This window comes from Curtobacterium sp. NPDC086286 (genome assembly GCF_044746255.1).
Lineage (GTDB): Bacteria > Actinomycetota > Actinomycetes > Actinomycetales > Microbacteriaceae > Curtobacterium.
In genome coordinates this window covers 504,405-617,224 of the sequence record NZ_JBIVBW010000001.1, presented here as the reverse complement: position 1 = coordinate 617,224, position 112,820 = coordinate 504,405, and the positions used below count along the sequence as shown (strand labels likewise).

110 protein-coding genes and 1 tRNA gene (2 of these 111 cut by a window edge) are annotated in these 112,820 nt (G+C 71.9%); 48 read left to right on the top strand and 63 right to left on the bottom strand.

What is annotated here, in order from left to right:
* The 18 genes from ACIPKM_RS02980 to ACIPKM_RS02895 form a co-directional block, all read right to left on the bottom strand.
* A protein-coding gene (locus ACIPKM_RS02980) for a MoxR family ATPase (protein WP_070416281.1) crosses the window boundary here: on the bottom strand, window positions 1-752 show its 5' portion. Its footprint begins 220 nt before the window's first position; only the first 752 of its 972 coding nucleotides appear in the window; it begins with the start codon at window positions 750-752; its stop codon lies off the left edge, out of view.
* Between the two features lie 98 nt (window positions 753-850).
* The gene (locus ACIPKM_RS02975) at window positions 851-6,703 is read right to left on the bottom strand and encodes an Ig-like domain-containing protein (protein ID WP_071296247.1); all 5,853 of its coding nucleotides are present in this window, start codon (window positions 6,701-6,703) and stop codon (window positions 851-853) included.
* Window positions 6,700-8,112 (bottom strand): serine/threonine-protein kinase, encoded by a 1,413-nt coding sequence (locus ACIPKM_RS02970; protein WP_071296246.1) that lies wholly within the window; start codon window positions 8,110-8,112, stop codon window positions 6,700-6,702. The genes ACIPKM_RS02975 and ACIPKM_RS02970 overlap by 4 nt, the downstream gene beginning before the upstream one ends.
* Window positions 8,113-8,241: 129 nt before the next feature.
* Window positions 8,242-9,063 carry a PP2C family serine/threonine-protein phosphatase gene (locus ACIPKM_RS02965; protein WP_070416284.1) on the bottom strand — a complete coding sequence of 274 codons (822 nt, stop codon included), beginning with the start codon at window positions 9,061-9,063 and terminating at the stop codon, window positions 8,242-8,244.
* A gap of 3 nt (window positions 9,064-9,066) precedes the next feature.
* The gene (locus ACIPKM_RS02960) at window positions 9,067-9,975 is read right to left on the bottom strand and encodes a hypothetical protein (protein ID WP_071296245.1); all 909 of its coding nucleotides are present in this window, start codon (window positions 9,973-9,975) and stop codon (window positions 9,067-9,069) included.
* Between the two features lie 54 nt (window positions 9,976-10,029).
* Window positions 10,030-10,587 (bottom strand): hypothetical protein, encoded by a 558-nt coding sequence (locus ACIPKM_RS02955; protein ID WP_139202004.1) that lies wholly within the window; start codon window positions 10,585-10,587, stop codon window positions 10,030-10,032.
* 109 nt (window positions 10,588-10,696) lie between these two features.
* Window positions 10,697-11,461 (bottom strand): YaaA family protein, encoded by a 765-nt coding sequence (locus tag ACIPKM_RS02950; RefSeq protein WP_071296244.1) that lies wholly within the window; start codon window positions 11,459-11,461, stop codon window positions 10,697-10,699.
* A gap of 5 nt (window positions 11,462-11,466) precedes the next feature.
* Window positions 11,467-11,730, bottom strand: a complete 264-nt coding sequence (locus ACIPKM_RS02945) for a F0F1 ATP synthase subunit epsilon (protein WP_022905458.1) — start codon at window positions 11,728-11,730, stop codon at window positions 11,467-11,469.
* 1 nt (window position 11,731) lies between these two features.
* Window positions 11,732-13,186, bottom strand: a complete 1,455-nt coding sequence (gene atpD, locus ACIPKM_RS02940) for a F0F1 ATP synthase subunit beta (protein ID WP_022905457.1) — start codon at window positions 13,184-13,186, stop codon at window positions 11,732-11,734.
* Between the two features lie 47 nt (window positions 13,187-13,233).
* The gene (locus tag ACIPKM_RS02935) at window positions 13,234-14,136 is read right to left on the bottom strand and encodes a F0F1 ATP synthase subunit gamma (RefSeq protein ID WP_071296243.1); all 903 of its coding nucleotides are present in this window, start codon (window positions 14,134-14,136) and stop codon (window positions 13,234-13,236) included.
* Window positions 14,137-15,765 carry a F0F1 ATP synthase subunit alpha gene (gene atpA, locus ACIPKM_RS02930; protein ID WP_070416289.1) on the bottom strand — a complete coding sequence of 543 codons (1,629 nt, stop codon included), beginning with the start codon at window positions 15,763-15,765 and terminating at the stop codon, window positions 14,137-14,139.
* 107 nt (window positions 15,766-15,872) lie between these two features.
* Window positions 15,873-16,667: a F0F1 ATP synthase subunit delta gene (locus ACIPKM_RS02925; protein ID WP_070416290.1), complete on the bottom strand. Its 795-nt coding sequence runs from the start codon at window positions 16,665-16,667 to the stop codon at window positions 15,873-15,875.
* 2 nt (window positions 16,668-16,669) lie between these two features.
* Window positions 16,670-17,233, bottom strand: a complete 564-nt coding sequence (locus ACIPKM_RS02920; RefSeq protein WP_070416291.1) for a F0F1 ATP synthase subunit B — start codon at window positions 17,231-17,233, stop codon at window positions 16,670-16,672.
* A gap of 9 nt (window positions 17,234-17,242) precedes the next feature.
* Window positions 17,243-17,479, bottom strand: a complete 237-nt coding sequence (atpE, locus tag ACIPKM_RS02915; RefSeq protein WP_070416292.1) for an ATP synthase F0 subunit C — start codon at window positions 17,477-17,479, stop codon at window positions 17,243-17,245.
* A gap of 67 nt (window positions 17,480-17,546) precedes the next feature.
* A complete protein-coding gene (gene atpB, locus ACIPKM_RS02910; RefSeq protein ID WP_374115161.1) occupies window positions 17,547-18,407 on the bottom strand; it encodes a F0F1 ATP synthase subunit A in 861 nt (286 codons plus the stop codon).
* A gap of 104 nt (window positions 18,408-18,511) precedes the next feature.
* The gene (locus ACIPKM_RS02905) at window positions 18,512-18,991 is read right to left on the bottom strand and encodes a hypothetical protein (protein WP_229085036.1); all 480 of its coding nucleotides are present in this window, start codon (window positions 18,989-18,991) and stop codon (window positions 18,512-18,514) included.
* Window positions 18,988-20,214, bottom strand: coding sequence for an MraY family glycosyltransferase (locus tag ACIPKM_RS02900; RefSeq protein WP_070416293.1), 1,227 nt, complete (start codon window positions 20,212-20,214; stop codon window positions 18,988-18,990). Before ACIPKM_RS02900 ends, ACIPKM_RS02905 begins: the two co-directional genes overlap by 4 nt.
* On the bottom strand, window positions 20,211-20,885 hold the full coding sequence (locus ACIPKM_RS02895) for an L-threonylcarbamoyladenylate synthase (RefSeq protein WP_070416294.1): 675 nt from the start codon (window positions 20,883-20,885) through the stop codon (window positions 20,211-20,213). The genes ACIPKM_RS02900 and ACIPKM_RS02895 overlap by 4 nt, the downstream gene beginning before the upstream one ends.
* Window positions 20,886-20,922: 37 nt before the next feature.
* Here ACIPKM_RS02895 and ACIPKM_RS02890 point away from each other — a divergent pair, with 37 nt between their 5' ends.
* Window positions 20,923-21,570 (top strand): HAD family hydrolase, encoded by a 648-nt coding sequence (locus ACIPKM_RS02890; protein ID WP_402736129.1) that lies wholly within the window; start codon window positions 20,923-20,925, stop codon window positions 21,568-21,570.
* A gap of 33 nt (window positions 21,571-21,603) precedes the next feature.
* Here the strand turns inward: ACIPKM_RS02890 and prmC are convergent, their stop codons facing one another.
* The 9 genes from prmC to argS form a co-directional block, all read right to left on the bottom strand.
* Window positions 21,604-22,491, bottom strand: coding sequence for a peptide chain release factor N(5)-glutamine methyltransferase (gene prmC / locus ACIPKM_RS02885; RefSeq protein WP_071296353.1), 888 nt, complete (start codon window positions 22,489-22,491; stop codon window positions 21,604-21,606).
* A 20-nt stretch (window positions 22,492-22,511) separates the two neighbouring features.
* Complete coding sequence (gene prfA, locus ACIPKM_RS02880) at window positions 22,512-23,594, bottom strand: peptide chain release factor 1 (protein ID WP_070416296.1); 1,083 nt, start codon at window positions 23,592-23,594, stop codon at window positions 22,512-22,514.
* Between the two features lie 3 nt (window positions 23,595-23,597).
* On the bottom strand, window positions 23,598-25,775 hold the full coding sequence (gene rho, locus ACIPKM_RS02875; RefSeq protein WP_402736128.1) for a transcription termination factor Rho: 2,178 nt from the start codon (window positions 25,773-25,775) through the stop codon (window positions 23,598-23,600).
* Window positions 25,776-25,936: 161 nt separating this feature from the next.
* Entirely contained in the window at window positions 25,937-26,896 is a 960-nt protein-coding gene (gene thrB, locus ACIPKM_RS02870; RefSeq protein ID WP_402736127.1) for a homoserine kinase, read from the bottom strand.
* A gap of 32 nt (window positions 26,897-26,928) precedes the next feature.
* Window positions 26,929-28,008, bottom strand: a complete 1,080-nt coding sequence (gene thrC / locus ACIPKM_RS02865; protein ID WP_070416299.1) for a threonine synthase — start codon at window positions 28,006-28,008, stop codon at window positions 26,929-26,931.
* 44 nt (window positions 28,009-28,052) lie between these two features.
* On the bottom strand, window positions 28,053-29,360 hold the full coding sequence (locus ACIPKM_RS02860; RefSeq protein ID WP_402736126.1) for a homoserine dehydrogenase: 1,308 nt from the start codon (window positions 29,358-29,360) through the stop codon (window positions 28,053-28,055).
* Between the two features lie 44 nt (window positions 29,361-29,404).
* Window positions 29,405-30,808, bottom strand: a complete 1,404-nt coding sequence (lysA, locus tag ACIPKM_RS02855) for a diaminopimelate decarboxylase (protein ID WP_402736125.1) — start codon at window positions 30,806-30,808, stop codon at window positions 29,405-29,407.
* A 58-nt stretch (window positions 30,809-30,866) separates the two neighbouring features.
* Window positions 30,867-31,622: an LmeA family phospholipid-binding protein gene (locus tag ACIPKM_RS02850; RefSeq protein ID WP_071296237.1), complete on the bottom strand. Its 756-nt coding sequence runs from the start codon at window positions 31,620-31,622 to the stop codon at window positions 30,867-30,869.
* Between the two features lie 210 nt (window positions 31,623-31,832).
* Entirely contained in the window at window positions 31,833-33,503 is a 1,671-nt protein-coding gene (gene argS, locus ACIPKM_RS02845) for an arginine--tRNA ligase (protein ID WP_070416303.1), read from the bottom strand.
* Between the two features lie 59 nt (window positions 33,504-33,562).
* Here argS and ACIPKM_RS02840 point away from each other — a divergent pair, with 59 nt between their 5' ends.
* The 5 genes from ACIPKM_RS02840 to ACIPKM_RS02820 all read left to right on the top strand — a co-directional run bounded on the left by ACIPKM_RS02840 (window position 33,563) and on the right by ACIPKM_RS02820 (window position 40,995).
* On the top strand, window positions 33,563-34,138 hold the full coding sequence (locus ACIPKM_RS02840) for a hypothetical protein (protein WP_071296236.1): 576 nt from the start codon (window positions 33,563-33,565) through the stop codon (window positions 34,136-34,138).
* A gap of 299 nt (window positions 34,139-34,437) precedes the next feature.
* Window positions 34,438-34,509: transfer RNA gene (locus tag ACIPKM_RS02835), tRNA-Arg, on the top strand.
* A 136-nt stretch (window positions 34,510-34,645) separates the two neighbouring features.
* Complete coding sequence (locus ACIPKM_RS02830) at window positions 34,646-35,707, top strand: Gfo/Idh/MocA family protein (RefSeq protein ID WP_402736124.1); 1,062 nt, start codon at window positions 34,646-34,648, stop codon at window positions 35,705-35,707.
* Between the two features lie 45 nt (window positions 35,708-35,752).
* Window positions 35,753-39,679 carry a Pls/PosA family non-ribosomal peptide synthetase gene (locus ACIPKM_RS02825; RefSeq protein WP_402736123.1) on the top strand — a complete coding sequence of 1,309 codons (3,927 nt, stop codon included), beginning with the start codon at window positions 35,753-35,755 and terminating at the stop codon, window positions 39,677-39,679.
* Window positions 39,604-40,995 carry a M1 family metallopeptidase gene (locus tag ACIPKM_RS02820; protein WP_261647284.1) on the top strand — a complete coding sequence of 464 codons (1,392 nt, stop codon included), beginning with the start codon at window positions 39,604-39,606 and terminating at the stop codon, window positions 40,993-40,995. The genes ACIPKM_RS02825 and ACIPKM_RS02820 overlap by 76 nt, the downstream gene beginning before the upstream one ends.
* Before the next feature lie 25 nt (window positions 40,996-41,020).
* Here the strand turns inward: ACIPKM_RS02820 and ACIPKM_RS02815 are convergent, their stop codons facing one another.
* Window positions 41,021-41,317: a helix-turn-helix domain-containing protein gene (locus ACIPKM_RS02815; protein ID WP_402736122.1), complete on the bottom strand. Its 297-nt coding sequence runs from the start codon at window positions 41,315-41,317 to the stop codon at window positions 41,021-41,023.
* A 45-nt stretch (window positions 41,318-41,362) separates the two neighbouring features.
* Here ACIPKM_RS02815 and map point away from each other — a divergent pair, with 45 nt between their 5' ends.
* On the top strand, window positions 41,363-42,130 hold the full coding sequence (gene map / locus ACIPKM_RS02810) for a type I methionyl aminopeptidase (RefSeq protein WP_261647285.1): 768 nt from the start codon (window positions 41,363-41,365) through the stop codon (window positions 42,128-42,130).
* Here the strand turns inward: map and ACIPKM_RS02805 are convergent.
* Both ACIPKM_RS02805 and ACIPKM_RS02800 read right to left on the bottom strand, forming a co-directional pair.
* Window positions 42,114-42,677 carry a 4'-phosphopantetheinyl transferase superfamily protein gene (locus ACIPKM_RS02805; RefSeq protein ID WP_261647286.1) on the bottom strand — a complete coding sequence of 188 codons (564 nt, stop codon included), beginning with the start codon at window positions 42,675-42,677 and terminating at the stop codon, window positions 42,114-42,116. The genes map and ACIPKM_RS02805 overlap by 17 nt on opposite strands.
* Window positions 42,678-42,701: 24 nt before the next feature.
* Window positions 42,702-42,905, bottom strand: a complete 204-nt coding sequence (locus ACIPKM_RS02800; RefSeq protein WP_022905704.1) for a hypothetical protein — start codon at window positions 42,903-42,905, stop codon at window positions 42,702-42,704.
* A 274-nt stretch (window positions 42,906-43,179) separates the two neighbouring features.
* Here ACIPKM_RS02800 and ACIPKM_RS02795 point away from each other — a divergent pair, with 274 nt between their 5' ends.
* The 5 genes from ACIPKM_RS02795 (at window position 43,180) to ACIPKM_RS02775 (ending at window position 48,623) form a co-directional block, all read left to right on the top strand.
* Window positions 43,180-45,123, top strand: coding sequence for a TPM domain-containing protein (locus ACIPKM_RS02795; protein WP_402736121.1), 1,944 nt, complete (start codon window positions 43,180-43,182; stop codon window positions 45,121-45,123).
* Between the two features lie 56 nt (window positions 45,124-45,179).
* A complete protein-coding gene (locus ACIPKM_RS02790) occupies window positions 45,180-45,905 on the top strand; it encodes a PspA/IM30 family protein (RefSeq protein WP_070416310.1) in 726 nt (241 codons plus the stop codon).
* Between the two features lie 45 nt (window positions 45,906-45,950).
* Window positions 45,951-46,772, top strand: coding sequence for an arginase family protein (locus ACIPKM_RS02785; protein WP_229085673.1), 822 nt, complete (start codon window positions 45,951-45,953; stop codon window positions 46,770-46,772).
* Window positions 46,773-46,860: 88 nt separating this feature from the next.
* On the top strand, window positions 46,861-48,264 hold the full coding sequence (locus ACIPKM_RS02780) for an NAD(P)/FAD-dependent oxidoreductase (RefSeq protein WP_071296229.1): 1,404 nt from the start codon (window positions 46,861-46,863) through the stop codon (window positions 48,262-48,264).
* 2 nt (window positions 48,265-48,266) lie between these two features.
* Entirely contained in the window at window positions 48,267-48,623 is a 357-nt protein-coding gene (locus tag ACIPKM_RS02775; RefSeq protein ID WP_402736120.1) for a Fe-S oxidoreductase, read from the top strand.
* A 441-nt stretch (window positions 48,624-49,064) separates the two neighbouring features.
* Here the strand turns inward: ACIPKM_RS02775 and ACIPKM_RS02770 are convergent, their stop codons facing one another.
* Both ACIPKM_RS02770 and ACIPKM_RS02765 read right to left on the bottom strand, forming a co-directional pair.
* On the bottom strand, window positions 49,065-49,892 hold the full coding sequence (locus tag ACIPKM_RS02770; RefSeq protein WP_217637400.1) for an ABC transporter ATP-binding protein: 828 nt from the start codon (window positions 49,890-49,892) through the stop codon (window positions 49,065-49,067).
* The gene (locus tag ACIPKM_RS02765; RefSeq protein ID WP_071296227.1) at window positions 49,889-50,785 is read right to left on the bottom strand and encodes a siderophore-interacting protein; all 897 of its coding nucleotides are present in this window, start codon (window positions 50,783-50,785) and stop codon (window positions 49,889-49,891) included. The genes ACIPKM_RS02770 and ACIPKM_RS02765 overlap by 4 nt, the downstream gene beginning before the upstream one ends.
* A 64-nt stretch (window positions 50,786-50,849) precedes the next feature.
* Here ACIPKM_RS02765 and ACIPKM_RS02760 point away from each other — a divergent pair, with 64 nt between their 5' ends.
* The 7 genes from ACIPKM_RS02760 to ACIPKM_RS02730 all read left to right on the top strand — a co-directional run bounded on the left by ACIPKM_RS02760 (window position 50,850) and on the right by ACIPKM_RS02730 (window position 58,514).
* On the top strand, window positions 50,850-51,797 hold the full coding sequence (locus ACIPKM_RS02760; protein ID WP_071296226.1) for an alpha/beta fold hydrolase: 948 nt from the start codon (window positions 50,850-50,852) through the stop codon (window positions 51,795-51,797).
* Between the two features lie 57 nt (window positions 51,798-51,854).
* The gene (locus ACIPKM_RS02755) at window positions 51,855-53,390 is read left to right on the top strand and encodes an ABC transporter substrate-binding protein (RefSeq protein ID WP_071296225.1); all 1,536 of its coding nucleotides are present in this window, start codon (window positions 51,855-51,857) and stop codon (window positions 53,388-53,390) included.
* 37 nt (window positions 53,391-53,427) lie between these two features.
* Window positions 53,428-54,381: an ABC transporter permease gene (locus tag ACIPKM_RS02750; RefSeq protein WP_071296224.1), complete on the top strand. Its 954-nt coding sequence runs from the start codon at window positions 53,428-53,430 to the stop codon at window positions 54,379-54,381.
* Window positions 54,378-55,277: an ABC transporter permease gene (locus ACIPKM_RS02745; protein WP_071296223.1), complete on the top strand. Its 900-nt coding sequence runs from the start codon at window positions 54,378-54,380 to the stop codon at window positions 55,275-55,277. Before ACIPKM_RS02750 ends, ACIPKM_RS02745 begins: the two co-directional genes overlap by 4 nt.
* Entirely contained in the window at window positions 55,274-56,092 is an 819-nt protein-coding gene (locus ACIPKM_RS02740; RefSeq protein WP_071296222.1) for an ABC transporter ATP-binding protein, read from the top strand. Before ACIPKM_RS02745 ends, ACIPKM_RS02740 begins: the two co-directional genes overlap by 4 nt.
* Window positions 56,089-56,871, top strand: coding sequence for an ABC transporter ATP-binding protein (locus ACIPKM_RS02735; protein ID WP_071296221.1), 783 nt, complete (start codon window positions 56,089-56,091; stop codon window positions 56,869-56,871). The genes ACIPKM_RS02740 and ACIPKM_RS02735 overlap by 4 nt, the downstream gene beginning before the upstream one ends.
* Window positions 56,872-56,978: 107 nt before the next feature.
* Window positions 56,979-58,514, top strand: coding sequence for a hypothetical protein (locus ACIPKM_RS02730; protein ID WP_083294954.1), 1,536 nt, complete (start codon window positions 56,979-56,981; stop codon window positions 58,512-58,514).
* Window positions 58,515-58,566: 52 nt separating this feature from the next.
* Here the strand turns inward: ACIPKM_RS02730 and ACIPKM_RS02725 are convergent, their stop codons facing one another.
* The 4 genes from ACIPKM_RS02725 to ACIPKM_RS02710 all read right to left on the bottom strand — a co-directional run bounded on the left by ACIPKM_RS02725 (window position 58,567) and on the right by ACIPKM_RS02710 (window position 63,384).
* Window positions 58,567-59,235: a ThuA domain-containing protein gene (locus tag ACIPKM_RS02725; RefSeq protein WP_071296220.1), complete on the bottom strand. Its 669-nt coding sequence runs from the start codon at window positions 59,233-59,235 to the stop codon at window positions 58,567-58,569.
* The gene (locus tag ACIPKM_RS02720) at window positions 59,232-61,100 is read right to left on the bottom strand and encodes a heparinase II/III family protein (RefSeq protein WP_071296219.1); all 1,869 of its coding nucleotides are present in this window, start codon (window positions 61,098-61,100) and stop codon (window positions 59,232-59,234) included. The genes ACIPKM_RS02725 and ACIPKM_RS02720 overlap by 4 nt, the downstream gene beginning before the upstream one ends.
* A 14-nt stretch (window positions 61,101-61,114) precedes the next feature.
* The gene (locus tag ACIPKM_RS02715) at window positions 61,115-62,098 is read right to left on the bottom strand and encodes a hydroxyacid dehydrogenase (RefSeq protein ID WP_070419077.1); all 984 of its coding nucleotides are present in this window, start codon (window positions 62,096-62,098) and stop codon (window positions 61,115-61,117) included.
* A 176-nt stretch (window positions 62,099-62,274) separates the two neighbouring features.
* On the bottom strand, window positions 62,275-63,384 hold the full coding sequence (locus tag ACIPKM_RS02710) for a substrate-binding domain-containing protein (protein WP_071296349.1): 1,110 nt from the start codon (window positions 63,382-63,384) through the stop codon (window positions 62,275-62,277).
* A gap of 132 nt (window positions 63,385-63,516) precedes the next feature.
* Here ACIPKM_RS02710 and ACIPKM_RS02705 point away from each other — a divergent pair, with 132 nt between their 5' ends.
* The 3 genes from ACIPKM_RS02705 to ACIPKM_RS02695 are packed head-to-tail and all read left to right on the top strand — an operon-like array spanning window position 63,517 to window position 67,095.
* Window positions 63,517-64,500: a sugar ABC transporter permease gene (locus ACIPKM_RS02705; RefSeq protein ID WP_229085653.1), complete on the top strand. Its 984-nt coding sequence runs from the start codon at window positions 63,517-63,519 to the stop codon at window positions 64,498-64,500.
* On the top strand, window positions 64,497-65,390 hold the full coding sequence (locus tag ACIPKM_RS02700) for a carbohydrate ABC transporter permease (protein WP_071296218.1): 894 nt from the start codon (window positions 64,497-64,499) through the stop codon (window positions 65,388-65,390). The genes ACIPKM_RS02705 and ACIPKM_RS02700 overlap by 4 nt, the downstream gene beginning before the upstream one ends.
* A 49-nt stretch (window positions 65,391-65,439) precedes the next feature.
* Window positions 65,440-67,095, top strand: coding sequence for an extracellular solute-binding protein (locus ACIPKM_RS02695; protein WP_071296217.1), 1,656 nt, complete (start codon window positions 65,440-65,442; stop codon window positions 67,093-67,095).
* Between the two features lie 28 nt (window positions 67,096-67,123).
* On the opposite strand, the gene ACIPKM_RS02690 is transcribed toward ACIPKM_RS02695, so the two are convergent.
* Window positions 67,124-68,569 (bottom strand): amidase, encoded by a 1,446-nt coding sequence (locus tag ACIPKM_RS02690; protein ID WP_071296216.1) that lies wholly within the window; start codon window positions 68,567-68,569, stop codon window positions 67,124-67,126.
* A 280-nt stretch (window positions 68,570-68,849) separates the two neighbouring features.
* Here ACIPKM_RS02690 and ACIPKM_RS02685 point away from each other — a divergent pair, with 280 nt between their 5' ends.
* From ACIPKM_RS02685 to ACIPKM_RS02670, 4 genes are all read left to right on the top strand, one after another.
* Window positions 68,850-69,635 carry a glycoside hydrolase family 16 protein gene (locus tag ACIPKM_RS02685; RefSeq protein ID WP_092386902.1) on the top strand — a complete coding sequence of 262 codons (786 nt, stop codon included), beginning with the start codon at window positions 68,850-68,852 and terminating at the stop codon, window positions 69,633-69,635.
* Between the two features lie 191 nt (window positions 69,636-69,826).
* Window positions 69,827-70,795, top strand: coding sequence for a type II CAAX prenyl endopeptidase Rce1 family protein (locus ACIPKM_RS02680; protein WP_402736119.1), 969 nt, complete (start codon window positions 69,827-69,829; stop codon window positions 70,793-70,795).
* On the top strand, window positions 70,782-72,188 hold the full coding sequence (locus ACIPKM_RS02675) for a sensor histidine kinase (protein ID WP_402736118.1): 1,407 nt from the start codon (window positions 70,782-70,784) through the stop codon (window positions 72,186-72,188). Before ACIPKM_RS02680 ends, ACIPKM_RS02675 begins: the two co-directional genes overlap by 14 nt.
* Window positions 72,185-72,856, top strand: a complete 672-nt coding sequence (locus tag ACIPKM_RS02670) for a response regulator transcription factor (protein WP_092386896.1) — start codon at window positions 72,185-72,187, stop codon at window positions 72,854-72,856. Before ACIPKM_RS02675 ends, ACIPKM_RS02670 begins: the two co-directional genes overlap by 4 nt.
* Window positions 72,857-72,915: 59 nt before the next feature.
* On the opposite strand, the gene ACIPKM_RS02665 is transcribed toward ACIPKM_RS02670, so the two are convergent.
* Genes ACIPKM_RS02665 through ACIPKM_RS02655 form a run of 3 tightly spaced genes read right to left on the bottom strand, consistent with a single transcriptional unit; the run spans window position 72,916 to window position 74,785 of the window.
* Window positions 72,916-73,524, bottom strand: a complete 609-nt coding sequence (locus ACIPKM_RS02665; protein ID WP_229085642.1) for a dihydrofolate reductase family protein — start codon at window positions 73,522-73,524, stop codon at window positions 72,916-72,918.
* Window positions 73,525-73,583: 59 nt separating this feature from the next.
* Window positions 73,584-74,483: an NmrA family NAD(P)-binding protein gene (locus ACIPKM_RS02660; RefSeq protein WP_402736117.1), complete on the bottom strand. Its 900-nt coding sequence runs from the start codon at window positions 74,481-74,483 to the stop codon at window positions 73,584-73,586.
* Entirely contained in the window at window positions 74,480-74,785 is a 306-nt protein-coding gene (locus tag ACIPKM_RS02655; RefSeq protein ID WP_092386890.1) for a hypothetical protein, read from the bottom strand. Before ACIPKM_RS02655 ends, ACIPKM_RS02660 begins: the two co-directional genes overlap by 4 nt.
* 455 nt (window positions 74,786-75,240) lie before the next feature.
* Here ACIPKM_RS02655 and ACIPKM_RS02650 point away from each other — a divergent pair, with 455 nt between their 5' ends.
* The 3 genes from ACIPKM_RS02650 (at window position 75,241) to ACIPKM_RS02640 (ending at window position 77,509) form a co-directional block, all read left to right on the top strand.
* Window positions 75,241-75,411 carry a hypothetical protein gene (locus ACIPKM_RS02650; RefSeq protein WP_175473671.1) on the top strand — a complete coding sequence of 57 codons (171 nt, stop codon included), beginning with the start codon at window positions 75,241-75,243 and terminating at the stop codon, window positions 75,409-75,411.
* A gap of 1,002 nt (window positions 75,412-76,413) precedes the next feature.
* The gene (locus ACIPKM_RS02645) at window positions 76,414-76,896 is read left to right on the top strand and encodes a hypothetical protein (RefSeq protein WP_402736116.1); all 483 of its coding nucleotides are present in this window, start codon (window positions 76,414-76,416) and stop codon (window positions 76,894-76,896) included.
* A 67-nt stretch (window positions 76,897-76,963) separates the two neighbouring features.
* Complete coding sequence (locus tag ACIPKM_RS02640; protein ID WP_402736115.1) at window positions 76,964-77,509, top strand: cysteine hydrolase family protein; 546 nt, start codon at window positions 76,964-76,966, stop codon at window positions 77,507-77,509.
* An 8-nt stretch (window positions 77,510-77,517) separates the two neighbouring features.
* Here the strand turns inward: ACIPKM_RS02640 and ACIPKM_RS02635 are convergent, their stop codons facing one another.
* Complete coding sequence (locus ACIPKM_RS02635) at window positions 77,518-78,417, bottom strand: phosphotransferase (RefSeq protein ID WP_402736114.1); 900 nt, start codon at window positions 78,415-78,417, stop codon at window positions 77,518-77,520.
* Window positions 78,418-78,574: 157 nt separating this feature from the next.
* Here ACIPKM_RS02635 and ACIPKM_RS02630 point away from each other — a divergent pair, with 157 nt between their 5' ends.
* Entirely contained in the window at window positions 78,575-79,003 is a 429-nt protein-coding gene (locus ACIPKM_RS02630; RefSeq protein WP_402736113.1) for a hypothetical protein, read from the top strand.
* 59 nt (window positions 79,004-79,062) lie between these two features.
* Here ACIPKM_RS02630 and ACIPKM_RS02625 read toward each other — a convergent pair whose 3' ends face one another.
* Entirely contained in the window at window positions 79,063-80,145 is a 1,083-nt protein-coding gene (locus ACIPKM_RS02625) for a hypothetical protein (RefSeq protein ID WP_402736112.1), read from the bottom strand.
* A gap of 119 nt (window positions 80,146-80,264) precedes the next feature.
* Window positions 80,265-80,489, bottom strand: coding sequence for a cold-shock protein (locus ACIPKM_RS02620; protein WP_402736111.1), 225 nt, complete (start codon window positions 80,487-80,489; stop codon window positions 80,265-80,267).
* 424 nt (window positions 80,490-80,913) lie between these two features.
* Here ACIPKM_RS02620 and ACIPKM_RS02615 point away from each other — a divergent pair, with 424 nt between their 5' ends.
* Entirely contained in the window at window positions 80,914-81,135 is a 222-nt protein-coding gene (locus ACIPKM_RS02615) for a hypothetical protein (RefSeq protein ID WP_402736110.1), read from the top strand.
* Window positions 81,136-81,188: 53 nt separating this feature from the next.
* On the opposite strand, the gene ACIPKM_RS02610 is transcribed toward ACIPKM_RS02615, so the two are convergent.
* Together ACIPKM_RS02610 and ACIPKM_RS02605 are read right to left on the bottom strand one after the other, a co-directional pair.
* Window positions 81,189-81,374, bottom strand: a complete 186-nt coding sequence (locus ACIPKM_RS02610) for a hypothetical protein (RefSeq protein ID WP_402736109.1) — start codon at window positions 81,372-81,374, stop codon at window positions 81,189-81,191.
* 53 nt (window positions 81,375-81,427) lie between these two features.
* Entirely contained in the window at window positions 81,428-81,832 is a 405-nt protein-coding gene (locus ACIPKM_RS02605) for a GNAT family N-acetyltransferase (protein WP_402736108.1), read from the bottom strand.
* Between the two features lie 100 nt (window positions 81,833-81,932).
* Here ACIPKM_RS02605 and ACIPKM_RS02600 point away from each other — a divergent pair, with 100 nt between their 5' ends.
* A complete protein-coding gene (locus ACIPKM_RS02600) occupies window positions 81,933-82,520 on the top strand; it encodes an acetyltransferase (RefSeq protein ID WP_402736107.1) in 588 nt (195 codons plus the stop codon).
* A 106-nt stretch (window positions 82,521-82,626) separates the two neighbouring features.
* On the opposite strand, the gene ACIPKM_RS02595 is transcribed toward ACIPKM_RS02600, so the two are convergent.
* The 4 genes from ACIPKM_RS02595 to ACIPKM_RS02580 form a co-directional block, all read right to left on the bottom strand.
* Window positions 82,627-83,157, bottom strand: coding sequence for a glyoxalase superfamily protein (locus ACIPKM_RS02595; protein ID WP_070416337.1), 531 nt, complete (start codon window positions 83,155-83,157; stop codon window positions 82,627-82,629).
* A gap of 252 nt (window positions 83,158-83,409) precedes the next feature.
* Window positions 83,410-84,432 carry a S66 peptidase family protein gene (locus ACIPKM_RS02590; protein WP_402736106.1) on the bottom strand — a complete coding sequence of 341 codons (1,023 nt, stop codon included), beginning with the start codon at window positions 84,430-84,432 and terminating at the stop codon, window positions 83,410-83,412.
* A gap of 2 nt (window positions 84,433-84,434) precedes the next feature.
* Window positions 84,435-84,734 carry a hypothetical protein gene (locus tag ACIPKM_RS02585; protein ID WP_229085629.1) on the bottom strand — a complete coding sequence of 100 codons (300 nt, stop codon included), beginning with the start codon at window positions 84,732-84,734 and terminating at the stop codon, window positions 84,435-84,437.
* 57 nt (window positions 84,735-84,791) lie between these two features.
* Window positions 84,792-85,226 (bottom strand): HIT family protein, encoded by a 435-nt coding sequence (locus ACIPKM_RS02580; protein WP_402736105.1) that lies wholly within the window; start codon window positions 85,224-85,226, stop codon window positions 84,792-84,794.
* A 114-nt stretch (window positions 85,227-85,340) separates the two neighbouring features.
* On the opposite strand from ACIPKM_RS02580, the gene ACIPKM_RS02575 reads away from it, so the two are divergent.
* From ACIPKM_RS02575 to ACIPKM_RS02555, 5 genes are read left to right on the top strand one after another with little or no spacing between them, the layout of a single operon-like run.
* Window positions 85,341-85,925, top strand: a complete 585-nt coding sequence (locus ACIPKM_RS02575) for a DUF308 domain-containing protein (RefSeq protein ID WP_402736104.1) — start codon at window positions 85,341-85,343, stop codon at window positions 85,923-85,925.
* A complete protein-coding gene (locus tag ACIPKM_RS02570; RefSeq protein WP_402736103.1) occupies window positions 85,922-86,812 on the top strand; it encodes a universal stress protein in 891 nt (296 codons plus the stop codon). Before ACIPKM_RS02575 ends, ACIPKM_RS02570 begins: the two co-directional genes overlap by 4 nt.
* Before the next feature lie 25 nt (window positions 86,813-86,837).
* Complete coding sequence (locus tag ACIPKM_RS02565) at window positions 86,838-87,605, top strand: LamB/YcsF family protein (protein ID WP_402736102.1); 768 nt, start codon at window positions 86,838-86,840, stop codon at window positions 87,603-87,605.
* Window positions 87,602-88,255 (top strand): allophanate hydrolase subunit 1, encoded by a 654-nt coding sequence (locus ACIPKM_RS02560; RefSeq protein WP_402736101.1) that lies wholly within the window; start codon window positions 87,602-87,604, stop codon window positions 88,253-88,255. The genes ACIPKM_RS02565 and ACIPKM_RS02560 overlap by 4 nt, the downstream gene beginning before the upstream one ends.
* Entirely contained in the window at window positions 88,252-89,136 is an 885-nt protein-coding gene (locus ACIPKM_RS02555) for a biotin-dependent carboxyltransferase family protein (RefSeq protein WP_402736100.1), read from the top strand. Before ACIPKM_RS02560 ends, ACIPKM_RS02555 begins: the two co-directional genes overlap by 4 nt.
* A gap of 1 nt (window position 89,137) precedes the next feature.
* On the opposite strand, the gene ACIPKM_RS02550 is transcribed toward ACIPKM_RS02555, so the two are convergent.
* Both ACIPKM_RS02550 and ACIPKM_RS02545 read right to left on the bottom strand, forming a co-directional pair.
* On the bottom strand, window positions 89,138-89,998 hold the full coding sequence (locus ACIPKM_RS02550; RefSeq protein ID WP_402736099.1) for a hypothetical protein: 861 nt from the start codon (window positions 89,996-89,998) through the stop codon (window positions 89,138-89,140).
* A complete protein-coding gene (locus ACIPKM_RS02545) occupies window positions 89,995-90,555 on the bottom strand; it encodes an RNA polymerase sigma factor (RefSeq protein ID WP_071302559.1) in 561 nt (186 codons plus the stop codon). Before ACIPKM_RS02545 ends, ACIPKM_RS02550 begins: the two co-directional genes overlap by 4 nt.
* A 119-nt stretch (window positions 90,556-90,674) precedes the next feature.
* On the opposite strand from ACIPKM_RS02545, the gene ACIPKM_RS02540 reads away from it, so the two are divergent.
* The 3 genes from ACIPKM_RS02540 to ACIPKM_RS02530 all read left to right on the top strand — a co-directional run bounded on the left by ACIPKM_RS02540 (window position 90,675) and on the right by ACIPKM_RS02530 (window position 93,479).
* Window positions 90,675-90,980: a putative quinol monooxygenase gene (locus ACIPKM_RS02540; protein WP_402736098.1), complete on the top strand. Its 306-nt coding sequence runs from the start codon at window positions 90,675-90,677 to the stop codon at window positions 90,978-90,980.
* Between the two features lie 65 nt (window positions 90,981-91,045).
* Window positions 91,046-92,710 carry an ABC-F family ATP-binding cassette domain-containing protein gene (locus ACIPKM_RS02535; RefSeq protein WP_402736097.1) on the top strand — a complete coding sequence of 555 codons (1,665 nt, stop codon included), beginning with the start codon at window positions 91,046-91,048 and terminating at the stop codon, window positions 92,708-92,710.
* Between the two features lie 37 nt (window positions 92,711-92,747).
* Window positions 92,748-93,479 carry a 3-keto-5-aminohexanoate cleavage protein gene (locus ACIPKM_RS02530; protein WP_402736096.1) on the top strand — a complete coding sequence of 244 codons (732 nt, stop codon included), beginning with the start codon at window positions 92,748-92,750 and terminating at the stop codon, window positions 93,477-93,479.
* On the opposite strand, the gene ACIPKM_RS02525 is transcribed toward ACIPKM_RS02530, so the two are convergent.
* Together ACIPKM_RS02525 and ACIPKM_RS02520 are read right to left on the bottom strand one after the other, a co-directional pair.
* Entirely contained in the window at window positions 93,451-93,930 is a 480-nt protein-coding gene (locus ACIPKM_RS02525) for a gluconokinase (RefSeq protein ID WP_402736176.1), read from the bottom strand. The two genes, ACIPKM_RS02530 and ACIPKM_RS02525, sit on opposite strands and share 29 nt — an antisense overlap.
* A gap of 38 nt (window positions 93,931-93,968) precedes the next feature.
* Window positions 93,969-95,531, bottom strand: a complete 1,563-nt coding sequence (locus tag ACIPKM_RS02520; protein WP_258027675.1) for a GntP family permease — start codon at window positions 95,529-95,531, stop codon at window positions 93,969-93,971.
* A gap of 206 nt (window positions 95,532-95,737) precedes the next feature.
* On the opposite strand from ACIPKM_RS02520, the gene ACIPKM_RS02515 reads away from it, so the two are divergent.
* On the top strand, window positions 95,738-96,436 hold the full coding sequence (locus ACIPKM_RS02515; protein WP_071296188.1) for a FadR/GntR family transcriptional regulator: 699 nt from the start codon (window positions 95,738-95,740) through the stop codon (window positions 96,434-96,436).
* A 371-nt stretch (window positions 96,437-96,807) separates the two neighbouring features.
* On the opposite strand, the gene ACIPKM_RS02510 is transcribed toward ACIPKM_RS02515, so the two are convergent.
* The 5 genes from ACIPKM_RS02510 to ACIPKM_RS02490 form a co-directional block, all read right to left on the bottom strand.
* On the bottom strand, window positions 96,808-97,410 hold the full coding sequence (locus tag ACIPKM_RS02510) for a GNAT family N-acetyltransferase (protein WP_070416352.1): 603 nt from the start codon (window positions 97,408-97,410) through the stop codon (window positions 96,808-96,810).
* Between the two features lie 10 nt (window positions 97,411-97,420).
* Window positions 97,421-98,104, bottom strand: a complete 684-nt coding sequence (locus ACIPKM_RS02505) for a uracil-DNA glycosylase (RefSeq protein ID WP_402736095.1) — start codon at window positions 98,102-98,104, stop codon at window positions 97,421-97,423.
* Window positions 98,105-98,108: 4 nt separating this feature from the next.
* Window positions 98,109-98,828 carry a Type 1 glutamine amidotransferase-like domain-containing protein gene (locus ACIPKM_RS02500; protein ID WP_402717366.1) on the bottom strand — a complete coding sequence of 240 codons (720 nt, stop codon included), beginning with the start codon at window positions 98,826-98,828 and terminating at the stop codon, window positions 98,109-98,111.
* Complete coding sequence (locus tag ACIPKM_RS02495; RefSeq protein WP_175473674.1) at window positions 98,825-99,358, bottom strand: phosphoribosyltransferase; 534 nt, start codon at window positions 99,356-99,358, stop codon at window positions 98,825-98,827. The genes ACIPKM_RS02500 and ACIPKM_RS02495 overlap by 4 nt, the downstream gene beginning before the upstream one ends.
* A 122-nt stretch (window positions 99,359-99,480) precedes the next feature.
* Window positions 99,481-100,257 carry an SDR family oxidoreductase gene (locus ACIPKM_RS02490; protein ID WP_402736094.1) on the bottom strand — a complete coding sequence of 259 codons (777 nt, stop codon included), beginning with the start codon at window positions 100,255-100,257 and terminating at the stop codon, window positions 99,481-99,483.
* 99 nt (window positions 100,258-100,356) lie between these two features.
* On the opposite strand from ACIPKM_RS02490, the gene ACIPKM_RS02485 reads away from it, so the two are divergent.
* The 6 genes from ACIPKM_RS02485 (at window position 100,357) to ACIPKM_RS02460 (ending at window position 107,920) form a co-directional block, all read left to right on the top strand.
* Window positions 100,357-101,448, top strand: coding sequence for an acyltransferase family protein (locus ACIPKM_RS02485; RefSeq protein WP_402736093.1), 1,092 nt, complete (start codon window positions 100,357-100,359; stop codon window positions 101,446-101,448).
* Window positions 101,449-101,629: 181 nt separating this feature from the next.
* Window positions 101,630-102,961 (top strand): bifunctional o-acetylhomoserine/o-acetylserine sulfhydrylase, encoded by a 1,332-nt coding sequence (locus ACIPKM_RS02480; RefSeq protein WP_071302567.1) that lies wholly within the window; start codon window positions 101,630-101,632, stop codon window positions 102,959-102,961.
* Between the two features lie 345 nt (window positions 102,962-103,306).
* Entirely contained in the window at window positions 103,307-104,509 is a 1,203-nt protein-coding gene (locus ACIPKM_RS02475; RefSeq protein WP_402736092.1) for a homoserine O-acetyltransferase, read from the top strand.
* A 148-nt stretch (window positions 104,510-104,657) separates the two neighbouring features.
* Window positions 104,658-105,815, top strand: coding sequence for a sensor histidine kinase (locus tag ACIPKM_RS02470; RefSeq protein ID WP_071296181.1), 1,158 nt, complete (start codon window positions 104,658-104,660; stop codon window positions 105,813-105,815).
* Window positions 105,812-107,134 carry a hypothetical protein gene (locus ACIPKM_RS02465; protein ID WP_083294960.1) on the top strand — a complete coding sequence of 441 codons (1,323 nt, stop codon included), beginning with the start codon at window positions 105,812-105,814 and terminating at the stop codon, window positions 107,132-107,134. Before ACIPKM_RS02470 ends, ACIPKM_RS02465 begins: the two co-directional genes overlap by 4 nt.
* A 114-nt stretch (window positions 107,135-107,248) precedes the next feature.
* Window positions 107,249-107,920 carry a response regulator transcription factor gene (locus tag ACIPKM_RS02460; RefSeq protein ID WP_070416359.1) on the top strand — a complete coding sequence of 224 codons (672 nt, stop codon included), beginning with the start codon at window positions 107,249-107,251 and terminating at the stop codon, window positions 107,918-107,920.
* Window positions 107,921-108,101: 181 nt separating this feature from the next.
* Here ACIPKM_RS02460 and ACIPKM_RS02455 read toward each other — a convergent pair whose 3' ends face one another.
* The 4 genes from ACIPKM_RS02455 to ACIPKM_RS02440 form a co-directional block, all read right to left on the bottom strand.
* Window positions 108,102-109,367, bottom strand: a complete 1,266-nt coding sequence (locus ACIPKM_RS02455) for an MFS transporter (RefSeq protein WP_071296180.1) — start codon at window positions 109,365-109,367, stop codon at window positions 108,102-108,104.
* A 269-nt stretch (window positions 109,368-109,636) separates the two neighbouring features.
* Window positions 109,637-109,816: a hypothetical protein gene (locus ACIPKM_RS02450; RefSeq protein WP_139199272.1), complete on the bottom strand. Its 180-nt coding sequence runs from the start codon at window positions 109,814-109,816 to the stop codon at window positions 109,637-109,639.
* Between the two features lie 94 nt (window positions 109,817-109,910).
* A complete protein-coding gene (locus tag ACIPKM_RS02445; protein WP_070416362.1) occupies window positions 109,911-110,219 on the bottom strand; it encodes a thiamine-binding protein in 309 nt (102 codons plus the stop codon).
* The gene (locus ACIPKM_RS02440; protein WP_402736091.1) at window positions 110,216-111,493 is read right to left on the bottom strand and encodes a hypothetical protein; all 1,278 of its coding nucleotides are present in this window, start codon (window positions 111,491-111,493) and stop codon (window positions 110,216-110,218) included. The genes ACIPKM_RS02445 and ACIPKM_RS02440 overlap by 4 nt, the downstream gene beginning before the upstream one ends.
* Before the next feature lie 64 nt (window positions 111,494-111,557).
* Between ACIPKM_RS02440 and ACIPKM_RS02435 the strand changes: the two genes are divergently transcribed.
* Complete coding sequence (locus tag ACIPKM_RS02435; protein WP_083403459.1) at window positions 111,558-112,268, top strand: YceI family protein; 711 nt, start codon at window positions 111,558-111,560, stop codon at window positions 112,266-112,268.
* A 97-nt stretch (window positions 112,269-112,365) separates the two neighbouring features.
* Here the strand turns inward: ACIPKM_RS02435 and ACIPKM_RS02430 are convergent, their stop codons facing one another.
* Window positions 112,366-112,820 carry the 3' portion of an ADP/ATP-dependent (S)-NAD(P)H-hydrate dehydratase gene (locus ACIPKM_RS02430; RefSeq protein ID WP_139201994.1) on the bottom strand. Its footprint extends 433 nt past the window's final position, so 455 of the gene's 888 nt are visible here — the last part of the coding sequence; the start codon falls outside the window, past its right edge; it ends in the stop codon at window positions 112,366-112,368.

The following is a 112,820-nucleotide window of genomic DNA, read 5'->3' as shown; positions in this document are numbered from 1 at the left end:
ACGCTGACGCCGAGCCGGACCTCGCTCGCCGACCGGGTCGCGTCGACCAGTCGGGCCACGTAGTCGGCGATCACCGGGTCGACGTGGACCGAGCGCGCCAGCGTCGCCATCTCGGTGATCGTCGCCGCGGGCACGACACTCGCGAGCGGCACCGAACTCGACGGCGCCGACGACGTCTCGAGGATCTTCACCGTCGCGGCGTGGTCCGGGTACCCGATCGACGCCTTCATGAGGAAGCGGTCGAGCTGGGCCTCCGGCAGGCGGTACGTGCCGGCCTGCTCGACGGGGTTCTGGGTCGCGATCACCATGAACGGCGCCGCGAGTCGGTGGTTCACGCCGTCGACCGTGACGGCGGACTCCTCCATCGCCTCGAGCAGGGCCGACTGGGTCTTCGGGCTCGCACGGTTGATCTCGTCAGCCAGCACGATGTTCGAGAAGATCGGGCCCCGGTGGAAGTCGAACTCCTGGGTCTTCTGGTCGTAGACGCTGATGCCCGTGATGTCGCCCGGCAGCAGGTCCGGCGTGAACTGGATGCGGTTCGTCGAGCCCTGCACGCTCTGGGCCATCGCCCGCGCCAGGCTCGTCTTGCCCGTGCCGGGGACGTCCTCGAGCAGGAGGTGCCCCTCGCTGAGCATCGCCGTGACCGCGAGGCGGATCACGAACGTCTTCCCGAGGAGCACCTGCTCGACGTTGGTCACGATGCGGCCTGCGACGTCGGCGAACCAGGTGGCCTGCTCCGGGGTCATGCTCATGCGGTGTCGTTCCTCGTTCTCGGGGATGGTCGGTTGCCGTCGGGGGAAGTGATCGGGCGAGCGCTACTGGGCAGCGTAGGGCGTGTCCCGTGAGTTGCTCAGTTGCCCGCCGCGTTTCCGGAGTCAGCGGGCGCCGGAGCGACGGCCGCCAACGGTGAGTAGTCGCCGTTCGTCGTCAGCGCCCCGTTGTCGTTGAAGGTCACCTCTGCGCGTACTCGGACCGACTTCGCGGTGAAGAGCAGGTCGTCCGGCGGCTGTGGAGCGGCAGCACCCGCGTCCCACGAGTCCGTCCGCGGGAAGCCGCTACCGTCGTCGGTCGAGTACCAGTAGGCGGTGTACCGCACGGACACCGCCGAGGACGTCGGCCCGCTCACCGTGATCGACTTGGTCAGCTGCGCGCTCGTCACCGAGGACGTCGCGTCGAGCGCGGCGATGTTCGCGGTGTACGAGGAGCCGTCGTCCGTCGTGCAGAAGTTCGAGCCGGGGCTCCCGCACGCGCGCAGTGTCATCGCGACCGCGACGTTCCGGGCACCGTCACCGGGCACCCCGCTCCACCGTTGTCCGGGCTGCAGCGTGATCGGAGCGCCGCCCACCTCCAGCTGGTAATGGTCGACCGGGGTCGTCGGAGCGGCGACGACCACGTCCGGGGTCGAGGAGCTGTCCGACGTGAGGAACACCGCAGGGGTCGAGGTACCCGAAGGACGTTCGTACGTCTGGGTGGTCGTCGTCTGCGCGTTGCAGAAGTAGCCGTTCCAGACGGTCACCGAGTAGGTCGCCGTCCCGCCGCCGACGCCGGAGTCACTCGCGGGACTCGTCTGGCCGAGCGAGCCTCGGGCGGTGCAGTCGCTCTGCGCGCCACGGAACGCGTTGTAGGAGCCGCTCGTCCCGCCGGCGAGGTCGGCGGCGCTCCACGTGATGGTGACCGACGACCTGCCGTCCCGGTCCGGGTTCTTCCCCGCCACGGCGGAGAGGTTGGTCGGTTTGCCCGGCACGCCCACGGCCGAGCCGGTCGCCGAAGCCGAGTTCCACTGCACCACGGTCCCGTTGCGGTCGGCGCCGTTCCGGGCGGACACCGTCACCGTGTACTGCGCCCCGCTCTGCGCCCCCGTGAAGGAGGTGTTCGTGGCCGTACCCGTGCTGCGTGTCGTCGAGAGATCCGGCCCCTCGATCGAGACGACGTAGTTGTCCACGGCGCTGCCGTTGTTCGGCGCCGCGACCGCGTTCCAGGTCACGTCGAGCTGGTTCGGCGTGCTCTTGCTCGGGGTGACGCTGATGCCGGTGGGCGGCGCGGGGACGAAGTCGGCGCTGATCGGCGCGGAGTTCGCGGAGGCGGCCGAGTCGCCGACGGCGTTCGTGGCCACGACGGAGAACTGGTACGAGCCCTTCGGGTCGAGCCCCTTGATCGTGCAGACCGTCGCCGTACCGCAGTCCTTCGACACCCCGTTCGTGCCCTGCAGGCGGTACCCGGTGATGGGCGAGTTGTTCGCCTGCGGCGTCGACCACGTCAGGGTCGCCTGCCCGCCTTCGTACGAGCCGGTGCGGGTGGGGGCGCCGGGTGCGTCCGGGACGTCCTGCACCGAGATCGTCACGTCGCCCCACACGTACCGGTCCGGATCGTCGGTGGCGTCGGCGACCTGGTACTGCAGGTGCGTGTCGACGGGCTTCGCACTGTCGGAGACACTGACCTGCAGCCGCGACTTGTCTGCGCTCGGCGTGACGGTCACGCCGCCGGGAAGCCCGCCGCCGAGGCCGCGGATGTTCACGACGCGCAACCGCTGGCCAGGGAACGGGTTCGTCGGTTGGTCGTTGGCGAGGACGTCGATCGTGGTCGTCTGGCCACGCTTCGTGACGGACTTGTCCGCCCCGGGCTGCACGAGCGGCCGCGTCGAGGCGACGACGTCGACGCTCACGACCCCGGACCGGCCGGCGTTGGCGTCGTCGGCGACCCCGATGCCGATCGAGGCGGTCGTGTTCTTCTTCGCGGTGTCGGCGACCTTGATCGTCAGGTTCTGCCCGCTGATCGTGGCGGTGGTGCCGTCGCTCGGCTTGCTGACGACGGAGTACTTGAGCTCGGGGAGGTCCTGCGGGTACGGGTAGTCGGTCAGCTTGCTGAGGTCGATCACGCGCGACTCCCCCGGCTGCATGTCGACGGCGGAGCCGGTGAACGCTGGCGGCTGGTTGGACCGGGGCGTGACCTTGACCGGCAGCACGAGCGTCGCGACGCGTCCCTTGCCGCCGTTGGCGTTCGAGCCGTCGGTGACCTCGAACGAGATGGAGGCGTTCCCGTAGTAGAGCTTCGACGAGGTGAACTGCAGCGTCGAGGAGTCGACGACGAGGCTCTGCCCGTTCGCGTGCGTCGCCTTCACCGTGCCGCGGTCGGTGATCTTGGCGGTCTGCCCGTTCGCTGTGACGACGTACTTCGACAGCGGGATCCGGACCGTCGCCTCGCTCTTCACCGTGATCGCACCGGCGGTCCGGTTGACCTGCGGCAGGGCGTCGTCGAAGCCGGGCACGTGGATGAACCCGTAGGAGACGATGTCCGGGTGGTCGACGCGGGCGACCGAGAACGGGATCACCTGCGAGTCGTCGGAGAGCCGGACGACGATGCGCCCGTCGTCGGTGGTGCGGGCGTTGTCGCCGTACCCGTCGACGACACCGACCTTCAGGTCGGCCGTGGTCCCCTCGGCGAAGAAGACGTTCTCGAGGACGTCGACCGTGACGCTCTGCCGGTGCAGGATGTCCTGCAGGTCGAGCGTGGTGTCGTCGACCTCGGGCCGCAGCGGCTGGGCGTCGGGGTCGACCGTGACGGTGAGGAAGGCCGTGCTCGCTCCGCCGTTCTCGTTCGTCACCGTGTACAGCACCGCGTAGTCGCCGTTCTTCGCGGTCTTCGGCGGTGTGACCCGGATCTGCTGCTTCTGCAGGATCTTGGCGGAGACCGACTCGGCGGTGGGCTCGGCCTTCGTGACGGTGAGCTGCCCACCCTCGGGGTCGGAGTCGTTCTGCAGGACCCGGACGGTCACCGAGCCGCCGGGCCGGATGGTCACGTGGTCGGCTTCGGCGACGGGGTTCGACGCCTGTTCCGCGCGGGGCGCGATGCCGACACGCACGGTGCCGGTCGCACGGGCGCCGAGCGCGTCGACGACCGTGTACGTGAACTCGTCGGTGCCAGCGGAGTAGTCGCCGGCCTCGTACGTCAGCGAGTCGGACGACACGTCGGCGACGGACCCCTTGTCGGGGTTCGAGGCGACACCGACGAGCTGCACCGAGTCACCGTCGGGGTCGATCCCGTTCAACGGGATGGACACCCGGACGGACTGCCCGGCGACGACCCGCGCGGTCACCGTCTGCGGGACGGGCGGGTTGTTCGTCGCGGCGTCCTGCTCGCGCACCGAGATCGAGACGGTCGCGTCGGCGTACTGGCCGTCGGGCCCGGCGACTCGGTACACCGCGGTGTAGTTGCCCGGGGTCTTCGGGGCGAGGTACCGCAGGTGGTCGCCCGAGACGAACAGCAGGCCACCGTCGCCGGGGACGTTCTGCACGAGGTCGGGCTGCAGCGTGAGCGGCTCCCCCTCGGGCTGGGTGTCGTTGTCGAGCACGTCGATGTTCGCCACGTCGCCGACCCGCACGGTCGCGGCGTCCGGCTGCGCCACTGGCGGCTGGATCCGGTCCGGCTTCGGGATCTCGACGACCGTTATCGTGCCGGTCGCCGAGGCGAGTCCGTTCGTCTCGGTGTAGCCGAAGGAGACCGGACCGTCGAGCGGCGCGGTGAGTGTGACCCGGACGGTGTGCTGGTCGAGGATGCTCGCCTCGACGCCGGAACCACGGCCCGGACCGTCGAGCGCGGTCACGAGCAGTACGCCGCCGGCCGGGTCGATGTCGGTGGCGGTGACGTCGGTGTCCTTCGTCGACAGGGTGTTGACGAACACGGTCTTCGGCGTGGTGATCGGCGCGGTCGAGGCGTCCGGCGGCGCGAGGATCGTGACGCGCACGATGCCGCTCGTCGTCTTCGTGCCGTCGGTCACGGTGTACTCGAGCTGGTGGTCCCCCGCGCCGGCGCCCTGCACGCGGAACGTGCCGGAGTCGTAGCTCGGGGTGATGGTGAGGCCGGTCGACGACGACACGCTCGTGAGCGTGACGGTGCCGTTCCCGCCGCGGACGTGGTCGAGCGGGTCCACCGTGAACGCCTTGCCCGCGTACCCCTGCACGGGGAACGGGTCGGCGTAGAGCGGCACGCTGCCCTGCTTCGCCACGTGGACCGTGACCGAGCCCCGACCGTCCGCACGCCCGTCGCTCACGACGAGCTGCACGGCGCGGTCGCCGGTCCGCGCGCTCGCGTTCCGGTAGTCCAGCAGCCCGTCGGGCGTCGTCGACACACGGTCCCCGTCGGCCGCGGTCGCCGACTTGAGGTACACCGGGTCGCCGTCGGGGTCGACCCAGTCACCGAGCACGTTCGAGACGACGTGCCCGTTCTGCACGACGTCGGCCGAGGTGTCGCGGACCTGTCGGGGCGGGTCGTTCTCGGAGTCGGGGCGGACGGTCACCCGGACGGTGGCGGTGTCCGACCCGCCGTTGCCGTCCGTGATCGTGTACGGGAAGGAGACGGTCCCGGTGGCGCGGCCGGACAGCGTGATCTGCAGGCGCTGGCCGTCGCCGACGATCGCGACGTCGCCGACGGCGTCGTCGATCTTCCCGACCTCGCTCACGACGATCGGGTCGCCGTTCGGGTCGTAGTCGTTCAGCAGGACCGGGAGGCTCGTGGTGCGTCCCGGACGAGCGCCCAGGTCGTCGTCGACCGCCACCGGCGGCTTCTGGTCCTTCTCGACCTCGGGGTCGTCGTCGGACACCTGCTCCTGCTGCTGGTCCTCGTCCTTCTTGATGAGGTCGGCCCAGTTGTCGATGAGCTGTCCGCTCCGGTCGATCGCCCAGGAGCGCCCGCTCTGCGGGTCGTTCGCGACGACCGTCTCGCCGTTGTGCAGGATCTGCAGGTCCCCGGTGCCCGCGGTGCTCGCGAGTCGCTGCAGGCCGGACCCCTTGCAGGTGTCGATCGCCTGCCCGCCGGCCCACGCCGCGTACGTGCAGGAGCCGACGACCATCGGTCGTGCCGCACGACCGGAGACCTGCATCGCAGTGTTGCTGACGTCGCCGGATGCCGAGACACGGACGAGCCCGGCGGTGCCGGCGACGACGACCTCGGACGAGCTGTCCGTCGAGTGCTGCAGGGCGGGTGCACTGCCGACGCGGTCACCGAGGTCGACCGTGCGACCGTCCACCGACATCCGGCCCGAGCTGCGGTCGAGCACGGCCAGGTGGTCCCCGAAGGACGCGACCTGGAAGTCGTCGGCGCGGTCCATCTTCACCGTCCACCGCTTCGCGACCGTCGGCGTGGTGCCGACGTCGACGAGTGCAGCGGTGCCGGTCTTCGGCGAGTAGACGGCGACGTGGTCGTCCGAGGCGTCGAAGACGGCGTCGGCGCCGAGCGTCAGGTCGGCCTTCGTCGACGCGTCGAACTCGCCGAGGTCCTTCGCCGGGGTCGCCCAGAGCTCGCCGGTGTCCCCGTTGCCGATGACCGCCGTGGACCCCGCGAAGAAGACCTGCGGCGTCCCGGCCGGCAGCGTGACCGGGTCGGCCACCGTGGCGTCGGCCACGTCGACCTTCGCGACCGTGCCCTTCGTCTCGTCGACGCTGTAGACCGTGGAGCCGCGCTGCAGGACGGACAGGTCGTCGCTCGCGGTCTCGACGGCGGTGTTGAGCTGCAGGACCCCGGTGTTCGCCCGGCCGACCGCACCGTACTCGGCGGACGGCACCCACACGGTGCCGTCACCGAGGTCGACCCGCTGCGTGTGGTACCCGGTCGACGCGATGGCCGCGGTGGCGACGACCGCGCCGACGACGACCGAGGCGCCGACCGTCACCGCTGCGGACCGGTGCTTGGCGAGGAACGCCCGGATCACCCGGCGCTCCCGATCGTGGCGCACTTCTGGGCGCTCGCGACCCCGGTCTTGCCGTCACGGTTGACCGCGACGGCGATGCACTCCTCGTCGCCCTTCTGACCCGAGACGACGAAGCTGGTGCCGGTCTGCTGGCTCGCCGCACCGTTCGACGAGATGACGTAGGTGTCCCCCGTGCGCAGGCCCGGGTCGGCCCAGGTGAAGGTCACGGACGACGGTGACGGCTCGGCGCGCACGTCGGCGACCACCGGGATCGCGCCGGAGCCGAGGCGACCGATGACGAGCACGGTGGCGACGGCGAGTGCGGCGACCACCACGACCGCGATCGAGGTCGCCCAGACCAACGTCGACCGCGTGCGGCGGCGGGCGCGCGTGACGGAGCCGGTGCGGTGGACGGTGCCGACGCTCTGCGCCGCGGCCCCCGCCGATCCGCCCTGCAGCGCCTTGCGCGTGCGCCGACGTGCACCCACGCGGGTCGGGGGCTGCAGCTCGCGGATCATCGTCCGGTCACCGTGCGGTGTCGGCGTCGCGACGGCCCACGCCTCGACCGCGACGTCCGCCGAGGTCTGCGGGATGCCGAGCTCGGCCTCGACCTGCTGGAACCCACGGACGAGCTCCATGACGGTGGACGGCCGACCGGCGACCTTGCGCGACATCGCGGATGCGAGCAGCCGCTCGAGCGACGGCGGGACGTCGGTCCGCCCGGTGGGCTTCACACCGCCCTTGTCGATGCGCCCCATGAGGTCGGCCGCGCCGTTCTTGCCGCCGCGGACCTCGAAGGGGCTCCGGCCCGCGAGCAGGGAGAAGACCGTCGCCGCCAGCGAGTAGACCTCGGACTGGATCGTGCCGCGGGACTCGTCGATGAGCACCTCGGGCGCGGACCACGGGATCGACATGCCGATCGGCTCGTCGGGGTCGGCCTCGCCGATGGTCGCCGCGATGCCGAAGTCGGACAGTACCGGGTTGCCGTACGCCGTGAGCAGGATGTTCGACGGCTTGATGTCGCGGTGCAGCACGCCTTCACGGTGCGCGGTCTCGAGCGCGGATCCGATGCGGATGCCGATCGCGAGGACCTCGGACACGGGGATCGGCTCACGGCGGTACCGCTCGCTGAGGGATGACGAGCAGAGCTCCATCACCAGGTACGGCCGGCCGTCGGAGGCCACACTCGCCTGGAACACCGTGAGGATCGACGGGTGCGTGCTGAGTCGCGCCATCAGGTTCGCCTCGGCCTGGAACATCTGCCGGACGCGGTCGTCCACGACCTCGTCGAGCAGGACCTTCACGGCGACCTGCCGGCGCGGCATGTCCTGCTCGTAGAGGAAGACGTCCGCGAAGCCACCGGAACCGAGGACGTGCACGGGGCTGAAGCCCGCGATGACGGGCGGGGTGGACGGCAGGCGTCGCGCCATCGTCCCCTCCTCCCCGGCCGAGCGGCCAGCTCTCTCGTCACGGCCATGCCATTGTACGAACCGTGGGTGACCGACATTCCGCACACTGCGCGCAGCCCGAGGTCACCCGTCCCCCAGTTCGGGGGGCACTCAGTGCCGCGGCAGCGTGTCCTCCACGTCGCCGTCGTCCGGGGCGTCGTCCACCTGGAGGACGACGACCGTCACGTTGTCCCGACCGCCCGCGACGACCGCGTCGCCCACCAGACGCTCGGCGAGGTCCTGCGCCGCCGGCACGCGTGCGGCGATCCGGGCGATCCCGGCGTCGCCGAGTTCCTTGGTGAGCCCGTCCGAGCACACGATGTACCGGTCCCCCGCACGGAGCGGCAGGGTCCACCAGTCCGGCTCCGGCGGTTCGCCGAAGCCCACGGCCCGTGTGATCACGTTGCTGTCCGGGTGCCGCTCGGCATCCTCGGCGCGGAGGAGGCCGGCGTCGACCATCTCCTGCACGACCGAGTGGTCGACGGTGACGCGTCGGAGGACGCCGCCCTCGATCCGGTAGGTCCGGGAGTCGCCGACGTTGAAGACGAGCGCGGCCGGCTGTCCCTGCGCGGCGACGAGCGCGATGCCGGTGACGGTCGTCCCGGCGCCGATCGCGTTGCCGCCCGCTGCGCGCTCGATGTCGGCGGTGGCGAGCAGGAGCGCCCGCTGGATGGACTGCCGCGTCGTGAACGCGCTCTCCGTCGCCTGCTCGAGGCGGCGGACCACGGCGTCGCTCGCACGGTCACCCGCGAGGTGGCCGCCCATTCCGTCGGCGACGACGAAGAAGGGCGCCCCGACGATGTAGCTGTCCTCGTTGTGGTCACGGCGCCGACCGACGTCGGTCGCGGCTCCCCACGAGAGCGTCAGGGTGGCGCCGTCGGCACCGGGGACGTCGATGGCGTGCGCAGTCGCTGCTCGGCCGAGTTCGGTCACGTTTCAGGATCGCTCTCTGGGGGTTCGGGGCGTGCCGGCGGGTGGGTCGGTCGGCCACGTGGGAAGGGGTGGGAGGTCCCTCGACGACGGTGCGACCCGCAGGTGTGGCGAGAGGACCTCGATCACGTTGCCGTCACCGATCTCGACAACCGTACCCGTCAGCACGACGTTCGACGCACCCGCCGGCATCCGGAACGGCGCCGACCCGGCGGGCCGCACCACGGTCCCGTTGGTGGACCGGAGGTCGTCGACCACGGCGGCTTCGCCCTCGGCGTGCAGCATCACGTGCGACGACGACACCTGGCCGCTCGACGACGGGACGGACACCAGTTCAGGAGCCGGACCGCGCAGGATCCGCGGCAGCGCGGGCCGCCGGCCGACGATGACGGGGTGGTCGAGTCGGATGACGCGGTCGCCGATCCGCACGGACGGCACCCTGGTCGTCGGTGCGGGGACGTCGGACGGGAGGCGCGGCTCGCCCCCGACGGGCGTCCCGCCCTGGGTGGTGGGGTGCGTCCGGGCCCCGACCACGGTGTCGTCGATCGACCCGTCCCCCGGGCGCGGCGCACGACCGGGCCGCAGCACCGTGTCGTCGAGGGAACCGGTCGCCGGAGCGGCAGGCGCACCCGGCACGGGCGGCACCGGACGGATCACCGTGTCGTCGATGTCCTGCGCTTCCGAGACGCCGTCCACCACCGGCGCGGGCGGCAACGGCGGCACCGGACGGATCACGGTGTCGTCAACCAAGTTGGTGGCCGGAGCAGCCGGGACTCGGGACGCACCGGGGACGGGCGGGACCGGACGGATCACGGTGTCGCCCAACAGGTCGTCCACCGACGCGTGCACCGGTTCGTGGGACGCGGCGGCGCGGGGTCGACGGACGACCGTGTCGTCGATGTCGTCGTCGCGCACCCGAGCCCTCCAAGCGTGGTCGAGACAACCGTAGACGATCCTGTCCGCCGACCGTCATCCACGGTCCCACGCGGGACCGCTCCCCGCCCGGACCGAGCGCAGCACCAGGCCCGCCAACGGATCGTCCGCCCGGGTGTCGAGGGCGTGCTGCGCCCGCGTCTGTGCCCGCGCGGCGGACCCGAGCGCCCAGGAGCACCACGCCGCCACGGCCAACGCCCCCGCGGCGCCGGCAGCCGAGTCGGCCGACGGGTCCTCCGCACGCCAGTGCCGCCAGGCATCGGCGCACCGGTCACCCGCGGTCCGGAGTCGCGCCCGGTCCGGCTCGGGACCGAACCCGCACAGCGCCGGCGGTGTCGGGTCGGAGAAGGGGTCGAAGGCGGCCACCGCACGGGGCTCGATCGGCCCGGGCTCGGCGAGGAACCGGATCACCGCGAGCCGGGTCGCCAGTGCTCCGCACGCCGTGACGACGGCGATCGACGCACCACGCGACGACGGTGCGTCGCCGGGCGCGACGAGGGCCGCGCAGGCGGCGGGGAGGGTGACGGCGGCCGCGATCTCGCGCGGGTAGCGCACTGCGGCGTCGGGGTGGCTTCGTGTCGTGACGGGGATCATGCACGTCATCGAAACGCACGCCGCGCCTCCAGGACCCGCCGACGTGGGCACCTGTGGAACGCGACCCGCCCCACCCGTCCTGTGGAGGACGAGCGGGGCGGAACCGGGATCAGACCGTCGCGGGCTCGAGGCTCTCCGCGACGAGGTCCCACGAGCCGTCGTGCTCCTCGAGGACGACACCGTGCGCGCCGGCCCAGTCGAGCAGCTCGGCCGTCGTCGTGGCCGCTGCGCCCGTCCGGGCGAGGAGCGCGACCAGGCGACCCTTCGCGGTCTTGTTCCAGTGGTTCAACGCCTTCCGCCGACCGGATCCGTCGACGCTCACGACGCGCGGGACGACCGCGCCGGCGACGGGGCCGAGTTGCCGGTACCCCTCGGAACGCAGGTCGAGCACGAGCCCGTCCGCCGTGTGTGCCGCGAGCACCCGGGCGGACGGCTCCGGCCAGTGCGACGCGAGCCGGACAGACCCGAGCCGCGAGTCGTGGGAGAGCCGGTAGGCCGGGACGAGATCGCCACCGCGGACGGGACCGAACATCGCGGACTGCACGACCACGTGCTCGAACCACCACGCACGCGTCGCGGCGTCCGCGTCGAGCGAACCGAGCGGGTCGTAGAGCACACCCGTGTACCGGTCGATCGCCGGCATCGTGCCCGACGTGTCGAGCTCGAGGTTGCGGAACCGCTCCCCGATCGACTTCGGGCCGAGCTTCAGGGCCGTCCGGGCCGAGGACTCCTCGGAACTGACGGAACGGGCCGCGGTGATCACCGCGGCCCGTTCAGCAGCCAGTTCCGGGAACGACAGCGCACGCAGGTCGAGCGTGCGGTCCGTGTCCCCGCCCTCCCGCTTCGTCTCCGAAGGCGGGAGGAGGACGGTCAGTCCGGTCAGGACGCCAGCGCGGCCTGCCGCGCCACGATCGTGACCGTGTCGTGCTCGACCGACAGGAAGCCGTCCTCGGCGTCCGCCGCCACCGTCGAGCCGTCGGCTCGGGTGATGCGGACCTGTCCCTGCGCGAGGGTCGCGAGCAGCGGCTCGTGTCCCGCGAGGATACCGATCTGGCCCTCCGTCGTGCGAGCGACGACCATGGTGGCGTCGCCCGACCAGACCTCGCGGTCAGCCGAGACGACGCTCACGGTGAGTGCCGCCATGTCAGCGGTTCTCCTTCTGGATCTGCGCCCACTTCTCTTCGACGTCGTTGATGCCACCGACGTTGAAGAAGGCCTGCACGGCCACGTGGTCGAACTCGCCGTCGGCGATGGCGCGGAAGGACTCGATGGTGTCCTTCAGCGGGACGGTCGAACCCTCGACGCCCGTGAACTTCTTCGCCATGTACGTGTTCTGCGAGAGGAACTGCTGGATACGACGAGCGCGCTCGACCGTGATCTTGTCCTCTTCGGAGAGCTCGTCCACACCGAGGATGGCGATGATCTCCTGCAGTTCCTTGTTCTTCTGGAGGATCTGCTTGACGCGCGTGGCCGTCTCGTAGTGGTCAGCACCCAGGTAACGGGGGTCCATGATCCGCGAGGTCGACGTCAGCGGGTCGATCGCCGGGTAGAGACCCTGCGAAGCGATCTCACGCGACAGCTCGGTCGTGGCGTCGAGGTGCGCGAACGTGGTCGCCGGCGCCGGGTCGGTGTAGTCGTCAGCCGGCACGTAGATCGCCTGCAGCGAGGTGATCGAGTGACCACGCGTCGAGGTGATGCGCTCCTGGAGCACACCCATCTCGTCGGCGAGGTTGGGCTGGTAGCCCACCGCGGACGGCATGCGGCCGAGCAGCGTGGAGACCTCGGAGCCGGCCTGCGTGAAGCGGAAGATGTTGTCGATGAAGAGGAGCACGTCCTGCTTCTGGACATCGCGGAAGTACTCCGCCATCGTCAGCGCCGACAGGGCCACGCGCAGACGCGTTCCCGGCGGCTCGTCCATCTGGCCGAACACGAGGGCGGTCTTGTCGAAGACGCCCGCCTCTTCCATCTCGCCGATGAGGTCGTTGCCCTCACGGGTGCGCTCGCCGACACCGGCGAACACCGACACACCACCGTGGTCCTGCGCGACGCGCTGGATCATCTCCTGGATGAGGACCGTCTTGCCGACGCCCGCACCACCGAAGAGGCCGATCTTGCCACCCTGCACGTACGGGGTGAGGAGGTCGATCGACTTGATGCCGGTCTCGAACATGGAGGTCTTCGACTCGAGCTGGTCGAAGGCCGGGGCCTTGCGGTGGATCGGCCAGCGCTCGGTGATCTCGAGCTTCTCGTCGGTGTTGAGCACGTTGCCCAGCACGTCGAAGACCTTGCCCTTGGTGACGTCGCCGACGGGGACCGAGATCGGAGCGCCCGAGTCACGGACCTCCTGGCCACGGACCAGACCGTCGGTCGGCTTCAGGGAGATGGCGCGGACGAGGTCGTCGCCGAGGTGCTGCGCGACCTCGAGGCCGATCTCCTGCGACGAGTCACCGATGGTGATGGTCGTGAACAGGAGGTTGTACATCTCGGGGATGGCGTCGTGCGGGAACTCGATGTCGACGACGGGGCCCGTGACACGGGCGATCCGGCCGACACCGGGCGCCGACGACGTCTCGACCGCGGTGGTTGCGGTGTCGGTCATGGCTGGTGCCTTCCTGAGGGTGGGTAACTGTCCGCGAACGACGCGGACTACTTCTTCTTCGACGAGAGGGCGTCGGCGCCGCCGACGATCTCGGAGATCTGCTGGGTGATCTCGGCCTGTCGGGCGTTGTTCGCGAGACGCGTGAAGTCGCGGATGAGCGAGTCGGCGTTGTCGCTCGCCGCCTTCATCGCCTTCTGCCGGGCGGCGTGCTCGGAAGCAGCCGACTGCAGCATGGCGTTGAAGATGCGGCTCTCGATGTAGACCGGGAGCAGCGCGTCGAGCACCGCGTCGGCATCCGGCTCGAACTCGTAGAGCGGGAGCGGCTCGTCGTTCGACGGCGCCTCGACCCCCTCGACGACCTCGAGCGGCAGCAGCCGGACGACCTGCGGCTCCTGCGTGGCGAGGCTCAGGAAGCGGTTGAAGACGATGTGGATCTCGTCCACGCCACCCTCGGCCGTGTCCTGCAGGAACTTCGCCACGACGGCGTCACCGATCGACTTCGCGGTCGAGAACTCCGGCTGGTCGGTGTTGCCGACCCACTGCTGCTCCGACGCGCGCTCACGGAACGCGAAGTACCCGACGGACTTGCGCCCGACCAGGTAGAACACGACGTCCTTGCCCTCGCTGCGGAGCAGGGAGGCGAGCTCCTCGCCCTGCTTGAGGACGTTCGTGCTGAACGCACCGTTCAGGCCGCGGTCCGACGTGAACAGCACGACGGCTGCACGCGTCGACGACTCCGGCTCGGTGGTCAGCACGTGGTCGACGTTCGAGAACGTCGCCACGGCCGACACCGCGCGCGTCACGGCCCGCGAGTACGGACCCGACGCGGCCATGCGGGCCTGCGCCTTCTGGATCCGCGACGCCGAGATCAACTCCATCGCGCGAGTGACCTTCTTCGTGGTCTTCGCGGACTTGATTCGCTGTCGGTAGACCCGGACCTGCGCTGCCATCTAGCGACGACCCTTGACGATCTGCTCCTGGTCGACGTCGTCGGCCGAAGCGGCCTCGAACTGCTCGGACCCGAGCGTCTTGCCGTCGCTCGTCTGGAAGCTCTTGGAGAACTCGTCGATCTGCTTGGTCATCTCGGCGACGGTGTCGTCGCTGAGCTGGTTCGTCTCACGGAGCGTCGTCAGGACATCCGAGTTGCGACGCAGGTGGTCGAGCAGCTCCGACTCGAAGCGCAGGACGTCGGCCACGGGGACCTCGTCGAGCTTGCCGTTCGTGCCGGCCCAGATCGAGACGACCTGCTCCTCGACCGGGTACGGCGAGTACTGCGGCTGCTTGAGGAGCTCGGTCAGACGGGCACCGCGCTCCAGCTGACGACGCGACGCCTGGTCGAGGTCGGACGCGAACATCGCGAAGGCCTCGAGCGAGCGGTACTGCGCGAGCTCGAGCTTGAGCGTGCCGGAGACCTTCTTGATCGACTTGACCTGCGCGTCACCACCGACGCGGGACACCGAGATGCCCACGTCGACAGCCGGACGCTGGTTCGCGTTGAAGAGGTCCGACTGCAGGAAGATCTGGCCGTCGGTGATGGAGATGACGTTGGTCGGGATGTACGCCGAGACGTCGTTCGCCTTCGTCTCGATGATCGGGAGACCCGTCATCGAACCGGCGCCGAGCTCGTCGGACAGCTTCGCGCAACGCTCCAGCAGGCGGGAGTGCAGGTAGAAGACGTCACCCGGGTAGGCCTCGCGGCCCGGCGGACGACGCAGGAGGAGCGACACCGCACGGTAGGCCTCGGCCTGCTTCGACAGGTCGTCGAAGATGATCAGGACGTGCTTGCCCTGGTACATCCAGTGCTGGCCGATGGCCGAGCCGGTGTACGGGGCGAGGTACTTGAAGCCGGCCGGGTCGGAGGCCGGGGCGGCGACGATGGTGGTGTACTCCATCGCGCCGGCGTCCTCGAGCGCACCCTTGACGGAGGCGATCGTGGAGCCCTTCTGACCGATGGCGACGTAGATGCAGCGGACCTGCTTGTCCTCGTCGCCCGACTCCCAGTTGGCCTTCTGGTTGATGATCGTGTCGATCGCGATGGCCGTCTTGCCGGTCTGGCGGTCGCCGATGATCAGCTGACGCTGACCGCGGCCGACGGGGATCATCGCGTCGATGGCCTTGATGCCGGTCTGGAGCGGCTCGTGCACCGACTTGCGGGACATGACGCCGGGCGCCTGCAGCTCGAGGGCACGACGACCCTCGGCCGGGATCTCGCCGAGACCGTCGATCGGGGCGCCGAGCGGGTCGACGACGCGACCGAGGAAGCCGTCGCCGACGGGAGCCGAGAGGACCTCGCCCGTGCGGGTGACTTCCTGGCCCTCTTCGACACCGGCGAACTCGCCGAGCACGATGGCGCCGATCTCGTCCTCGTCGAGGTTCTGCGCGAGGCCGAGCGTGCCGTCCTCGAAGCGGATGAGCTCGTTCGCCATGACGCCGGGGAGGCCCTCGACGTGCGCGATGCCGTCGCCGGCGTCGATGACGTGCCCGACCTCGGCCGTGGAGGCCTTCGTCGGCTCGTAGTTCGAGACGAAGTCCTTCAGGGCATCACGGATCTCATCGGGGCTGATGGTGATGTCTGCCATGGGATTTTCCTTGTTGGTTTCCGGGGCCCTTCGGCTCCGAGAGGGTGACGCTGCCTGACTCGGCAGTTCCCGTTGTGGACTTGGGAGGAGCGGCTTCGACGGTACGCCTAGCCGGCGAGCTGGAGCCGGAGCTCCGAGAGCCGCGTGGACACGGTGCCGTCGATGACGTCGCCGCCGATCTGCACCCGGACCCCGCCGACGACCGAAGGGTCGACCACGTGGTTGATGCTGATGCCCTTGCCGTGCTGCTCCGCGAGGGCACGGGCGACGCGAGCCGCCTGGCCGTCCGTGAGCGGCGTCGCGGTGATGACCGTCGCGACGAGCTTGCCGGCCTGCTCGGCCACGATGCGCGAGGCGTCGCGGACGAGTTCACCGATGCGACGACCACGCGGCTGCTGCACCAGGTGCGACAGGATCACGATGGTCTGCTCCGATGCCTTGCCGCCGAGCAGCCGCTCGACGAGGGCGCTCTTCTCCGACGGGCTGCCGAGCTTGGTGCCCAGCGCCAGCTCGAGGTCGGCGTCCGAACGGACGGCGGTCTCGAAGGAGAACAGTTCGGCTTCGATCGGCGTGCCGGACGCTGCCGTGGCGGCGACGGCGCGGATGCCCGCGTCCTCGATGCCGACGAGCAGGTCCTGGTGCGAGGACCAGCGCGAGCCGGCCACCGCGGTCAGGACCGCACGCGTCGCGGCCGACTGGCCGGCGAAGACGCGGTCGAGGACCACCTTCTTGCCGGCCGGGTCGGCCGTCGGGTCGGACAGCAGACCGAGCAGCTGCGGCGCACCGGCGATCGCACGCCCTGCGGCGAGGATCTCGGCACCGGCGGCGAGGTCGGCCGCACCGCCGAGGTCGGCGAGCACCGCCCTCGTCGACGCCAGTGCTTCCCTGGTGGCGCTGCGCATGCTCAGCGCTCCCCGGCCGACGATGCCGACGAACCCTGCGAGGCTTCGAGGTCAGCGAGGAACCGGTCCACGACCGCGGTCGACTTGGCGTCGTCCTTGAGCGACTCCCCGATCACGCCGGAGGCGAGGTCGAGGGCGAGGGTGCCCACCTCGGTCCGGAGCGACTGGAGCGCGCTCTGACGCTCGGCCTCGATCTGTGCCTGCGCGTTGGCGGTGATGCGTGCTGCATCGGCCTGCGCCTGCTCGCGGAGCTCGTTGCCGATCGCGTTCGCGTCGGAACGGGCCTGCTCACGGATGCGAGATGCCTCGGCACGGGCCTCGGCGAGCTGCTTGTTGTACTCGTCGAGCGCGGCAGCGGCCTGCTCCTGAGCAGCCTCCGCCTTCTTGATGCCACCCTCGATGGCCTCGGTGCGCTCGTCGAGCATCTTCGTGATCCGCGGGATGATGACCCGCCAGAAGACCAGCAGGATGACGACGAACGCCACCGCGGACCACACGATGTCGTACAGCGGCGGTACGAGGGGATTGTGCGTCTCCTCGGCCGCGATGATGAGTGCGTTCTGCATCGAGAGGCCTTAGTTGGTGAAGATGAAGTACGTCGCGATACCGATGAAGGCGAGGGCCTCGGTGAAGGCGATACCGATGTACATGAGGGTCGTCAGGCGGCCCTGGAGCTCCGGCTGGCGAGCGACGGACTCGATCGTCTTGCCGACGACGATGCCCACGCCGATGGCCGGGCCGATCGCCGCGAGGCCGTAGCCCACCGTCGCGATGTTGCCGGAGATTTCCGCGAGAACGGTCGTTGCGTCCACGTGTTTTCCTTTCAGGATGCGGCCCGGCGGATGCCGTGCCGTATTGGGGGTCAGTTCAGGTCGTTGGTCAGTGCTCGTCAGCCAGCGCGAGCTGGATGTACACAGCGGTCAGCAGCATGAAGACGTACGCCTGCAGCAGCGCGACCAGGATCTCGAAGAAACTGAACGCGATGCCGAACGCGAGCGTCCCGACTCCGAACGCCTTGAAACCGAGCGAGGCGTCGAAGAAGAAGAACTGCGTGGCAGCGAAGAAGAGGACGAGCAGCAGGTGGCCGACGACCATGTTCATCAGGAGTCGCAGGGTCAGCGTCACCGGACGGAGCACGAAGGTCGAGACGAGCTCGATCGGCGTCACGATGATGTACAGGTACCACGGGACACCAGGCGGGAACAGCGAGTTCCGGAGGAAGGTGCCCGGGTGCTTGCGCAGACCCGCGTAGATGAACGCCACGTAGGCGACGATCGCGAGGATCATCGGGTACGCGATACGGCTGGTGCCCTGCAGGTTGAGCCCCGGGATCAGACCCGTGAGGTTCAGGAACAGCACGGAGAAGAAGATCGTGGCCAGCAGCGGGAGGAACCGCTTGCCGTCCTTCTCACCCAGGTTGTCGAAGGTGTTCCGGCGGACGACGTCGAACGCGTACTCGATGAGCGCCTGGCCGCGGCCGGGGACGAGCTTGAGCGAACGGGTCCCGATGATGCCGATCAGCAGCAGGACCGCGACGGCGATGAACCGGATGATGACGAGTCGGTCGATCTCGAAGGGCGTCCCGGCGAAGAAGATCGCATCCGGGAAGAACTCGTTGATCGACGGACCATGGAACTCGGCGGCCTTGCTGCTCCCCGCCGCAACGGTGTTACCCGCAGCGGTGAGGGACAGGGGAAGAGCGTGGGATAGCAGCGCTGTCTCCTGTGTCGGCGCGCGCACGCATGGCACGCGATGGTGGACGTTGTGGAGGCTCGTCCGCTCCGAGCAATGCTCCGGACGCGGACTCCGAGAAGCCTATCAGGTGCGAGAGGCTTCCCGGGCTCTCAGTTGCGGGGCGCGTCCTTCTCAGGAGACGCGGAGTCTCCGGGGAGGCTGACCCCGATCGGGATCCGGGCCTTCGCGACCGCGACCACGTCGATCACGAGCGAGCCGACGACACCGACGATGATCGCGATCGCGAGCACCGGGAAGTCCACCCAGGCGCGGTCGCGCAGCAGGACGAGCACGACGATGAACACGACGAACTTGAGCAGCCACGTGCCCATCACGATCCCGAAGAACGCGCCGGAGATCATCTGCCCCTTGGAGACGCGCAGCGCCACCAGCACGCTCACAGCGGTCAGCCCGAGGAACACCACGCTGAGGACGGCTCCGAGCAGGCCACCGGCGAGCCCGGGACCGCCGGCGACGAGCAGTCCGACGACTCCCCCGACGACGGCGAGTCCGACGGCCAGGAGCGCGCCCCAGGTGATGATGCGGCGGAACACCGGCCGGACGTGGTCGAGCGCGTTCGGTGCGGTCACGAGTTGTCTCCTGGGATCGAGCGGTCGTTGGCGGCCCGGTCGAGCGGGTCGAGGCTGGCGTCCACCACGGCGGTGGACCGGGTGGCGACCTGTGCGGCGAACTCGGCGCGTTTGCGGCCGAGCGGGGCGAAGGTGGCGACGGCGCAGACGATGAAGCCGACGGCGACGAAGACGACCACCCAGTACCAGTCCACGAAGAGGAACAGCAGGCAGCCGATCGCCACGGTGGCCGTCCACGCGTAGAAGATGAGCACGGCGTGGAAGTGCGAGTGCCCCATGTCGAGCAGGCGGTGGTGCAGGTGCTTCCGGTCGGCCGAGAACGGCGACTTGCCCGCACTGAGCCGACGCGTGACCGCGAGCCCGAAGTCGAGGATCGGCACGATGAGGATCGCGAACGGCAGCAGGATCGGGATGAACGCCGGCAGCAGCGCCTGGCGTGTCTGCACCGCAGCCGGGTCGATGTTGCCCGTGACCGAGACCGCGCTGGTGGCCATCAGGAAGCCCACGAGCAGGGCGCCGGCATCCCCCATGAAGAGCTTCGCGGGGTGCCAGTTGAGGATGAGGAAGCCGAAGCAGGCACCGACGAGCACAGCGGTGAGCAGTGACGGCAGGTTGAAGAAGAACTCCGTCTGCACGACCACGCGGTTGATGAAGAACGTGTAGAGGAAGAACACGCCGCCGGCGATGATCGCCACGCCGGCGACGAGCCCGTCGAGGCCGTCGATGAAGTTCACCGCGTTCATGACGAGCACCACCGCCAGCACGGTGAAGATCAGGCTCATGTAGGACGACCCGACCCCGAGCGTGTTGCCGATCGGCAGCGACACGATCGCCACGCCCTGCCAGGCGAGGATCCCCGCGGCGATGATCTGCCCGGCGAGCTTCGTCATCCAGTCGAGGTCCCAGATGTCGTCGGCGACGCCGAGGACCACGATGATGGTCGCTCCCCCGAGCACCGCCAGCACACGACCCGGCTCGGAGAACACCAAGCGGAAGTAGTCGGTACCGGCGATCGACGGGAAGAGGAACCACGCCGCGAGCAGCGACACGATGACGCCGATGTACATCGCGATGCCGCCGAGCCGGGGCGTCGGCGTGCGGTGCACGTCCCGCTCGCGGACCTTCGGGTACCACTTGTACTTCAGCCCCAGCTTCCAGACGATCCAGCTGACGCAGAAGCTCACCACGGCCGCGATGGCCCCGGCGAGCAGGTAGTACTTCATCCGACGAGGTCGGCTCCGACGACCCTGGTGATCTCCTCGTCCGGGATCACACCGTGGCGGACGATCCGGAGCTTCCCGCCGTCGGAGAGCCCCGTGGCGTCGACGATCGTCGAACCGGTCGACTCCGCGAACCCCTCGTGCGGCTCGAGCGAGCCCCCGTCGAGGTACACCGCGACGCTGTCGCCGAGCATCGCCTCGGCCTGGTCGGCGTCCATCGCGGCCGGGTCCCCCGTCGTGTTCGCCGAGGACACCGCGAGCGGACCGACCTCCTGCAGGAGTTCGAGCGCGATCCGCGAGTCCGGCATCCGGAGCGCCACGGTGCCGCGTGTCTCGCCGAGGTCCCAGTCGAGGGACGGCTGCGCACGGAGGATCACGGTGAGGCCGCCGGGCCAGAACTCGTCGACGAGGTCGCGCACCTGCTGCGGGATGTCGCTCGCGAGCGCGTCCAGGGTCGGCGGTCCGGGGATGAGCACCGGCGGCGGCGACTGCCGGGTGCGTCCCTTCGCGTCGAGCAGTCGCTGGACGGCGGCCGCGCTGAAGGCGTCCGCGGCCACGCCGTAGACGGTGTCGGTGGGGACCACGACGAGCTCTCCGCGCCCGAGTGCGGCACGTGCGAGCCGCATCCCGGTCAGGAGCCCGTCGGAGTCGGTGCAGTCGTATCGGGATGCCATGACTCGACGATGATAGTGCGACACAATGGGTGGCATCGTGAACGAGTCCCCTGCGCCCCGCCTCCTGTTCCTCTTCGACATGGACGAGGTCCTCGTCCGGTACGACTGGCAGGTGCGGATGGCCGCACTCGCCGAGTTCACCGGGCACGAGTTCGCGGAGCTCCGTCGCCGGTGGTGGGACTGCGGCAACGAGCAGCGCGCCGAGGCAGGCGGGTACGCCGACGGCGACGAGTACCTCGCCGCCTTCGCCGAGGCCATGGGCTGCGACGTCCCCGAGACCGAGTGGGCGCGGATCCGCGGCGCCGCGATGACCGAGCTGCCCGACCGGATCGAGGGAGTTCGCGTCGCGAGCGAGCACGGCCGCGTCGGCCTCCTGACGAACAACGGACCGCTGGCCGGCCGGTGGATCCACCGCTGGGCGCCGTCCCTCGCGCCGGTCTTCGGCGAGCACCTCGACACCACGAGCAACTTCGGGGCGCGCAAGCCCGAGCCGGAGGTCTACCGGCGCGCGCTCGAGCACCACGGCGTGCCCGCCGAGCGCACGTTCTTCGCGGACGACATGCCGATCAACGTCGAGGGCGCGCAGAGTGTCGGCATCCACGCGGTGCTCGTCGAGGAGCACACCGACCTGCGCGAGGCCGTCCTCGCCTTCGTCGCGGAACAGCACGAGACGGCTGGCGTCTAGACACCGGGTCCAGGAGGCGCGGCTCGACCCCGCCTAGCGCGTCGCCGTGGTCGTGCGGTCGCGTCCCGTCAGGTCGACGTGCGTCTCCGGGGAACGGAACCCCCGGCGCGCCAGGACCTCACGCACGCCGGCGCCCTGCGGCTCGGCGTGCTCGATGACGAGGACTCCCCCGGGGACGAGCAGGCGCCACGCGGTGTCGGCGAGGGCACGCACCGCGTCGAGTCCGTCCGGACCGCCGTAGAGCGCCACGGCCGGGTCGTGGTCGCGGACCTCGGGGTCGATCGGCACCGCGTCGTCGGGCACGTACGGCGGGTTCGACACGACGACCGACACCGTGCCGTCGAGCTCGGGCAGTGCGTCGGCGAGGTCGCCCTCGACGAGGCGGACCGTCCCGCCGTGGGCATCAATGTTGCGCCGCGTCCACGGGAGCGCCTCGGGCGAGCGTTCGACCGCGTACACGACCGCGTTCGGCACCTCGGTGTCCATGGCGATGGCGATCGCGCCGCTGCCGGACCCGAGGTCGACGGCGACCGGGGACGCCACGGGCACCGCGCGGAGTGCGTCGATGCCGAACTGCACGACGCCCTCGGTCTCGGGCCGCGGCACGAACACGCCGGGTCCGACGGCCAGGGTCAGCGCCCGGAAGTACGCCTCGCCGGTGATGTGCTGGAGCGGCTCGCGGGTGGCGCGTCGGGCGACGGCGTGCCGGAAGCGCTCGACGTGCTCGGCGGCGATCGCGCCGCCGGTCATCGCCCGGGCCTGCACGGCGCCGCGCGAGGTGTCGGTCGCCCAGGCGAGCAACAGCTCCGCGTCCACCTGCGGGGTCGGGACGCCGGCCGCGTCGAACGCCGCGGCCGCCTCGCGCAGGAGGCGGTCCGCGGCGAACGCGACGGGCGTGTCGGAGGCGGGTCGCGCCTCCAGGCCGTCCGAGGGGACGTCGCTCACGCGTCCTGGTCGCCGATGGCGGCCAGTCGTGCCTCTTCGTCCGCCTGGATGGCGGACTGGATGACGGGCTCGAGCGCACCGTTCATGACGCGGTCCAGGTCGTACGCCTTGTACCCGGTGCGGTGGTCCGCGATGCGGTTCTCCGGGAAGTTGTACGTGCGGATGCGCTCCGAACGGTCCATGCCGCGGATCTGCGACTTGCGCGCGTCCGAGGCGATGGCGTCGAGCTCCTCCTGCTGGCGCGCGAGGATGCGGGCACGCAGCACGCGCATGCCGGCCTCGCGGTTCTGCAGCTGCGACTTCTCGTTCTGCATCGCGACCGTGATGCCCGTGGGCAGGTGGGTGATGCGGACCGCGGAGTCGGTCGTGTTGACGGACTGTCCCCCGGGGCCGGAGGACCGGTAGACGTCGATCTTGAGGTCGTTCTGGTTGATCTGGACCTCTTCGGGCTCGTCGACCTCGGGGAAGACGAGCACGCCGGTCGTCGAGGTGTGGATGCGCCCCTGCGACTCGGTCGCCGGCACCCGCTGCACACGGTGCACGCCGCCCTCGTACTTGAGGTGCGCCCAGACGCCCTGGGACGGATCGGTCGCGTTCGACTTGATCGCGACCTGGACGTCCTTGTAGCCACCGAGGTCGGACTCGGTGCGCTCGAGCATCTCGATCTTCCAGCCCTTGGACTCGGCGTAGTGCGAGTACATGCGCAGGAGGTCGGCCGCGAAGAGCGCCGATTCCTCGCCGCCCTCGCCGCCCTTGATCTCCATGATCACGTCGCGCCCGTCGTCGGGGTCGCGCGGGATGAGCAGCCGGCGGAGACGCTCCTGGCGCTCCGACAGCTGCTCCTCGAGCGCCGGGACCTCGTCCGCGAACGCCTCGTCCTCACGCGCGAGCTCCTGGGCGGCGGCGAGGTCGTCCCCCGCCGCCTTCCAGGACTCGTACGCGGACTTGATCTGGTTGAGCTCGGCGTACCGCCGGTTCACCTTCTTCGCCCGGGCCGCATCGGCGTGGAGCGCGGGGTCCGACAGCTGCTGCGTCAGGTCCTCGTGTTCCGCCAGCAGCCCTGCCACCGACTCGAACACGCGTTACTCCTGGTGACCGTTGTGGTGCCCACCGGTCGTGGGGACCGACTTCTGCACCTGGACCAGGAACTCGACGTTCGACTGCGTCTCCTTGAGGTTCCGCAGCACGATCTCGAGGGCCTGCTGCGGGTCGAGCCCGGCGAGGGCACGTCGCAGGCGCCACGTGATCTTGACCTCGTCGGCGGAGAGCAGCTGCTCCTCGCGACGGGTGCCGGACGCGTTGACGTCGACGGCCGGGAAGATCCGCTTGTCGGCCAGGTGACGGTTGAGGCGGAGCTCCATGTTGCCGGTGCCCTTGAACTCCTCGAAGATCACCTCGTCCATCTTCGACCCGGTCTCGACGAGCGCCGTCGCGAGGATGGTCAGCGAACCGCCGTCCTCGATGTTGCGCGCGGCGCCGAAGAAGCGCTTCGGCGGGTAGAGGGCCGACGAGTCGACGCCACCGGAGAGGACGCGACCGGAGGCCGGCGTCGCCAGGTTGTAGGCGCGGCCCAGACGGGTGATCGAGTCGAGGAGCAGGACCACGTCGTGGCCGAGCTCCACGAGGCGCTTCGCACGCTCGATGGCGAGCTCGGCGACCGTGGTGTGGTCTTCTGCCGGACGGTCGAAGGTCGAGGCGATGACCTCGCCCTTCACCGTGCGCTGCATGTCGGTGACCTCTTCGGGCCGCTCGTCCACGAGGACGACCATGAGGTGCGCCTCGGGGTTGTTCTTCGCGATCGCGTTGGCGATGGCCTGCAGCACGACCGTCTTGCCGGCCTTCGGCGGGGAGACGATCAGGCCGCGCTGGCCCTTGCCGATCGGCGACACGAGGTCGATGATCCGCGTGCTGAGCTTCGAGGGCTCGGTCTCGAGGCGGAGACGCTCGTTCGGGTACAGCGGGGTGAGGTCCTGGAAGTCGACGCGCGCGGCGGCCTCGTCGGCGGTCTGCCCGTTGACCGAGTCGACCTTCACGAGCGCGTTGTACTTCTGGCGGCTCTGCTGTTCGTTGTCGCGCGGCTGCTTGATCGCACCGACGACCGCGTCGCCCTTGCGCAGGTGGTACTTCTTCACCTGGCCGAGGGAGACGTAGACGTCGTTCGGGCCCGGCAGGTAGCCGGTCGTGCGCACGAAGGCGTAGTTGTCGAGGACGTCGAGGATGCCCGCGATCGGGATGAGGACGTCGTCCTCGGTGATCTCCGGCTCGAACTCGTCGTTCTGCCCGCCGCGGCCGCGCTTGCGGTCACGCTGGCGACGGCTGCGGCCGCCCTCGGTCTCGTCGGCGTTCGGCTGGGCCTGCTGCTGCTTCTGCTGACCCTGCTGGCTCTGCTGCTTCTGCTGGCCGCTCTGCTGCTGGCCGTTCTGCTTCTGCTCGTTCTTGTCGTCCTGCTGGGCGTTCTTCTGGTCGCCCTGCTGGCCCTGGCCGTTCTGGCCGTTCTTCTGGGCCGCGTCGGTCTTCGGGGCGTTGTCGCGACCGTTCTGGTCGCCGCCCTGCTCGCCGTTCTCGGCGTTCTGGCCACGGCCACGACCGCGACCACGGCTGCGACGACCGCGGCGCGAGCCGCCCTCGCCCTGCTGGTCGTTCTGGTCGCCCGACTCGGTGCCGTGCGCGGACTGCTCCTGCTGGTCGCCCGCGGCGTCCTGCTGGGTCGGCTGCTCGGCCTGGTCCGACGTCTGCTCGGAGCGCTCGGTGCGCTCGGCCTGCTGGCCGTTCTGCTGGTCGCGCTGCCCGCGGCCACGACGCTGGCCGCCGGTCTGCGCGGCTTCCTGGGCGTCCTTCTCGGCGCGGACCTGGTCGAGCCCGGCGAGGAGGTCCTCGGTGCCGGTCTGACCGTGGTTGGTGTGCTCGGCGGCCGAGGTCGGCGCGGCGCTCACGGTGCCGCCGGACGAGGCACGGCGCGAACGGCGGGCCCGCGAGGACGCCGGCTGCTCGGCGGGGGCCTCGGCAGCGGGTGCCTCGGTCGGCTCCGGCAGCGTCGGCTGCTCGGCCACGGGGGCCTCGACCGCGGGTGCGGCCGGCTCGGCGGGAGCGTCGTCCGTCACGGGACGCTTGTCCTCGATCGAGGCGATGAGGTCACCCTTGCGGAGCTTCGAGAGCCCCGTGATGCCGAGGGAGGAGGCGATGCGCTGGAGTTCCGGGAGCCGGAGGGCGCGCAGATCGCTGGGGATCTCCACCTGGGTGGAGTCGTTGACGTTCGTCAAGGTCGGTGTTTCCTTTCGAACCGCAGAACGCGGAGAGTTTCCACCGTCCCGGATGCACGGGTATGCATCGACCGCCGTTCAGACGACGGACCGGGATTCGGTGATCAGAAAGAGATTGCCCCCGCGCACCGGACCCAGCATGGCGAGGAAGTTCCTGCTGCCTACGCGGGTTCGGCTTGGAGCGCCGAGTGCGGGACCACTGTAGCACCACCGAGGTCGACGGCCAGCATGAGCGCCCGCCAGTCGGATTCCCCGTGTCGCGACACGAGGTCGGCCGCGGTGAGTCGCTGCGCGGGGTCGCTGCCGAGGACCAGGAGGCTCGGGCCGGCTCCGGAGACGACCGCCGCCAGGCCGTGCTGCCGCAGCAGGCCGATGAGGGCGTCGGTCTCCGGCATGGCGCTGGCACGGTAGGCCTGGTGCAACCGGTCCTCGGTCGCCGCCAGGAGCAGCTCGGGGCTCTGGATGAGCGCGGCGACGAGCAGGGCGGAGCGGGACACGTTGAACGCGGCGTCCTCGTGCGGGACGCTCGCCGGCTGCAGGGAGCGCGCGAGCTTCGTCGAGAGGGTCGAGGTCGGCACGAAGACCACCGGCGAGACACCGCGGTGGACGAGCAGGCGCTTGTACGCCGGGCCCTCCGCCGTCATCCACGCGATGGTCAGCCCGCCGAAGAGCGCCGGCGCGACGTTGTCCGGGTGCCCCTCCATCTCGGTCGCGAGCGTGAGCAGGGTCGAGGCGTCGAGGTCGACGACGCCCTCGAGCAACCCGCGCGCGGCCATCAGCCCGGCGACGATCGCGGCCGCCGAGGACCCCATGCCGCGGCCGTGCGGGATGGCGTTCACCGCGTGCAGCTCGAGGCCGGGCTGCTGTGCGACGCCGGCGTGCTCGAGCCCGCGGCGCACGGCGCGGACGACGAGGTTCGAGTCGTCGGTGGCGACCTCACCCGCGCCGACACCGTCGACCGTGACGGTCGCGCCGGGCTCGGGCCGGACCCGGACGACGACCTCGTCGTAGAGCGACAGGGCGAGGCCGAGGGAGTCGAACCCCGGTCCGAGGTTCGCGGAGGTCGCCGGGACCCGTACGCGGACCGCCCGTCCGGCCGGTACAGCGATCTGGGCGGTCATGCCCTCCCCCGGTCCGGACGAGCGGTCGGGGCTCACTCGGCGCCGACCAGTCCGAGCACGTCGGCGACCGACTTGGTGTCGACCGGGACGCTCGTCGGGGTGACCTCGCCGCCGTCCTGCGTGCGGAGGGCCCACTGCGGGTCCTTGAGGCCGTGGCCGGTCACCGTGATGACGACCTTCGCGCCCTTCGGCACGACGCCGGCGTCGGCACGCTCGAGGAGCCCGGCGACGCCGATGGCCGAGGCGGGCTCGACGAAGACGCCGACCTCGGCGGAGAGGATGCGGTGCGCGGCGAGGATCGCCTCGTCGGTGATGGCACCGAAGTAGCCGTCGGTCTCGTCACGGGCCTCGAGCGCGAACTCCCACGAGGCCGGGTTGCCGATGCGGATCGCGGACGCGATGGTGTCCGGGTTGCGGACGACCTCGCCGCGGACGATCGGGGCCGAGCCCGCGGCCTGGAAGCCGAACATGCGCGGGAGCCTGGACGACCGACCGGCGGCCACGTCCTCGCGGTAGCCGCGGGAGTACGCCGTGTAGTTGCCCGCGTTGCCGACCGGCAGGAAGTGGAAGTCGGGCGCGTCACCGAGGACGTCGACGACCTCGAACGCGGCGGTCTTCTGCCCCTCGATGCGGTCGTTGTTGACCGAGTTCACCAGGTGCACCGGGTAGTTCGCGGCGAGGTCGCGCGCGATGTCGAGGCAGTCGTCGAAGTTGCCCTGCACCTGCAGCAGCTGGGCGTCGTGGGCGACGGCCTGGCTGAGCTTGCCCATGGCGATCTTGCCCTCGGGCACGAGCACCGCGGCGGTGATGCCGGCGTGCGTGGCGTACGCGGCGGCGGAGGCGCTGGTGTTGCCGGTCGAGGCGCAGATGACGGCCTTCGCACCGTGCTCGACGGCCTTCGAGATCGCCATGGTCATGCCGCGGTCCTTGAACGACCCGGTCGGGTTCATGCCCTCGAACTTGACGTAGACCTCGGCCCCCGTGCGCTCGGACAGGCGGCGCGCCGGGATGAGCGGGGTCCCGCCCTCACCGAGCGTGACGACGGGCGTCGCCTCGGTGACGTCGAGACGGTCGGCGTACTCGCGCAGGACACCCTGCCACTGGTGGGCCATGAGGCTCCCCTTCTTGTCGGTTCTGGAGTTCGGTCGGGCGCGGGTCAGGCGCCGACGACGCGGAGGACGCTCGTGACCTCGGCGACGACGTCCTCGTTGCGGAGGGCGACCACCGTCGCGGCGAGGTCGGACTCGCGCGCCAGGTGCGTGCCGATGACGAGGGTCGCGGTCGCGTCGGACCCGGTCGCGACGGTCTGCTCGACGGTCTCGACGCTGACGCCGTGCTTCGCGAGGACGCCGGCGACGGTCGACAGGACACCCGGGGCGTCCGTGACGTGCAGCGTGATCTGGTAGCGCGTGCGGACGGTGCCGATCGGGAACACCGGCAGCGCGGACTGGGTCGACTCGGCGATGCCGGGGCCACCGATGACGTGTCGGCGCGCGGCGGACACCAGGTCGCCGAGGACGGCCGAGGCGGTCTCGACCCCGCCGGCACCGGCGCCGTAGAACATCAGGTCGCCGGCGGCCTCGGCCTCGACGAACACGGCGTTCTTCGCCCCGTGCACGCTCGCGAGCGGGTGCGACTCCGGCACGAGGGCCGGGTACACGCGGGCGCTGACGCCCTCGGTGCCCTGCTCGTCGGTCAGGCGCTCGGCCGTCGCGAGGATCTTCACGACGTACCCGGCCTTGCGCGCGGCCCGGACCTGCTCGATCGTCACCGAGGTGATGCCCTCGCGGTGGACGGCGGCGAGCGGAACCGAGGTGTGGAACGCGAGCGACGCCAGGATCGCGGCCTTCTGCGCGGCGTCGTAGCCCTCGACGTCGGCGGTCGGGTCGGCCTCGGCGTACCCGAGCTCGGTGGCGGTCGCGAGGGCGTCCTCGAACGTCGAGCCCTCGCGGTCCATCAGGTCGAGGATGAAGTTGGTCGTGCCGTTGACGATGCCCATGATGCGCTCGATGCGGTCACCGGCGAGGGAGTCGTGCAGCGGTCGGATGATCGGGATCGCGCCGGCGACGGCGGCCTCGTAGTAGAGCTGCGCGCCCACCTGCTCGGCGACCGCGAAGAGCTCCGGGCCGTGCGTCGCCAGGAGGGCCTTGTTGCCGGTGACGACGTCGGCGCCGGACTGCAGCGCCTGGAGCACGAGCGTCCGTGCCGGCTCGATGCCGCCGATCAGCTCGACGACGATGTCCGCGCCGAGGATGAGCGACGCCGCGTCCGTCGTGAAGAGCTCCTTCGGCAGGTCGACGTCGCGCGGGGCGTCGAGGTCGCGCACCGCGATCCCGACGAGCTCGAGGCCGGCCCCGGCACGAGAGGCGAGCTCGTCGCCGTGTTCGAGGAGCAGCCGCGCCACCTGGGAACCGACCGAGCCGGCTCCGAGCAGCGCGACGCGGACGTTGCGGTATTCGATCATCTGGTGCGGGTCCTGTTCGTGGGGAGTCGGGTCGTCCGAGGGGCTCAGGCCCCTGGGACCACCCCGGTGTCGCGGGCGAGGAGGTCGTCGATCGACTCGCCACGCACGAGGATACGGGGTACGCCGTCGGCGACCGCCACGACCGGCGGGCGTCCGACGTGGTTGTAGTTGCTCGCCAGGCTCCAGCAGTACGCACCGGTGGCGGCCACGGCGAGGAGGTCCCCGCGGTGCACGTCACCGGGCAGGTACTCGTCGTTCACGACGATGTCGCCGGACTCGCAGTGCTTCCCGACCACCCGGGTGAGGACCGCGGGGGCGTCGGACGTCCGGGCGAGCCGGGCCGTGTAGTCGGCGCCGTAGAGCGCGGGTCGGGCGTTGTCGCTCATGCCGCCGTCGACCGACACGTACGTCCGGGTGGCGGGCTCCTGCTCGTCGTCCGAGAGCGTCACCGGCTTGATGGTGCCGACGCGGTAGAGCGTGATGCCCGCGGGCCCGACGATGTACCGGCCGGGCTCGACCGCGATCTCGGGGACCGGGATGTCCCGCTCCGCGCAGGCCTCGGCCACGATGGTCGCGAGCGCGTCGGCGACGTCCTCCGGCTCGAACGCCGAGTCGGCCTCGGTGTAGTCGATGCCCCAGCCGCCGCCGAGGTTGAGCTCCGGCACCGGACCGGTCGCCACGAGTGTGGCGTGCACGTCCATCAGGCGACGCGCGGCCTCGCGGAAGCCGGACTCGTCGAAGATCTGCGAGCCGATGTGCGAGTGCAGGCCGACGAAGGCGAGCGAGGGCTCGGCGCGGACGGCCTCGGCAGCGGTGACGGCCTCGGTCAGGGGGATGCCGAACTTCTGGTCCTCGCGCGCGGTGGCGAGGTACTCGTGCGTCGACGCGTGCACCCCGCTGTTGATCCGGATGCGCACGCGCTGCACGACCCCGGCGTCGGCCGCGGCACGGGCGACGCGCTGCACTTCCTCGTGGCTGTCCAGGACGATGGTGCCGACGCCGACCTCGACCGCGCGGGCGATCTCGGCGTCCGACTTGTCGTTGCCGTGGAAGCCGAGCAGCGCCGGGTCGACTCCCCCGGCCAGGGCCACCGCGAGCTCGCCGCCGGTGCACACGTCGACGCGGAGGTCGGCCTCGACCATCCACGCCGCGACCTGCGTCGTCAGGAACGCCTTGCCGGCGTAGTAGACGTGCGACCGGGTGCCGATCCGCTCGAACGCCTCGGTGAAGGCGTTCCGCACCCGCACCGCACGGGACTGCACGTCGCGTTCGTCGACCACGTACAGCGGCGTGCCGAACTGCGCGACCAGGTCGGACGCGGCGATCCCGCCGACGACGAGCTCGCCGTCGTCGGTCCGGGTCGCGGAGGCAGGCCAGATCCGCGCGGTCAGCGCGGAGGCGTCCGTCGGGAACCGCAGGTGCTGCGGGGCAAGGGGGTTCTCGCTCACGGGACCCGATCCTACCGAGCCGAGCCGCGCCTCCTGGCCGTGTGACGCAGCCACGCGCTCAACCGCACGAACCGACCGTCTGCAGCCCCGCCTCGTTGAGCGGCAGCGAGTCGGCCGTGACGCGCACCGTCGCCTCGGAGGCGGTGACGTCGAGCGACCGCACGAGGAGCCCCGACGGCAGGAACTGCGCCGTGCAGACCTCGACGGGGACGTTCGTGACGCCCGGGATCGAGTCCACCTTGAGGCCGAGCGACGAGTTCGTGATCCGCACCGTCTTCGGCGTGATCGTGATGCCCTTACCGTCGTCCTGCGCGGCGACGTCGCCCTTCGCCGCGTAGGTGATGTCGTAGCCGAGGACCGCGGTCTTGCCGGAGAGCTCCACGCCACCGTCGGCCAGGCTGAGCCGGTCGAACAGCGGGCTGTACTTCGACAGGTCCTTCACGGACGAGGCCGCGAGCCGGACGTGGCCGTCGACGTCGCGCACGTCGCCCTTGCCGTCGACGGGCACGTCACGCGCGGTGACGTCGGCGGCGAGCGGGATGCCGTCGATCGTGAGCTTCTCGGAGGAGATCTCGACCTCGTCGAGCTGCCCGCTGATCAGCTGCGGGATGACGATGCCCTTCGCGTGCGCCTCGACCTCACCGGTGGCGCCGGACGGCAGCGACTGCTCGACCTGCTGGGCGATGATGCGGTCGACGACCCCGCGGAGGACGAACTCGGCGATCACGACGAGCGCGGCGAGGACGACCACGACGACGATCAGCACGACGGGCCAGCGACGGCGCTTCCGGGGGGTCACGGTGGCGGCGGACATGCGTCCCACCTTGCCAGGTGGCCCCGGCAGCGAGCCTGGAGGCGCGGCGTGCGCCCGGCGCGTCGGCCGGACGGGCGCGCGGTCGCGGTCGCGCCGGCCGCGTGCGCCCAGCGCCCGCCGCACAACGGAAGTCGCCCCGAACCACGGCATTCCGCAGTTCGGGGCGACTTTGGTTGTGCGCAGCGCTCCGCGCCGGCCGCACGATGACCGCTACATGCGCTCCGGCGCCGTCACGCCGAGCAGGCCCAGCCCGTTGCGGACGACCTGGCCGGTGGCGTCGTTCAGCCAGAGGCGCGTGCGGTGCAGGTCCGTCACGGCCTCGTCGCCGAGGGGCGTGACCCGGCAGGCGTCGTACCAGCGGTGGTAGAGCCCGGCGAGCTGCTCGATGTACCGCGCCACACGGTGCGGCTCGCGCAGCTCGGCAGCCTGGCGCACCACGCGCGGGTACTCCGCCAGGGCGCCGAGCAGGGCCCCCTCGGTGTCGTGCGTCAGGAGCGAGGCGTCGAAGGCCGACCGGTCCACCCCGGCGTTCGCGGCGTTGCGGGCCACGGACTGCGTGCGGGCGTGGGCGTACTGCACGTAGAAGACGGGGTTGTCGTTCGTGCGCTTCGTGAGCAGGTCGAGGTCGATGTCGATCGCGGTGTCGCTGGCGAACCGGACGAGCGAGTACCGGCCGGCGTCCACGCCCACGGCGTCGACGAGGTCCTCCATCGTGACGATCGTGCCGTTGCGCTTCGACATGCGCATCGGCTCGCCGTCCTTGAGCAGGTTCACCATCTGCCCGATGAGGATCTCGAGGTTCTTGCCCGGCTCGTCCCCGAACGCGGCGCACATCGCCATCATCCGGCCGACGTAGCCGTGGTGGTCCGCGCCGAGCATGATGAGGTTCCGCTCGAACCCGCGCTCGCGCTTGTCGAGGTAGTACGCCAGGTCGCCGGCGATGTAGGCGGGCTCGCCGTCCGACTTGATGACGACGCGGTCGCGGTCGTCGCCGAAGTCGGTGGTCCGGAGCCACTCGGCCCCCTCGGCCTCGTACATCACGCCCGCCGAGCGGAGTCGCTCGATGGCGCGCTCGACGGCCTTCGACTCGTGCAGGGCGTTCTCGTGGAAGTACACGTCGAAGTCGACGCCGAAGTCGTGCAGCGACGACTTGATGTCGGCGAACATGAAGTCGACGCCCTCGCGCCGGAAGAGCTCCTGCGCCTCGTCGCGCGGCAGGTCCTTGACGTCGACCGACGGGTCGAGCGTCGCGATCACACGCGCCGCGATCTCGGCGATGTACGCGCCGCCGTAGCCGTCCTCTGGCGTGGGCTCACCGAGCGCCGACGCCACGAGGGAGCGGGCGAAGCGGTCGATCTGCGCGCCGTGGTCGTTGAAGTAGTACTCGCGGGTGACGAGGCCGCCCTGCGCCTGGAACACCCGCGCGAGGCTGTCACCCACCGCGGCCCAGCGCACGCCGCCCATGTGGATCGGCCCGGTCGGGTTCGCGGACACGAACTCGAGGTTGATCCGCACGCCGTCGTACAGGTCGCCGTGCCCGAAGGACTCGCCGCCCTCGACGATCGTGCGCGCGATCTCGCCGGCAGCGGCGGCCTCGAGCGTGATGTTGATGAAGCCGGGGCCGGCGACGTCGACCGAGTCCACGCCGTCGAGCTCGGTCAGCTCGCCGGCGATCTCCGTCGCGAGCTCGCGCGGGTTCGTGCCGAGCCGCTTCGCGAGCTGCATCGCCGCGTTCGAGGCCCAGTCGCCGTGCGCGCGGTTCTTCGGACGTTCGAGTGCCGCGTGGGACTCCTCGATGGTCACGGTATCGGACGCGCCTCGTCGCTCGACGATCCCGGTCAGGATCGACAGGTACGCGGCGGAGAGTTCGGCAGGAGTCACGAGGGTCGAGTCTACCGGGACGCACAGGTCCTCCCCGGTCGATGCACCATCATGTCGGGATGACCACCCGCAGCCGCGTCCGGGCGATCAGCGTCGCCCTCCTCACCGTGTCCGCGTCCGTCGCCCTGGTGGCGTGCTCCGGCGGCGGCTCGGACGGCGCCACGCCGAGCGCCACGGCGGGTCCGATCGGGAAACGGGTCGCACAGACGTGCGCCGAGCTCCTGCCCGCCGACGCCCTGTCCGTCTACGGGAAGACGTTCACCCTCGACGACGACTTCACGCCGGAGAAGGGGACCCCGGCGGCGCGCATCGCCGAGCAGCGCGGCCGCGTGTGCCACTGGAGCGCGACCGACGACGCCTCGACGACGATCACGGTCGCCGTCGCCGACCTGCCTGAGAAGTCGCTCACGAACCTCAAGGACGCGCTCTACGAACGGGGCGGATCCGTGCCGACCTACCGGGTCGAGGGGTACTTCTCGCTCACCGACGGCGTCGGGCGCGCGGACGCCTTCGCCGACCCGTACTGGATCACCGCGACCTCCACCCTCTTCACCGAGCCCGGCGGCGCGCAGCCGGTCGTCGACGCGGTGCGGAGCGTCGTGCAGCCGAGCGCGTCCGCGACGCCGGCCGGCTGACCCGACACGGGTCGATCTCGCTTGCCATCGCGCGCGTTCTGGGAAAGACCGGCACCGAGCGCGCCCCGCGCCCGCCGTACCCACCAGACGGACGGGAGGCGCAGTGCGGCCCTGCCCCGCGCCTCCTGTCCGTCAGCTAGTCACCCGCGTACCCTGGCGGGAACGGGCATACCTGGTCGATTCTTTCGACCGAGTACGCCCGATCCCGCTTCCCATCGCGCACGTTCTGGGAAGGACCGGGGTCGACACGCGTGGTCTCGGACAGCCGTGCGGACCTGCTACGGTTGGTTCCACCCAGGGCCCCCATAGCTCAGGGGATAGAGCACTGCCCTCCGGAGGCAGGGGCGGAGGTTCGAATCCTCCTGGGGGCACAGTGACATCCCCGCGGAAGCAGGCGACTTCGCTTCGCTCAGGCGGCTGCCCGCGATGTCGGCTTCGCCGACCTTCCCTCCGGGGGCGGTCAGGGCAGGGGCCATCAGGGGTGCACAACGCGGTAGCGTCGGGGGCATGAGCCTCGTGTTCCCGGAACCTGGTGTTGCGCCGCTGCGAGGCGGGCCGAGGCTCGGGTGGGGCGTGATCGGGCCCGGCGAGATCGCGGGCGACTTCACGTCGACGCTCCACGCGAACTCCGACCAGCGCGTCGTCGCCGTCGGCTCCCGCTCCCCCGAACGCGCCGCCGCCTTCGCCCGGCGACACGGGATCCCCGGCGTGCACGGCTCGTACGAGGCCCTCGTCGCGGACCCCGCCGTCGACGTCGTCTACGTCGCCTCACCGCACCCGCAGCACCTCGGCCACGCGCTCCTCGCGATCGCCGCGGGCAAGCACGTCCTCGTCGAGAAGCCGATGACCACGTCCGAGGCGGACACCCGCACCCTCGCCGAGGCCGCCCGACGTGCCGGGGTGTTCACGATGGAGGCGATGTGGACCCGGTACCTCCCGGGGACCACCGTCGTCGCACGACTCCTCGCGGACGGCGCCCTCGGCGACGTCCGGCTCGCGTCCGTCGACGTCGGCTGGCCGCACGACCCCGACCCCGCCGACCGCATGTTCGACCCTGCCGCCGGCGGCGGCGCCCTCCTCGATGCCGGTGTCTACGGGCACTGGTTCGCACGGTTCGCCACCGGCGCCCCGGTGACCAGCAGCACGACGGGAGCGGTCTCCGGACGCGGGGTGGACCTCCAGTCCGTCACCGTGTCGACGTCGGCCGGCGGCGCGCAGGCCGTGGTGACCACGACGATGACGGCGTGGACGCCCGGACTCGCGGTCATCGCGGGGAGCACGGCCACCGTGCGGTACACCGACCACTTCGTGTTCCCCGCGTCCTTCGCGCTGCACCACGGCGCGGAGGCGGCGCACTGGGAGGACGAGAGCGGCCTCCGTGGAAGACAGGGCCTCGTCTGGCAGACCGCGGCGCTCGCGCAGTACGTCGCCGAGGGGCGCACGGAGTCGCCGCTGCACTCGCTCGACGACTCGATCGGCCTCGCCGCGACGCTCGACGCGGCGCGGTCCGCGCTCGGTCCCCGGGCGGACGCCCCCGGTGTTTCCGAACGCGACACGTCCACCCCCTAGGATCACGGGCCGGTCGACCCCGCACGCGACCGGGAAGAGGACTCGATGACCGCAGCCACCGGGAACCCGCAGCACGAACTCGCCCGGGGCGCCGACGCCCCGGCACCACGGACCCTGCTCGACGTCCTCACCGCGACCGCCGCCGAGCACCCCGACGCCACCGCGCTCGAGGACCCGGCCGGCACGATCGACTACACGACGCTCGTGCGACTGGTGCGCGAGCAGGCCGACGACCTCGCGCGACGCGGGGTCCGACGGGGCGACCGGGTGGGCGTCCGGATCCCGTCCGGCGGGCGCGACCTGTACGTGTCGATCCTCGCGGTCCTCGCCGCCGGCGCCGCGTACGTCCCGGTGGACGCCGATGACCCCGAGGAACGCGCCACGCTCGTGTTCGGCGAGGCCGGCGTCGTCGGCGTGATCGGAGTGGGCGGCGTCCTGCGTGACCGCGACGGCGCGGAACTCCCGGTGACCGACCCCGCGGCGAGCGCCGAGCTCCCCCGGCAGGACGACGACGCGTGGATCATCTTCACGTCCGGGTCGACCGGTGTGCCCAAGGGCGTCGCGGTCGCGCACCGGTCCGCTGCGGCGTTCGTGGACGCCGAGGCGCGGATGTTCCTGCAGGCCGCGCCGATCGGTCCGGGCGACCGGGTGCTGGCGGGTCTGAGCGTGGCGTTCGACGCGTCGTGCGAGGAGATGTGGTTGGCGTGGGGCCACGGTGCGTGCCTGGTGCCGGCGCCGCGGTCGCTCGTGCGCACGGGTGTGGACCTCGGGCCGTGGCTCATCGCGCACGGGATCACGGTGGTGTCGACGGTGCCGACGCTCGCGGCGCTGTGGCCGGACGACGCGCTGGAGCAGGTGCGGTTGGTCATCTTCGGTGGTGAGGCCTGCCCGCCGGAGCTCGCTGCGCGGATCGCGAGCCGCGATCCGGAGGTCTGGAACACGTACGGTCCGACCGAGGCGACGGTGGTGGCGTGCGGTGCCCTGCTCGACGGGAGCACGCCGATCCGGATCGGGTTGCCGTTGGACGGCTGGGACCTCGCGGTGGTGGACGCGGCGGGTGCCCGGGTGGAGCCCGGGGGTGTCGGGGAGCTCGTCATCGGCGGCGTCGGGCTCGGGCGGTACCTGGACCCGGCGAAGGACGCCGAGAAGTACGCGCCGTTCCCGGAGCTCGGGTGGGAGCGGGCGTACCGGAGCGGTGACCTGGTGCGGTACGACCCCGAGGGACTCGTGTTCCAGGGTCGTGCGGACGACCAGGTGAAGCTCGGCGGTCGTCGCATCGAGCTCGGGGAGATCGAGGCGGCGCTGCAGGGGCTGCCGGACGTGGCCGGGGGTGCTGCCGTGGTGCAGCGGACGCCGGCGGGCAACCAGGTGCTGGTCGGGTACGTCGCGCCGGTCGCGGGTGCGACGGTGGACGTGGCGGCGGCGAACGCTCGGCTGCGCGAGGAACTCCCGGCGGCGCTCGTGCCGCTGCTCGCGGTGGTGGATTCGCTGCCGACGCGGACCTCGGGCAAGGTCGACCGTGCCGCGCTCCCGTGGCCGTTGCCGGGGTCGTCGGACACGGCGATGCTCCCGGACACGGTGGCGTGGATCGCCGAGCGGTGGTCCGCGATCCTCGGGGTGCCGGTGGCGAGCGTCGACGACGACTTCTTCGCGCACGGCGGGGGGTCGCTGACGGCGGCGCAGCTCGTGTCGGCGATCCGTGAGCGCTTCCCGACGACGACGGTGGCCGACGTGTACGACCACCCGCGGATCGGTGCGCTGGCGGCCGCGCTCGACGACTCCGGCCCGGTGACGTCGGTGCCGCGCGAGGTCCGGCCGGTCCCGCCGGCGACGGGTGTGGTGATGACGGTGCTCGGGCTGCCCCTGCAGGTGCTCCGTGGTCTGCGGGTGCTGACGTGGACGGCGCTCGTGGCGGCGGTGCTGCACGCGACGACGCTGCCGTCCGTCCCGGTGCTGCCCTGGCCGGCGCTCGTCGTGGCGCTCGTCCTGTTCGTCACCCCGGCGGGGAAGATGGCCGTGACGGTCGTCCTCGTCCGGGCCCTCCTCGTCGGGGTGCGTCCGGGTGACCACCCCCGTGGCGGGTCGGTGCATGTGCGGGTCTGGCTCGCGGAGCGGATCGCTGAGGCGGTGGACGGCCCCTCGACGGCCGGTGCGCCGTGGATCAGCTACTACGCCAGGGCCTTGGGCGCGACGATCGGCAAGGACGTGGACCTGCACGCGCTGCCGCCGGTGACCGGGATGCTGACGGTCGGCAAGCGGGCGTCGATCGAGCCCGAGGTCGACCTCGCCGGGCACTGGGTCGACGGCGACGTGTTCCGGCTCGGCCGGGTCCGGATCGACGCGGACGCCGTGGTGCACAGCCGGACGACGCTGCTGCCGGGTGCGCACGTGGGCGTCGGTGCCGAGGTGGAGGCCGGTTCCGCGGTCGCCGACCGGGTCCCCGACGGGGAGCGGTGGGCGGGGTCGCCGGCGGAACGCGTCGGGTCGGCTCGGCACGACCGGGAGGCGCGACCCCCGTCCCGACGCCGGTGGCTGCTGGCGTACGGGGCCGGGTCCCTGGCCGTGGCCGGGTTGCCGGTGATCGGTGTCGCCGCGGGGGTGGGGCTGGTGTGGCTCCTCGTCGGACCGGTCGCGTCCCTCCAGCGGGCCGTGCTGCTCGCGCTGGCGTGGGTACCGGTGGGGACGGTCGTCGCGGGGCTCGTGTACGCGGCACTCGTCGTGGCCGCGGTGCGGTTGCTCGGGATCGGTCTGCACGAGGGTCGGCACCCGGTGCGCTCCCGGATCGGCTGGCAGGTGTGGACGACCGAGCGGATCCTCGACGGCGCCCGGACGCTGCTGTTCCCGGTGTACGCGTCGCTCGTGACCCCGTTCTGGCTCCGACTGCTCGGGGCGCGGGTGGGACGGAACACCGAGATCTCGACGGTCCTGCTCATCCCGGCGCTCACGCAGATCGCCTCGGGGGCGTTCCTCGCCGACGACACGATGGTGGCGACGTACGAGCTCGGCGGCGGTCGGGTGCGGATCGGTCGGTCGAAGGTGGGACGGCGGGCGTTCCTCGGCAACAGCGGGATGACGGGCGCCGGACGTTCGGTGCCGCGCGAGGCCCTGGTCGCGGTGCTGTCCGCCGTCCCGAAGAAGGCGAAGCGCGGATCGTCGTGGCTCGGCTCTCCCCCGGTGCGGCTCCGACGCGCCACGGCGGAGTTCGACGAGGAGCGCACGTTCCGGCCGCCGCGGTCCCTCAAGGTCGCTCGAGGCTGCTGGGAACTCCTGCGCCTGGTCGCCCCGATGGTGTCCGCGGGGATCGCGCTCGGGGTCGTCGGCACGCTGCTCGCGCTCTGGACGGCCGTGGGCATCGGGTGGACGGTGCTGCTCGCCGGGCCGGTGCTCATCGTCGCCGGTGCCGTCGCAGCGGTGGTGTCGACGATCGCGAAGTGGTCCTTCGTCGGCCGGATCGCCGCCCGCGAGCACCCGCTCTGGTCGTCGTTCGTGTGGCGGAACGAGGTGCAGGACACGTTCGTCGAGACCGTCGCCCGGCCGTGGTTCGCCGAGCAGGCGACGGGGACCCCGGCCCTCGCGGCGTGGCTCCGCAGTCTCGGGGCGACGATCGGCCGCGGTACCTGGCTCGAGACGTACTGGCTCCCGGAGGCCGACCTCGTGACGATCGGGTCCGGAGCCGCCGTGGCCCGCGGCACGGTCGTGCAGACGCACCTGTTCCACGACCGGGTGATGCAGCTCGACGAGGTCCGTCTCGACCCGGGTGCGACGCTCGGGCCGCACAGCGTGGTGCTGCCGGCGGCGGGCATCGGACCGGGCGCCACCGTCGGGCCGGCGTCCCTCGTGATGCGCGGCGAGCAGGTGCCCGGCGGGACGCACTGGTCCGGCAACCCGATCGCTCCGTGGACATCGGCGCCGCCGGTGCCGGCGCGGTCGTCCGTCGAGCACGTCGCCGTGGCAGACTCGACGGCACCGTGAAGCCCGCCTCGACGAACCCAGACGCCGACCCGTACACCCCGCACAGCGGCGACCGACGCTGGAGCGCCCACCACTACGAGCTCCGTCTGGAGTACCGCGTCGCGACGAACCGCCTCGACGGCACCGCGACGATCACCGGCCGTGCGCACGAGGACCTCGACCGTGTCGTCCTCGACCTGCACGGCATGACGGTCGACCGGGTGGACGTCGACGGCAAGCGGGCGAAGAAGCACACGGCCGCGACGCACAAGCTCACCGTGACCCCGGCCGAGCCGGTCGCCGCCGGCACGGACTTCACCGTCCACGTGCGGTACCGCGGCACACCGCACCCGCTCCGCAGCCCGTGGGGCCAGATCGGCTGGGAGGAGCTGACCGACGGCGTCATCGTCGCCGCGCAGCCCACCGGCGCCCCGTCGTGGTTCCCGTGCAACGACCGACCGGACGACAAGGCCACCTACCGGTTCGAGATCACCGCCGAGGCCGCCTACGACGTCGTCGCGAACGGCGAGCTGCTCGGCAAGGAGCGCGCCCGCGCCGGCACGACGTGGACGTACGCCACGACCGAGCCGATGGCGACCTACCTCGCGACGGTGCAGATCGGGCGCTACCGCACGACGAAGCTCCGCGGCTCGGACACCCCCGTCACGCTGCACCACCCCGCCGACCTCGGCACGGCCGCGAAGACGGACTTCGGACGGGTACCGGACATGCTCGCCCTGTACGCCGACCGGTTCGGGCCGTACCCGTTCGCGTCGTACGGCGTCGTGGTGACCGACGACGAGCTCGAGATCCCGCTCGAGGCGCACGGCCTGGCGGTGTTCGGCCGGAACCACGTCGACGGCGAGCACGGCACCGACCGGCTGATCGCACACGAACTCGCGCACCAGTGGTTCGGCAACTCGGTGACGGTCGCCAGGTGGAAGGACATCTGGTTGCACGAGGGCTTCGCCTGCTACGCCGAGTGGCTCTGGTCGGAGCACCGCGGCGGCGAGTCGGCGGACACCCTCGCGGCGACGTACCGCGACGGGCTCCTGGAGCAGCCCGAGGACCTGGTCGTGGCCGACCCGGGCCCGAAGGACATGTTCGACGACCGGGTCTACAAGCGCGGCGCCCTGGCCCTGCACGCCGTCCGCCGGTCGGTCGGCGACGACGCGTTCTTCGCCGGGCTCCGGACGATCACCGAGCGACACCGGTACGGGTCGGTCGCACCGGAGGACGTGCACGCCGCGTTCGCCGACGCAGCAGGGACCGACGTCGACGCGGTCCGGGCCGTGACGGCACCCTGGCTCGACGAGCCCACCGTCCCCGCGCTCTAGGGATCGGTCGGCGGCGTCGCGCGCGTCAGCTCGCGGTCTCGACCAGGTCCGGAGCGCCGCCGACGTCGGCCGTCTCCGGGGTACGGTTCACCTCGGCCCACACCGCGTCGAGGGACAGCCCGACGACCCCGGCGACGGACGCGATCGTCGAGAACGCCGGCGTCGCGATGCGGCCGGTCTCGATCTTCCGCAGCGTCTCCGGCGAGATCCCGGCCCGCAGCGCCGTGTCGAGCATCGAGCGCTCCCCGCGGGCACGACGGAGCAGCGCTCCGAGCCGCCGACCACGGGCGACCTCGTCGGGGCTGAGCGGGAGACGGACCATGTGCCCACACTAATACCGGTCTTCCAGTACCGGTATGATCATCCCATGATCGAGATCCTCACCCCGGCCGAGGTCGACCGGGCCCGCGCCACCGGAGCGCTCGTCGGCACGATCCTGCAGACCCTGCGCGAGCGCACCCGCGTCGGCACGAACCTGCTCGAGATCGACCGGTGGACGAAGGCGATGATCGAGGACGCCGGCGCCGAGTCCTGCTACGTCGACTACGCCCCGTCGTTCGGACGCGGGCCGTTCGGCCACCACGTGTGCACCGCCGTCAACGACGCCGTCCTGCACGGACTCCCCCACGACCGGACCCTGCAGGACGGCGACCTGCTGACGCTCGACCTGGCCGTCTCGCTCGACGGCATCGCCGCCGACGCCGCCGTCAGCTTCGTGGTCGGCACACCGGACCCGGCCGACCTGGCCCTCATCGACGCCACCGAGCGCGCCCTCGCCGCAGCGATCGAGACCGCCGGCCCCGGCGTCCGCACGGGCGACCTGTCGCACGCCATCGGCACGGTGCTCGAGGGCGCCGGCTACCCCGTCAACGTCGAGTTCGGCGGCCACGGCATCGGCTCGACGATGCACCAGGACCCGCACGTGTCGAACACCGGGCGACCCGGACGCGGCTACACCCTCCGCCCCGGGCTGCTCCTCGCGCTCGAACCGTGGGTGATGGCGGACACCGACGTGCTCGTCACCGACCCGGACGGCTGGACGCTCCGCAGCGCCACGGGAGCACGCACCGCGCACACCGAGCACACGGTGGCGACAACCGAGGACGGCGTCGAGGTCCTCACGCTCCCACGCTGACCGGAGCCCCTCCCGCCGCGACCGCGAGCACCACGTCGACCGCGGGGAACAGCACCGAGACCGGCTGCGACACCCCGTCGAGGACCGCCGTGCCCCGACCCAGGTCGACGTCGACGCGGGTGGGGTCCACCCGGAGTCCTCGACCGTCACGCTTGAGGACGGCCTCCTTCACCGCCCAGCACGCCGCCCGTGCAGTGTCGTCGCCGGACCGGGCGAGCTCCCCGGGCGTGAACGCGTCGAGCGGGGCTGCCGCGACCCGCGACACGCGCTCGAGGTCGACGCCGATCCCGGGTGGTCCGACGGCCAGTGCGACGAGGTCGGCGGTCCGTGCGAGGCTCACGCCGACGGCGGAGCCGTCGACCTCGGCCCAGGGGCGACCGTGGTCCGTCGCAGCGCAGTGCGGGCAGACGCGCCCCGCGCGCACGGCCGACACGTCGACATCCGCCGCCGACGCGACGGCGGTGAGCAGCGCCTCCCGGTCCGCGTCGGGACTGCCGCCGGACCGCCGGATCGTCACCACGACGGTCTGGAGGCGCGGGAGACTCACGCAGGCGAGCCTACGTGGGGTGGTTCAGGCGTGGGTGAGCGCGATGAGCGCGACGTTCATCGTGCTGTAGAGCCCTTCGGACCGGGTCGCCTGGCGCACCCGTCCGCGGAGGACCTCGTAGCGGCCGTCGTGCTCGCGCACGAAGCCGATGACACCGCTCGCCGGCGTCGACACACGGTGGTAGCCGTCCTCGAGTGGGACGACCTCGGTGCTGGTTGTTCGCTCCATTGCAGTTCCCCTGTCTCGTTCGTCGTCGAACGCTCCCCGAGCATACCCCGGTCCGGGGTACAACACCTGCACAGGCCCGGGGTTCCACGAGGGTTCGCCCGGAGTCTGTCCGAGCGCTGCGCGGCGTGGATAGACTCCGGGCAACAGCGCTCCGGGGCGCGGTTCCGGGGGTACTCGGACCGTGACCACGGCGACGGACGGAGGACGGATGCGAGCGGTCCAGGGCGGATCGGCCACGGGCACGACGAGGACCGACAGGGGGACGCCGGGGCTGGTGGGACGCATCGCTGCGGCACTCCTGGCCGTGTTCCTCGTGCTGGCACCGGCGGCGACGGCGCGAGCGACCGCGCCGGTCGACCTCGGTGGCGCGTACGTCCTCGACGAAGCCGACGTGCTCAGCTCCTCGCAGCAGTCCCGGATCGAGAACGCCGTGCAACAGCTCTACACGGACACGAAGACCCAGCTCTACGTCGTCTTCGTCCCGACGTTCACGAACCCGTCAGACCACACCGAGTGGGGCGCCGCGACGATGTCGGCGAACCAGATCGACTCCGACGGCATCCTGCTGTCGGTCGCCGTCGACGACCGGAACTACGACGTCCAGCAGACGAACGAGACGAGCATCTCGGAGTCCGACGTCCAGTCCGCGGTGGACGACGACCTGCTGCCGGCCCTCAAGCAGAGCGACTGGTCCGGTGCCGCGCTGGCCTTCGCGAACGGCCTCGCCGACACCCAGGCGCCGCCGGACCTCACCTGGCTGTGGATCCTCCTCGCCGTCGTCGTCGTCGCGGTCGTCGTCGTGGTGCTCGTCGTCCGGACGCGGAACAAGCGCCGGACGGCCGCCGCGACGAAGGCGCAGGAAGCGTCCCTCGCCGACCTCGAGCGGACCGCCGGTGGCGCCCTCGTGACGATCGACGACGAGCTGCGCACCGCCGAGCAAGAGGTCGGGTTCGCCACCGCGCAGTTCGGGGCCGACGCCGCGAAGCCCTTCGCCGAGGCGGTCGCCGCGGCGCAGCAGGCCGTGCGCAAGGCCTTCACGTTCCAGCAGCAGCTCGACGACGAGATCCCGGACTCACCGCAGCAGCGCGCCGACTGGGCGAACCAGATCATCGCCATCTGCGAGCAGGCGCACGCCTCGATCGAGGAGCAGACGGAGTCGTTCGACAAGCTCCGCTCGCTCGAGGACGGCGTCGAGGACGCCGCTGCCGCGCTCGCGCAGGCCGTCGCGGCCGCCCCGGCATCGGTCCAGCAGGCGAGCGCCGCGCTGGACCGGGTCCGCTCGGCGTACACCGGCCGGACCCTCGCCACCGTGTCGGACAGCGTCGACCAGGCCGAGCAGGTCCTCGCCTACGCGACCGAACGGTCCCAGGCGGCCACCGCAGCGATCGCCGCGGGCGACAAGGGCGAGGCGGTCGTCGCCGTGCGCGACGCCCAGCACGCCCTCGCGCAGGTGCAGCAGCTCACGTCGAGCGCGAGCGCTGCCGAGTCGAGCTTCGCCGAGGCCACCGCACGCGCCGAGGCGATGCGCGTCGACATCGAGGGCGACGTCGCCGCGGCGCGCACCCTCACCGTCGGCGGACCGGAACTCGCCGCCGCGGTCACCCGTGCCGAGACCGTGCTGCGGCAGGGCTTCGACCCGAAGGACCCGATCACCGCGGTCGACGCCCTCACCAAGGCGAACACCGAGATCGACCAGGCCATCGCCGCGGCCCGTGGCGCCGAGGAACAGCAGCGTCGGGCATCCCGTGCGCTCGACGACGCGCTCCGCGACGCCCGGAACCGGATCAGCCAGGCGCGCGAGTTCATCTCGCTGCACCGCGGCGGGGTCGGACCGACGGCGCGGACGCGGCTGTCCGAGGCGCAACGAGCACTCGACGACGCCGTCCAGCTCGCCACGACGGACCCGGGGCAGGCGCTCCAGGCAGCGCGTGCGGCCGAGCAGTACGCGGCGGCCGCGATGGACGCCGCGAACGACGACATGGGCGGCTGGGGCGGTGGCGGCGGCCTCGGCGGCGGTGGCGGCAACGGCGCGCAGCTCGGCGGCCTCGTCACCGGCATCGTGCTCGGTGGCCTGCTCGGCGGTCGCGGCGGCAGCTACGGCGGCGGCTCCTTCGGGGGTGGCGGCTTCGGCGGAGGCGGCGGCTTCGGGGGCGGCGGCGGCTTCGGCGGGGGCGGCGGAGGCGGCGGGGGCGGTTTCTCCGGCGGCGGCCGCTTCTAGACCCGGCACCACAGACCAACAGCACCACACCAGTCCTTCCACGAAAGGGAACAGCAATGGCAAAGCAGACGATCTTCGGGCGGATCTCGACCCTCGTCCGGGCGAACATCAACCAGCTCATCGACGACGCCGAGGATCCCCAGAAGATGCTCGACCAGCTCGTGCGGGACTACACGAACAACATCGCGGACGCCAAGACGGCGATCGCGCAGACGATCGGCAACGTCCGACTGCTCGAGCAGGACCACGAAGAGGACAAGCGGGCAGCGGTGGAGTGGGGCCAGAAGGCCGCCAACGCCTCCTCCGCTGCGGACAAGTACCGCACCGAGGGCAAGACGGCCGAGGCGGACAAGTTCGACAACCTCGCCAAGATCGCGATCGGCAAGCAGATCGCGGCCGAGCAGGAGGTCAAGGACGCCGAGCCGAACCTCGCCTCGCAGAACGAGGCGGTGGAGAAGCTCAAGTCGGGCCTCGCCGGCATGGAACAGAAGCTCGAGGAGCTCCGCTCGAAGCGCGACAACCTCGTCGCCCGGTCGAAGACGGCCGAGGCGCAGTCCAAGGTCAACGACGCGCTCGGCAACATCGACGTGCTCGACCCGACGAGCGACCTCGGCCGCTTCGAGGAGAAGGTGCGCCGCGAAGAGGCGAAGGTCCTCGGCCAGCAGGAGCTGCAGTCGTCGAGCCTCGACTCGCAGTTCGAGAGCCTCGAGGACGTGGGCAAGGACGCCGAGGTCGAGGCACGGCTCGCCGCCCTGAAGTCCGGCGGTTCGTCGAGCATCTGACGCGCTCCTCGGACGACGCCGGACCCTGCCTGACAGACTGGCACGATGCAGTTCCTCGTGGTCGGTCAGTGGCAGGGTTCGGCGTCGTCCCGTGCGATGCGCCTCGGGGACGGAGCCGCGGCGATCGCGGCCGACCTCCCGCGCGCGTCGACCACCGTGGTCGACGTCCCGGCGGGCGCCGGCGACCGTCTCGAGACGGCCGTCGCCCGGTACACCTCGGTCCTCTCGGTGGCCGAACGCGTCGCCGAGGAGACCACGGTGTCGAGCGAGCCGGTCCTCGTCGTCGGCGGTGACGGTGCGAGCGTGCTCGGCGCCACGGTCGGGCTCGCACCGGACACCGCCTTCGTGCGGATCGCAGGGTCGAGCGGCTTCCGGGCACTCAACCGCGCCCAGCCCGTCGCCGCCGAGACCGCCGTGCTCCGCATCCTCGTGGACCGCCCCGACGACCTGTTCCCGGCCCTTCCGACCCTGGCGGCCTCGTCCGTCGTCGTCGCCGGCGTGCGCGGGGTCGAGGACGCCGAGGCAGGTGCCCTCGACCGTGCCGGGATCGTGCACCTCGACGTCGACGCCGCCACCCCGGACGCGATCGCGGCAGCGGTGGACGCCACCGGTGCCCAGGCGGTGTTCGTGCACGTCGACCTGGACGTCCTCGACCCGTCAGAGGTGGACGGGCTGCTCGAGCCCGTCCCGTTCGGGTTGGACGGCGCCGGTCTCGTCGAGCGCATCCAGGCCGCCACGCGCGGACGACGACTGGCGGGCGCGGCCCTCACCGGGTTCGCGCCGGTCGACCCGGACCGCGCGGTCGACGACCTCGGCGTCATCCTGCGTGCGGTCGGCGCGCTGACGAGCGCGTCCCGCACCGTCTGACGGTCCCCGCGCTCCCCCGCGGACCCGTTCTCCACGGGTACGCACCGCGCCCGGCATGACCCATGCCGATCCGCGTACGCTCGGCGACATGACGGACTACGACCTCATCGTGATCGGCGCCGGCGCAGTCGGCGAGAACGTGGCGGACTACGCCAAGAAGCGCGGCCTGTCGGTCGCCATCGTGGAGGCCGAGCTCGTCGGCGGCGAGTGCTCCTACTGGGCGTGCATGCCGTCCAAGGCCCTGCTGCGCAGCGGGCACGCGCTCGCCGCGGCGAAGCGACTCGACGGTGCGAAGCAGGCGGTCACGGGCGACCTCGACGCGGCGCACGTGCTCGCCCGACGGAACTCCTTCACCTCGGACTGGAAGGACGACGGCCAGGTCTCGTGGCTCGAGTCCGCCGACATCGACCTCATCCGCGGCCACGCCCGGATCACCGGCGAGAAGACGATCGAGGTCGACGGCACGACGTACACGGCAGCCGCGGCGATCGCGGTCGTCACGGGCTCGCTGCACACCCTCCCCGACGTCCCGGGGCTGGCCGACGCGACGCCGTGGGGCACGCGCGAGGCCACCAGTGCGCAGACGGTGCCCGAGAGCCTGCTCGTCATCGGCGGCGGGGTCTCCGGCTCGGAACTCGCGACCGCGTGGGCGTCCCTCGGGGCGAAGGTCACGCTCGTCGCACGGCACGGGCTGCTCGGCGGCATGGAGCCGTTCGCGGGAGAGCTCGTCGCCGACTCCCTCCGCGAGCTGGGCGTCGACGTCCGCACCGGCGTGAACCCCACCCGCGTCGACCGCGACGAGCACGGCCTCGTCACGACGACGCTCGACGACGGCTCGACGGTCATCACGAGCGAGGTCCTCGCCGCGACCGGACGCGCCGCGACCACGAAGGACCTCGGCCTCGAGTCCGTCGGGCTGACCGCGGGCGACTGGCTGCAGGTCGACGACACGATGCTCGTGCAGGGCACCGACTGGCTCTACGCCGTCGGCGACGTCAACCACCGCGTGCTCCTCACCCACCAGGGCAAGTACCAGGCGCGTGCCGCGGGCGAGGCGATCGCCGCCCGGCACCAGGGCACGCCGCTGCACACCGAACCGTGGGGCGCGCACGTCGCCACCGCCGACCACGCTGCGGTCCCGCAGGTCACCTTCACCGATCCCGAGGTCGCGAGCGTCGGCCTGACCGAGGCCAAGGCCCGCGAGCAGGGGCTGAACGTCCGGGCGGTCGAGTACGAGCTCGGCAACGTCGCCGGCGCCTCGCTGCAGGCGGACGGCTACACCGGGCGGGCGAAGATGGTCGTCGACGAGGACCGCGGGGTCGTCGTCGGCGTGACCTTCGTCGGGCAGGACGTCGCCGAGATGCTGCACGCCGCGACGATCGCCGTCGTGGGCGAGGTCCCGGTCGACCGCCTCTGGCACGCCGTCCCCGCCTACCCGACGATGAACGAGATCTGGCTGCGACTGCTCGAGACCTACGGCCGCCCGGAGTAGCGGTGCGGAACCCCCTGCTCGACTCCCCCGTGTCCCGGGCGGGGTGGGCGTTCGCGACCGCGGTCGGCCTCGCCGTCGGCGTCCCGCTCTCCACCGGGACGGTGCGGGTCGTCGACGGGCTGATCGTGTGCACCGGGCTGCCGCGGTGGGTGTTCCGCCGCGGTGGCACGTGCGTGGGGTCGGTCTACCTCACGCGGGACAACGACGGCGACCGGGTGCTCCGGCACGAGCGGGTGCACGTCGACCAGTGGCGGCGGTACGGGATGCTCATGCCGATCGTGTACGCGTTGGCGGGGCAGGATCCGCTGCGGAACCGGTTCGAGATCGAGGCCGGCCTCGAGGACGGCAACTACCGCTGACGCGCGTGCGGCGCGCCCGCGCGCGCGCGCCCCGAGGTCGCACGACACGCCGCGCGCGTGGCGGCGAGGTCGCACGAAGTGCCGCCCGCGGCGCGCGCGAGCGGCAGTTCTCGCGACCTCGCGGGGGTGGAGCTGGCCGACACCCCGACGGGAGGCGCGGGACGGTCCCGCACCGTGCCTCCCGTCCGGATCGGTGCGCGCCCACCGCGTCGGGTCACGTCCGTCTCGAGGTCGCACGACACGCCGCGGGCGTGACGCCCGGGTCGCACGAAGTGCCGCCCGCGGCGCGCGCGAGCGGCACTTCGTGCGACCTGACCGACCCCGGGCGCGCACCCGCGGGCGCGCAGCGGGCGCGCCCGCGGCCGCGCAGCGCGCCGCGCAGCGCGCCGCGCAGCGCGCCGCGCAGCGCGCCGCGCAGCGCGCCGCGCAGCGCGCAGCGCGTCAGGCCGCGGGGCGCCGCGGCACCACGAGGGGCGTGCCCGTCTCGGGGTCGGCGACGACCACGCACGGCAGCCCGAACACGTCCTCGACGAGGTCGGCCGTCACGACCGACGCCGGCGGCCCCGACGCCACGATCGACCCGTCACGCATCGCGATCACGTGCGTGGCGTACCGCGCCGCCTGGTTGAGGTCGTGCAGCACCGCGACGACGGTCCGACCGGCCGCGTGCAACGCCGAGGCCAGCTCGAGCACGTCGTACTGGTGCGCGATGTCCAGGAACGTGGTGGGCTCGTCGAGCAGGACGATGTCGGTCTCCTGCGCGAGCACCATCGCGATCCACACCCGCTGTCGCTGCCCGCCGGACAGCTCGTCCACGCTGCGGTCGGCGAGCGACACGGTCGACGTCTGCTCGAGCGCGGCCTGCACGGCCCGCCGGTCCGACCCCGACGAGGGGTGCAGCAGGTCCTGGTGCGGGAACCGCCCCCGGGACACCAGGTCGCGCACGGTGATGCCGTCCGGCGCGATCGGGGTCTGCGGGAGCATCCCGACGCGGCGCGCGACGGCCTTCGGGCGGAGGGACGAGATCGGCGACCCGTCCAGGTACACGGTGCCGGCGGTCGGCTTGAGCGTCCGCGCGAACGACTTCAGCAGCGTCGACTTGCCGCACGCGTTCGGCCCGACGATGACGGTGAGTTCACCGTCCGGGATGTCGACGTCGAGCGCGGACACCACGACCCGGTCGTCGTACGCGAGCGTCAGCCCCCGGGCCCCGAGCGCGGTCGCCGGCACAGACGACGCAGCGCCGGCACCGTCGACGGAAGCGCTCAATTCTCGGCCTTGCCGTGCCGCCAGTACCCCATGAACGCGACCTGCTTCCGGTCGAGCCCGACACCGCGCACGAGGTGCCGGCGGAGTTCCTTGACGCACCCGGCCTCGCCCGCGATCCAGGCGTAGACGGGTCGCGGCTCGTCGCCGGCCGGGATGTCCCAGAGCACCTGCTCGTCGACGTCGACGTCGACGAGCTCCCCCGCGTCGCCGCACGACGGCCCCGCCGCGACGGTCGACGCCCAGGCGTGCACCTGGTCGGTCATCCGGACGCCGTGCGAGGCGCCGTTCCGGGCGATCCAGCGGACCTCGACCCCGGCGGGCGCGGACACGGGCAGCCGGTCGGCGTCGGTCGGCACCTCGATGAAGACGTGGCCGACGGTGGCGACGTCGAGCGCCTCGAGGATGGCGCAGATGGCCGGGGCGGCGGTCTCGTCGCCGGCGAGCAGGATCCGGTTCGCGGCACCGGGGTCGAACTCGGCCGCACCGGTCGGGAGCTCCGCGGGCGACGACGGCACCGCCGGCCCGACGATGCGCAGTTCGTCGCCGACCCGGCACTCCGAGACCCAGCGCGAGGCGGGTCCGGTGTCGCCGTGCGCGACGAAGTCGATGTCGAGCTCACGGGCGTCCGGTCGGAAGGAGCGGACCGTGTAGGTGCGGAGCGGGTTCCGGACCGCGTCGGGCAGGGCACGCCAGGCGCCGTACCAGTCCTCGCCGTCGGGCAGGTCCGTGAAGCCGTGCCCGGGGATCGGCAGCACGATCTTGATGCGCTGGTCGAGGCCGACGGACGAGAACTCGGCGAGGGCGTCGCCCGTCAGGGTCACCCGGACGAAGTGCGGGGTGAGGGACGTGACGGCTGCCACGCGGACGGAGAAGACACGGTACCGGGCTGCCACGCGGCAAGTATGGCATGCCTTACCTAAGAGACCCAAGGGTCCGCACGGTGCGAGGATCGTCCCCGTGCCCGATGCCGACGACGAATTCGCAGACCTGGCCGACCTCGCCCACGCGAGCGGCGTGACGGCGCCGATGCGCGCCTCCAGGCAGGTGGTCCGCACCACCGACGGACAGGAGCTCGCCGCGATCCGCTGGGACACGGCGGACGGCCAGGAGGCGCGGATCACCTACCTGCACGGGCTCGGCATCGACGCCCACAGCTTCGACCAGACCGCGCTCGCCGTCGGCGAGCCGGCGGTCGCCGTGGACCTGCCCGGCCACGGCCGGTCCGGGTGGCGCGACGACGCGGACTACGGGGCCGGCGCGACGGCACCGAGCGTGCTCGCGGCCCTCGACGCGCTCGGGGTCCGGCCGGGGATCGTCGTGGGGCACTCCCTCGGCGCGATCCTCGCCGCCCGGCTCGCAGCGACCGCGCCGGAACGCGTCACCGGACTCGTGCTCGTCGACATGTCACCGGACTTCGCCCAGCGGGCCGTCGACCGGATCGCCCGCGCGCTCGAGGCCGAGGAGCCGTTCACGTCGCTCGAACAGGTCGTCGACCGCGCCGTGGAGGCCCGCGTCGGCGACGACCGCGCGGTGCTCCTGCGCGAGGCCCGGCACACCACACGGCTCGGGGCCGACGGGCGGCTCGTGCGACGCCACCACTTCCCGCACCTCCCCGCCGGACGCACCTCGTCGGTGGGGCGGTTCGCGGACGCGTGGCCGGACCTCGAGGCCCTCGACGTCCCGATCCTGCTCGTCCGCGGCGACCGCGGCTACGTGTCACCGAAGCTGCACGCGCAGTTCGCCGAGCGCCTGCCCGACGCCGAGATCGTCACGGTCGAGGCCCGGCACGCGGTGCAGAACCAGGCGCCCCTCGAACTGGCCACGGCGATCCGGGCATGGGCGGAACGTAACGGTTTGTTGCACCGGATCGAAGAACCGTCGCCGGAGCACCCCGGCCGCCGCTAACCTCGTGCAAGCGCGCGCGACGACCGTCGCCACCGCGCCGGAAGGAACCCACCACCCATGAGTCCGCTCCCCGCCCGCAGCACCTCCCGCCTCGGCCGCGCGGCCCTCGCCGCCACCGCGGTGGCCGTCGCCTCGGCCCTCGTGCTGACCGGCTGCTCCGGATCCTCGAACGAGGACGGCGGCACCGACGCCACCGTCCGCGTCGGTCTCGTCCTCGAACCGACGAGCCTCGACATCCGCACGCAGTCCGGTGCCGCACTCGACCAGGTGCTCATCGACAACGTCTACCAGGGGCTCGTCGGCCGTACGGCGGACGGTGACGTCCGCGACGTGCTGGCGTCGAAGCACGCGGTGTCGGACGACGGCCTGACGTACACGTTCACGCTGCGCGACGGCACCACGTTCCAGGACGGCAAGGACGTCACCGCGGCCGACGTCGTCTGGTCGCTGCAGCAGGTCAAGTCGAACGATTCGTACGTCGACTCCGCGCAGCTCGCGAACGTGACGTCGATCACCTCGCCGTCCTCCGGTGTGGTGGAGCTCAAGCTCGCCAAGCCCGACTCCGACCTGCTCTGGAACCTCACGGGGCGCGCAGGTCTGGTACTCGAGAAGGCCGCGAAGAACGACCTGTCGGACACCGCCAACGGCACAGGCCCGTACGAGGTGTCGAGCTGGAAGCAGGGCGATTCGCTCACCTTCGAGCGGAACGCCGACTACTGGGGCACGAAGGCGAAGGTCGCCAAGGTCGTCTTCCGCTACATCACGCAGCCGTCCACCGCGGTGAACGCCATGGCGAACGGCGACCTCGACGTGCAGACCGCCGTCGACGGCACGCTCAAGAGCCAGCTGCAGAACAGCTCGGACATCTCGCTGCACACCGGCAAGACGACCGACAAGTACACGCTCGCGTTCAACGACCAGAAGGCGCCGTTCACCGACAAGCGGGTGCGCCAGGCGATCCGGCAGGCGATCGACGCCAAGGCGATCATCAAGGCGATCGGCGGCACCGGCGTCGAGCAGGGCGGCCCGATCCCCGAGCTCGACCCCGGCTACCAGGACCTCACCGACATCGACGCGTACGACCCCGCGAACGCGAAGAAGCTCCTCGCCGAGGCCGGTCACCCGAAGCTCGACCTCACGCTGACCTACGCGAACATCTACTCAGCGACGATCGGCGACGTGCTGAAGTCGCAGCTCGCCGACGTCGGCATCACCCTGACGGTCAAGCGTGTCGACTTCGCCACCTGGCTGTCGCAGGTGTTCGAGGCGCCGAAGAGCGGCACGCGCGACTTCGACCTGTCGATGGTGAACCACGTCGAGGCGCGCGACTTCGGCAACTGGGCGAACCCGGAGTACTACTTCGGCTACGACAACGCCGAGGTGCAGTCGCTCTACGCCGACTCGGTCGCCGCGACGGACGAAGTCGCCAAGGTCGCCGACCTGCAGAAGGCGGCGCGGATCGTCAGCGAGGACGCTGCCGGCGAGTGGCTCTACACGGCCACGTCGATCACGGCGGTACGGAAGGGCGTCACGGGCTTCCCGTACGACGGCACGAACTCGCGCCTCGACCTGTCGAAGCTCGCCGTCAAGTGAGGCGGGCACGGACCACGGCTCCCGTAGCATCGGTGTCGTGACCCGGTTCCTCATCGGGCGGGTACTCCTGCTCGTCGTCGGCCTGCTCGTGGCCAGCGTGATCATCTTCGCGACGCTCCGGGTGCTGCCCGGCGACGTGGCGCAGATCGTCGCGGGCACCCAGGCGTCGCCGGCGCAGGTGGCCGAACTGCGCCAACAGCTCGGGCTCGACCGACCGGTCGTCGTGCAGTACCTCGACTGGATCGGCGGGCTGTTCCGCGGCGACCTCGGGCGGTCCCTCGTCACCGACGGACGGGTCGCACCCGAGATCGCCCAGAAGCTCAGCGTCACGCTGCCGCTCGCGGCCATGTCGCTCGTCGCCGCGCTCGTCATCGGGGTGCCGCTCGGCGTGCTCGCGGCGGTGCTGCGGCGTCGCCCGGGCGGGGCCGTCATCGCCTTCGTGGCGCAGGCGGTCGCGGCGATCCCGATCGTCTGGGCGGGCATGCTCCTCGTGGCGCTGTTCGCCGTCACGCTGCACTGGCTGCCGACGCAGGGCTTCCCGCTCGACGGGTGGGACGAACCCGGTCGGGCGTTCGCCGCGCTCGTGCTGCCCGCGCTGACGATCGGCGCCGTCGAGGGTGCGGTGATCCTGCGCTTCACCCGCTCGGCGACGCTCGGGGTGCTCGACGCCGACCACGTCCGCACGGCGGCGGCGATCGGGCTCACCCGGACGCAGGCGCTCGTCAAGCACGGGCTCCCGTCGGTGGCGCTGACCGTGCTGGCCGTGCTCGGCGTGCAGATCGCCGGGCTCCTGGTCGGGGCCGTCGTCGTGGAACAGCTCTTCTCGCTCCCCGGCGTCGGACGCATGCTCGTCACCGACGTCGGGCGCCGCGACATCACGAAGGTGCAGTCCGAGCTGCTCGTGCTCACCGGACTCGTGCTGCTCGTGGGCTTCGCGGTCGACGTCGTGCACCGCACGCTGGACCCCCGACAGCGCGAGGTGTCCGAGTGATCCGCCGTCTCCTCGCCCGGCCGACCGGGGTCTTCGCCGTGGTCGTCCTCGGCCTGCTCGTCGTCCTCGCCGTGGTGTCGCTCGTGTGGACGCCGCAGGACCCCTTCCGCGCCGACCCCTTCCACCAGTGGGAGCCGCCGAGCCCAGCGCACTGGTTCGGCACCGACGCCTCCGGCCGGGACATCGCGAGCTACCTGCTCGCCGGTACCCGCACGACCGTGCTCGTCGCGGTGGGCTCCGGCGTCATCGCGAGCGTCGTCGGCATGGTCCTCACCGCGATCGGCTCGCTCACCGCGCGCTGGGTCCGCGAGGGCACGGCCGTCCTGCTCGACATCCTCGTGGCGTTCCCGACCCTCCTCACCGCGATGCTGCTCACCGCGATCGCCGGCGGGTCGCTCGGCGTCGTGATCGTCAGCGTCGGCCTGTCCTTCGGCGTCACGATCGCCCGGGTGGCCCGCGGGGAGATCCGCCGCATCGCCCGCAGCGACTACGTCACCGCCGCGCGGGCGTCGGGGGTGGGCGGTGCCGGGGTGCTGTTCCGCCACCTCGTGCCGAACGCGGCGCCGCTGTTCACCGTGCAGCTCTCGCTCGCGATGGCCACCGCAGTCCTCGCCGAGGCCGGGCTCTCGTACCTCGGGTACGGCGCCGGCTCGAACACGGCCTCGTGGGGCAGCATGCTCGCCGACCTGCAGACGTACATCGGCGTGCACCCGTGGAGTGCCACCTGGCCCGGCGCGGCCATCGCCCTGGTCGTCGCGGCGCTGTCGCTGCTCGGCGACGCCGTCCGCGACGCGACGGACCCGCGCCTGACCACGAACGACCGCGCGGCCGGTGGCGGACCCGCGCCCCGCACGCCGGACGACCCGGCCACGACGAGCACGGGGGTGACCGCATGAGCGACGCGACCACTCCGGGTACCGCAGCCTCCGGGCTCGAGGTGCGTGGGTTGACGGTCCGCATCGACCGTCGGACGATCCTCGACGACGTGACGTTCACCGTGCCTCCTGGCCGCCGCGTCGGCGTGATCGGCGCGTCCGGGTCTGGCAAGTCGATGACCTCGCTGGCCCTGATGGGACTCGAGCCGACCGGCGCGACCGTCACCGGCAGCGTCCGGTTGGACGGCACCGAGCTCGTCGGCCTGCCCGACCGCGAGCGCGCCCGCCACCGCGGCGCCGGCATCGGGATGGTCTTCCAGGAACCCGGCACCGCGCTCGACCCGCTCCGCCGGGTCGGCGCGCAGATCGCCGAACCGCTGCGGCTGCACCGCGGACTCGACCGGCGTGCCGCAGCGGCTGCCGCGCTCGACCTCGCCGTCAGCGTGGGCCTGCCGGACCCCGAGTCGATGCTGCGGCAGTACCCGCACCAGCTCTCGGGTGGGCAGCGCCAGCGGATCTGCATCGCGATGGCGATGGCCGGTCAGCCGTCCTACCTCGTGGCCGACGAACCCACCACGGCACTCGACGTCACGACCGAGGCCCGGATCCTCGAGCTGTTCGAGGGCCTCACCGCGGGCATGGTCTTCGTCACGCACGACCTCGCGGTGCTCGCCCGGATCGCGGACACGGCCGTCGTGCTCGACGCCGGCCGGGTCGTCGAACACGGGTCGGTCGCAGGACTCCTCGCGGCACCGCAGCACCCCGCGACGGCCGCCCTCGTCGACGCCGCCCGCGCCACCGCCCGGCGTGCCCCTCGGACCGGAGGCTCCGCATGACCGACGTCCTGCACGCCCGCGACCTGCACCGCACCTACCGACTCCCCCGCCGCGGCCCGTTCGAACCCGGGCCCGTCCGGACCGCGGTGGACGGCGTCGACCTGACGGTCGCGTCCGGCGCACGCCTGGGGATCGTCGGCGAGTCCGGATCGGGCAAGTCGACGCTGGTGCGGCTGCTCGCCGGCCTGGAGGCGCCTTCCGCAGGCACCGTGACCGCCTCCGGTCGTCCGGTGGTGGCGTCCGGGTCCGCGGCCGCGATGCGCTGGTTCCGTCGCGAGACCGGGGTGGTCTTCCAGGACCCGTACGCCTCGCTCGACCCGCGGATGCGCGTGGGCGCGATCGTCGCGGAACCGCTGCGGGCGCTCCGGATCGACGGTTCGCACGACGCGCTCGTCCGGGACGTCCTCGCGCGCGTCGACCTCCCCGCCGACGTCGTCGACCGGTACCCGCACGAGTTCTCCGGCGGCCAACGGCAGCGCATCGCGATCGCTCGGGCCGTCGTGCACTCGCCGCGGATCCTGTTCGGGGACGAGCCGATGAGCGCCCTCGACGTGGTGGTCCGGGCCCGCGTGATCGAGCTGTTCCGGTCGCTCGCGGACGACCTCGGGCTGACGCTGGTGCTGGTGTCGCACGACATCGGCGTGGTGCAGCGGCTGTGCGACACGGTGGCGGTGATGTCCGCGGGGCGGATCGTCGAGCACGGGTCGGTGTCCCTGCTCGATGCGCCCGAGCACCCGGTGACCCGGACCCTGGTGGAGGCTGCGCCGACGCTGCCGTAGCGCCGGCGATGTGCGACTCCTGTTCGACTGGGCGGGATTCCTTGCCCACTGTGCGGGACCCTCGGGAGCATCGACGTGCATCGATCGCTTCTCGAAGGGGAGAACGCATGAGCACGTCGAACGACATCACCAGACGGACGGCACTCGGTCTCGGCATCGTCGCCACCGCATCGGCCGCGAGCGGGGTCCTCGGACCAGGGCACGGCCGACCACACCTCGCCGCCACGGTCACGAAGGAGTTCGCGGCCGACACGACGACGCTGCTGAAGAACCCGCTCAACGGCTGGGCGCTGTACGGCTCGTCCACCCCGGCGGCGGACTACTGGACGCAGTACGACGACGTCCCGCTGCCCGACGGCACCACGATCACCGTGTCCGACCACGCCTCGGTGCTGTACATGCGGGTGTCGTGGACGATCCTCGAACCGTCAGAGGGCGTCTACGGATGGGACACGAACGCTGCCTTCGCGGGCATCCTCGCCGAGGCCCGCCGTCGGGGACTCCGGCTGGCGTTCCGCGTGGTGGTCGACAGCCGCGACAAGGCGTCGAACTTCACGCCCGACTGGGTGCGGGCCGCGGGTGCCTCCGGGTACGAGACGCAGACCGGCAGCAAGACGGTCTGGTCGCCCTACCCGGACGACCCGGTGTTCCAGGCGAAGTACGCGGCGTTCGTCGCCGCCTTCGCCGCGCAGTACGACGACCCGGAGACGACGGACTTCATCGACGGGTACGGCCTCGGCAAGTGGGGCGAGGGACACTCGATGCTCTACCGGGACGCCGCGAACCGCGAGCCCGTGTTCGACTGGATCATCGACCTGTACCAGCGGCACTTCACCACGGTGCCGCTGGCGCTGAACTACCACCGGATGATCGGCGGCGGGAAGGACTGGGGTGCGCCGGACCCCGAGAGCGAACGGATGCTCGACGGCGCGTACGAGAAGGGGTACGTCCTCCGCCACGACGCCTTCGGGATGACCACCTACTACTCCGACTGGGAGAGGTCGATGGCCGCGAAGTGGCGGTACCGGCGCCCGATCATCATGGAGGGCGGGTGGGTCACCGCCCAGCACGACGTCACGCAGGACCCCCGCGGCTACGAGACGGTCGCCGACGTGCGGCAGGGCGAGTTCGACGACTCCGTCGAGGCCCACGTCAACATGATGGACTTCCGGAACGGCGAGACACTCTCGTGGTTCGCCGCCGAGACCGCCCCGCTCACGCAGCGTTTCGACGCCGAGGGCGGGTACCGGCTCTACCCGTCGAAGGTCGTCGCCCCGGACGCGCTCCGTGCCGGCGGTACCGCTGCGATCACCCACGAGTGGACGAACCTCGGGTGGGGCTTCCTGCCGACGAACCTCCCGGTCTGGAAGCACAAGTACAAGGCCGCGCTCGCGCTGCTCGGGGCGGACGGAACGCCCGTCCGGGTCGTCGTGGACGCGGCGTCCGAGCCCTCGGACTGGCTGCGGGGCACGCCCACCGCGTACTCGTACACGCCGTCGGTCGCCGGCGTCGCCCGCGGCTCCTACCGCTGGGGCGTCGCGATCGTGGACACGACCCGGTCGGACACCCCGGCGATCGCGCTCGCGGCGCAGGGGACGACGACGAACGGCTGGCTCGTCGTCGGGGACGTCACGGTCTCCTGAGCCGTCGTGACCGTTCCGGTTCGCGATCCCCCGCGATCGCGAACCGGAACGGTCACGAGCCGGACTCGGTCAGGAATCCCAGCGCCTGTGCGACCAGCCGGCGGTGATCCGGCGAGGCGAACGACGCCCCGGCGTGACCGAGGCCGTCGTAGACCGTGACGCCGCCGCCCGGACGCTCGTGCACCCAGACCAGCGGGTGTCGGACACCGTCGTGCTCGTGGTCGACCAGGACCCGGACCGCCCCCGAGACGCGCTGGTGGGAGTACCGCTCGTCGTCGAGCGAGAAGTCGCCGATGCCCGCCGTGACCGGGTGCTGGTCGTCGACCACGTGCACGGTGCACGGTCCGGACGGCGGGTGCATCGTCGTGCCGCGCACCCACACGCCACCGAGGGCCCGTTCCCAGTCGTCGTCTCCGGCGAAGGACGTCGACGACACGTGCACGACGAGCATCGGCACGCGGCTCGCGAGCAGCCGACGGAACCCCGGGTCCGCTGCGGGCAACGGCACCGGCAGGCCGTCCCGCGGCAGGCCGAGGTCCACGACCACGAGCGACGGCAGCGGGCCGACCCCGAAGGACTCGAGCGTCCGGTCGACGTCCGACGACGATGACAGCCCGATCCCCACCTGGGCCGCGATCGCCGTCAGCGCCGCGGTCGTCTCGTCGAAGGGGTGCCAGGGGTCCGTCCACCGTCCGACCCCGCCGAGCAGCACCGCACTCACGCGGTGGCCCTCGTGATGCGGACGGTGTGCGACCCCGCGCGGGCGGGCTCGCGTTCGACGAGCAGGACCCGGTGCAGCGCCGCGCCCCAGGCCGCCCGCAGCTTCTCGTCGTCGAGCTCGCGTCGCTCCGTGCGCACCTCGAAGCGCGCGCCGTCGACCGCCACGTGTGCCGGCCCGACGTCCAGACCGCCGGGGGTCACCACCGGTTCGTGGAGCGTCAACAGCACGAGCGTCATGACACCCGGTTCCGCGAACGCCCACTCGTCCTGCAGCTCGACGACCTCGGCGGCCCGGTCGAGCGAGGCGATCCGCACCGCTCGCACCAGCCCGGACGACGCGGGGTACGCCGCGGTCAGGTCCGTGGACAGCGTCGCTCGGTCGCCGTCGTCGGCGAACTCGGTGCCCGTGGCCCGGAACGACTCCCCCACGTGCTGCTCGACCCCGTTCGGCCACGGCACGCTGTGCCAGCTCGACCGCATGGTCCAGATGCCGTACCGGTGCTCGGGCATGAACGTCTCACGGCGGTACACCCCGACACCGGCGTCCACGACGACGGGTTCGCCATCGAGCGAGACGATGACGGACCCCGCGTCGTTGTGGTTGTGGCTGACGGCGTTGTGGCCGCCCTTCGCCGACAGGAAGAAGGCGTCGGAGCGGGCAACGGCCACCTCGGTGCCGGGCAGGTACAGCGACGTGGGCATGCCCGGCGCTGCGGGTCCGGCGTCCTGCCACCCCGGTGCCCGGAGCTCGGCGAGGGTGCGGCGGAAGAGCGCTGCGAGCTGCCCGTCGAACCGCAACGCGTGCCGGCGCCCCATCCACCGGGCGTGCTGCACGACCTCGTCGTCCCCGACGCGTGCACCGAACCGGGCCAACAGGTGCCAGTTCGCGTTCTCGGGCAGCACCGGCGACCCGTCGGAGTGGTTGACCTGGCGGTGGGCGTCGATCTGCATGCCCATCGGGAACCGTGCCGTGGCGGCCACCGGTTCCACCACGAAGCCGTCGAAGGCCCCGTCGGTGAGCTGCTCGACGAGGTCGAGGGCCTCGAACAGCGTCGCACCGGCCCACCACCAGTAGGTCGCGCCCTCGTCGCAGCTGCCGTCGGCGTCGTACCCGGCCCGGAACCGGTCGAGGATGACGAGCGCGCGGTCGATCGTCGCTCCGAGTCGCTCGGCGTCGGGCTCCACCACGGCAGCACAGACGAGCACGTTCGACACGATCCACGGCGCCCAGTTGTTGGGCGGCCCGTCGACCCCGTGCCAGAAGTACTCCTCGCGTTCCCACGGGTCCAGGACGCGGCGGCGGACCTCGTGGTGCACGTGGGCGCGGATGCCCGGCGCGTCGCGTTCGAGCCGCTCACCGGCGATCGCGTCGATCGCCGCCAGCATGCCGCCGACGTACGCGTCCGACAGGTCGAGCACGTCCCGGCCCGGCACCGGCAGGAACGGCCGCTCGCCGCTCTCCGGCAGCGCGTAGTGCGACGGCAGGCACCACGCGCGCAGTTCGCAGATCCGCCAGACCTGGTCGGCGAGGACCGTCGCCCACTCGTCCTCGTCGGTCACCGCGAGCGCGAGCGCGGCCGAAGCGGCCGACTCGAGCAGGTTCCGCTGCGCGCGCTCGTACGGCTGCCGGTCGCCGTCCCGGCTGTAGCGCGCCCAGAGCGAGAGGGTCGGGAAGGCGACCGCGGCGGCGTCGCGACGGTCCCTCGCCAGCGCGAGCAGCGCCTCCTGGTCCGCCGTCGCCACGTCGGCCCACGCGGCGCGGTCGGTGACGGGAGGCGCGGGTCGCCACGTCCTCGGTCGGAGCGCCCGGCGGGCGGTCGCGGTGAAGCGGTCGGTGAGGGTCTGGGCGTCGACGGTGACGGTCATGGGGGTTCCAGCGGTCAGGCCTGGACGGCGAAGCCGTCGGGGACGATGGGGTCGGTGAAGGCGCCGGTCGCGGCGAAGGCGATGGTCTCGCGCACCGCGTTCTCGGCGAGCCGGCGAAGCTCGTTGCCGAGTGAGCCCGCGATGTGGGGCGTGATGAAGGTGTTCGGCGTCGAGCGGAGGCGCGCGTCCGGCGGCAGGAGCTCGGGTTCGGTGACGTCGAGCACGGCGGCGAGGTCACCGCGGTCCAGTCGGTCGGCGAGGGCGTCCTGGTCGAGGATCGCGCCACGGGCGGTGTTCACGACGGTGGTCCCCGGCCGGAGCAGGCCGATGACGTGCCGGTCGATCATGCCCCGGGTGGACGGCAGCAATGGCGCGTGCAGCGTGACGATGTCGCTCGTGACGGCGAGCGTGTCGAGGTCGACCACGGTGACACCGAGCAGCGTGGCCTCGTCGTCGTCGAGGTACGGGTCGCTGACGAGCACTCGGACGTCGTGTGCCCGGAGACGCTCGATCACCGCACGGCCGACGCGGGAGGCACCGACCACGCCGACGGTGATGCCGTGCATACCGACGACCGGCCAGGACCCCTCGACATCGACGGGCCCGGTGGCGGACCCGAGGGCGGCGGCGGTCGCGAAGGCGCGCTTGGCGGCGAGGACGATCATCGCGACCGTGAACTCGGCGACCGGCACGGCGTTCGCAGCGGCGCTCGAGGTCACCGCGATGCCCCGGGACCAGACGTCGTCGTCCACCACGGGTTTCACCGACCCGGCGGAGTGCGCCACGGCGCGCAGCCGCGGCATCCGGTCGAGGCGGCCCGCGTCGAGCTCCGGACTCCCCCACCCGGTCACGAGGACCTCGACCTCGGTGAGGAGCACGGCGTCACGCGGGTCGTCCGGGTCGAGCGGGCGGTCGGCGATGAGCCGGACCGCCTCGGAGGCGTGGAGTGCGGCGAGGTCCCCGTGGTCGAACACCCGCGCGAAGGTCGTCTCCGGCATCACGAACGCGACGGGTACGCGGCCTGTTCCGGGCGGGGGCACGGGTTCGGACACCCGCGGTGCGGCGCGGTGCGTGCGGGGGTGTGACGTCATCGTCGGCGGCTCCTCGTAGGCGGTCGGCGATCACCATGCCAGCGCCGCGCGGTGTTCGATGTCAAGAACAGCCGCGCAAACGATCACGAAGCGAACACCGGCGCGACCGAGGACCCGCGCACGCTCAGCGTCGGCGTCAGGGTCATGTGCCGTCGGGCGAACCCGGTCTGCGCCGTGGCCGAGATCCGCTCGAAGCACATCGTCGCCGCGAACCGGCCGACGTCGTTCTTCGGTGGCGCCACCGCGGTGAGCGGGACCCCGGCGAGCGCGGCGACCTCGTCGTCGTAGGCCACCACGGAGAGGTCGCCCGGGATCGTCAGGCCCATCTCGGTGACGGTCTCGACGAACTCCACGGCGTAGTGGTCCGAGTGCACGAACACCGCGGTGGTGCCCGTGTCGATGCAGCGTCGGATGAACGCCCGTGTGGCCTCGCCGACCGCGTGCGTCTCGTCGATCACCTCGACGGGTGCGTCGGTGCCGAGGCCGAGCTGGCGGACGCTGCGCTCGTAGCCGGTACGGAGCTGCGGGGTCGTCGGGGTCTCGAACACGGCCATGCCGATCTTCCGGTGCCCGAGCGAGGCGAGGTGGCGGAGGGCGATCCCGGCCCCGGCCTCGTGGTCGCTCCGGACGGACTCGAGCTGCGTGCCGACGGGTGCCTCGGTGAGGGAGCGCTCGACGACGACCACGGGCATCGGTGCCCGGTCGAGGAGCTCGAGGGTGTCGACGGCGTCCGCGACGGTGGTCGTCACGAGGAGCCCGTCGACCCCGGCGGCGATGAGCCGTTCGACCTGCTGTCGTTCGCGGTCCGGGTCGTAGCGGGACACCCCGAGGACGACCCGTCCGCCGAGGGCCTCGGTGCGCTCGGCGACGCCCGCGACGATCTTCGGGAAGTAGTAGCCCGGGTCGGGGACGACGAGTCCGAGGGTGAACAGCGCGCCGGGTTCGGTCGCGGTCCGCGTGGTCGGCTCGGGTCGCGGTGCCGGACGGTGCGGTGCGCCGGCGGTGGGCAGTGTCTCGACCGACACCGCGCCGCCGTGCACACGTCGCACGAGTCCGCGGTCGGCGAGTTCGGACAGGTCGCGGCGCACCGTCATCGCCGAGATCCCTTCGCGCGCTGCGAAGTCCGAGGCGGACAGGCTGCCGTGGACACGGAGTTCGGCCAGGATCCGTTCCTGCCGTCTGGTCGGGTGCATCGTCGCTCCCATGTTCGTTTCGTGTGCGGGTGAATACGCCCGCTTGACCGTCATCATACGGACGTCCCAGGATGACGAAACCGCCACCGGAGGTCCGGCCGCGGACCCCAGCCACGTGAGCAAAGGAGCCACATGAGCGCGACGATGGTCGACCCGGCCACCGAGACGCGGACCCCACGGTCCGACGGCGTCCCGGTGGCCCGCAAGGTCCCGTTCACCGCGAGGTTGCGACGGGACTACCCGCTGCTGATCATGGTCGCGCCGGCGGTGGTCCTGCTCCTGCTGTTCGTGTACGTCCCGATGCTCGGGAACGTGATCGCGTTCATGGACTACCAGCCGTACATCCCGATCGCCCAGAGCCCGTGGGTCGGGTTGTCGAACTTCCAGGTGCTCTTCGCGGACCCGGACTTCTGGCGCGCGACGCTCAACACGCTGGAGATCACGTTCATCCAGCTGGTGCTGTTCTTCCCGGTGCCGATCGCCCTCGCGCTGCTCATCCACTCGCTGGTGTGGCCGTGGCTGCGGGCGACCGTGCAGTCGGTCCTCTACCTGCCGCACTTCCTGTCCTGGGTCATCGTCGTCGGGTTCTTCCAGCAGTCGCTCGGCTCGGGCGGTGTCGTGAACCACGCGCTCCGGCAACTCGACGCCGGCACGATCAGCGTGATGAGCGACCCGTCGACGTTCAAGCTGCTGCTGACGAGCCAGGTGATCTGGAAGGACGCCGGCTGGGGGACGATCATCTTCCTCGCGGCCCTCGCGGCGATCGACGACAACCTGTACGAGGCCGCCGCGATCGACGGCTCGGGTGCGTGGAGCCGGTTCTGGCACGTGACGCTGCCCGGCATCCGGCCGATCATCGTGTTGCTGCTCATCCTGCGGCTCGGCGAGGCGCTGTCCGTCGGCTTCGAGCAGATCATCCTGCAACGGAACGCCGTGGGGGCCGATGCCGCCGAAGTGCTCGACACCTACGTCTACTACCACGGCGTCGTCGACGGCAACTGGTCCACGGGCATCGCCGTCGGCCTGATCAAGGGCCTCGTCGGGTTCGTCCTCATCATGGCGGCGAACAAGGCCGCCCACATGCTCGGTGAGCAGGGAGTGTATTCGCGATCATGAGCACCATCGTCCGTCCGGTCTGGGCCGGGAAGCCCAAGCCCGTCGTCCTCGCACTGAAGGCCGTCGCGATCGTCCTGATCCTCGCGGTGGTGCTGTTCCCGTTCCTCATCGTCTTCTCGACGAGCGTGTCGAGCCAGGCCGACGTCACGGCCGCCGGCGGCTACGTCGTCTGGCCACGGTCCTTCGACCTCTCCGCCTACGTGCAGATCCTGTCCGGCGGGGTCGTCACCCGCGCCGTGGTGGTCACGCTCCTGGTGACGATCGTCGGCACGGCGATCAGCCTCGCGTCGACCGTCCTCGCCGCCTGGGCGCTCAGCCGGCAGGGATCGCTCTTCCAGCGGCCGCTGCTGACGTTCGTCCTCATCACGTTCCTGTTCGCGCCGGGGATGATCCCGCTCTACCTGATGGTCAAGCAGCTCGGGCTCCTCGACAACTACTGGGCGCTGATCCTGCCGAGCGCGTTCAGCGTGTTCAACATGGTCGTCGTCCGCGGCTTCATGATGAGCATCCCGCAGGAGCTCATCGACAGCGCGAAGATCGACGGCGCCGGCGAGTTCCGCATCCTCTGGCAGATGGTGCTGCCGCTGTCGCGCGCGGTGATCGCCGTCGTCGGGCTGTTCTACGCGGTCGGGTACTGGAACGCGTTCTTCAACGCCCTGCTCTACCTGTCGGACTCGACGAAGTGGACGCTCCAGCTGGTGCTCCGGACGTACGTGCTGCAGGGATCGAGCCTGGTGTCCGGCGCCGGGTCGGACGCGACCATGCAGCCGCCGGCGGAGTCGATCCAGATGGCGGTGGTGATGATCGCGATCATCCCGATCCTCGCCGCCTACCCGCTCGTCCAGCGCCACCTCACCAAGGGCGTCCTGACCGGCGCCGTCAAGGGCTGACGCGGCCCCGCCGAACCACCCTCCACCCGAACGCTTCAAGGGAGAAGCCATGACCGACACGACCACCGCCGGCCTCAGCCGACGGACCCTCCTCTCCGGCGCCGCCTTCGGCCTCGTCGCGTTCAGCGCGGCGGGCGGCCTCGCCGGCTGCTCCTCCGGCGGCACCGCCGCGACCATCTCCGACACGGTCGCCGCGCTGCCGACGTACGTGCCGATCACGAAGGGTCCGAAGCCGGACCTGCCCGGCAACGACGTCGTGCAGCCCGTGTACTACTCGTACCCCCAGGACAGCGAACTCTTCACCTCGGTGAGCGGGAAGGTCGCCGACGGGTCGAAGACGTCCGGGTTCGTCGTCACGTACACGGCGCCGCCGCCCGCCGACAACTCGTTCCTCGACTACATCGGTGGTCTGACGAACACCGAGTACGACCTGACGTTCGTCCCCGGCGACTCGTTCGACACGAAGTTCGCCACGATGACGGCGGGCAACGACATCCCGGACATCGTCGAGTTCCTGACCTTCGCGATGCCACCACGGTTCCCGCAGCTGCTCGACGCGAAGTTCTCGGACCTGTCGGAGTACCTGTCCGGCGACGCTGTGAAGGACTACCCGAACCTCGCGAACATCCCCACCGCCTCGTGGCGGAGTGCCCGCATCAACGGGAAGATCTACGGCGTCCCGGAGCACCGTCCGCCGTTCGGGTCGGTCATGGTCTGCCGCCCCGACCTCATCGAACAGCTCACCGGCGCAGCACCCGCGCCGAAGGACAAGGACGAGTTCACCGAGCTCTGCAGGGCGGTCACGGACACCAAGGCCGGCCGGTACGCGATCGCCGGCGGCGGCGGGTCGAGCGGCGTCGACTGGTCGTACGACTTCATCGGCGCGACCTTCGGCGTCCCGAACCAGTGGAAGCAGTCCTCGGGCGGGACGCTCACGCACAAGAACGAGACCGGTGCCTGGCTCGAGATGCTCTCGTACATCAAGAAGCTCTGGAACCTCGGGATCTACCACCCGGACACCCCGAGCCTCGAGAGCGCCAAGGCGAAGACGTACATCAACAACGGCACCGTGCTCATGCACCTCGACGGCATCTCGGCGCTGCTCGACGTCACCATGCCGAAGGGGATCGTGACCGGCGGCATCGTGCCGTTCGGTGCCGACGGCGGAAAGGGCGCGAACTACCAGGGCACGTCGAGCTTCTCGTTCGCCGCGCTGAAGAAGACCACCCCGGCGAGGATCCGCTCCCAGCTCCGGCTGCTCGACTACCTGTCGGCACCGTTCGGCTCGCGCGAGGCCTTCACGCTCACCCACGGCAAGAAGAACGTGCACCACACCGGCAGCGGACCGGATGCGGTGCTCACGAAGACCGGCGAGCAGATGATCAACGCCAGCTCGCTGTACCGGCTCGCGGCGGGTCCGCAGGTGCTCAACACCGCGGTCCGGATCGACGAGCAGCTCCGCCAGTCGCACGCGTGGCAGGTCGCCACGCAGGACATGCTCGTGAAGAACCCGGTCGACGGCTTCTACTCCCCCTCGGCCACGTCCACGCAGTCGGCGAACCAGGCGTTCAACAGCGTCTGCAACGACTACGTGCTCGGTCGGACGAACCTCGCCGCCGTCAAGGCCGGGGTGAAGACGTGGACCGCTGCCGCAGGCGACAAGATGCGCAAGGAGTACAGCGAGGCGATGGAGAAGCAGGGCTGAGCCCTGGGCTCCGAAACCGAGCGCCCGGTCAGGCGGTCCAGGCCGCCGGGTGCCGCCGCTGCCAGCGGAGCCGTCGCTCGAGCTGCGCGCCGATCGCCAGGAGCACCCGTTCGCCACCGGGACGCCCGATGAGCTGCACGCCCATCGGCAGTCCCGCGCCGTCCGGGTGCTCCTCGTCCGTCACACCGACGGGCAGCGTGATCGCCGGCAGCCCGGCCACGTTCGCCATCGACGTCCACGGCGAGTAGGCGCACTGGCGGCGGAAGTCCTCCTCCGGGTCGGACCCGTACCAGCCGAGCGGCCGCGGCGTGAGCGCGAGGGTCGGCGTGAGGACGGCGTCGAACCGGTCGAACGCACCGATGAGCGCCGCCGAGAAGGTGTCGAGCGCCGTCATCGCGTCGAGCACCTGCGTGCCGGTCAGCGCGCGGCCGCGGTCGACGAGCCACGACACCAGCGGCGTCAACCCGGACAGGTCGATCCCGGGGACCATCGGCAGCCGGGCAGCGCTCGACTCCCACGCCACCCGGAAGGCGTCGGCGTACGGCGCCCGGGGCATCCGGACGTCCTCGACGCCGTGCCCGACCTCGCCGAGCACCCGGACGGCGGTCTCGACGGCGGCGCGCGCCGCGGGGTCGACCACCACGTCGACGGTGTCGTCCCACGGGGAGCCCTCGAGCAGTCCGACGACGAAGCGCCCCTCGCCGCGGACGGCCGCGGCGGTGAACGGCCCCTCGCCGACGTCGGGCGTGACCAGCGCGTACGGGTGCGGTTCCGGGAGCCCGGTCGGCGCCACGAGCGCGTCGAGCAGCATGCCCGCGTCCGCGACGTTCCGCGTGATCGGCCCCGCGACCGACAGCCCGCCGACGCCCGAGCGCCCGGGCATCGACGGCACACGACCACGGCTCGGCTTCAGCCCCACCAACCCGGTCGCCGCCGCCGGGATCCGCACGGAGCCCCCACCGTCCGACCCCACCGCGGCCGGGAGGAGTCCGGCCGCGACCGCGACCGCCGCGCCGCTCGACGATCCCCCGGGCGCGCGGCTCGTGTCGTACGGGTTCCGGGTCACGCCGAACCGGGTCTCCGACGACGAGGACATCCCGAACTCGGGCGACGCCGTCTTGCCGAGGCTCACCGCACCGGCGGCGTCGAGCGCCGCGACGAGCGGGTGGTCGGCTGCCGCGGGGCGGTCGGGCAGGCTCGTGGTTCCGTTCCGCGTGGCGACGCCGGCGCGGTCGTACAGGTCCTTGTCGGCGGACGGGAGGCCCCACAGCGGCCTCGACGTCGGTACCCGGTGGCCGAGGTGCTCGGCTCGGTCGCGTGCGGCGTCCGCGGTCACCGTCACGAAGGCGCCGAGACCGGGATCGAGCCGGGCGATCCTCGCCAGGTAGTGGTCGGTCACCTCGAGCGCGGTCGCCTCACCGCGTCGGATCCAGTCCCAGAGTTCCTGCGCGGCGAGGTGGTGGAGTTCGAACACCGCCTCAGCCTAGGTGCGACCGGAATCCTGAACATCCACTCAGTGACGCGTCCCCCGTTCGGGGGGCGGATCCGCGGCTGTCCCAGAGCATTGCTCATCCGATTTCCCTGGGGACTCCTCGGCGCGCGGGCAGCGAGCACGGGGTACGGTTCCGCGTCGCTCACGACCCGCAGGAGGACGCGAGCAGACGGTGATCAGGGACACCCGGAAGAAGGACATGGACAACAGGGAAACGAACCACACGACCAGGACCCGCACCAGGAGGCGAGTCGCCGCAGGGATGGCACTCGTCGCGGCCGGCGCCGTCGTCATCGGACTCGCGCAGCAACCGAGCGCGTCCGAAGCGGCGACCACCTCGCTGACCAAGATGCCCACGGGCACGGTGGTGTCGAACGGTCGGACGTGGAAGCAGACGTACGCCGAGGACTTCTCCACCGCTGCACCGCGCGGCAGCGTCCTCAGCAAGTACCCGGGCCTCGGGGCCTACGACGGCTACCGCGACACGAGTGGTCGCGGGCTCTACGCACCGGACAAGGTGCTGAGCGTCAAGGACGGCAAGCTCGACTTCTGGGTGCACTCGGAGAACGGGCAGCCGCTCGTCGCCACGGTGCTGCCGGACAACTACCGCGCTCACACCACGGGTCGGGTGTCCATCCGCTACAAGACGACGGACACCCCGGGCTACAAGTTCGTCGGGATGCTGTGGCCGACGGACGACGACTGGAACAAGGGCGAGATCGACTGGCCCGAGGGTGACCTCGGCAGCACGGCTCGGCCCGCGTCGGCGATCCCGGGATCGATGCGGAACGGGATGATGTCGTTCGACGGCAGCGTGCAGAAGCCGACCAAGTCGGCCCAGAGCAGCGGCTACCACGTGGCGACCACCGAGTGGGACCACGGCGTGGTCCGGTTCTACTGGAACAACTCGCTCGTGTCGGTCACCCGCAAGGCGGTCCCGACGGACCCGATGCGGGTCACGCTGCAGGCGGAGACCGCCATCGGCGGCTCCGTGCCGGCGTCCGCGAGCGGACACGTCGACATCGACTGGGTCTCGATCTGGGACTGACCGAGTGAAGGACTGGAGGCGGGGGGGCCGCGGGGCCCCCCCCCCCCCGCCCGGGGGGGGGGGGCCCCGCGCCCCCCCCGCCTCCAGTCCGTGGTCCTCGCGTCCACGTCCTTGCATCCTTCGGAGGAACCCCGCGGAGTGCGTCCCTTCGCCGGTCGTCCGTCGGACGCCCCGTTCGTAGCGTCGATGCCATGACGATCACCACCGAAGACCGGCACACCGCCGGCACCGGCACCGCCCGTCGGACCGGGGTCCGCGGGGTCATCACGCGGCACCCGCTGGCCTCCTTCGCCACCCTCGCCCTCGGCCTCAGCTGGCTGGCGTGGATCCCCTACATCCTGTCGCCGCACGGCCTCGGCGTCTGGGACCTCCACTTCCCCGAGTTCCTCGGCACGGCGCAGTTCACCGGCGTCCTGCCGGGAGCGTTGCTCGGCCCCCTCGGCGGTGCCTTCCTCGTGACGGCGATCGCCGACGGCCGCCCCGGACTCCGCCGCTGGGTCGGTCGGCTCTGGCACTGGCGGGTCGCCTGGTACTGGTACGCCCTCGCCCTCGTCGGCGTGCCCGCGATCATCGTCGCCACCGGGCTGCCCTTCGCCGGCGGCCAGGTGCAGGCGCCGAGTGCGCTCGCGCTGCTCGCCCTCGTTCCCGGACTCGTGGTGCAGCTCTTCTCCACCGGGCTGTCCGAGGAGCCCGGCTGGCGCGACTTCGCCCTGCCGCGACTGCAGGAACGGTTCGGCCCGCTGGGCGCCGCCGCCGTCCTCGGCCCGCTGTGGGCGCTCTGGCACATGCCGCTCTACCTCAGCGACTGGGGCGGATGGCCGGACGCGCACTGGACGGAGCCGGTCGTGTTCGCCGTGTTCACCATCACCTTCAACGTCGTGATGACGTGGGTGTTCAACCGCACCGGCGAGAGCCTGCCGGTCGCCCTCCTCCTGCACGTCGGCGTCAACAACACCATCTCGACGCTGTGGGCCGACATGTACCCGGGGATGACCGCCGGCACGATGATGCACGGCCTCGCGATCGTGTCGACCGTCGCGGCCCTCGTCCTGCTCGTGGTGACACGGGGGCGGCTCGGCTACCCCGGCGGCGGACGCGGCGGCAGCGGCCGCACCGTCGGCACGCCCCGACTCGTAGGATCGAACGATGGCACCCGCTGACGCGCCCGACCGACGCGACGCAGGCGGCGTGCCCACCCGACGACGCCGCTGGACCGACCTGCTCGTCGCCGCCGGCACCGCCGTGGTCACGCTCGGACTCCTGCTCGGCCTGCCGCCACTCGATGCCATGGACCCGGACACCACGGACACGATGGGCGCCGGTCCCGGGTTCCCCGATGTCGGCGGGACCGCGTGGACCCTCCTCGCGATCACCCTGGTCGCCCAGTCGGCCCTGCTGCTCGGCGCCCGCCGGGCACCCCGCTCCGTGCTCCTCGCCGTCGGTGCGCTGCCGATCCTCCTGGCCCTCGTGTCGACGAGCGCCGCGTTCGGCCTCACCGCGCTGCCCGTCGTCGTGGCCGTCGTGCTCGCCACGCTCCGGGTCCCGCTCCCCCGCCTCTGGCCGGCCGTCGCGGGATCGGCGGTGCTCGTGGCGGTCGGCACGGGGACCACGTGGGCCCACGGCTCCGGCGCGATGCGGAGCGGCGTCGTGTCCGGGCTCGGCGCGTCGGCCGGGCAGGGCGTGCTGCAGGCCGTCGGCGCGGTCGGACTCCCCCTCGTGGTGACGCTCATCGTCCGGTCCCGCCGCGAGCTCCGGGCCGCACGCCGGGCCGAGTCGGACGCCCGCACCGCAGCAGCCGACGCCCGCACCGCGGCAGCCGACGCCCGGACGGCCGAGGCGGCCGCCCTCGCCCGGGAGCAGGACGCCCGCGTCGAGGCGGCCGTCTCCCGCGAACGCGCCGCGATGGCCCGCGAGCTGCACGACATCGCCGCCCACCACCTGTCCGGGATCGCCCTGATGTCGGCCGTCGTCGACCGGCAGATCGACACCGACCCGGACGGCGCGCACGAGGGTGTCCGGCAGGTGCGCGAGCAGAGCACGGCCGTCCTCGAGGACCTCCGCCGCCTCGTCGGACTCCTCCGCGACGACACCCCCGCCGAGACCGTGGTCGAGACCGTCGCCGGCATCGTCGACCTCGTCGAGGCCGCCCGCACGCGCAGCGCGGTCGAGCTCTCCGTGCAGCCGGGCGACCACCCGCTGGCGGACGGCATCGGTCCGCTCACCCAGCTCGTCGCCTACCGCACCGTGCAGGAGGCCCTCGCCAACGTCGCGCTCCACGCCGCCGGCGCACCGTGCCGGGTGACCGTCGACGACCGCGACCCCGGCCACCTGACGGTCCGCGTCGAGAACGGGGTGCCCACCGCACCGTCCGTCGGCAGCTCGCCGTCGGGTGGGAACGGACTGCGCGGCATGCGCGAGCGGGCAGAACTGGTCGGGGCGCGCCTCCAGGTCGGACCCACCGGTGACGGTGGCTGGACGGTCGAGCTGGTGACGGCTCGGGAGGCGCGACCCGACGCCGACACGTCGGCCCACGCGCCGGAGGTGGCCGGGTGATCCGCGTGCTGGTGGCGGACGACCAGCCGCTGGTCCGCGCCGGTGTCTCCGCCCTGCTGTCCGCAGAGCCCGACATCGAGGTCGTCGGGGTCGCCGCCGACGGCGGCGAGGCCCTCGCACTCGCCCGGAGCACCCGGCCCGACGTCGCGTGCCTCGACATCCGGATGCCGGTGCGGAACGGCATCGAGGTCACGCGCGAACTCTGCGCGCCAGGGGCCGACCCCGCGGTCCCGGTGCTCGTGCTCACCACGTTCGACCTCGACGACCTCGTGTTCGGCGCGCTCGAGGCGGGTGCGTCGGGCTTCCTCCTGAAGGACGCCGAGCCCGACGTGATCGTCGGGGCCGTGCGGCAGGTCGCCGCCGGGAACGGCACCATCGACCAGGCGCTCACCCGTCGCGTGCTGCGCGAGTTCGTCGCGCGGCGGAGCCTGCAGCCGGTGTCTGGCGACCGGGCGGACGAGGTCCTCACGGCTCGCGAGCGGGACGTGCTCCTGCTGCTCGCCCAGGGGATGTCGAACGAGGAGATCGCCGCCGCGCTCGTCGTCGAGGTCTCCACGGTGAAGTCGCACCTCGCCCGGATGCTGCCGAAGCTCGGGGTGCGGTCGCGGCTGCAGGCCGTGGTCTGGGCGTACCAGAACCGGATCGTGACGGTGCCGGACGGGGCGTGACGGTCTCGGCGCGTGCTCGTGCGTCTGTTCGTGCTCGTGGCCGTGTTCTGCGGCGATGGTCAGGCGCGGCGGCGGTACCGGATGTGGGTCGTCAGCGGCGAGTGCAGGACCTCGACGGGCTCGAAGTCGAACGACTCGGCGCCGTCCGCGAAGATCCGCTCCCCGGAGCCGAGCAGCACCGGGGCGACGTCGAGCGTGAGTTCGTCGACGACCCCGGCGGCGAGCGCCTGGCGGACCGTCGAGGCGCCGCCGGCGATGTCGACCCCGGCGTCACCGGCCGCCTCGACCGCGCGGGCGTAGGCGGCGTCGAAGCCGTCGGTGACGAAGTGGAAGGTCGTGCCGCCATCGAGTTCGATCGGGTCGTGCGCCGTGTGCGAGAGCACGAAGACGGGTGCGTGGTACGGCGGTTCGTCGCCCCACCAGCCCGTCCAGTCGTCGGGCCGCTCGGTGCTCGGCGGCCCGAACATGTTCTGGCCCATCACGTACGCGCCGCGGGGTCGCATGAGCCAGCCCGCTGCCGTGCGGTCCGCCTCGCCGACGTCGGCGCCGGGCATGTGCCAGGTGTGGAGTTCCCCGCCCCGGCGTCCGAGGGGTTGGTCGAGGCGCTGGTCGGGCCCGGCGACGAAGCCGTCGAGGGAGATCGACATGTGGCAGGTGGTGTCGGTCATCAGGTGCGCTTCCGTTCGAGGGCTCCGGCTCCGTCGTGGGTTCAGGCTCCGTCGAGAGTTCAGGCTCGGACGTGTTCTGCGAGCACGTCCTTCACCGTCGTCCAGCCCTCTGCACCGTACCGCTCGTCGTCGACGTGGCGCAGCGTTGCCTCGCCGCTGAACATGCTGACGAAGTACTGCATGCCCTGCCACGCCGGGAACGGCTCGTCGTCGCCGGCCTTCGACAGGCGTCGTCCCACCCGGGCCATCGCCGAGAGCGTCGACGCGGTCCCCGCCCACTGCAGTCGGAAGGGGGTGCCGGTGAGCCGGGACATCGTGTCGGCGATGCTCCGCGAGGTCACCCGGTCCCCCGCGACCTCGACGAAGCGCGGTGCACCCGGGTCGAGCGCGACGAGGGCGGTGGTGCGGGCGACGTCGTCCTTCGTGGTGAAGTCGAGCACCTGGTCGGCCGAGGACCAGTAGAGCACCCGCTGTCGGTCGAACAGGATGAGCGGCGCCTGCCCGGTGAGCATGTCCGTGAACGCGCCGTTCAGCACCGACGTGGCCCGGATGCGTGCGGCGTCGACGTCGGCGGCGAACTCGCGGCGCAGCTCGAAGTTCCGGTTCGTCCCCGGGGTGATGGACCGGTAGTCGGCGGCGTAGTCGGACGGGATGAACCGTTCGACGCCGGCGTCCACCGCTGCCCGGAGCAGGGCGCGCTGCGCGTCGACGATGACCGAGCGCGTGCCGCTCACCGCGGACACCACGACCTCGGCCCCGGCGAGCGCCGAGGTCAGCGCTGCGTGGTCGTCGTAGTCCGCGCGGACCACCTCGATGTGGTCGTCGCCTTCGGTCGGTGCCGTCGCCGTGGACCCGGGGCGGGTCAGGACGCGGACGTGGGTGTCGTGCCTGCGGAGTGCCCGGACGATGCGTTCGCCGAGGTCACCGGTCGCGCCGGCGACGAGGACGGTGGTGGTCACGCCTTCTCGACGTCGGAGAAGAGCCCGGTGAAGGTCGCTCCGGTGGCGCCGAGCTGGCCGAAGAAGGCGCCCGCTTCCTCGCCGGCGACGGCTGCGGACGCGTCGTCGTAGGAGTCGAAGTACAGGTCGAGCGTCCGGTGGGCCGGGGTGGGCGTGCCGTCTTCCTTCGGCCAGACCTTGCCTGCCTCGAGGCGGCGCAGCTGCGGCAGGGCGCCGGCTGCTTCCTCGAGCGCGGGGTACGCCTGCTCGAAGGCGGCGGGGTCGGTCGGGTTGTCGATGATGAGGGTGATCTTGGTCGTCATGGGGCCAGTGTTCTCCCTCGTCGCTGTCGCCGTCCGGAGGGGTCGGATCTCGTCGCTGCGCGCCCACTCGTCGCCGTCGCGTTCGGCTGGTCACCGGATGGTTCGGGGAGGTTCTGGTCCGCGATGCGACGCCGACTCGTGCGGTGCGGCTGGCCCCAGCGAGCCCTCGGCCGCCCGCCTCGGTGGCCGATCGGCTGACGAGCCGAGCGCGCAGGCCTGTGGCTGGTCACGGCGAGTGTCAGACGCCCACCTGCCCAGGCGGACCGCGGGCTGGCCGACCGGTGGAGCACCTCCCCCTCTCGGTGGATGCGCGGGCTCTCGCGCAGCTGTCAAGCTCCGACCGGCGCGCCGTGTCGTACCGATGAGGGGATCGAACGTGAATACAAGAACATACGCACTTCGACGCACGGCCTTCGTGAAGACCGCCCGGAACAACTGCAGTTGAGGTGCAACCGATGTTGCTGAAGTTCATCCCGATCCCGATCATCATCCTCGGCTTGATCGGTTTCCTCGCCGACATCAGTTGGTGGTTGCTCGCCATCCTCGGAGCCGCCTCGGCACTCGCCCTCATCGCCGGAGACGCCCTGATCGCTCGACACAAGCGGCAGACGTCAGCACGCCGTTGAGACAACGAGAGCCCCAACACCCATCGGTGCTGGGGCTCTCGCTTCTCCACACCGCAGCGTTCTACGAATGCGAATCTCGTCGGAGCAGCGCAACTCAGCGTGACACTCATCACCAGAACACCCCGCCCCGCCCCGCCTCCCGAACACGCGTGCGGGAGAGGATCGGCTAACGGGGCGCGATGTGCGCGACTGCTCCCGGCCTTGCTCGGTAGCGTAGGAACGGTGCCCCGATCGAAGCTTGCATTGTCTCCGATGACTCAGCGTGAAACACGACTTTCTCGCGCGTGCGTCGCAACGACCGCGCATGTCGCCCAATGACGGTTGCTCTCGGGATCCTGGCGGTGGTGGTTTGTTTCGCGCTCATCGTCGTGCGCGCCACTCGATGGGGCAATGCCGCTCGTGATCGAGTTGAGGGAAAACCGCGGAAGCCCATCACTCCGGGGACCTGGGTCGTGTTCGGGATCGTCCTCGCTCTCGCGGCGACCTCGCTCGTTGTACAGCTTGTGAGCAACTAACGCTTTGCCATCGGCAGCGCGGGTCCGACAGAGAGGACCGGTCATGGACCCGTGGAACGGGGGCACCGACGTCTCGTTAAACGATCGGCTATCGAACGTCCCGTTCGTCGCTTCGCTGTCGCCACTCGCCGCCAGCGTAGTCAAGCGTGTACAGCCCACTGATCGTGAGTGGAGAGATCGCCAGGAACACGATCACTGAGTCGACGAGGAACAGGAGCGCAGCGACACCCAGGAGAACGACCCCTACGAGCACCAACGTTCACAGCGGGAGGCGTCGACCTGATCGCTGAAGAGTCGTCGTGTTGGTGAAGCTATCCGAAGGTGGCCGGTAGCGGATCGGCTTACGTGCCGCTCTGTGGTCAGAGCCACGAGGATCGGCCAAACTGGTCGGGTGCGTCTCGATACCGTACTGACCCAGGCGGACGTCCCCACCGTCCGAGCTGAGGTTGCTGCGCTCCGGCTCCCGGGACGTCGACTGGCGCGAGGCGTGACCACGCGACGCGACGGGCGCGAACGCCCCTCGCAGTTCCAAGCCCTCGTCGACGAGCGGAACAAGAGCTGGACGTTCGACCAGCAGGGGTATGCGCACCGCGACCGCTACGAGGACGGCGTCCTCCACACCGTTGACGGGTCTTCGGAAGTCAGCTTCGCTCGCAGCGGCACGGTTGCCTCTCCCGTCCGCCTGCTCACCCCTGAGTTGCTCCTCCTCTGGGGCTCACCCGCGAGCTACGCCCCGGTGCTCGTCCAGCGCGTCAGGGGTCATTGGCTGCTCTTCACGTTCGAGCACGAGCTCGACCCCGCACAACGCACGACGCTTGTCATCGACGAACGTGACGGAGTTGCATACCGCTCGTACGGAGTGGATCAGGTCACGGTGATCACCGAGCTCCGCATCTTGGAAGACGACGAGTCGATGCCTCCGCGCCCGCGCTTCCCGCGACTGCAGGAGTGGCCCCGGCTCGAGTACTGAAGCCACGCGCCTGTGGCGGCGACCGCTTGCGCATCGGGGATCGCACATGGGTGACAGGATGCTGGTCATGCCGACCATGAGTGCGCTTCTTGTCATCGATCTGCAGCGGGGCGTGATGAGGGACTGTTTCGACGCGAAGGGTGTGCTCGCGCGGACCGCCCGACTCGTTGATCGTGCCCGAGCAAGCGATGTGCCTGTCGTGTGGGTGCAGGATCACGACGACTTCGCGGAGGGGTCCGCAGACTGGCAACTGGCGGCGCCGCTGGAGCGGCGATCGAACGAGCCACTGGTGAAGAAGGAGTACCGGGACTCGTTCTCGGACACGGACCTCGACGAGGTCCTGGATCGCTTGGGCGCGCGGCATCTCGTCGTCGCGGGTGCGCAGAGCGACTACTGCATCCGGACGACGACCCAGGCCGCGGCCGCGCGCGGCTTCGACGTGACGCTGGTGTCCGATGCACACACGACCACGGACGCAGAGCACGACGGTGTCCGCATCAGTGGGGAGCAGATCATCGCCCACACGAACATGTACTTCGGCGGGCTCAGGTACCCCGGCCGGCACTACGCCGCCGAGCGACACGACCGAGTGGAATTCGCGCCCGGTCCCTGACGGATCGGCTACCGGATGAGCTGCTGGATCACATCGAGGCCGTCGTGGCAGCGCTGGACGTACCCGGCGTACAGGTCCGCACGGTTGTCGAGCGCCCAGCGGGTGACGTCGACGAGATGCAGAGCGGTCATCATCGCGAGTTCATCCCGCGCCCGGTCCGAGCCGAGTCCGGCGGCTTCCACGAAGTCGTCATAGTCCTGCCGATCGACCGATTCGTCGATGAAGCACCACTCGAAGACCGGCCGAGCGTCGGTCCAAGGCGTTGGTCCGGTCTCGGCGCCGCCCCAGTCGATCAGGACGGGTGGGACCTCCGGGCCTTGGGAGATGAGGTTGCGTGGCGCGAGGTCGCCGTGTGCCAGGCCGTGTTCATAGGTCCCACTGGCCAGGTGGGCGAACATGCGATCGAGGACTGCTCGTTGCTCGTAGGCGCCGTCTGTGAAGAGCACGTCATCCGGCCCGAGGGAAGTGCGGTTGTAGTCGAGGTGCGCGGCCCACGCGGTGTCGAGGTCCTTCCCGAACCGGGAGTAGAGGGACAGCGGGGCATCGTGGAGGGGCACCCTGCCGACCGTGCGGGCGTAGACGCCGAGCCATGACCACGGCCGCAGGACCGCGCGGTCGTCAGGTGCGACGTAGGTCGACAGCGAGAACGGAACCCCGCCCTCCACTCCGTGAGCGAGGGGTTGCGCAGTGGCGATGCCCGTTCGGGCCGCAGCGTCCGCCGCCCAGGCCTCGACCGGGAACTCATCGGCGCGGAGCGGATCGACCGGGTACCGGAGAACGACGGGGTGGCCACCTGCGCGTTCGACGCGGAACGTGTGGTTGACCGTACCGCCCGGAAGCGGTTCGAGACGTGTGGGCGCTCCACCGACGCTCCGCATCACCGCGCTGAGCCAGGCGTCGTCGACCATGTTGGTGTCCACCCTCCCATTGTGATGCGGATGGAGCCCGCAGCTGCGGGCCGACCGGTCGTCCGCCCGCACTCCTCTGGGTGGCGGCTGAGCGCGAGACGGGGACGGCCAGCAAGATGGATCGGACCACGCGAGCGCGGCGGTCGGAGAGGACACCGTGACGAACGACAGCAGCGATGCCGGACTGCAGGCAATGATCGACCGAGCCGGGCAGATCACCGCCGACGAGGCAGAGTCGCTCGACATCGCGTGGAAAGCCGACGAGGCGATCCTGCTGCCGGAACCGAGTGCCTCCCTCGCGATCCAGGGAGGCGCTGACGGGCGGATGGTCACGAACGCCGACCTCGTGGCCGCTTGGCAGCACGCGCTCGAGGCCGCTGGCGCAGCGGGACGCGTCGAGGAGATCGAGGCCGCGCAGGAGGCTGGACGCGCGGTGCGACACTCGGAGGCGCACCTCCGGGATCGTGCGGGCGCCGAGGAAGCAGTCCGATCCGCGGTGCTCGCGAGCGGGGTACGCGACCTCGTCTCGGACGACGAGTACGCCACGCTGACGGCCGTCTGGCGCAAGGTGCTCGGAGAGGTCTGACCCGTCGGCTGCTCGCGCTCCACCGAGAGCGTCTCGCCGCCTGGTGTGGAGCCGGCGGATCAGGGGCGAGCGACGCCGCTGAAGTCCGGGGAGCCGTCCGGGTCCGCCGGCAGCGGCGTTCCGTCGACGTAGCGCGGCCACGCGAGCGCGCGGGCACCATCCGGTCGACGTTCGTAGAGCAGACCGTCGCTGCCCGTGACCGTCAGCGCCGTTTCCTGGGTCGTCCGGGCGCCGTCCGCTCGGGTTGACCGGGCCGCCTCAGCCGGAGGCACCTCGTGGTCGACGAGCCGCCCGGGCGTCGCCGGAGGGAAGGCAGGTCCGGTCACGCTCGTCCACTCGCCGACGGGCGGAACGGCTGCAGCGTGCTTCTCCGAGCTCGACACCCCCGTGGGCTCCACCACCGGTGGCGTGGTGGAGGCCGCACCGTCCGGCGTCGAGGACGGTCGTGGCCACACGGCTGCGGACGGCTCGGAGGACCCACCCTGACCCCCGCGGTCGTGGTCACGCGGTCGGAACAGCGCGTTGCTCAGCGGCACGACGACGGTTCCGAGCAGGTCGAGGATGACCACGACCCACACCAGTCGCCAGAACCCGCTGGCGAGGTCGAGCTCGGGAGCGAGGAGGGGCACCGACAGCAGCAGGGCGAGGAGCGCGATCACCCCGACGGTCGCCTTCGCCACGAGCTGCAGCAGCGGGGTCGGGTAGCGCCGGTGGATGACGAGGAGCAGGTGCACGTGCAGCAGCGCGAAGCGTGCGACGAACACGATGCCGATCCACTGCATGAACCGTTCGCCGACGAGCCAGATCCCGTCCCCTCCGAGGGGGTCGACCGGCACGATCCAGACCTTGGCCAAGCCGGTCACGAGCAAGTACAGCGAGACGACGATGCTCGCGAACGCGAACCTCCCGGACCGCCGCGACGACACGTCGGCGTCGTACCAGGACAGGAGCGCGAACACGACGACCACGACGACGGTCAGCAGGAGTTGCACCGCGACCCGGCCGAAGTCCCCGAGGAGCACCGCGACGATGCCGACCAGGCCGGCAGCGACGACGGCACCGATGATCGTCCGGAACACCAGTGGACGGACCTTCGCCCACCGTGGGTCGATCGTGCCCGTCACCACATCCGTGCTCGCCATGCGCGCCCTCCCTCACGTCGATGTCCCCGAACACTAGCGGCGCCCGACCGCCCGCACAGCACCGTGAACGGGGGCCGCTCGGTCCGCGCACGGCCGTCCGTTCGACCATCGGCCAGCGATCAGATCCCCGTGACGCTGTGCGCTCGGAAGAAGTACCCGTCCTGTCCGGCGGGGTAGGGCTCCACCTCGAACCGCACGGCCTGGCCGGGCCGCAGCGAGAGGAAGCCGGGACCATCCAGGACGGAGAAGTGCACGAACACGTCAGACTCGAGCGCTTCCGAACGGAGGGCGCCCCAGCCGTCGTCGTCACTCCACCGAACACAAACGCCTTCGACGACCTTCACGACCGCAACGTACCGCGTGGAGGCAACCAGCTGGTGAAGGTCAACCACAGCGGGATCATCGGTCGAGGCCGTCCACGCCTGTCGGCGACCTATCGCTGCCCCATCCGCTGGCGCGCGGGTCGGCGACCACGCTGTTGGTGGCCTCCGACGTCGCCCGCAGCGAAGTGAGGCCTACGTACCCGGCCCGGCTCGAACGGGCAGCCACCCTCGCCGTGCTGCGGGCAGGACGCACCCGTACCGGGTAGATGCGCCTTGGACGGGCTCGCGTGGAGCCTACAGCCGCTCAGCGAGCAGTCGTTCGTGACCGTCGTCGCGCTCCGTGCTCGCCACGCGGGCGAGCGGTAGCGGTCCGCCGAGCAGCTGACTCCAGCACTTTCGACGACCGATCCGCTTGCACGACGACGGAGCGGGTAGCGTCCCCCTGGTGAGCACTCTGTGGATCGGGCTGGCGGCCGTGGTCTGCCTTGCTTGGGGCAGTGTCCTGCTCACCTTCCCCGAGCCGATCGCACGGTTCTCTCGGAAAGTGCAAGGCGCGTTCTGGGGAGGTCAGTTCACCCCGGAGTTGTCGAGGTTCATCGGGTGCGGTTTCGTGCTCGGCGGTGTGGTGGTGGCAGTGTCGCTGCTCGTGCACATCCTTCGTGGTTGAAGGAGCGCCTCTTCGGAGGAGCTCCCACCGAGCCAGGTCGGTCGTCCGAGCAGTCAGCTGTCGAGTGCGATGACCCACGGGATCAGCAGGAGGCCCGCGACGATCAGCACGCCGATCCCGGACCAGAACCACGGAGCACTGGTCCCGCGCTCGGCTCTCGCTCGGCCGATCCCATCTCTGCGAATGGCGATCACAGCCGCGCGCCCGATCAGCCCGAGCCCCGCCAGCGCGATGACCATGACGCCCCACCACGTCCACCACGAGCACTCCACAAGACGACCGAGACACCGGATCAGCGCAGGTGCACGAGTCCAGCGCGCGTCGGGAAGAACCCGCAGGCCCCCTCGTAGAACGGCACCATGTCCTCGCCGTAGTCGACGAACAACCACTCGCAGCCGGCAGCCCGGACCGCGTCCACCGCGAAGCGGACGACCGCGGTCCCGAGGCCCTGGTGCTGACGAGACGGATGTGTCTTCGTGTCGATGAGGAACGCGTGGTCGGCGCCGTCCCACGCGACGTTCACGAATCCGACCAGGGCCCCGTGCGTGTCCCGGGCCGCGACCCAGCCGAGCGAGTGCGGGCGGACCCGAACCCACCAACCGGGCTCGGGCGTCCCTCCGTGCGCCGCGGTGAGGTCCACGAGCTCGTCGTCGCCGATGCTCGAGCGCCAGGTCAGGGTCACGTCCAGGTGGTGCATCGTCCCAAGCTCCCACGACGGAGTCGGCTGCACCAGGGGCGTCATCACGGACCGGCGTCCGGCCGACCGCTCCCGGAGCGGCCGTGCGAGGATCGGAGCCGTGGGGGAAACGAGAGTGTTGCCGGCGGACGCGCCCGAGGTCGCGGAACTCGAAGCGCAGGGCTGGAGCGTCACCGCCCGGTCGTTCGGGGCCCAGCTCGACGCCGACCGGATCGACCGGCAGCAGCTGCAGTCGCTCGTGGACCGCACCGCCGGCATCGGGACGACGCGGCCGCTCGGTCCCGACGACGTCGACGCGGTCCTGCGGCTCGACGCGCTGACGGCCCACGACTACCCCGGCGGCGTCGCGACCCAGCACGAGCCGCTCGACCGCGGGGCAGCGACCCCGACGACGTCGAGGCCCGCGTTCGGCTCGGTCACGCCGGCCGGCGAACTCGTCGCGATGACGTTCGTCGACACGGACGGGCCCCACGCGGAGACCCACTTCACGGTCGTGCACCCCGGCCTGCGCGGCCGCGGGCTCGGACAGGCGGTCAAGGCTGCGTCGGTGCTCGCGTTGGTGGACGCGGGCACCACCCGGTTCCGCACCGGCGGTTCCGCGGAGAACACCGCGATCACGGCGGCGAACGCCGCCCTCGGCTACGTCCGCGACGAGGAGTGGGTGACGCTCGAGCCGCGCCCTCGGTGAGGACGTGCGCACCGTCGAACGGGAGGCGCGGGTCGGGTCCGCACCGCGCCTCCCGTCCGTCAGACCAGCCGCTGGGGGTCGGCGCTGTCCCGCCGTCTCGACGGTGTCAGCTCCGCGACGACGCGTTCGGTTCCCAGAACTGGAGCCGGTTGCCGAACGGGTCGATGACGAGCATCGTCCGTCCCCAATCGTTGGAGTCGAGGCCGGGCCGGGATCGCGGGTGCCGCTGCGCGAGCAGGACGTCCCGGTAGGCGGCGACGTCGTCGACGACGAGCATGACGGCCCCTCCCGGTGTGGCGTCACCGTGGTGCTCGGTCAGGTGTAGCACCTTGCCGTCGAGCGACACCTGCGCGTACACGGGCAGGTCCGGTTCGAACCGGTGTTGCCATTCCCACTCGAACCCGAGGTAGTCGCAGTAGAAGGCTCGGGCGACCGCGTGGTCGAACACCCGCAACACCGGGATGACCCTCGGCGCGCTGCGCTTCTCCGGGTCCTGCCGGTGGTGCAACGCGGCCAGGGTGTTCCAGTCACGGAGGCCTGCTGCGTGGGCGGCTGCTTCGAGCACCTTCGAGTGCGGGATGTCGGTACCGGTGCTGAGCTCGCGGGCGAGTCGCTTGGCTTCTTCGATCGTGATCACGATGTTCCAATCGCGCGATGGGGCCTGGTTCCTGCGTTGCCAGGGATCGCGGAAGGATCGAGATCGACCGGAAGAGGATCGTTCGTCGGTGTTCACCGGATGCAGGGGCTGGCCACCGGAGCCGACGTCAGCCTACCGCCGGGCGTGCTGCCGGTCGAGGGTCGCGGAGCGCACGGCGCTCCGGTCGTCCGGTCGGCGTGCGCACCGTCGGACGGGAGGCGCGGGTCGGGCCCGCACCGCGCCTCCCGTCCGTCAGACCAACCGCTGGGTGATGCTGCCGACCGGTCCGTCGAGCACGACGTCGGCGAGCGCGCCGTTCACCAGCGGCATCTGCGGCGGCTGGTGGCCGGTGTCGAAGTCGAGCACCACGGGGATGCCGAGGTCGCCGAGTGCGTGCCGCACGGCCTCGTCCTGGTCCAGCTGGGGCACCGCCGCGCCCTCGGTGCGCCCGATCAGGACGCCGTTCGCGTCGTCGAACCAGCCGGCGAGCCGCAGCGACGTGAGCATCCGGAGCGCGGTGACCGCGTTCGACTCCGCGACCTCGAGGTACACGATCGTTCCCTCCGGCGCGTGCCGCCGGGCGAAGCCGGGGACGTCGCCGTAGGGGGTTCCGGCGAGCAGTGACACGGTCTCGAGGCACCCGCCGATGAGGCGTCCGCGGATCGCGACCTGGGACGCGCCGTCGAGGGCGCGCCAGCGGGTCGGGGCATCGTAGGTGCCGTCGCGGTCGAGGACCTCGTCGGCCCAGGCGCCCCACGGGCGGCTGCGACGACGCGGGGCACTGCGCTGCTCGACCGTGCCGCCGGTTGGGAGCGCTGCGACGTCGGTCCACCGGGCGAACTCGGCAGGGAGCTCGTACGGCTCGTCCATCAGGTTCGCACCGTGCAGGGTCGCGAGGCCCGTCATCGTCGTGAGCGGGAGGAGCAGGGTCGAGATGTCCGACCAACCGGCGAACCAGGCGCGCGAGGCGGCGAGGGCGTGCCAGTCGACCGAGTGGACGAGTTCGATCGCGAGCTCACCACCCCACGGCGGGAGGACGACGTCGGCGCTCCGGAACGCGTCCTGCAGGTCGGCGACGCGTTCGGCGACGCTGGCCGGGACGAGCCCCGGGGTGGTGGCGTGCGGCCGCACGTGCACGCTGAGTCCGCGAGCCGTCAGGGCGTCCGCACCGTCCTGCAGTCGGCCGTGCAGGTGCTCGGGGACGCCCATCGACGGTGCGGGGACCTCGACGCGCCCGCCGGCGACCAGGGGCCTCGGGTAGGTGATGCCCGCCATGCTCAGGCGGGGGCCATCCGACCGGCGCCGACCGGCAGCGGTCCGGCGCGGTACACGAGCGACACGTCGGTCGCGGTCACGGTCCTGGTGGCTGCGCCGAAGCGCCACACGCGGTTGTAGAGGTAGACGCCGATCTCCGTGCCGCCGTCGTCCGGGACCGCCCACGTGCCGGTCCCCCACTGCGCCGGGTGCCCGACGCCGTCGATCGTCACGGTCGGTCGGGCGAACCAGGTGAGCATCGGGCGGGTGATCTCGAGTTCCACGCGACGCTTGGTCGTGCCGGACGGCTGTGTCGTTTCCACCGTCGCAGGATACGGGGCCGCCGCGCGCGACAGCCTGCCGGGGCGGCCGCGCGCGGCTCAGCCGTCGCGCATGTGCGCCGCGATCGCCGCGCGGTCGGCGGGGTCGAGCGGCGCCACCGGGTACCGACTCGTGTCCTCGCGGAACTCGTACCCGTCCCCGGAGGCGCGCGGGATGACGTGCAGGTGTGCGTGGGGGACGCCCTGGTCGGCCACGGAGCCGTTCGACATCACCAGGTTCGTCCCCTCGACGGCCGCGCCGAGCACCTCGCGCAGTGCACGGTCGGCGCGCTGGGCGACGAGGGCGAGCTCGGTGACCTCGCGGGTGTCGAGCGCGGCGAGGTCGGTCGCGTGCCGGAGGGGCAGCACGAGCAGGTGCCCCGGGTTGATCGGGTGCCGGTCGAGGACCGCGATGACGAGGTCGCCGCGGACGACGACCTCGAAGGAGTCGGCCGCGAGGGCGGCGCAGAAGTCGCAGTCGTGGTCGTCGGTCATGCCCTCGACCGTACCGGGACGGATCGCCGTCGCCGGTTCCCGGACCGGCACACCACCGAGGGGTGTAGGCCAGGAGGCACCTTGCAGGGAAGGTCGGTGGACGCTGTGGACACCATGTCAGGAAACCGTGCTCCGCACCGACGGTTGCGGACGGCCGTCGCGGTCCTCGGCGCCGTCGCGCTCGCAGCGGGGATCGCGGCCCTGCTGCTCCCGCACGCGACGCTCGTCGCCGTGGTCTGGGTGTTCGGCATCTACCTCGTCGTCGCCGGGGGCACGCTCCTCGTGCGCGCCGTCCCGGGCGGGGCGCCGGTCTGGCGACGCGTTGCGCTGGTCGTCGTCGGCGTGCTCGTCGTCGTCGCGGGGGTCTTCGCCATCGTGCACCCGCCCGTCGGCGCTCGGTGGCTGGCCTTCGCCATCGGGTTCGCGTGGCTGCTCGAGGGCATCACCCTGCTCTACGCGCCGGACACCGGCCACCGAGCGCTCACGGTCGTCGCGGCCGCACTGAGCTTCGTGAGCGGACTCGTCCTCATCACGCTGCCGGCACTCGGCGCGGTGTTCGTCGTCGCGGTGGTCGGCGGCGTCCTCATCGTCTCCGGCGTCGTCCAGCTCGTCATCGCCACCACGTGGGGGAAGACCCCCGGCACGAGGATCACCGAGAACGCACGGAACACCGGGAACACAGGGAGCACGGGCACATGAGCACAGCAGCCATCGGACGCATCGTCGTCGGGTACGACGGATCGGAGCCGGCCGACGCCGCGCTCGAGCGCAGCCTCGGCCTCGCCGCACGACTCGGCAGCCCGGTCGAGGTCGTGACGTCCTGGCGGTGGCCGATCACCTGGAGCACCCTGCCGGTCGCGAACAGCTGGTCACCGCTGCACGACGCCGAGGAGATCCGGCAGCAGGCCGTCGACCTCGTCGAGCGACACCGGCCGCTCCCCGTCGAGGTCACGACCCGCTCGGCGGAGGGCGGTACGCCGGAGGTGCTCCTCGACGCCGCGTCCGACGCCGGGCTGCTCGTCGTCGGCAGCCGCGGACGCGGTGGGTTCCGGGGGTTGTTGCTCGGTTCGGTGAGCGCCGCCTGCATCCAGCACGCGCCGTGCCCCGTGCTCGTGGACCGGGGGCGAGCGGCGACCGGGACGGACGACAGCGGTGCGTCCGGTGCCGGCGGGGCCGTCGTGGTGGGTGTCGACGGCTCCCCGGAGTCCGGCCGCGCCCTGCGGTTCGCGATCACCCTGGCCCGCGGCCTCGGGCTCCCCGTCCGGACGATCACGACGTGGCAGTGGCCGGAGGCCCTCAACCGCGACGAACCCCCGTTCGACCACTGGTCCCCCGAGCAGGACGCCCTCGCGACCGCCTCCCCCGCGCTCGAGGCCGCCGAGGACCTCATCGACGACGACGTCGACGTCACGTCCGACCTCGTCGAGGGCCGCCCCGCCGAGGTCCTGCTCGACGCCAGCCGCGACGCCGCACTCCTCGTGCTCGGCAGTCGTGGCCTCGGCGGGTTCCGCGGGCTGCTCGTCGGCTCGGTCACCCAGGAGTGCGCACAGCACGCGTCCTGCCCGGTGGTGGTCCACCGTTCGTGACGGACCCCGCCGGTAGGTTGACAGCGTGACGACGATCGACCTCAACAGCGACCTCGGCGAGGGCTTCGGCGCCTGGACGATGGGCGACGACCGGGCGATGCTCGACGTCGTCTCCTCCGCGAACGTCGCCTGCGGGTTCCACGCCGGCGACCCCACGATCATGCTCGACACCTGCCGCCTCGCCGCCGAGCGGGGCGTCGCGGTCGGGGCGCACGTCGCCTACCGCGACCTCGTCGGGTTCGGTCGTCGCGCGGTCGAGGTCACACCCGAGGCGCTCTACGCCGACGTCGTCCACCAGCTCGGCGCCCTGCTCGCCACGGCCCGGGTCGCCGGCACCGCGGTGACGTACGTGAAGCCCCACGGCGCCCTGTACAACACGGCCTGCGCCGACCCGGTCCAGGCCGAGGTCGTCGCCCGCGCCACGGCCGACGTGGACCCGTCCCTCGCGGTCCTCGCGCTGCCGGACTCGGAGCTCCTCCGCGCAGCGACCGCCCACGGGCTCCGCGCCGTGTCCGAGGTCTTCGCCGACCGGGCGTACGAACCCGACGGGTCCCTCGTCCCGCGCAGCCGTCCGGGCGCCGTCCTGCACGACCCGGCATCGGTCGCCGACCGGGTCCTCCGGATGGTCACCGACGGCATCGTGACCGCGGTGGACGGCTCGGTCGTCCCGGTCCGCGCGGACTCGGTGTGCGTGCACGGAGACTCCCCCGACGCCGTCGCGATGGCCCGGGCGATCCGCGCGCTCCTCGACCGGCACGGGGTCGCGACCACCCCGTTCGCCCCCACACCGTGAGCGCGCCGGCCGAGCACGCCGGACCCGCCCTCGACGTGCGTCCTGCGGGTACCCGCGCGGTGCTCGTGACCTTCGGCACGCTCGCCGAGGTCACCGCGTTCCGCGCCGGGCTCGAGGCCGAACCCGTGCCGGGCGTGACCGAACTCGTGTCCGGAGCCCGCACACTGCTCGTCCGCTTCGACCCGGAACGAACCGATCCCACGCGACTCGCACCGCGCCTCCAGGCCGTCGAACCCGTCGTGCCCACCCGAGCCGACGTCGGCGAGGTGACCACGATCCCCGTCGTCTACGACGGCGAGGACCTCGACACCGTCGCCGCACTGGTCGGCACCACAGCCGCCCAGCTCGTCGCCTGGCACACCGGCCAGACCTGGACGAGCGCGTTCTGCGGCTTCGCACCCGGCTTCAGCTACCTCACCGGCTCCGCCCCGTCGCTCGACCTGCCCCGACGCACCAGCGCCCGCACGTCCGTGCCCGCCGGCAGCGTCGCCCTCGCCGGCGAGTTAAGCGCCGTCTACCCGCGCGCGTCGCCCGGCGGCTGGCAGCTCATCGGCCGCAGCGACGTGGCGATGTGGTCGCTCGACCGCGACCCGCCCGCGCTCGCGCCGGCCGGCACCCGGATCCGGTTCGTCGACGCCGGCCGCGCATGAGCACCCTCACCGTCCTGCAGGTCGGCCCCGGCACGTCGACGCAGGACCTCGGCCGGCCCGGGTTCAGCGACACGGGCCTCGGCGCCGCGGGTGCGGCCGACCGCGGGGCAGCCGCACTCGCCAACCGGCTGGTCGGCAACCGTCCCGACGCGGCGGTCCTGGAGGCGCTGCTCGGCTCCGTCACGCTCCGCTCGGACGCGCACGTGGTCGCGTCCCTGACCGGCGCACCGTGCCCGGTGACGGTCGAGGCCGCGGACGGCCGGGTCCGCGGCGCGGCCTGCTTCGAGGTCGTCACGCTCGCACCGGGTGACGTGCTCCGGGTCGGGACGGCCACCGCGGGACTGCGCACGTACCTCGCGGTCCGCGGAGGCCTCGCCGTCGAACCCGTGCTCGGCAGCCGCTCGTGGGACTCCCTCGCGCGCCTCGGTCCGCCTCCCGTCACGATCGGGGACGTCCTGCCGATCGGGGACGCCGCGGATGCCTGGCCGCTCGTCGACGCCGTCGCGCCGCCGCGCTGGTCACCACCGGGCGAGGCGGTCGTGCTCGACGTCACCGCCGGACCCCGCGACGACTGGTTCACCCCGGAGTGGCGGACGGTCCTGGCCGGCCAGGTCCACCACGTCACGCCCGACAGCGACCGGGTCGGCGTGCGGACCACCGCTGCCCGGCCACTCGTCCGCGCCGTGACCCGCGAGCTGCCGAGCGAGGGCGTCGAGACCGGGTCGCTGCAGGTCCCGCCGGCGGGCCACCCCGTCCTGTTCCTCGCCGACCACCCCGTCACGGGCGGCTACCCCGTCGTCGCGGTGCTCACCCCCGCGTCGGGCGACCGCGCCGCCCAGCTCCGACCGGGCGACGCGGTCCGCTTCCGCGTGCTCGACTGACTCAGCCGGCGTAGCGCGGATCGGACGCGGGGTCGTACGGCTGCCATCCCCACGAGTCGTCGTCCGACGCCGGAGCGGGGTGCTCGTTCTGCCAGAGGACGTCGACCGCGGACCACTCCGACGCGCTGCACCAGTCGAGCACGGAGGCGTCGTGGGCCGTCGGCGCCACGAACAACGACGACCTCGGGATCCGGCCGAGCGACTCCCCCCGTGCGGTCATGCACCCCTGCAGTCGGTCGAAGGCCGCGAGGTACTCGCTCCGGGTGACGACGCCGTCCTCGGTCGCCTGGTCCTGCGCCGCGCTCGCCGCGGGCATCGGGGGTGTGCGCAGCCAGCCGTACGACAGCGTCCACCCGAGGTCCCCGTCCACGCTGAGCCGGATCCGGTGCCCGGCGATCTCCGACGCCGCGTACGAGCCCGTGACGTGCGACCCGGCGGCGCACGACGCCTTGCCTCCTTCGACCCCGGACCCGCGCTCGGTGATCTCGCCGTTCCCGGTGCGACACGTGGCGACCCAGGTGAACGTGTCGGCACGGGCGGGAGCGCGTCCGACCGAGATCGTCTCGTCCGACGACCCGACCCGCCCGACCGGGCTGCCGACGACCCGCAGGTACGTCGCGCCCGACCCGCCGACGACCGTCGCGGCCTGGCTCTGCGCCTTGAGGGCGGCCGGGTCCGGACTCGCCGCCGCGGTGATCGCACCACCGGCGGCGGCGCCACCGAGGACGCACACCACCGCTCCCGCGATCGTCGCCGCCCGCCACCGTCGACGCCGCCGAGGTGTGTGCTCGACCGTGTCGACGAGCAACGCCCGCAGTGCCCGGTCGCGGTCGTCGGTGTCCCTGTTCGTGGAGGTGCTCATGATCGTGCTCCGTTCCGTTCGACGGCCGGCTGGGTCGTGGGCCCGCTCGCGGTGAGTGCCGCGGCGAGCCGGGTCCGTGCGCGGGAGAGGCGCGACTTCACCGTTCCCGGCGCGATGCCGAGTGCGGCGGCGATCTCCCGCTCGCTGTAGCCCTCGAGGACCGACAGCGTGATGATCTCCTGATCGCGGTGCCCGAGCTGCCGGAGCGCCCGGACGGCGTCCCCGTCGTCGTCCCGGTCCGCGTGGTCGGGGACGGGTTCGGGTGGTGGCAACCGGTCGAGCGCGGCCCGGTACCGCCGGGCCGCACGGGTCTGGTTGCGGGCGACGTTCGTGGCCGTGACGAGCAGCCACGGCAGGAGCGACCCGTCGACGAGGCGGACCCGAGCCCGGTTCCGCCAGGCCTCGAGGAACACGATCGCGACCGAGTCGGCCGCGTCCGTGTCGACCGGCACGAGCCGCATGCAGTGTCGCTGCACCCGGTGGCGGTGCCGGTCGAACACCCGCCCGAACGCCTCGCCGTCACCCTCGAGCGCCATCGCCCAGTCCCCGCTGTCCATACCCTGCAGTGTCCGGGACGACCGCATCGGTTCCACCCCGCCGCACCGGTCGACGGCGAGTCCGGAACACCCCGCTGCCGGGTGCGGTTGCATCCGGCAACGACGACGAAAGGTGCACCATGTCGATGACCGTCCTGCTCGAGGTCCAGCTCCGGAGCGACCTCCCCACCGAGACCACCGAGGCCGCGATCCGCGAGACCCTCGCCCAGACCGGTGCGTTCGCCGGCAACGAGTCGCTCGAGGTCCTCGTCGACGACACCGACCCGTCACGGGTGGTCGTCGTCGAGCGCTGGACGACGCCTGCGGCCCACGACGCCTACGTCGCCTGGCGCGGCACGCCGGAGGGCGCGGCCAACGCCCTCGCCGCCGCCGTCGCCGCCCCGCCGGTCACGCGCCGGTTCGGTCGGGCGATCACGCTCGACTGACCCGACACCGCTGACCCGGCCCCGCTCCGGTCGATGGTCCGTCGCGGGGATGGGACGATTGGGGCATGACCGCCACGCTCGTCGCCAAGGGACTCTCCGGCGGGTACGCCGCACGCACGCTCTTCGACTCCCTCGACCTCACCGTCGCCCCGGGGGACGTCATCGGCGTGGTGGGGGTGAACGGCGCCGGCAAGTCGACCCTGCTCCGACTCCTCGCCGGGGTGGACGAGCCGCTGGCCGGCACCGTGTCGCTCGCACCGACGGACGCGTTCGTCGGCTTCCTGCCGCAGGAACACGAACGCCTCGCGGGTGAGACCGTCGCCGCGTACATCGCCCGGCGGACCGGGTGCGCCGAGGCCACCGCGACGATGGACGCCGCAGCCGCTGCGCTCGGCGACCCCGACGCCGGTGACGCCGCGGCGGACGCCTACTCGGCGGCGCTCGACCGCTGGCTCGCGGCAGGTGCGGCCGACCTCGACGACCGCATCCCCGTCGTGCTCGCCGACCTCGGCCTGGCCGTCGGTTCGGAGGAGGACGGCGTCGGGCCGGAGTCGCTCATGACCGCGTTGTCCGGCGGGCAGGCGGCCCGCGTCGGGCTCGCCGCGCTGCTGCTGTCGCGGTTCGACATCGTGCTGCTCGACGAACCCACGAACGACCTCGACCTGGACGGCCTCGACCGACTGGAGGGCTTCGTCCGGGGCCTCCGCGGCGGTGTCGTGCTCGTCAGCCACGACCGCGAGTTCCTGGCGCGCTCGGTGACCGCCGTCCTCGAGCTCGACCTCGCGCAGTCCACCAACCGGCTCTTCGGCGGCGGCTACGACTCCTACCTCGAGGAGCGCGAGATCGCACGGCAGCACAAGCGCGACGCCTACGAGGAGTACGCGTCCACCAAGGCCGACCTCGTGTCCCGAGCCCGGACCCAGCGCGAGTGGTCGAGCCAGGGCGTCCGGAACGCGATGCGGAAGAGTCCCGACAACGACAAGATCCGCCGCCGTGCCGCCTCCGAGTCGAGCGAGAAGCAGGCGCAGAAGGTCCGGCAGATGGAGTCCCGCATCGCCCGGCTGGACGAGGTCGAGGAGCCGCGCAAGGAGTGGCAGCTCGAGTTCACGATCGGCAGCGCGCCCCGGTCCTCGGCGGTCGTCGCGACCCTGTCCGACGCGACGTTCACCCAGGGCGACTTCACGCTCGGACCGGTCTCCCTGCAGATCGACGGCGGCGACCGCATCGGCATCACGGGTCCGAACGGTGCCGGCAAGTCCACGCTCCTCCGGGCGCTGCTCGGCAAGCAGGCGCCGACGACAGGCACGGCGTCGCTCGGCTCCAGCGTCGCGGTCGGCGAGATCGACCAGGCGCGCGCGGCCTTCACGGGTGACCAGCCGCTGGCCGACGCGTTCGAGGCGATCGTGCCCGAGTACACGACGGCCGACGTCCGGACCCTGCTCGCGAAGTTCGGGCTGAAGGCGGACCACGTCGGCCGTCCGGCGAACGCGCTCTCCCCCGGTGAGCGGACGCGCGCCGGCCTCGCGCTCCTGCAGGCCCGCGGGGTGAACGTGCTCGTGCTCGACGAGCCCACGAACCACCTCGACCTCGCCGCGATCGAGCAGCTCGAACAGGCCCTCGACTCGTACGACGGCACCCTGCTCCTCGTCACGCACGACCGCCGCATGCTCGAGACCGTCCGCCTCGACCTGCAGTGGCGCGTCGAGGCCGGCCGCGTCACCGAGGCCTGACCCGCCCGGCCTCCACCGTGATCCGTAGGCTCGGACCATGGTCGACCTGCAACTCGCGCTGAACGGGGACACCACCCACCCGGCGATGCCCCGGACCGCCGACGAGATCGCCCGGGACGCCGCGGCCTGCGTCGCCGCCGGCGCCACCCTGCTGCACCTGCACGCGTTCGACGACGACGGGGACGAGTCGCTCGCCGCCGGTCCGGTCGGCAGGATGCTGCGCGCGGTGCGGGCGACGTGTCCGGGCATCCCGGTCAACGTCACGACGTTCGCGGCGATCGTGCCGGACCCGCGGGAACGCCTCGACCTCGTGTCGTCGTGGACCGAACTGCCCGACCTCGTCGCGGCCAACCAGGGCGAAGCGGGCATCGACGACGTCAGCGAGGTGCTCGCGCGGCGCGGCGTCGGCATCGAGGCGTGCCTGCTCAGTGGCTCCGACGCCGATCGGTTCGTCCGGGCCGGTCGCCACGAGCGGTTCGTCCGGGTGGTCGTCGAGCCCCTCGTGGAGGACGTCGACGACGCGCTCGCGCTCGACGCCGAGCTGGAGTCGATGCTCGACGCCGCCGGTGTCACGCTCCCCCAGCTCCACCACGGCATCGGCGCTGCGTCGTGGCAGGTCAGCCGACGTGCCCTCGCGCGCGGGCACGCGATCCGCACCGGCCTCGAGGACACCTCCGTGCTCGAGGACGGGACCGCGGCGACGTCGAACCGTCAGCTCGCCGCCGCCGCGGCCGCGACGGTCAGCGGCGGAGCGCCAGCCGCTCGATGACCTCGGCGCTCTCCTCCTGCGGGGTCCGGTCCGCCGCGACGGTGATGTGGGCCTCGTCGTCCTCCGGCGGCTCGAGGGTGGCGAGCTGGGACTGCAGGAGCGAGGTCGGCATGAAGTGCCCGGAGCGCTTCGACATCCGGTCCTCGATGAGGGACCCGTCCCCGGCGACGTGCACGAACACCACACCGGGAGCCCGGAGGACGTCGCGGTAGGAGCGCTTCAGCGCCGAGCAGGTCACCACGCCGGGGGTGCCACCGTCGAGGTGCGAGCGGATCCACGCCGCGATCACGTCGAGCCAGGGCCAGCGGTCCTCGTCGGTCAGCGGGGTGCCGGCGTGCATCTTGTCGACGTTCGCCCGCGGGTGCATGGCGTCGCCCTCGGCGAAGTCCCACCCGAGCTGCTCGGCGACCATCGCGGCGACGGTCGACTTGCCCGATCCGGAGACCCCCATCACGACGAGGACGCGGGCGTCGAGTGCGGTGTCGTCGCTCAATGGATGAACACCCCCGCCAGCATGACCCCGGCGAGGCCGAACACCGAGATGAGGCACTCGAGCATCGTCCACGTCTTGAAGGTCTGCCCCACCGTGGTGTTGAGGTACCCCTTCACGAGCCAGAACCCGGCGTCGTTCACGTGCGACAGGAAGACCGACCCGGCGCCGATCGCGAGCACGAGCAGCGAGGTCATCGGTGAGGACAGGTCGTGCGCGATCGGCGCCATGATGCCCGCGGCCGTGACGGTGGCGACCGTGGCCGACCCGGTGGCGACGCGCACGAGGGCGGACACCACCCAGGCGACGAGCAGCACCGAGATGCCGGAGTCCTTCACGGCGTCGGCGATCACCCCGCCGATCCCGGTGTCGATGAGCACCTGCTTGAAGCCACCGCCGGCGCCGACGATGAGCAGGACGCCCGCGACCGGCGGCAGGGCGCTCTCGAGGGACTTCGACACGGCGGAACGGTCCATGCCGCCGCCGATGGCGAAGAAGATCATCGCGTAGACGGCGGCGATGCCGATCGCGATCATCGGCGACCCGAGGAAGTCGAGCAGGCTGACCCACGAGCCCGAGGCGTCCGGGACGGTGGCCTCGCGGATGGCCTGCGCGAGCATCAGGACGACGGGCAGCAGGATGCCGACGAGCGCGACCGTGAAGGACGGGCTGCGCGGTTCGCTGATGACGCGGGTGAAGTCGCTCTTGCCGTGGGGCAGGGATGCGGTGTCCTGCGTGGCGGGGCCGCGCCGCGCCTCCCGACCCGCGTGTGCCGGGTCGTCGCCGACGGGACCCGCGTCGGAACCGCGCGACCCGAACATGTCGGGCGCGGGGATGTCGACCCAGCGCGCCGCGAACCGGGCGAACACCGGGCCGGCGAGGACGATGACGGGGATCGCCAGCACGATGCCGAAGGCGAGCGTCGTGCCGAGGTTCGCACCGACCGTCGAGATGGCGACGAGCGGGCCGGGGTGCGGCGGCACGAACGCGTGCATCGTCGAGAGGCCGACGAGGGCGGGCACGGCGATCTTCATGATCGGGACGGAGCTGCGCTTCGCCACCAGGACGATGATCGGGATGAGCAGGACGAGGCCGACCTCGAAGAACATCGGCAGGCCGATGAGTGCGCCGATCAGGGCCATCGTCCACGGCAGCGCCGCCTTCGACGACCTCCGCACGAGGGTGTCGACCACGCGGTCGGCCGCCCCGGAGTCGACGAGCATCTTGCCGAACATCGAGCCGAGCCCGACGAGGATGCCGACGCTCGTCATCGTCGCACCGAAACCGTTGCCGAAGCTCGTCACCGCCTTGTCCGGAGCGAGACCCGCACCGATCCCGACGCCGAGCGCCCCGATCGTGAGCGCGATGAACGGGTGCACCTTCAGCCAGGTGATGAGGGCGATGATCACGACGATGCCGATGATCGCCGCGATGATCAGTTGCGCGACCGGCCCCGACGGGTCGACGGCTTCGGTGCCGGCTGGTTCCGCCGCCAGGACGGTGACCGCGTGGGCCGCGGCCGCGTGGACCGTGGCCGGATCGGCCGGGAGAGCGTGAGGCATCGGTGCCCCTTCCTGGAGCCGCTGCCGCGCGGCTCCGTCGCCTTCGTGTCGAGGACGGTCTGGCGTGCTGCGCGTCGACCGTCAATAATCTGATTAATCAGACTATACGACGATCCACCGCGCGGCATCCGCCCTCCGGGGCAGTCTGCCGATTCGATGGACACCGTGTCACGCGCCGTGCGTGCCGCGTACTGCACGGAGGAACGATGGCGACCGGCCGCGGACTGCACGCCCAGGTGCTCGAGACGCTCGGGCAGCGGATCGTCGACGGCGTGCTCGCCCCGGGCACCGTCGTGCGGCCCGAGGCCGTCGCGGCGGAGTTCGGCGTGTCGAGGTCGGTCGTCCGCGAGGCGCTGCGCGTCCTGCAGTCGCTCGGGCTCGTCGAACCCCGCCAGCGCGTCGGCACGCTGGTGCTCGACATCGTGTCGTGGGAGCTGCTCGCGCCGACCGTGATCCGGTGGCGCGGCGCCTCGCCCTGGTACTTCGCCCAGCAGCGGGAACTGCTCGAGCTGCGCCTCGGAGTCGAGCCCGTCGCCGCATCGCTCACCGCGGGGACACCGGGCGCCGCAGCGGTCCTCGCCGCCGCGACCGACATGATCGACGCCTGCGGTCGGGAGGACAGCCGCGCCTACCTCGAGGCCGACGTCCGCTTCCACCGAGCGCTCCTGACCGGTTCCGGCAACGCCGTCTTCGCACACTTCGCCGGGACCGTCGAGGCGCTGCTGCGGACCCGCACCTCGGAGTCGCGGGACACCATCACACGCTGGACCCGCGATGCGGCGGCACGGCACGAGGCCGTCGGGCTGGCGCTCGTCGCGGGCGACGGCGGGGCCGCGTCGGCTGCGGCGCGCGAGCTGGTGCGGGTGACGCGGGACGAGTTCATCGCGGAGGCGCCGGCGTCCTGACCCGAGGGCGCGGCGAGGGCCGCCGGGGTCGCCGGGGTCGCCGGGGTCGCGCAACACGCCACGTGCGGCTCGCCGAGGTCGCACGACACGCCGCACGCGCGCGACGGGAGCGGCAGATCGCGCGACCTCGCGTGCCCGGGTGGCGCCGTGTGCGCGCGACGGGAGCGGCAGGTCGCGCGACCTCGCGTGCCCGGGACGCGACCGACGGACGGACTGGAGGCGCGGTGCGGGGCCGACCCGCGCCTCCCGTCCGACCGTGGCCGGGTCGCAGGACACGCCGCATGCTCTCCGCCGAGGTCGCGCAACACGCCGCGCGCGCACGCCGGAGGCGGCAGATCGTGCGACCTCGACCTCGACGTCGGCCGCGCGCGCTACCCGCGCGCGAAGAGGCGCGGCCCGCGCAGGCGCAGCCGCATCGTCACCGTGCCGAGCCACCGGTCGTACTTGTAGCCGACCTTCCCCATGCGGCCGACCTCCTCGAAGCCGAGCCGCTCGTGGAGCCGGATCGACGCCTCGGCCTGGCGGTCGGCGATGACGGCGACGACCTCGCGGACGCCGGCCGAACGGCACTCGTCGATCAGCGCCTCCATCAGGGCGCGCCCGAGCCCCTTCCCGCCGGACGCGGCACCGAGGTAGATCGAGTCCTCGACGACGCGGTTCGAACGGTCGCGGGGGTTCCACGGGTCGACGAGCGCGTAGCCGAGCACCTGCCCCGAGGGGTTCTCGGCGACCAGGAACGGCAGACCCCGACGACGGATCTCGTCGTACCGACGCTTCCACGCGGCGAACGTGAACGCCGACGGGTCGAAGGTCACCGAGGAGTTCCGGACGTAGTGCGTGTGGATCTCGCGGACGTCGGGGAGGTCGCTGGGCTCGGCAGCGCGGATCGTGTAGGTGAACGCGGCTTCGGCGGGGACCGGGGCGCGCAGGTGTCGCGGCAGGACCCGCCGTCGCTGGTATTCCTCCTCGAGCACGGGTCCGAGCCTATGCCGCGGGCAGGGTCCAGTCGACCGGTTCGGCGCCCTGGGCGACGAGCAGCTCGTTCACCTGCGAGAAGGGGCGGCTGCCGAAGAACCCGCGCGAGGCGCTGAGCGGACTCGGATGGGCGGACGCGACGACCGGGGTGTCCCCGAGGAGCGGCCGGACCGACGCTGCCTGCGCACCCCAGAGCACGGCGACGAGGGGCTTCCCGCGGGCGACGAGGGCACGGACGGCCTGGTCGGTGACGGCCTCCCAGCCCTTCCCACGGTGGCTGCCGGCGGCTCCGGCCTCGACGGTGAGGACGCGGTTGAGCAGCAGGACCCCCTGGGCCGACCACGCCCGCAGGTCCCCGTGTGCCGGCGGCGTCACGCCGAGGTCGGCCTCGAGCTCGCGGTAGATGTTCGCCAGGCTGCGCGGGACGGGTCGCACGTGTGGGTCGACCGCGAAGGACAGGCCGATCGGGTGCCCGGGCGTCGGGTACGGGTCCTGTCCGACGACGAGGACCTTCACGTCGTCGAACGGCTCGGCGAAGGCGCGGAGGACGTGCTCCCCGGCCGGGAGGCACTGCCGACCGGCACCAGTCTCGGCGCGGAGCCAGTCGCCCATCCGGTGGACGTCGTCCTCGACCGGGGCGAGCGCCTCGGCCCAGCCGGGGTCGACGAGGTCGGCGAGCGGTCGGGCCTGCACAGGGCTAGGCGCCCATCGTGGCGACGGCGACCGAGTCCTCGCCGGCGACGACGCGCCAGACGCTGCCGGTGCCGCGGACCTCGAGCGCGCCCTCGCCCACGACCAGCGTGGTGTCCTCGTCGATCGCCAGGCCCGCGGTCACGAACTCGGCCTCGGCGCTCGCGATGAGCCGGGCGAGCGTGCCGGCCTGGACGGCGTGCACGTCGATCGTCAGGTCCACCAGGCCGAGCCCCTCGCGGAGTTCGACCTCGTCGAGGCCCTCGGAGGCTTCCTCGGGGCAGATCTCGACGCCGCCGATGCGCCAGCCGCCGACGAGGGCACGATCGGCGGCGATCATCGCGCCGGCCGAGTAGCCGAGGTAGGGCAAGCCGTCGGAGACGAGCAGGCGGATCTGGTCGACGAGCGGGGCGACGGCGTCGAGGTAGTCCGGCGTGACACCGCCGCCGACCACGAGGGCGTCGACGTCGCTCAGGACCGTGGTGTCGAACACCTGGCCGGCAGCGATCTCGGTGACGAGGACCTCGGCCGTGCGCGGACCGGCGAGCACCTCGGCGATGTCGGCCGTGCTGGACGGGCTCGCACCGGACCCGTCGGCGACGGAGAGCAGGGCGATGCGCGGGACCGTGCGGCCGACGGCTGCGGAGCGGACCGTGGCCTCGGCGACGAAGGGCGCGGCGGCGTCCGAGGCGGCGAAGGGTCCGCCGCCGACGAGGTGGATGCTCACGACTCGGCCGTCACCGGCGCGAGGGCGCTCCACGGGAAGGTGATCCACCCGTCGACGCGACGCCAGACGTGGTCCGGCTCGAGCACGGTGCCGGGCTTCGAGTAGAGGCAGGCGCTGCGGACGTCGGCGCCGGCGTTCCGGATGATGTCGACCACCAGGCGCAGGGTCCGGCCGGAGTCCGACACGTCGTCGACGACGAGGACGCGCTTGCCGGCGAGGCTCGGGGCGTCGAGCGCCGGCGACAGGATGACCGGCTCCTCGAGGCGCTGCTCGACGTCGGTGTAGAACTCGACGTTGATCGAGCCGCACTCCTTGGTGCCGAGGGCGTAGGCGACCGCACCGGCGATGATGAGCCCACCGCGGGCCACGGCGACGACGACCTCGGGTTCGAAGCCGGAGGACAGGACGTCCTTGGCGAGCAGGCGTGCTGCGTCACCGAACTCGAGCCATCCGAGCACCTCGGGCCCGCTCGTCACGGTCACGGTCGAGGGAGCCTGGGCGGGTGACCCGGATTCGCTGCTGATCGGCATCCGACAACGGTACCGGCACGGACCCCGCGCCCGCGACCCGCACGTGCGGCCCGGGCGCGTGCGGGACGGGTGCGGGACGGGTGCGGGCCGGGTGCGGGCCGGGTGCGCGGCACCCGCGGGGATCACACCCGCGGGGTCAGCTTCCCCCGCGCGAGCTTGTGCTGGGCCGACTGCGCCACCGGGCGGATCGTCACGAGGTCGAGGTTCACGTGCGCCGGCAGCTCGACCGCGTGCACGATCGCCTCGGCGACGTCCTCGGCCACGAGCGGCTCCGGCACGTCGTCGTAGACCGCCGCGGCCTTCTCCGCGTCGCCACGGAACCGGGTCAGGGCGAACTCGTCGGTCTTCACGAGGCCCGGCGCGATCTCGACGACCCGGATCGGCTCCCCGTTCAGCTCGAGCCGGAGCGCGGCCACGAGGGCGTGCTCGGCGAACTTCGCGGCGTTGTACCCGCCGCCGTTCTCGTACGCGACGTGCCCGGCCGTGCTCGTCACCGTGACGATGTCGGCGTTCCCGGCGGCCGCCGCACGCCGCCGGAGGTGCGGGAGCAACGCCGCGACGACCCGCTTCGTGCCGATCACGTTCACCTCGAACATGGCGCGCCAGTCCTCGACGTCCGACTCCTCGACCGACGCGGACCCGAAGGCACCGCCGGCGTTGTTCACGAGCACGTCCGCTCCCCCGAGTTCGTCGACACGGGCGGCCAGCGCCTCGACGTCGGAGGCGCTCGTGATGTCCGCCACGAGGACGTCGGCTCCGGTCGACCCGGCGAGCGCCTCCAGCTTCGAGGCACGGCGGGCGACGGCGAGCACGTCCCACCCGTGCGCGCGGAACAGTCGGACGGTCGCCGCTCCGATGCCCGAGCTCGCTCCGGTGACGACTGCGCGACGTGATGCCATGTGCTTCCTCCAGGGACGGGGTGGGACGTCGGGGACGTGTGGGATGTCCCGACAACCGTACCGATCCGGCAAGGTCACGATCGGGTAACGTGACGGGCGATGACGACGGACGCCGCCCCTCCCGCGCCCTCGGCGCCCGCCTCGCAGCTCGAGCCCGGACGTGCGAAGCGCCGTATCCCGATGTGGGACACGGCGCGGTTCCTGGCGGTCACGCTCGTGGTGATCGGCCATGCGATCCAGCGCCAGACGGCGGCGAGCGAGCACGCCCTCGCGCTGTACACCTTCATCTACGCGTTCCACATGCCGGCGTTCGGCGTCATCAGCGGGTACTTCTCCTCCGCCGACACCCCGACCGCGAAGCGCATGCGCCGGACGATCACGGACATCGTCGTGCCGTACATCATCATGCAGACGATCTGGACCGTCGTGCAGGCCCTGGTCGAGGGCGGGAAGAAGTTCAACCCGACGCAGCCGACCTGGACCCTCTGGTTCCTGCTCGCACTCGGGATCTTCAAGCTGATCCTCCCGTACCTCGCGCAGCTCCGGTGGCCGCTGTTCTGGGCCGTCGTGTTCAGCATCGGCGTCGGCTACTTCGACAACGTCGACTCCACGCTCTCCCTGTCGCGGGCGATCAGCCTCCTGCCGTTCTTCCTGCTCGGCTGGCAGGTGAAGCAGTGGGGCGTCTTCGACCGCTGGTACGAGGCTCCGCGGCGGATCGTGGTCCGGGTGCGCATCGCGGCCGGTGCCGTGTTCGTGGCGTGGGCGGTGGCGTGTGCGATCTGGATCCCGCAGTTCAAGCAGTTCGACCTGCACCACTGGTTCTTCTACGACGACTCGTACTCGGGCCTCGGCGAGGACGCCTGGTGGGCCGGTGCGGTCCGCTTCGGGCTGATGCTGCTGGCGACCCTCCTCACCGCGTCGTTCCTGCTGCTCGTGCCCCGTCGGAACGTCTGGATCACGCAGTTCGGCGCGGCGACGATGTACGTGTACCTGCTGCACACGTTCGTGCTCTACCCGATCCGCGAGTCCGGGGTGCTCGCCGGGCAGCACTCGGCGTGGCCGTACGTGCTGCTCATGGTGGCGATCGCCTGCGCGGTGAGCCTGTTCCTCGCCCAGCCGTTCGTCCGCCGGGGGATGCGCTGGCTCCTCGAACCGAACGTGCGCTGGCTCTTCCGCCGCGACGCGGCGTAGCGGCGCGGGCCAGGAGGCGCGGCTCGCCTCCGCCTCGGTCGTTACGTCCCGAGGCGGGCGCGCTGGTGCCGACGCGACCACCTGCGTACCGTGACGGGCGACGCACAGCCGCGCCGCGCCTCCTGGGCCGAGCGCTGGGCGACCCGACGACCCGACGACCGCCACCGGACAGGAGCACGAGATGACCCAGAACGACGCCGCCCAGTGGCGGTTCGAGACCACGCAGATCCACGCCGGCGCACAGCCCGACCCGACCACGGGGGCCCGCGCGACACCGATCTACAAGACGACCTCGTACGTCTTCGCGAACTCCGACGAGGCTCGTGACCTCTTCGCCCTGGCCAAGCCGGGCAACATCTACTCGCGCATCATGAACCCGACGAACGACGTCGTGGAGCAGCGGATCGCGGCGCTCGAGGGCGGCTCCGGGGCACTCCTGGTGTCGAGCGGCCAGGCGGCGGAGACCTACGCGGTGCTCAACATCGCGGGCGCCGGGGACCACATCGTGTCCTCGTCGTCGATCTACGGCGGCACGTACAACCTGTTCAAGTACACGCTCGCGAAGCTCGGCATCGAGACCACGTTCGTCGAGGACCAGGACGACCTCGACGAGTGGCGCCGCGCGGTCCGACCGAACACGAAGCTGTTCTTCGCCGAGACGATCGGCAACCCGAGGATCAACGTGCTCGACATCACCGGTGTCAGCGAGGTCGCCCACGAGTCCGGCGTGCCGCTCATCGTCGACAACACGATCGCGACGCCGTACCTCATCCGTCCGTTCGAGCACGGTGCCGACATCGTCGTGCACTCGGCGACGAAGTTCCTCGGCGGGCACGGCACCGTCATCGGCGGGATCATCGTCGACTCCGGCAAGTTCGCGTGGTCGCAGCACCCGGACAAGTTCCCCGAGTTCAACACGCCAGACCCCTCGTACCACGGCGCGGTCTTCGCCGAGGCCGTCGGCAACGAGCTCGCCTACATCGTCAAGGCCCGGGTGCAGCTGCTCCGCGACCTCGGTGCGTCGAACTCGGCGGACACCGCGTTCGCGCTGTTGCAGGGCATCGAGACGCTGTCGCTCCGCATCGAGCGGCACGTGTCGAACGCGCAGGAGATCGCCGAGTGGCTCGACCGGCACCCGGACGTCGCGACCGTCGCCTACGCCGGGCTGCCGACCTCCCCCTGGTACGCCGCGGCGAACCGCTACGCGCCGAAGGGCGTCGGGGCCGTGCTGTCGTTCGAGCTCAAGGGCGGCGTGCCCGCCGGCAAGGCGTTCGTCGACAACCTGCAGCTGTTCTCGCACCTCGCGAACATCGGCGACGTGCGCTCCCTCGTCATCCACCCGGCGTCGACCACGCACTCGCAGCTCACCCCCGAGCAGCAGCTCACCACCGGGGTCACGCCGGGGCTGGTGCGGCTGTCGGTGGGGATCGAGAACGTCGAGGACCTCAAGGCCGACCTCGAGGCCGGGCTCGCCGCGGCCCGTGCGGTCGCGCAGGAGGGCCAGCGCGCGTAGCGGCCCGGGGCGCGGGGGCTGTCGCGGGGGGCGCGGGGGCTGTCGCGGACCCTCGCGCTCGATGCGTGTGCACCATGCGACGTCCCACGAGTCGATCGACTCGTGGGACGTCGTTGGTTGCGCACACATCCGGTGCGTGTGCATGGTGCGACGATCCACGCGTCGAACGACGAGTGCGATGTCGGAACATGCGCACGCACGCAGCCGCACCCGCACGCACGCACCCGCACCCGCCCGCACGCACGCAGCCGCGAGCCCCCGCGACCCGCCGCAGTGGACCCGCGACGCGCCGGACGTGACGTAACACTGGCGGCCCGCGCCGCGCCTCCCGGCAGACTGGACCCGATGGACTGGCAGACGACCCCCGAGGACTCCGTGCCGTCCACCCTCGTGCCCGGAACCGAACTCGGCACACTCGGCAAGCCCCCGGTGACCGGCGCCTGGCGCCCGGGCGACCACCCCGGCTCCCGGCACTTCGCGTCCCTCGGTGAGCAGTGGGTGCGGGGTGGACGCATCCCCGCCGTGCGCGTGGCGTACGAGACCTGGGGCACGCTCAACGCCGACCGCGACAACGCGGTCCTGGTGTTCCACGCGCTGACCGGCGACTCGCACGTCGCCGGAGCACCCGGTCCCGGACACCGCACCGCCGGTTGGTGGGGCGACGTCGTCGGCCCCGGCCGGGCGATCGACACCGACCGGTGGTTCGTCGTCGCACCGAACATGCTCGGCGGCTGCCAGGGCACGACCGGGCCGTCGTCGGTGTCGCCGGACGGCCTCGAGTGGGGATCCCGCTTCCCGTTCGTCACCGTGCGCGACCAGGTGGCGGTGCAGGCGCAGCTGGCCGACCGGCTCGGCATCGACGTCTTCGCGGCCGTCGTCGGCGGGTCGATGGGCGGCATGCACGCGCTCGAGTTCGCCGTCACCCACCCTGCACGGGTGTCCCGGCTCGCGGTGCTGGCGAGCACGGCGCAGACCACCGCCGACCAGATCGCCGCGAACTCGCTGCAGCGCGCTGCGATCCAGATGGACCCGGCGTTCGCGGGCGGCGACTACTACGAGGCCGACGCCGGCGAGGGCCCCCACCGCGGGCTGGCGCTGGCTCGGCGGATGGCGTTGATGACCTACCGGGCGTCCGACGAGCTGAACGGCCGGTTCGCCCGCTCGTGGCAGAGCGACGTCTCACCGCTCGGCGACGACGGCCGCTTCTCGGTCGAGAGCTACCTCGACTTCCACGGCAACAAGTTCACCCGTCGGTTCGACGCGAGCTCCTACGTGACGCTCACCCATGCGATGGACTCGCACGACGTCGGAGCCGGTCGGGGCGGGATCGCGGCGGCGCTGGCGCAGGTGACGGCCCGCACGCTCGTGGTCGGGGTGTCGAGCGACCGGCTGTTCCCGATCGAGGACCAGCACCGCATCGCGGCCGGCGTGCCGGACACCCTCGACGGTGACCACGCGGCCGTGATCGAGAGCGAGTTCGGGCACGACGGGTTCCTGATCGAGCACGAGGCCGTGGGGGCGCACCTCCGGCGGCTCTTGGACGCATAACGCTTGCAATGACGATCGCGGCACCATCCGACACGGGCTGGCGCGCCGAACACCCCCCAACGGGTGTCGCGCGTGGAATGATGGCGTGGTGCCCAGCCTGAACCAGGCTCGGTTTTCCCTCAGCCACACCGCCACGACCAGGACACCGATGGACTTCATCGCACAGGAACGCGACCGCTTGCTCCGGTCGACGACCCGTGTCGTCGGCATCGTCTGCGCCCTGGTGTCGGTCGTCGCGGTGATCTGCGCCCTCGCGGTCCCGGTCGTCCCGCTGCTCGGCGGGCTCGCCTGCATCGCGATCATGATCGCCGGCTTCCTGGTCTTCGGGTGGAACGGCTCGGTGTGGTGGACGGCCCTCATCCTCGCCTCGGGCCTCGGCGCGCTCGCACTCCTGCTGCTCGGTGTCGACGAGACAGCGCGTCCGATCATCGCCTCCGCGGTGGTGCCCCTCGCCGCCGGCAGCATCTCCGCACCACTGATGTCCCAGCGCGGGAAGCCCGTGGGCCTCGGGCTGACCATCGTCGCCGGGGCGGCCGTCGTCGTCGCGATCGTCTGGGCGAGCGGCAGCGTCCTCGCCGCCCCGGTCACCGGCGCGCTGCTCGGGTGGGTGCTCATCGCCGTCGTGACGATCTGGATCTCCCGGAGCATCCCCCGCGTCGCCCGCCGGATCTACAGCATCGGCACCGCGCACCGCGCCGAACGCCAGGCGAGCGAGACCGAGGCACAGCGACGACAGGGTGCGCGGCTCCTGCACGACACCGTGCTCGCCACGCTGACCCTCCTCGCGCACTCCGGCGTGGGCGTCTCCGAGCAGGCGATGCGTGAGCAGGCTGCCGAGGACGCCCGACTCCTCCGCCACCTCCGCCTCGGTGCGACGCCGCAGCCGCAGCAGTCCGGTGACTACTCGCTCACCCGCGAGGAAGAGTCCCCGCTCGGCCAGACCCTCGAGTCGGTCAAGCAGCGCTTCGGCCGCATGGGCCTCGAGGTGAGCTGGCACGGCACCGGGCAGGTCCTGCTGCCGTCGAACGTGCTCGACGCCTTCCTGCTCGCGCTCGGCGAGTGCCTCGAGAACGTCCGCCGGCACGCCGGCGTCGGCGAGGCGCACGTCACGATCGTGCACGACAACGAGATGGTCCGCGCGATGGTCACCGACTCCGGCGTCGGCTTCGACCTCACCCACGTCAGTGCCGAACGGCTCGGCTTCAAGGAGAGCGTGGTGAACCGCCTCCGCGAGGTCGGCGGCGACGCGAAGCTCTTCTCCGCGCCGGGATCCGGCACGACCGTCGTCCTGGAGGCCCCCAGATGAGCCGCGTCCCCGAGGACACCATCAGCCGCGGCCTCCCCGGCGAGACCGTGCAGCCCGCTCCGCGGACCCGACGGGAGGCGCGGGAGCGGTACCGGGGCAGCGAACGTCGACAGGCGCGCGGCCTCCCCTCCACCTCCACCGGCGCGCGCTCGCTGCGGCAGGCCGCCAAGCCCGGCGCCTCGCTCGGCGCCGGCTACCTCGGACTCGGCGCCGCGGTCCTCACCGGCATCGAAGCCGTCGCGGGGATCGTCTTCTTCCTCATCCGCTGGACGGAGTTCACCGACCCGTGGCTGCCCGCGGCGGCCTGGGCGCTCTACCTCGTCGCCGCCGTCGGGGTCGGGCTCAGCCTGCTCACGTACGGCGAACGACTGACCGGGCTCGCCTTCGCGTTGATCTGCGTCGTCCTCGGCTGCGTCGTGACGCTCGACTTCATCGGCATCTGGCCTGAGCACGACATCGCCCACTCGGCGTCCGCGTCCGTCGCCGCCGGGTTCGCGCTCCTGCCCGTCGCGACGCTGCGCCCGGCCCGCGAGGTCGCCGCCGCCATCGCCGTCCTCGGCCTCGCGTTCGTCGGGATGGCGGTCGCTTCGACGCCGATCACGAGCGACACCCTGCCCGCGATCGTGTCCACCGTGGCGCTCGTGACCGTCCCGCCGTCGATCGCGCTCTTCGTGGTGCACCGGTTCCGCCAGCTCGTGCAGCGTGAACTCGACCGGGTCCTCGTGCAGAGCAACGTGCAGGCACCGCAGTTCGCCGTGGGCATGCTCGCCTCCGACGAACTCGCCCGGCTCGACCTCGCCGCCGAGAAGCTCCTCGACGCCGTCGCCAACGGCAGCGACCCCCTGCCGCTCTCGGACGCGTCCGCCTCGGTCGCCGCCTCGCTCGCCACCGAGCTGCGCCTGCACCTCATCGAGGGCCGCCGCGAGACCTGGCTGTACCACGCGATCACGGAGTCCGACAACCTCGGCCGCTCGGTCAGCGTCGCCGATCCGCAGTCGCTCGCGGGCCACCTCTCCCCCGCGCAGCGCGACGGCCTGCTGCAGACGCTCTGGCAGATGGTCGGCGACGGCAAGCAGACCCAGGCCGGATCACCGGTCGTCTCCGTGACGCTCGGCCCCGTCGGCTCGGACGGGCACCCCGTCACCGACGAGACGATGGACGTCCCGGTCGTCTTCGAGTCGCGCGGTGTCCCCCGGCGTCGACTCGGCCCGACCGCATGGAGCGCCCTGCAGCGGATCGGCCCGTACCAGGACTCCGTCCGCGACGGCGTCCTGCACGTCGTCGCGCACTGCGTCGTCGACCGACATCCGTCGATGTAGTCGTCGCACGGAACCGGCTGGCCCGACTGCCGGACACCCTGACCAGCCTGCCCGTGCCCCGTGGTCCGTCCCCCTAGGATCGGCCCACGACCGCCCCCGAGAAAGGACGCCACCATGGCGACTCCAGAGGAACCGATCCGACTCGCACTCGTCGACGACCACAGGATGCTCCTCGGCGCGCTCACCGAGTGGATCCGGAACGCAGCCGACGACATCACGCTCGTCGCCGCCGTCACCACCTGGCCCGAGCTCCTCACGAGCCCGGCGTTCCCGGTCGACGTCGTGCTGCTCGACCTCGACCTCAAGGACTCGATCCCGGTCTCGTTGAAGATCTCGACGCTCAAGACCGCCGGTGTGAAGACCGTCGTGATGAGCACCTACTCGGAGCCGAACGTCGTCCGCGAGGCCCTCGCGTCCGGCGCCCTCGGCTACCTCGTGAAGAGCGAGGACGCCGAGATGATCGTCGAGGCCATCCGCTCCGCCCAGCGCGGCGAGCAGTACGTCTCCGCCGAGCTCGACCTGGCGATCAACAGCGGTGACGTCGGTGGCGTGCCGAAGCTCAGCGCCCAGGAGCGTCGCGTCATGGCGCTGTACGGCGGCGGCGAGCCGGTGAAGAGCGTCGCGTACCAGCTCGGCATCTCCGAGGAGACCGCGAAGAGCTACCTCAAGCGCATCCGCGAGAAGTACCGCGTCGCGGGCTTCGACGTCGGCACGAAGGTGGCGCTGCGGAAGCGCGCGATCACCGACGGCATCATCGTCCAGGACGGCAGCCCGCTGGGTCTGTAGCGCCCCGCGCGCCGCGCGCGCCGCGCGTTCCGCGCGCCACGTGCGCTTCGTGAGCAGAAGAGGTCGGGTCCCGTCACAAGACCCGACCTCTTCTGCTCACGATCGGCGGTCTGCCGCACCGTCGACGGACTGGAGGCGCGGTGCGGGGCCGCCCCGCGCCTCCTGGCCGGTGGGACCCGCGTCAGCCCAGCGGGACGGGCGCGGTGATCGGGCCGGTGGTCGGCGATGACGACCGGAGCGACGCACGGCGGGTGCTGCGGCGCTCGGCGCCGTAGCTCACCATCGTCATGAGGACACCGAGCAGCGCCAGCACGATGCCGAGCCACCCCGGCGCCTTGAAGCCGAACCCGGCAGCGATGACCGCGCCGCCCAGGGCCGCACCGATCGAGTTGCCGATGTTGAACGCCGAGTGGTTGAGCGCCGCCGCGATGGTCCGTGCGTCTCCGGCGACGTCCATCAGGCGGGACTGCACGGCCGGCGGGATCGCGGACGAGGTCGCACCGAGCAGGAACGCCCCGAGGAACACCCCCCACACCCACTGCGCGGTGAGGACGGTGACGAGCAGGGCGCCGATCAGCGCGAACATGCCGACGTAGATCGTGCGCTTGACGCTGTGGTCGGCCAGGTGCCCGCCGAGCACGCCACCGATGACCATGCCGATGCCGACGACCACGAGGACGAGCGGCACGAACGACTCCGACAGCCCCGTGACGTTCTGCACGAGCGGCGAGATGTACGAGTAGACCGCGAAGAAACCGCCGAAGCCGACGGCTCCGAGGCCCATGACCATCCAGACCTGCGGCACGCGGAACGCCCTGAGCTCGCGGCCGATCGTCGCGTGCTCGTCACGGGCGCTGCGCGGCACGAAGGCCCACACCGCGAGGAACGTCAGGGCGAACAGGACGGCGACGACGCCGTACGCGATGCGCCAGCTGGCGACCTGCCCGACCCAGGTGATCGCCGGGACGCCCACGACGTTCGCGACCGACAGGCCGAGCAGCACCATCGCGATGCCCTTGCCGCGCTTGCCCGGACCCATGATGTCGCCCGCCACGATCGACGCGATGCCGAAGTACGCACCGTGCGGGAGCCCCGCGACGAACCGCGCCACGAGCACGAGGCCGAACGACGGCAGGATCGCGCTCGCGACCGTCGCCAGGACGAACCCGACGAGCAGCACGAGGATCAGGCCCTTGCGCGGGAACTTCGCCGACATCGCCGCGATCGTGGGGGCACCGACGACGACACCGAGGGCGTACGCGCTCACGAGCCAGCCGGCGTGCGCGATCCCGGCGTCCGGGTCGAGGCCGTACTGGCGCGGCAGGAGCGCCTCGGCGATGTTCGGCAGGAGCCCCATCGCGACGAACTCGGTCGAACCGATGGCGAACCCGCCGAGGGCGAGGGCGATGAGCGCGAGTGCGCGACGCGCAGGCGTGAGCTGGGACATGGTGCCTGTTTCGGGACGGGAGGAGCGGGACGGGTTCCGGACGTCGACTCGCGTGAGTCGGCTGGGACCGTCGGTGCGCGTGGCCGCCGCACCGTGCCTCCGTGCCGTCGACGTCGACGTCGCTGACGATGCGACCGGGAACGGGCGGAGGGTGGTCCTGGTTCAGCGGCGAACGTGGACGGCCGGCCACCGAAAGCGACCGGTCTCAGCAGTGTAGACCGCTCCAAAGGCCGAACGGAAGTCGCCCGGCCGAATCGATTCGACCCGCGTCAGGCGGCGCGACGCTCCGGCTCCGCGTGGGCCGCGACGACGAGCCCCGGGAGTTCGTCACGGTGGACCCACCCGGCGCCGCACTCGGTGCAGCTCGCCCAGGCGGTGTCGCCGTGTTCATCCGAGTCGATGACGACCGTCCGCAGGTCGCAGTCGGGGCACCAGCCGTCGTGCATCATCACGTGCTCCTCGTCGTCGTGCGGACGCGTTCCGTCCGACACCGACAGGACACACCCGACCACCGACATCCGTGGGAGGTGCTCGGCGTGTCGCTCAGTCGTCGAGCGCAGCCTCGAGCCGCTCGAGCTTGCCGTCGATCTCGCCGGTGTGCCCCGGGCGGATGTCGGCCTTGAGCACGAGGGACACCCGCGTGCCGTACGCCCCGACGGCCTCAGTGGCGCGCTTGACGACGTCCATGACCTCGTCCCACTCCCCCTCGACCTCGGTGAACATCGACGAGGTGCGGTTCGGCAACCCGCTCTCGCGGACGATCCGCACGGCGGCCGCGACGGCGTCGTGCACGGACCCGTCCGAGCTCGCGGAGGGACCACCGGACGGGGCGACGGAGAACGCGACGATCATGCGTCCATCCTGCCCCCTGCCGGGACGACCGGCACAGCGGTGGCACGGGCCCGCACGCCGAGCCGGACGATCGCGACGACGCTCCAGACCAGCACCGCGACCTCGAGCGCGTTCCGGAGCGTGAGGACCACGAGCACCCAGGGCTGCACGGTGAGCACCTGGTCGTAGAACCCGGGGTAGATCACCTGCGTCAACAGCGCCATCGGGATCGCAGCGACGGCGACGGGCAGGAAGCGCCGGGCGCTCGGACGACCGGCGACGAGCCCCCACACGATCGGCACGGCGAACCACCCGATGTACTGCGGCGACCCGACCTTGTTCGCGGCGACCAGCGCGGCCACCAGGAGCAGTGCCAGCAGCGGCGCGGCCTCGGCCCGGTGCGCGCCGCGGTGCACGGCCCAGAGCGCGAGCAGCACCCCGCCGACGACGACCACGGCCATGAGCGGCGTCGACACCGCGGCTGCCGCGTGCGTCCCCGCGCCGGACACCTCGAACGTCAGGATCTGCTGGTCGTAGTAGACCGCGGCACCGGGGACACCGAACGCCGCCGCCCACATGAAGGGGGTCGCGAGGGGCGCCTCGATCTGCAGCGCACGGCCGCTCTGCTGCCCCACGAACGAGAACAGGTGGGCCGCTCCCCCGTACAGGACGTCGACGAGGACGATGAGCGCCGTCAGCACGAGCGCACCGACGAGCACCCCGCGGCGGTGTCCACGGCGGAGCAGCAGGAGCACGCCCACGAGCGCCGCGGGCCAGACCTTCGTCCACGCGCCGGCGGTGAACAGCGCCGAGGCGACGGCCGGCCGCGACGCGACGAAGGCCACCCCGACCAGGGCGAGAACGGTCGCGACGGTGTCGATGCGTCCGAGGCCGATCGGCCCGAGGGCGAGCAGGAAGGCGAGCCACCACCACACGACGCGCACGCCGAGCCCGCGGAAGCGCCACAGGAACGCGCACGCGACGGCGTCGAGCACGACCATGAGCACGAGCCACCCGGTGCCGATCGACGTCACACCCGCGACGGCGGCAGCGGCCATCGGGACGATCGCGAGGATCGGGTACACCCAGTCCTCGTCGATCCCGACCCAGAACCCGGACGCGTGCCCGGTCTCGATCCACCGCCGGTAGGTGATCGTGACGTCGCCGAGCGGCAGGTTCGCCGACACGGAGGTCAGCCACCAGAGGACCGCGTGCACGGCGGCGAACGCCACGACGAACGACGCGACCTCGGGCCACCGCGAACGCCACCGCGAACGCCACACCGTCCTCTGCACCGGACGAGCGTAGCGGCACGCCCGTCACAGGTTCCCCCGAGCATGACGTGTCACCGTTCCCCTCGTGACCTCCGACACCCCGCGCACGCGCCGCAGAGCCGTCATCTGGATCGCGGTCGTCGCCGCGGTCGTCGTCATCGGCGTCGTCGCCGCGATCGTCGGCACGAACCTCTACACGAGCAGCGAGAACGCCAAGGCCTCCGCCGCGCCGAGCGTCGCCGCGAGCCGCGCCCCGTCGACGCTCGACGCCGCGGACCTGTCCGGCGCGTGGACGGTCGGCGGGGACTCCGAGGCCGGGTACCGCGTCCACGAGGTCCTGAACGGCTCGGACGTCACCGTCACCGGGCGCACCGACAGCGTCACCGGCAGCGCGACCGTCGACGGCACCGCGATCACGAAGGCGACCATCACCGTGCAGGTCGCCGACATCGCCACGGACTCGGCCCAGCGCGACTCGTACTTCCGCGACTCGGCGCTCGACACGTCGGCGTTCCCCACCGCGACCTTCACGCTCACCGAGCCGATCGCGGACGCGGTCCCGTCCGGCTCCGGCACGACGAAGGTCGAGGCCACCGGGGACCTCACGCTGCACGGCGTCACGAAGTCGGTCGCCGCGACGCTCGAGGTCGGGCTGAACGGCGACGGCGTCGACGTCTCCGGCTCGATCCCGATCACCTTCTCGGACTTCGGCGTGCAGGCCCCGAGCCTCGGCTTCGTGCAGGTCGACGACGCGGGTGCGGTCGAGTTCCTCGTGCACGCGACCCCCGCGAGCTGACGCGCACGACGCGCGTCACGCCCCGGACGTGACCACCTGACGGCCAGGAGGCGCGGTGCCGGCCCGCACCGCGCCTCCCGTCCGTCGCCGCTCGCGGCTACCCCCGCGCGTCGCCCTCGACGACGAGGTCGCGCACCACGCCCGCCAGCTGCTCGACCAGTGCCGCCATGGTGAACGGCCCACCCCCGGACGCCCGTCGCGCCGCGATCCCGTGCACCACCGCAGCCGAGGCGGCCAGGTGCGCCAGGTCGGACGGCGACAGCGACGACCCGGACGCCTCCGCCGCACCCTGCCGAGCCGCCACGAGCGCCCCGAGCACCCCGCCGAGGACGTCACCGGCACCGGCGGCCGCGAGCCACGGTGTCGCCGACGAGGCCACGAGCCGCACCGACCCGTCGGGTGTCGCGACGTGCGTGGCGGACCCCTTCAGGAGCACGACGCTCCCGGTCTGCGCGGCGGCACGGAGCGCGGCCGCGGCCGGGTCCTGCTCGATGGCCTCCCGCGACTCGTGCAGGACGTTGGCGAGCTCCCCCGCGTGCGGCGTCAGCACCG

Excerpts from the sequence above, each read along its gene's own strand:
- ACIPKM_RS02640 (WP_402736115.1), top strand. The coding sequence starts at position 76,964 with ATGCCGACCATGAGTGCGCTTCTTGTCATCGATCTGCAGCGGGGCGTG.
- ACIPKM_RS02605 (WP_402736108.1), bottom strand. The coding sequence starts at position 81,832 with ATGCACCACCTGGACGTGACCCTGACCTGGCGCTCGAGCATCGGCGAC.
- ACIPKM_RS02465 (WP_083294960.1), top strand. The coding sequence starts at position 105,812 with ATGAGCCGCGTCCCCGAGGACACCATCAGCCGCGGCCTCCCCGGCGAG.
- ACIPKM_RS02755 (WP_071296225.1), top strand. The coding sequence starts at position 51,855 with ATGAGTCCGCTCCCCGCCCGCAGCACCTCCCGCCTCGGCCGCGCGGCC.
- thrB (WP_402736127.1), bottom strand. The coding sequence starts at position 26,896 with ATGACCGCCCAGATCGCTGTACCGGCCGGACGGGCGGTCCGCGTACGG.
- atpD (WP_022905457.1), bottom strand. The coding sequence starts at position 13,186 with ATGACCGACACCGCAACCACCGCGGTCGAGACGTCGTCGGCGCCCGGT.
- ACIPKM_RS02515 (WP_071296188.1), top strand. The coding sequence starts at position 95,738 with ATGGCGACCGGCCGCGGACTGCACGCCCAGGTGCTCGAGACGCTCGGG.
- ACIPKM_RS02815 (WP_402736122.1), bottom strand. The coding sequence starts at position 41,317 with ATGGTCCGTCTCCCGCTCAGCCCCGACGAGGTCGCCCGTGGTCGGCGG.
- ACIPKM_RS02955 (WP_139202004.1), bottom strand. The coding sequence starts at position 10,587 with ATGATCCCCGTCACGACACGAAGCCACCCCGACGCCGCAGTGCGCTAC.
- ACIPKM_RS02730 (WP_083294954.1), top strand. The coding sequence starts at position 56,979 with ATGAGCACGTCGAACGACATCACCAGACGGACGGCACTCGGTCTCGGC.
- atpA (WP_070416289.1), bottom strand. The coding sequence starts at position 15,765 with ATGGCAGACATCACCATCAGCCCCGATGAGATCCGTGATGCCCTGAAG.
- ACIPKM_RS02580 (WP_402736105.1), bottom strand. The coding sequence starts at position 85,226 with ATGACCGACGACCACGACTGCGACTTCTGCGCCGCCCTCGCGGCCGAC.
- ACIPKM_RS02825 (WP_402736123.1), top strand. The coding sequence starts at position 35,753 with ATGACCGCAGCCACCGGGAACCCGCAGCACGAACTCGCCCGGGGCGCC.
- ACIPKM_RS02445 (WP_070416362.1), bottom strand. The coding sequence starts at position 110,219 with ATGATCGTCGCGTTCTCCGTCGCCCCGTCCGGTGGTCCCTCCGCGAGC.
- ACIPKM_RS02715 (WP_070419077.1), bottom strand. The coding sequence starts at position 62,098 with ATGCCGGAGACGACCTTCGCGCGGGTGTTCGACCACGGGGACCTCGCC.
- ACIPKM_RS02540 (WP_402736098.1), top strand. The coding sequence starts at position 90,675 with ATGTCGATGACCGTCCTGCTCGAGGTCCAGCTCCGGAGCGACCTCCCC.
- ACIPKM_RS02450 (WP_139199272.1), bottom strand. The coding sequence starts at position 109,816 with ATGATGCACGACGGCTGGTGCCCCGACTGCGACCTGCGGACGGTCGTC.
- ACIPKM_RS02525 (WP_402736176.1), bottom strand. The coding sequence starts at position 93,930 with ATGGGGGTCTCCGGATCGGGCAAGTCGACCGTCGCCGCGATGGTCGCC.
- ACIPKM_RS02485 (WP_402736093.1), top strand. The coding sequence starts at position 100,357 with ATGACGACGGACGCCGCCCCTCCCGCGCCCTCGGCGCCCGCCTCGCAG.
- ACIPKM_RS02705 (WP_229085653.1), top strand. The coding sequence starts at position 63,517 with ATGAGCGCGACGATGGTCGACCCGGCCACCGAGACGCGGACCCCACGG.
- ACIPKM_RS02665 (WP_229085642.1), bottom strand. The coding sequence starts at position 73,524 with ATGACCGACACCACCTGCCACATGTCGATCTCCCTCGACGGCTTCGTC.
- ACIPKM_RS02555 (WP_402736100.1), top strand. The coding sequence starts at position 88,252 with ATGAGCACCCTCACCGTCCTGCAGGTCGGCCCCGGCACGTCGACGCAG.
- ACIPKM_RS02625 (WP_402736112.1), bottom strand. The coding sequence starts at position 80,145 with ATGGCGAGCACGGATGTGGTGACGGGCACGATCGACCCACGGTGGGCG.
- ACIPKM_RS02650 (WP_175473671.1), top strand. The coding sequence starts at position 75,241 with ATGTTGCTGAAGTTCATCCCGATCCCGATCATCATCCTCGGCTTGATC.
- ACIPKM_RS02610 (WP_402736109.1), bottom strand. The coding sequence starts at position 81,374 with ATGGTCATCGCGCTGGCGGGGCTCGGGCTGATCGGGCGCGCGGCTGTG.
- ACIPKM_RS02455 (WP_071296180.1), bottom strand. The coding sequence starts at position 109,367 with ATGTCCCAGCTCACGCCTGCGCGTCGCGCACTCGCGCTCATCGCCCTC.
- ACIPKM_RS02830 (WP_402736124.1), top strand. The coding sequence starts at position 34,646 with ATGAGCCTCGTGTTCCCGGAACCTGGTGTTGCGCCGCTGCGAGGCGGG.
- ACIPKM_RS02480 (WP_071302567.1), top strand. The coding sequence starts at position 101,630 with ATGACCCAGAACGACGCCGCCCAGTGGCGGTTCGAGACCACGCAGATC.
- ACIPKM_RS02590 (WP_402736106.1), bottom strand. The coding sequence starts at position 84,432 with ATGGCGGGCATCACCTACCCGAGGCCCCTGGTCGCCGGCGGGCGCGTC.
- ACIPKM_RS02655 (WP_092386890.1), bottom strand. The coding sequence starts at position 74,785 with ATGACGACCAAGATCACCCTCATCATCGACAACCCGACCGACCCCGCC.
- ACIPKM_RS02735 (WP_071296221.1), top strand. The coding sequence starts at position 56,089 with ATGACCGACGTCCTGCACGCCCGCGACCTGCACCGCACCTACCGACTC.
- ACIPKM_RS02970 (WP_071296246.1), bottom strand. The coding sequence starts at position 8,112 with ATGGCGCGACGCCTGCCGTCCACCCCGCCCGTCATCGCGGGCTTCAGC.
- thrC (WP_070416299.1), bottom strand. The coding sequence starts at position 28,008 with ATGGCCCACCAGTGGCAGGGTGTCCTGCGCGAGTACGCCGACCGTCTC.
- ACIPKM_RS02685 (WP_092386902.1), top strand. The coding sequence starts at position 68,850 with ATGGCACTCGTCGCGGCCGGCGCCGTCGTCATCGGACTCGCGCAGCAA.
- ACIPKM_RS02530 (WP_402736096.1), top strand. The coding sequence starts at position 92,748 with ATGGTCGACCTGCAACTCGCGCTGAACGGGGACACCACCCACCCGGCG.
- ACIPKM_RS02470 (WP_071296181.1), top strand. The coding sequence starts at position 104,658 with ATGGACTTCATCGCACAGGAACGCGACCGCTTGCTCCGGTCGACGACC.
- ACIPKM_RS02780 (WP_071296229.1), top strand. The coding sequence starts at position 46,861 with ATGACGGACTACGACCTCATCGTGATCGGCGCCGGCGCAGTCGGCGAG.
- ACIPKM_RS02635 (WP_402736114.1), bottom strand. The coding sequence starts at position 78,417 with ATGGTCGACGACGCCTGGCTCAGCGCGGTGATGCGGAGCGTCGGTGGA.
- ACIPKM_RS02860 (WP_402736126.1), bottom strand. The coding sequence starts at position 29,360 with ATGATCGAATACCGCAACGTCCGCGTCGCGCTGCTCGGAGCCGGCTCG.
- ACIPKM_RS02675 (WP_402736118.1), top strand. The coding sequence starts at position 70,782 with ATGGCACCCGCTGACGCGCCCGACCGACGCGACGCAGGCGGCGTGCCC.
- ACIPKM_RS02920 (WP_070416291.1), bottom strand. The coding sequence starts at position 17,233 with ATGCAGAACGCACTCATCATCGCGGCCGAGGAGACGCACAATCCCCTC.
- ACIPKM_RS02695 (WP_071296217.1), top strand. The coding sequence starts at position 65,440 with ATGACCGACACGACCACCGCCGGCCTCAGCCGACGGACCCTCCTCTCC.
- ACIPKM_RS02785 (WP_229085673.1), top strand. The coding sequence starts at position 45,951 with ATGCAGTTCCTCGTGGTCGGTCAGTGGCAGGGTTCGGCGTCGTCCCGT.
- ACIPKM_RS02475 (WP_402736092.1), top strand. The coding sequence starts at position 103,307 with ATGGACTGGCAGACGACCCCCGAGGACTCCGTGCCGTCCACCCTCGTG.
- ACIPKM_RS02535 (WP_402736097.1), top strand. The coding sequence starts at position 91,046 with ATGACCGCCACGCTCGTCGCCAAGGGACTCTCCGGCGGGTACGCCGCA.
- ACIPKM_RS02570 (WP_402736103.1), top strand. The coding sequence starts at position 85,922 with ATGAGCACAGCAGCCATCGGACGCATCGTCGTCGGGTACGACGGATCG.
- ACIPKM_RS02495 (WP_175473674.1), bottom strand. The coding sequence starts at position 99,358 with ATGCCGATCAGCAGCGAATCCGGGTCACCCGCCCAGGCTCCCTCGACC.
- ACIPKM_RS02710 (WP_071296349.1), bottom strand. The coding sequence starts at position 63,384 with ATGCACCCGACCAGACGGCAGGAACGGATCCTGGCCGAACTCCGTGTC.
- ACIPKM_RS02740 (WP_071296222.1), top strand. The coding sequence starts at position 55,274 with ATGAGCGACGCGACCACTCCGGGTACCGCAGCCTCCGGGCTCGAGGTG.
- ACIPKM_RS02545 (WP_071302559.1), bottom strand. The coding sequence starts at position 90,555 with ATGGACAGCGGGGACTGGGCGATGGCGCTCGAGGGTGACGGCGAGGCG.
- ACIPKM_RS02945 (WP_022905458.1), bottom strand. The coding sequence starts at position 11,730 with ATGGCGGCACTCACCGTGAGCGTCGTCTCGGCTGACCGCGAGGTCTGG.
- ACIPKM_RS02850 (WP_071296237.1), bottom strand. The coding sequence starts at position 31,622 with ATGTCCGCCGCCACCGTGACCCCCCGGAAGCGCCGTCGCTGGCCCGTC.
- ACIPKM_RS02490 (WP_402736094.1), bottom strand. The coding sequence starts at position 100,257 with ATGGCATCACGTCGCGCAGTCGTCACCGGAGCGAGCTCGGGCATCGGA.
- ACIPKM_RS02925 (WP_070416290.1), bottom strand. The coding sequence starts at position 16,667 with ATGCGCAGCGCCACCAGGGAAGCACTGGCGTCGACGAGGGCGGTGCTC.
- ACIPKM_RS02700 (WP_071296218.1), top strand. The coding sequence starts at position 64,497 with ATGAGCACCATCGTCCGTCCGGTCTGGGCCGGGAAGCCCAAGCCCGTC.
- ACIPKM_RS02520 (WP_258027675.1), bottom strand. The coding sequence starts at position 95,531 with ATGCCTCACGCTCTCCCGGCCGATCCGGCCACGGTCCACGCGGCCGCG.
- map (WP_261647285.1), top strand. The coding sequence starts at position 41,363 with ATGATCGAGATCCTCACCCCGGCCGAGGTCGACCGGGCCCGCGCCACC.
- ACIPKM_RS02790 (WP_070416310.1), top strand. The coding sequence starts at position 45,180 with ATGGCAAAGCAGACGATCTTCGGGCGGATCTCGACCCTCGTCCGGGCG.
- ACIPKM_RS02800 (WP_022905704.1), bottom strand. The coding sequence starts at position 42,905 with ATGGAGCGAACAACCAGCACCGAGGTCGTCCCACTCGAGGACGGCTAC.
- ACIPKM_RS02550 (WP_402736099.1), bottom strand. The coding sequence starts at position 89,998 with ATGAGCACCTCCACGAACAGGGACACCGACGACCGCGACCGGGCACTG.
- ACIPKM_RS02720 (WP_071296219.1), bottom strand. The coding sequence starts at position 61,100 with ATGACCGTCACCGTCGACGCCCAGACCCTCACCGACCGCTTCACCGCG.
- ACIPKM_RS02895 (WP_070416294.1), bottom strand. The coding sequence starts at position 20,885 with ATGGCATCCCGATACGACTGCACCGACTCCGACGGGCTCCTGACCGGG.
- ACIPKM_RS02575 (WP_402736104.1), top strand. The coding sequence starts at position 85,341 with ATGTCAGGAAACCGTGCTCCGCACCGACGGTTGCGGACGGCCGTCGCG.
- ACIPKM_RS02680 (WP_402736119.1), top strand. The coding sequence starts at position 69,827 with ATGACGATCACCACCGAAGACCGGCACACCGCCGGCACCGGCACCGCC.
- ACIPKM_RS02840 (WP_071296236.1), top strand. The coding sequence starts at position 33,563 with ATGACCACCCGCAGCCGCGTCCGGGCGATCAGCGTCGCCCTCCTCACC.
- ACIPKM_RS02935 (WP_071296243.1), bottom strand. The coding sequence starts at position 14,136 with ATGGCAGCGCAGGTCCGGGTCTACCGACAGCGAATCAAGTCCGCGAAG.
- ACIPKM_RS02460 (WP_070416359.1), top strand. The coding sequence starts at position 107,249 with ATGGCGACTCCAGAGGAACCGATCCGACTCGCACTCGTCGACGACCAC.
- ACIPKM_RS02900 (WP_070416293.1), bottom strand. The coding sequence starts at position 20,214 with ATGAAGTACTACCTGCTCGCCGGGGCCATCGCGGCCGTGGTGAGCTTC.